Origin of the sequence: Melghirimyces algeriensis (assembly GCF_900182565.1) — a bacterium.
GTDB lineage: Bacteria > Bacillota > Bacilli > Thermoactinomycetales > DSM-45169 > Melghirimyces > Melghirimyces algeriensis.
In genome coordinates this window covers 288,358-403,700 of sequence record NZ_FXTI01000001.1, presented here as the reverse complement: position 1 = coordinate 403,700, position 115,343 = coordinate 288,358, and the positions used below count along the sequence as shown (strand labels likewise).

At 46.6% G+C, this 115,343-nt stretch carries 105 protein-coding genes, 2 pseudogenes, 1 riboswitch and 2 other annotated features (2 of these 110 only partly in view); of the genes and pseudogenes, 24 read left to right on the top strand and 83 right to left on the bottom strand.

Annotated elements, in window-relative coordinates; translation table 11 throughout:
- Window positions 1-882, bottom strand: the 5' portion of a protein-coding gene (gbsB, locus tag FN782_RS01865) for a choline dehydrogenase (protein WP_142504061.1). Its footprint begins 324 nt before the window's first position; only the first 882 of its 1,206 coding nucleotides appear in the window; it begins with the start codon at window positions 880-882; its stop codon lies off the left edge, out of view.
- 26 nt (window positions 883-908) lie between these two features.
- Complete coding sequence (betB, locus tag FN782_RS01860) at window positions 909-2,372, bottom strand: betaine-aldehyde dehydrogenase (RefSeq protein ID WP_142504303.1); 1,464 nt, start codon at window positions 2,370-2,372, stop codon at window positions 909-911.
- 296 nt (window positions 2,373-2,668) lie between these two features.
- On the opposite strand from betB, the gene cudC reads away from it, so the two are divergent.
- The 3 genes from cudC to FN782_RS01845 all read left to right on the top strand — a co-directional run bounded on the left by cudC (window position 2,669) and on the right by FN782_RS01845 (window position 5,317).
- Window positions 2,669-3,214, top strand: a complete 546-nt coding sequence (gene cudC / locus FN782_RS01855; protein WP_142504060.1) for a choline uptake/conversion transcriptional regulator CudC — start codon at window positions 2,669-2,671, stop codon at window positions 3,212-3,214.
- A gap of 28 nt (window positions 3,215-3,242) precedes the next feature.
- Window positions 3,243-4,877 (top strand): high affinity choline transporter 1, encoded by a 1,635-nt coding sequence (locus tag FN782_RS01850; RefSeq protein WP_142504059.1) that lies wholly within the window; start codon window positions 3,243-3,245, stop codon window positions 4,875-4,877.
- Window positions 4,878-5,014: 137 nt separating this feature from the next.
- Window positions 5,015-5,317: a hypothetical protein gene (locus FN782_RS01845; RefSeq protein ID WP_142504058.1), complete on the top strand. Its 303-nt coding sequence runs from the start codon at window positions 5,015-5,017 to the stop codon at window positions 5,315-5,317.
- Between the two features lie 132 nt (window positions 5,318-5,449).
- Here FN782_RS01845 and FN782_RS01840 read toward each other — a convergent pair whose 3' ends face one another.
- The 7 genes from FN782_RS01840 to FN782_RS01810 all read right to left on the bottom strand — a co-directional run bounded on the left by FN782_RS01840 (window position 5,450) and on the right by FN782_RS01810 (window position 14,601).
- On the bottom strand, window positions 5,450-6,229 hold the full coding sequence (locus FN782_RS01840; protein WP_142504057.1) for a carbon-nitrogen family hydrolase: 780 nt from the start codon (window positions 6,227-6,229) through the stop codon (window positions 5,450-5,452).
- Window positions 6,230-6,279: 50 nt separating this feature from the next.
- Window positions 6,280-6,681, bottom strand: coding sequence for a hypothetical protein (locus FN782_RS01835; RefSeq protein WP_142504056.1), 402 nt, complete (start codon window positions 6,679-6,681; stop codon window positions 6,280-6,282).
- A gap of 60 nt (window positions 6,682-6,741) precedes the next feature.
- Window positions 6,742-8,058, bottom strand: a complete 1,317-nt coding sequence (locus FN782_RS01830; protein ID WP_142504055.1) for an anti-phage deoxyguanosine triphosphatase — start codon at window positions 8,056-8,058, stop codon at window positions 6,742-6,744.
- 171 nt (window positions 8,059-8,229) lie between these two features.
- On the bottom strand, window positions 8,230-11,295 hold the full coding sequence (locus FN782_RS01825; RefSeq protein ID WP_142504054.1) for an alpha-N-acetylglucosaminidase: 3,066 nt from the start codon (window positions 11,293-11,295) through the stop codon (window positions 8,230-8,232).
- A 33-nt stretch (window positions 11,296-11,328) separates the two neighbouring features.
- On the bottom strand, window positions 11,329-11,964 hold the full coding sequence (locus tag FN782_RS01820) for a pyridoxamine 5'-phosphate oxidase family protein (RefSeq protein WP_142504053.1): 636 nt from the start codon (window positions 11,962-11,964) through the stop codon (window positions 11,329-11,331).
- 46 nt (window positions 11,965-12,010) lie between these two features.
- Entirely contained in the window at window positions 12,011-13,606 is a 1,596-nt protein-coding gene (locus FN782_RS01815; protein WP_142504052.1) for a family 10 glycosylhydrolase, read from the bottom strand.
- A 29-nt stretch (window positions 13,607-13,635) separates the two neighbouring features.
- Window positions 13,636-14,601: a hypothetical protein gene (locus FN782_RS01810; protein WP_142504051.1), complete on the bottom strand. Its 966-nt coding sequence runs from the start codon at window positions 14,599-14,601 to the stop codon at window positions 13,636-13,638.
- 210 nt (window positions 14,602-14,811) lie between these two features.
- Between FN782_RS01810 and crcB the strand changes: the two genes are divergently transcribed.
- From crcB to FN782_RS01795, 3 genes are all read left to right on the top strand, one after another.
- Entirely contained in the window at window positions 14,812-15,186 is a 375-nt protein-coding gene (crcB, locus tag FN782_RS01805) for a fluoride efflux transporter CrcB (RefSeq protein WP_142504050.1), read from the top strand.
- Window positions 15,186-15,539: a CrcB family protein gene (locus FN782_RS01800; RefSeq protein ID WP_142504302.1), complete on the top strand. Its 354-nt coding sequence runs from the start codon at window positions 15,186-15,188 to the stop codon at window positions 15,537-15,539. The genes crcB and FN782_RS01800 overlap by 1 nt, the downstream gene beginning before the upstream one ends.
- 200 nt (window positions 15,540-15,739) lie before the next feature.
- The gene (locus FN782_RS01795) at window positions 15,740-17,095 is read left to right on the top strand and encodes a hypothetical protein (RefSeq protein WP_142504049.1); all 1,356 of its coding nucleotides are present in this window, start codon (window positions 15,740-15,742) and stop codon (window positions 17,093-17,095) included.
- Window positions 17,096-17,169: 74 nt separating this feature from the next.
- On the opposite strand, the gene FN782_RS01790 is transcribed toward FN782_RS01795, so the two are convergent.
- The 9 genes and pseudogenes from FN782_RS01790 to FN782_RS01750 form a co-directional block, all read right to left on the bottom strand.
- Entirely contained in the window at window positions 17,170-17,811 is a 642-nt protein-coding gene (locus FN782_RS01790) for a flavin reductase family protein (protein WP_142504048.1), read from the bottom strand.
- A 31-nt stretch (window positions 17,812-17,842) separates the two neighbouring features.
- Window positions 17,843-18,997: a homogentisate 1,2-dioxygenase gene (locus FN782_RS01785; RefSeq protein WP_142504047.1), complete on the bottom strand. Its 1,155-nt coding sequence runs from the start codon at window positions 18,995-18,997 to the stop codon at window positions 17,843-17,845.
- A gap of 158 nt (window positions 18,998-19,155) precedes the next feature.
- Window positions 19,156-19,659 carry a molybdopterin-guanine dinucleotide biosynthesis protein B gene (mobB, locus tag FN782_RS01780; protein WP_185955974.1) on the bottom strand — a complete coding sequence of 168 codons (504 nt, stop codon included), beginning with the start codon at window positions 19,657-19,659 and terminating at the stop codon, window positions 19,156-19,158.
- 22 nt (window positions 19,660-19,681) lie between these two features.
- A complete protein-coding gene (locus FN782_RS01775) occupies window positions 19,682-20,668 on the bottom strand; it encodes a S66 family peptidase (protein ID WP_142504045.1) in 987 nt (328 codons plus the stop codon).
- Window positions 20,669-20,805: 137 nt separating this feature from the next.
- Window positions 20,806-21,318, bottom strand: a complete 513-nt coding sequence (locus FN782_RS01770) for an adenine phosphoribosyltransferase (RefSeq protein WP_142504044.1) — start codon at window positions 21,316-21,318, stop codon at window positions 20,806-20,808.
- Window positions 21,287-23,671 (bottom strand): single-stranded-DNA-specific exonuclease RecJ, encoded by a 2,385-nt coding sequence (gene recJ / locus FN782_RS01765; protein ID WP_142504043.1) that lies wholly within the window; start codon window positions 23,669-23,671, stop codon window positions 21,287-21,289. The genes FN782_RS01770 and recJ overlap by 32 nt, the downstream gene beginning before the upstream one ends.
- A gap of 105 nt (window positions 23,672-23,776) precedes the next feature.
- Window positions 23,777-24,670 carry a cation diffusion facilitator family transporter gene (locus FN782_RS01760; protein ID WP_142504042.1) on the bottom strand — a complete coding sequence of 298 codons (894 nt, stop codon included), beginning with the start codon at window positions 24,668-24,670 and terminating at the stop codon, window positions 23,777-23,779.
- A gap of 60 nt (window positions 24,671-24,730) precedes the next feature.
- Window positions 24,731-26,867: pseudogene (secD, locus tag FN782_RS01755) on the bottom strand (protein translocase subunit SecD).
- A gap of 98 nt (window positions 26,868-26,965) precedes the next feature.
- Window positions 26,966-27,268, bottom strand: a complete 303-nt coding sequence (locus tag FN782_RS01750) for a post-transcriptional regulator (protein ID WP_246064810.1) — start codon at window positions 27,266-27,268, stop codon at window positions 26,966-26,968.
- 252 nt (window positions 27,269-27,520) lie between these two features.
- Here FN782_RS01750 and spoVB point away from each other — a divergent pair, with 252 nt between their 5' ends.
- The 4 genes from spoVB (at window position 27,521) to FN782_RS01730 (ending at window position 31,221) form a co-directional block, all read left to right on the top strand.
- Window positions 27,521-29,101, top strand: coding sequence for a stage V sporulation protein B (spoVB, locus tag FN782_RS01745; protein ID WP_142504041.1), 1,581 nt, complete (start codon window positions 27,521-27,523; stop codon window positions 29,099-29,101).
- Between the two features lie 219 nt (window positions 29,102-29,320).
- Window positions 29,321-29,719 (top strand): TIGR04086 family membrane protein, encoded by a 399-nt coding sequence (locus FN782_RS01740; protein WP_142504040.1) that lies wholly within the window; start codon window positions 29,321-29,323, stop codon window positions 29,717-29,719.
- Between the two features lie 124 nt (window positions 29,720-29,843).
- Window positions 29,844-30,698, top strand: a complete 855-nt coding sequence (locus FN782_RS01735) for a phosphatase PAP2 family protein (protein ID WP_142504039.1) — start codon at window positions 29,844-29,846, stop codon at window positions 30,696-30,698.
- A 118-nt stretch (window positions 30,699-30,816) separates the two neighbouring features.
- Window positions 30,817-31,221, top strand: a complete 405-nt coding sequence (locus FN782_RS01730) for a DUF3862 domain-containing protein (protein ID WP_142504038.1) — start codon at window positions 30,817-30,819, stop codon at window positions 31,219-31,221.
- A gap of 61 nt (window positions 31,222-31,282) precedes the next feature.
- Here the strand turns inward: FN782_RS01730 and yajC are convergent, their stop codons facing one another.
- The 7 genes from yajC to ruvC form a co-directional block, all read right to left on the bottom strand.
- The gene (gene yajC / locus FN782_RS01725) at window positions 31,283-31,576 is read right to left on the bottom strand and encodes a preprotein translocase subunit YajC (RefSeq protein ID WP_142504037.1); all 294 of its coding nucleotides are present in this window, start codon (window positions 31,574-31,576) and stop codon (window positions 31,283-31,285) included.
- Window positions 31,577-31,615: 39 nt separating this feature from the next.
- Window positions 31,616-32,752, bottom strand: a complete 1,137-nt coding sequence (gene tgt, locus FN782_RS01720; RefSeq protein ID WP_142504036.1) for a tRNA guanosine(34) transglycosylase Tgt — start codon at window positions 32,750-32,752, stop codon at window positions 31,616-31,618.
- Window positions 32,753-32,818: 66 nt separating this feature from the next.
- Entirely contained in the window at window positions 32,819-33,850 is a 1,032-nt protein-coding gene (gene queA, locus FN782_RS01715) for a tRNA preQ1(34) S-adenosylmethionine ribosyltransferase-isomerase QueA (RefSeq protein ID WP_142504035.1), read from the bottom strand.
- Between the two features lie 39 nt (window positions 33,851-33,889).
- Entirely contained in the window at window positions 33,890-34,108 is a 219-nt protein-coding gene (locus FN782_RS01710) for a DUF2905 domain-containing protein (RefSeq protein ID WP_142504034.1), read from the bottom strand.
- Complete coding sequence (gene ruvB, locus FN782_RS01705) at window positions 34,105-35,103, bottom strand: Holliday junction branch migration DNA helicase RuvB (RefSeq protein ID WP_142504033.1); 999 nt, start codon at window positions 35,101-35,103, stop codon at window positions 34,105-34,107. Before ruvB ends, FN782_RS01710 begins: the two co-directional genes overlap by 4 nt.
- Entirely contained in the window at window positions 35,096-35,737 is a 642-nt protein-coding gene (gene ruvA / locus FN782_RS01700; protein WP_142504032.1) for a Holliday junction branch migration protein RuvA, read from the bottom strand. The genes ruvB and ruvA overlap by 8 nt, the downstream gene beginning before the upstream one ends.
- Entirely contained in the window at window positions 35,734-36,243 is a 510-nt protein-coding gene (gene ruvC, locus FN782_RS01695) for a crossover junction endodeoxyribonuclease RuvC (RefSeq protein WP_142504031.1), read from the bottom strand. Before ruvC ends, ruvA begins: the two co-directional genes overlap by 4 nt.
- 155 nt (window positions 36,244-36,398) lie before the next feature.
- On the opposite strand from ruvC, the gene FN782_RS01690 reads away from it, so the two are divergent.
- A complete protein-coding gene (locus FN782_RS01690; protein ID WP_142504030.1) occupies window positions 36,399-36,869 on the top strand; it encodes a hypothetical protein in 471 nt (156 codons plus the stop codon).
- 107 nt (window positions 36,870-36,976) lie between these two features.
- On the opposite strand, the gene FN782_RS01685 is transcribed toward FN782_RS01690, so the two are convergent.
- A complete protein-coding gene (locus FN782_RS01685; protein WP_185955973.1) occupies window positions 36,977-37,372 on the bottom strand; it encodes a DUF2512 family protein in 396 nt (131 codons plus the stop codon).
- A 208-nt stretch (window positions 37,373-37,580) separates the two neighbouring features.
- Here FN782_RS01685 and FN782_RS01680 point away from each other — a divergent pair, with 208 nt between their 5' ends.
- Genes FN782_RS01680 through FN782_RS01670 form a run of 3 tightly spaced genes read left to right on the top strand, consistent with a single transcriptional unit; the run spans window position 37,581 to window position 39,946 of the window.
- A complete protein-coding gene (locus FN782_RS01680; protein WP_142504028.1) occupies window positions 37,581-37,823 on the top strand; it encodes a FeoA family protein in 243 nt (80 codons plus the stop codon).
- 25 nt (window positions 37,824-37,848) lie between these two features.
- Window positions 37,849-38,574: a FeoB small GTPase domain-containing protein gene (locus tag FN782_RS01675; protein WP_142504300.1), complete on the top strand. Its 726-nt coding sequence runs from the start codon at window positions 37,849-37,851 to the stop codon at window positions 38,572-38,574.
- A 34-nt stretch (window positions 38,575-38,608) separates the two neighbouring features.
- Window positions 38,609-39,946, top strand: coding sequence for a nucleoside recognition domain-containing protein (locus FN782_RS01670; RefSeq protein ID WP_246064825.1), 1,338 nt, complete (start codon window positions 38,609-38,611; stop codon window positions 39,944-39,946).
- A gap of 48 nt (window positions 39,947-39,994) precedes the next feature.
- Here FN782_RS01670 and FN782_RS01665 read toward each other — a convergent pair whose 3' ends face one another.
- From FN782_RS01665 to FN782_RS01650, 4 genes are all read right to left on the bottom strand, one after another.
- A complete protein-coding gene (locus tag FN782_RS01665; protein ID WP_246064809.1) occupies window positions 39,995-40,879 on the bottom strand; it encodes a cation diffusion facilitator family transporter in 885 nt (294 codons plus the stop codon).
- A 106-nt stretch (window positions 40,880-40,985) separates the two neighbouring features.
- Window positions 40,986-41,747 carry a YebC/PmpR family DNA-binding transcriptional regulator gene (locus tag FN782_RS01660; protein ID WP_142504298.1) on the bottom strand — a complete coding sequence of 254 codons (762 nt, stop codon included), beginning with the start codon at window positions 41,745-41,747 and terminating at the stop codon, window positions 40,986-40,988.
- Window positions 41,748-41,958: 211 nt separating this feature from the next.
- Window positions 41,959-42,906: a phosphotransferase gene (locus tag FN782_RS01655; RefSeq protein ID WP_142504026.1), complete on the bottom strand. Its 948-nt coding sequence runs from the start codon at window positions 42,904-42,906 to the stop codon at window positions 41,959-41,961.
- A gap of 27 nt (window positions 42,907-42,933) precedes the next feature.
- Window positions 42,934-43,713: a LysM peptidoglycan-binding domain-containing protein gene (locus FN782_RS01650; protein ID WP_142504025.1), complete on the bottom strand. Its 780-nt coding sequence runs from the start codon at window positions 43,711-43,713 to the stop codon at window positions 42,934-42,936.
- A gap of 299 nt (window positions 43,714-44,012) precedes the next feature.
- On the opposite strand from FN782_RS01650, the gene gndA reads away from it, so the two are divergent.
- Window positions 44,013-45,431, top strand: coding sequence for an NADP-dependent phosphogluconate dehydrogenase (gene gndA, locus FN782_RS01645; RefSeq protein ID WP_142504024.1), 1,419 nt, complete (start codon window positions 44,013-44,015; stop codon window positions 45,429-45,431).
- A 100-nt stretch (window positions 45,432-45,531) separates the two neighbouring features.
- Here gndA and treR read toward each other — a convergent pair whose 3' ends face one another.
- The 9 genes from treR to FN782_RS01600 all read right to left on the bottom strand — a co-directional run bounded on the left by treR (window position 45,532) and on the right by FN782_RS01600 (window position 55,636).
- Window positions 45,532-46,245: a trehalose operon repressor gene (treR, locus tag FN782_RS01640; protein WP_185955999.1), complete on the bottom strand. Its 714-nt coding sequence runs from the start codon at window positions 46,243-46,245 to the stop codon at window positions 45,532-45,534.
- Window positions 46,238-47,953, bottom strand: a complete 1,716-nt coding sequence (gene treC, locus FN782_RS01635) for an alpha,alpha-phosphotrehalase (RefSeq protein ID WP_246064808.1) — start codon at window positions 47,951-47,953, stop codon at window positions 46,238-46,240. The genes treR and treC overlap by 8 nt, the downstream gene beginning before the upstream one ends.
- A gap of 1 nt (window position 47,954) precedes the next feature.
- Window positions 47,955-49,556, bottom strand: coding sequence for a PTS transporter subunit EIIC (locus FN782_RS01630; RefSeq protein ID WP_142504021.1), 1,602 nt, complete (start codon window positions 49,554-49,556; stop codon window positions 47,955-47,957).
- Window positions 49,557-49,800: 244 nt separating this feature from the next.
- On the bottom strand, window positions 49,801-50,730 hold the full coding sequence (ilvE, locus tag FN782_RS01625) for a branched-chain-amino-acid transaminase (protein WP_142504020.1): 930 nt from the start codon (window positions 50,728-50,730) through the stop codon (window positions 49,801-49,803).
- Window positions 50,731-50,801: 71 nt separating this feature from the next.
- Window positions 50,802-50,908: riboswitch (guanidine-I (ykkC/yxkD leader) on the bottom strand.
- A 50-nt stretch (window positions 50,909-50,958) separates the two neighbouring features.
- Window positions 50,959-51,852, bottom strand: coding sequence for a prephenate dehydratase (gene pheA, locus FN782_RS01620; RefSeq protein WP_142504019.1), 894 nt, complete (start codon window positions 51,850-51,852; stop codon window positions 50,959-50,961).
- Window positions 51,849-52,805, bottom strand: coding sequence for a homoserine kinase (gene thrB, locus FN782_RS01615; RefSeq protein ID WP_142504018.1), 957 nt, complete (start codon window positions 52,803-52,805; stop codon window positions 51,849-51,851). The genes pheA and thrB overlap by 4 nt, the downstream gene beginning before the upstream one ends.
- The gene (gene thrC / locus FN782_RS01610) at window positions 52,802-53,866 is read right to left on the bottom strand and encodes a threonine synthase (protein ID WP_142504017.1); all 1,065 of its coding nucleotides are present in this window, start codon (window positions 53,864-53,866) and stop codon (window positions 52,802-52,804) included. The genes thrB and thrC overlap by 4 nt, the downstream gene beginning before the upstream one ends.
- Complete coding sequence (locus tag FN782_RS01605) at window positions 53,863-55,161, bottom strand: homoserine dehydrogenase (RefSeq protein WP_142504016.1); 1,299 nt, start codon at window positions 55,159-55,161, stop codon at window positions 53,863-53,865. Before FN782_RS01605 ends, thrC begins: the two co-directional genes overlap by 4 nt.
- 25 nt (window positions 55,162-55,186) lie before the next feature.
- Complete coding sequence (locus FN782_RS01600) at window positions 55,187-55,636, bottom strand: ACT domain-containing protein (RefSeq protein ID WP_142504015.1); 450 nt, start codon at window positions 55,634-55,636, stop codon at window positions 55,187-55,189.
- A gap of 201 nt (window positions 55,637-55,837) precedes the next feature.
- Between FN782_RS01600 and FN782_RS01595 the strand changes: the two genes are divergently transcribed.
- Window positions 55,838-56,305: a low molecular weight protein-tyrosine-phosphatase gene (locus tag FN782_RS01595; protein ID WP_142504014.1), complete on the top strand. Its 468-nt coding sequence runs from the start codon at window positions 55,838-55,840 to the stop codon at window positions 56,303-56,305.
- Window positions 56,306-56,373: 68 nt separating this feature from the next.
- On the opposite strand, the gene FN782_RS01590 is transcribed toward FN782_RS01595, so the two are convergent.
- Window positions 56,374-57,936, bottom strand: coding sequence for a sigma-54 interaction domain-containing protein (locus FN782_RS01590; RefSeq protein WP_142504013.1), 1,563 nt, complete (start codon window positions 57,934-57,936; stop codon window positions 56,374-56,376).
- Window positions 57,937-58,119: 183 nt separating this feature from the next.
- Here FN782_RS01590 and FN782_RS01585 point away from each other — a divergent pair, with 183 nt between their 5' ends.
- Window positions 58,120-59,034 (top strand): proline dehydrogenase family protein, encoded by a 915-nt coding sequence (locus tag FN782_RS01585; RefSeq protein ID WP_142504297.1) that lies wholly within the window; start codon window positions 58,120-58,122, stop codon window positions 59,032-59,034.
- A 332-nt stretch (window positions 59,035-59,366) separates the two neighbouring features.
- A complete protein-coding gene (putP, locus tag FN782_RS01580; RefSeq protein WP_142504012.1) occupies window positions 59,367-60,833 on the top strand; it encodes a sodium/proline symporter PutP in 1,467 nt (488 codons plus the stop codon).
- Window positions 60,834-60,893: 60 nt separating this feature from the next.
- Here the strand turns inward: putP and obgE are convergent, their stop codons facing one another.
- From obgE to FN782_RS01495, 17 genes are all read right to left on the bottom strand, one after another.
- Window positions 60,894-62,174, bottom strand: coding sequence for a GTPase ObgE (gene obgE / locus FN782_RS01575; RefSeq protein ID WP_142504296.1), 1,281 nt, complete (start codon window positions 62,172-62,174; stop codon window positions 60,894-60,896).
- A gap of 28 nt (window positions 62,175-62,202) precedes the next feature.
- Entirely contained in the window at window positions 62,203-62,910 is a 708-nt protein-coding gene (locus tag FN782_RS01570) for a Spo0B domain-containing protein (protein ID WP_185955972.1), read from the bottom strand.
- A gap of 92 nt (window positions 62,911-63,002) precedes the next feature.
- Complete coding sequence (rpmA, locus tag FN782_RS01565; protein ID WP_142504010.1) at window positions 63,003-63,302, bottom strand: 50S ribosomal protein L27; 300 nt, start codon at window positions 63,300-63,302, stop codon at window positions 63,003-63,005.
- Between the two features lie 25 nt (window positions 63,303-63,327).
- Entirely contained in the window at window positions 63,328-63,669 is a 342-nt protein-coding gene (locus FN782_RS01560) for a ribosomal-processing cysteine protease Prp (RefSeq protein WP_142504009.1), read from the bottom strand.
- Between the two features lie 10 nt (window positions 63,670-63,679).
- A complete protein-coding gene (gene rplU, locus FN782_RS01555) occupies window positions 63,680-63,991 on the bottom strand; it encodes a 50S ribosomal protein L21 (protein ID WP_142504008.1) in 312 nt (103 codons plus the stop codon).
- 12 nt (window positions 63,992-64,003) lie between these two features.
- Window positions 64,004-64,076, bottom strand: a sequence feature (ribosomal protein L21 leader region).
- Window positions 64,077-64,139: 63 nt separating this feature from the next.
- Window positions 64,140-65,030, bottom strand: a complete 891-nt coding sequence (locus tag FN782_RS01550; protein WP_185955971.1) for a M50 family metallopeptidase — start codon at window positions 65,028-65,030, stop codon at window positions 64,140-64,142.
- Window positions 64,996-65,799 carry a M23 family metallopeptidase gene (locus tag FN782_RS01545; protein ID WP_142504006.1) on the bottom strand — a complete coding sequence of 268 codons (804 nt, stop codon included), beginning with the start codon at window positions 65,797-65,799 and terminating at the stop codon, window positions 64,996-64,998. The genes FN782_RS01550 and FN782_RS01545 overlap by 35 nt, the downstream gene beginning before the upstream one ends.
- Before the next feature lie 81 nt (window positions 65,800-65,880).
- Window positions 65,881-66,675 carry a septum site-determining protein MinD gene (minD, locus tag FN782_RS01540; RefSeq protein ID WP_142504005.1) on the bottom strand — a complete coding sequence of 265 codons (795 nt, stop codon included), beginning with the start codon at window positions 66,673-66,675 and terminating at the stop codon, window positions 65,881-65,883.
- Between the two features lie 31 nt (window positions 66,676-66,706).
- A complete protein-coding gene (minC, locus tag FN782_RS01535; RefSeq protein ID WP_142504004.1) occupies window positions 66,707-67,381 on the bottom strand; it encodes a septum site-determining protein MinC in 675 nt (224 codons plus the stop codon).
- Window positions 67,382-67,477: 96 nt separating this feature from the next.
- On the bottom strand, window positions 67,478-68,005 hold the full coding sequence (gene mreD / locus FN782_RS01530) for a rod shape-determining protein MreD (RefSeq protein ID WP_142504003.1): 528 nt from the start codon (window positions 68,003-68,005) through the stop codon (window positions 67,478-67,480).
- Window positions 68,006-68,872 (bottom strand): rod shape-determining protein MreC, encoded by an 867-nt coding sequence (gene mreC, locus FN782_RS01525; RefSeq protein WP_142504002.1) that lies wholly within the window; start codon window positions 68,870-68,872, stop codon window positions 68,006-68,008.
- Between the two features lie 11 nt (window positions 68,873-68,883).
- Window positions 68,884-69,975, bottom strand: a complete 1,092-nt coding sequence (locus FN782_RS01520; protein ID WP_142504001.1) for a rod shape-determining protein — start codon at window positions 69,973-69,975, stop codon at window positions 68,884-68,886.
- Between the two features lie 49 nt (window positions 69,976-70,024).
- Window positions 70,025-70,726, bottom strand: a complete 702-nt coding sequence (gene radC, locus FN782_RS01515; RefSeq protein WP_142504000.1) for a RadC family protein — start codon at window positions 70,724-70,726, stop codon at window positions 70,025-70,027.
- Window positions 70,727-70,782: 56 nt separating this feature from the next.
- Window positions 70,783-71,400, bottom strand: a complete 618-nt coding sequence (locus tag FN782_RS01510) for a Maf family protein (RefSeq protein WP_142503999.1) — start codon at window positions 71,398-71,400, stop codon at window positions 70,783-70,785.
- Window positions 71,401-71,634: 234 nt separating this feature from the next.
- On the bottom strand, window positions 71,635-72,756 hold the full coding sequence (locus FN782_RS01505) for a hypothetical protein (RefSeq protein ID WP_142503998.1): 1,122 nt from the start codon (window positions 72,754-72,756) through the stop codon (window positions 71,635-71,637).
- Between the two features lie 102 nt (window positions 72,757-72,858).
- Window positions 72,859-73,497, bottom strand: coding sequence for a prepilin peptidase (locus FN782_RS01500; protein ID WP_185955970.1), 639 nt, complete (start codon window positions 73,495-73,497; stop codon window positions 72,859-72,861).
- Between the two features lie 79 nt (window positions 73,498-73,576).
- Entirely contained in the window at window positions 73,577-75,475 is a 1,899-nt protein-coding gene (locus tag FN782_RS01495) for a terpene cyclase/mutase family protein (RefSeq protein WP_142503996.1), read from the bottom strand.
- 164 nt (window positions 75,476-75,639) lie between these two features.
- Between FN782_RS01495 and FN782_RS01490 the strand changes: the two genes are divergently transcribed.
- Together FN782_RS01490 and FN782_RS01485 are read left to right on the top strand one after the other, a co-directional pair.
- On the top strand, window positions 75,640-76,374 hold the full coding sequence (locus FN782_RS01490; protein ID WP_246064807.1) for an ABC transporter ATP-binding protein: 735 nt from the start codon (window positions 75,640-75,642) through the stop codon (window positions 76,372-76,374).
- Window positions 76,371-77,603: an ABC transporter permease gene (locus tag FN782_RS01485; protein WP_142503994.1), complete on the top strand. Its 1,233-nt coding sequence runs from the start codon at window positions 76,371-76,373 to the stop codon at window positions 77,601-77,603. The genes FN782_RS01490 and FN782_RS01485 overlap by 4 nt, the downstream gene beginning before the upstream one ends.
- Window positions 77,604-77,916: 313 nt before the next feature.
- Here the strand turns inward: FN782_RS01485 and FN782_RS01480 are convergent, their stop codons facing one another.
- The 15 genes from FN782_RS01480 to hemA form a co-directional block, all read right to left on the bottom strand.
- On the bottom strand, window positions 77,917-78,729 hold the full coding sequence (locus tag FN782_RS01480) for a GNAT family N-acetyltransferase (RefSeq protein WP_185955969.1): 813 nt from the start codon (window positions 78,727-78,729) through the stop codon (window positions 77,917-77,919).
- 116 nt (window positions 78,730-78,845) lie between these two features.
- Entirely contained in the window at window positions 78,846-80,375 is a 1,530-nt protein-coding gene (locus FN782_RS01475) for a glycine betaine uptake BCCT transporter (protein ID WP_142503992.1), read from the bottom strand.
- 156 nt (window positions 80,376-80,531) lie between these two features.
- Window positions 80,532-81,923, bottom strand: a complete 1,392-nt coding sequence (gene murC / locus FN782_RS01470) for a UDP-N-acetylmuramate--L-alanine ligase (RefSeq protein ID WP_142503991.1) — start codon at window positions 81,921-81,923, stop codon at window positions 80,532-80,534.
- A gap of 23 nt (window positions 81,924-81,946) precedes the next feature.
- Window positions 81,947-83,269 (bottom strand): bifunctional folylpolyglutamate synthase/dihydrofolate synthase, encoded by a 1,323-nt coding sequence (locus FN782_RS01465; RefSeq protein WP_142503990.1) that lies wholly within the window; start codon window positions 83,267-83,269, stop codon window positions 81,947-81,949.
- A 57-nt stretch (window positions 83,270-83,326) separates the two neighbouring features.
- On the bottom strand, window positions 83,327-85,981 hold the full coding sequence (locus FN782_RS01460; protein ID WP_142503989.1) for a valine--tRNA ligase: 2,655 nt from the start codon (window positions 85,979-85,981) through the stop codon (window positions 83,327-83,329).
- Window positions 85,982-86,028: 47 nt separating this feature from the next.
- Window positions 86,029-86,258 (bottom strand) — a binding site (T-box leader).
- 158 nt (window positions 86,259-86,416) lie between these two features.
- Complete coding sequence (locus tag FN782_RS16620) at window positions 86,417-86,578, bottom strand: hypothetical protein (protein WP_185955968.1); 162 nt, start codon at window positions 86,576-86,578, stop codon at window positions 86,417-86,419.
- A 220-nt stretch (window positions 86,579-86,798) separates the two neighbouring features.
- Window positions 86,799-87,872 (bottom strand): phosphotransferase, encoded by a 1,074-nt coding sequence (locus tag FN782_RS01455; RefSeq protein WP_185955967.1) that lies wholly within the window; start codon window positions 87,870-87,872, stop codon window positions 86,799-86,801.
- 71 nt (window positions 87,873-87,943) lie between these two features.
- The gene (locus FN782_RS01450) at window positions 87,944-89,140 is read right to left on the bottom strand and encodes a LysM peptidoglycan-binding domain-containing protein (RefSeq protein ID WP_142503987.1); all 1,197 of its coding nucleotides are present in this window, start codon (window positions 89,138-89,140) and stop codon (window positions 87,944-87,946) included.
- Window positions 89,141-89,347: 207 nt separating this feature from the next.
- Window positions 89,348-90,637 carry a glutamate-1-semialdehyde 2,1-aminomutase gene (gene hemL / locus FN782_RS01445; protein WP_142503986.1) on the bottom strand — a complete coding sequence of 430 codons (1,290 nt, stop codon included), beginning with the start codon at window positions 90,635-90,637 and terminating at the stop codon, window positions 89,348-89,350.
- Window positions 90,638-90,660: 23 nt separating this feature from the next.
- Entirely contained in the window at window positions 90,661-90,993 is a 333-nt protein-coding gene (locus FN782_RS01440; RefSeq protein WP_142503985.1) for a hypothetical protein, read from the bottom strand.
- A gap of 37 nt (window positions 90,994-91,030) precedes the next feature.
- On the bottom strand, window positions 91,031-92,008 hold the full coding sequence (hemB, locus tag FN782_RS01435; RefSeq protein WP_142503984.1) for a porphobilinogen synthase: 978 nt from the start codon (window positions 92,006-92,008) through the stop codon (window positions 91,031-91,033).
- Window positions 92,009-92,034: 26 nt separating this feature from the next.
- Window positions 92,035-93,501 carry a uroporphyrinogen-III synthase gene (locus tag FN782_RS01430; protein ID WP_142503983.1) on the bottom strand — a complete coding sequence of 489 codons (1,467 nt, stop codon included), beginning with the start codon at window positions 93,499-93,501 and terminating at the stop codon, window positions 92,035-92,037.
- The gene (gene hemC / locus FN782_RS01425; RefSeq protein ID WP_142503982.1) at window positions 93,498-94,427 is read right to left on the bottom strand and encodes a hydroxymethylbilane synthase; all 930 of its coding nucleotides are present in this window, start codon (window positions 94,425-94,427) and stop codon (window positions 93,498-93,500) included. Before hemC ends, FN782_RS01430 begins: the two co-directional genes overlap by 4 nt.
- Window positions 94,428-94,471: 44 nt before the next feature.
- Entirely contained in the window at window positions 94,472-95,287 is an 816-nt protein-coding gene (locus FN782_RS01420) for a cytochrome C assembly family protein (protein WP_142503981.1), read from the bottom strand.
- A gap of 18 nt (window positions 95,288-95,305) precedes the next feature.
- Window positions 95,306-96,670, bottom strand: a complete 1,365-nt coding sequence (hemA, locus tag FN782_RS01415; RefSeq protein ID WP_142503980.1) for a glutamyl-tRNA reductase — start codon at window positions 96,668-96,670, stop codon at window positions 95,306-95,308.
- 210 nt (window positions 96,671-96,880) lie between these two features.
- On the opposite strand from hemA, the gene FN782_RS01410 reads away from it, so the two are divergent.
- Genes FN782_RS01410 through FN782_RS01400 form a run of 3 tightly spaced genes read left to right on the top strand, consistent with a single transcriptional unit; the run spans window position 96,881 to window position 99,515 of the window.
- A complete protein-coding gene (locus tag FN782_RS01410) occupies window positions 96,881-97,897 on the top strand; it encodes an ABC transporter substrate-binding protein (protein WP_142503979.1) in 1,017 nt (338 codons plus the stop codon).
- A gap of 26 nt (window positions 97,898-97,923) precedes the next feature.
- Window positions 97,924-98,691, top strand: a complete 768-nt coding sequence (locus tag FN782_RS01405; protein WP_246064806.1) for an ABC transporter ATP-binding protein — start codon at window positions 97,924-97,926, stop codon at window positions 98,689-98,691.
- Window positions 98,691-99,515: an ABC transporter permease gene (locus FN782_RS01400; protein ID WP_142503977.1), complete on the top strand. Its 825-nt coding sequence runs from the start codon at window positions 98,691-98,693 to the stop codon at window positions 99,513-99,515. The genes FN782_RS01405 and FN782_RS01400 overlap by 1 nt, the downstream gene beginning before the upstream one ends.
- Before the next feature lie 53 nt (window positions 99,516-99,568).
- On the opposite strand, the gene FN782_RS01395 is transcribed toward FN782_RS01400, so the two are convergent.
- Together FN782_RS01395 and FN782_RS01390 are read right to left on the bottom strand one after the other, a co-directional pair.
- Window positions 99,569-100,219 (bottom strand): response regulator, encoded by a 651-nt coding sequence (locus FN782_RS01395; protein ID WP_142503976.1) that lies wholly within the window; start codon window positions 100,217-100,219, stop codon window positions 99,569-99,571.
- Entirely contained in the window at window positions 100,209-102,068 is a 1,860-nt protein-coding gene (locus FN782_RS01390; RefSeq protein WP_185955966.1) for a GAF domain-containing sensor histidine kinase, read from the bottom strand. The genes FN782_RS01395 and FN782_RS01390 overlap by 11 nt, the downstream gene beginning before the upstream one ends.
- A gap of 705 nt (window positions 102,069-102,773) precedes the next feature.
- On the opposite strand from FN782_RS01390, the gene map reads away from it, so the two are divergent.
- Entirely contained in the window at window positions 102,774-103,523 is a 750-nt protein-coding gene (map, locus tag FN782_RS01385; protein ID WP_142503974.1) for a type I methionyl aminopeptidase, read from the top strand.
- A gap of 133 nt (window positions 103,524-103,656) precedes the next feature.
- On the opposite strand, the gene FN782_RS01380 is transcribed toward map, so the two are convergent.
- The 9 genes and pseudogenes from FN782_RS01380 to FN782_RS01340 form a co-directional block, all read right to left on the bottom strand.
- On the bottom strand, window positions 103,657-104,991 hold the full coding sequence (locus FN782_RS01380; protein ID WP_142503973.1) for a helix-turn-helix domain-containing protein: 1,335 nt from the start codon (window positions 104,989-104,991) through the stop codon (window positions 103,657-103,659).
- A gap of 286 nt (window positions 104,992-105,277) precedes the next feature.
- Window positions 105,278-106,372: a D-alanine--D-alanine ligase gene (locus tag FN782_RS01375; RefSeq protein WP_142503972.1), complete on the bottom strand. Its 1,095-nt coding sequence runs from the start codon at window positions 106,370-106,372 to the stop codon at window positions 105,278-105,280.
- 69 nt (window positions 106,373-106,441) lie between these two features.
- Complete coding sequence (yihA, locus tag FN782_RS01370; protein ID WP_142503971.1) at window positions 106,442-107,029, bottom strand: ribosome biogenesis GTP-binding protein YihA/YsxC; 588 nt, start codon at window positions 107,027-107,029, stop codon at window positions 106,442-106,444.
- Window positions 107,026-109,353, bottom strand: a complete 2,328-nt coding sequence (lon, locus tag FN782_RS01365; protein ID WP_246064805.1) for an endopeptidase La — start codon at window positions 109,351-109,353, stop codon at window positions 107,026-107,028. The genes yihA and lon overlap by 4 nt, the downstream gene beginning before the upstream one ends.
- A 145-nt stretch (window positions 109,354-109,498) precedes the next feature.
- Window positions 109,499-111,184, bottom strand: a complete 1,686-nt coding sequence (gene lonB / locus FN782_RS01360; RefSeq protein ID WP_142503969.1) for an ATP-dependent protease LonB — start codon at window positions 111,182-111,184, stop codon at window positions 109,499-109,501.
- A 144-nt stretch (window positions 111,185-111,328) separates the two neighbouring features.
- Entirely contained in the window at window positions 111,329-112,522 is a 1,194-nt protein-coding gene (locus FN782_RS01355) for an alanine racemase (RefSeq protein WP_142503968.1), read from the bottom strand.
- 43 nt (window positions 112,523-112,565) lie between these two features.
- Window positions 112,566-113,693, bottom strand: a complete 1,128-nt coding sequence (locus tag FN782_RS01350; protein ID WP_185955965.1) for a lipid II:glycine glycyltransferase FemX — start codon at window positions 113,691-113,693, stop codon at window positions 112,566-112,568.
- Window positions 113,694-113,901: 208 nt separating this feature from the next.
- The gene (clpX, locus tag FN782_RS01345; protein ID WP_142503967.1) at window positions 113,902-115,164 is read right to left on the bottom strand and encodes an ATP-dependent protease ATP-binding subunit ClpX; all 1,263 of its coding nucleotides are present in this window, start codon (window positions 115,162-115,164) and stop codon (window positions 113,902-113,904) included.
- Window positions 115,165-115,199: 35 nt separating this feature from the next.
- Window positions 115,200-115,343: pseudogene (locus tag FN782_RS01340) on the bottom strand (ATP-dependent Clp protease proteolytic subunit) (its annotated part continues 228 nt past the right edge of the window); the annotation flags it as partial.

The following is a 115,343-nucleotide window of genomic DNA, read 5'->3' as shown; positions in this document are numbered from 1 at the left end:
GGCAGAAACGCATTGACCGTGCATCACCGGAACCATGCCACCCAGCGTTTGAGCCATCGCATGAGCAGCACCAGCAGAGTCACTTCCATAGGAGAGACCGGCCAGCATCGCTGCCTGAGCCATTCCATACCGGGCTTCCAGGTCATTTCCATTCGCATAGGCACGGCGAATATATTTGGCTACATATTCAATCGCCAACAATGCCACTGCATCTGTGATTGGTTGCGATTGATGCATGGTGTAGCACTCGATGGCATGAGACAGTGCATCCACTCCGGTGGCCGCAGTAATATGCGGAGGCATGGTTTGTTGCAATTCCGGATCAATAATGGCCAAATGAGCAGGAATCAAGGGGCCTCCAACATTAAACTTGATTTCGCGTACCGGATCTTTGATCACTGCCCATTGGGTTACTTCCGAACCGGTACCGGCTGTGGTTGGAATGGTTGTCAAAGGCGGGATTCTTTTCTCCAGAGGTTTTCCGTTCTCTGAAGCTTCGTAGTTGATCAATGGTTCAGGATGGACAGCTTCCACACCAATCGCTTTGGCTGTATCCATGGAGCTTCCTCCGCCAACAGCGATCAATCCATCACAGTTTTGTTCTTTAAAGATCCGACTCCCTTTGGCTACCAGCTCCGTATCCGGTTCACCCTGAATGTCACTAAATATAAAGGTATCGATACCTGCCTCTTTCAACGCCTTAGCAATCGGATCAACAATTCCCGCCTGATAGATCCCTTTATCTGTCACAATCATTGCCTTGCTGACGCCCAGCTCCCGAATTTCATCCGTTGCCCGTTTGGAGGCGCCGATTCCGGTTACCACTTTGGTGGGCATAACAAACTGTTTCAGATCCATCATCTGCTCAAACCGCATCATCATTCATCCACTCCTTTATAACGTTTCAATTAATCCTGACCAAACCAGTGCATGGGTTGGGGGTTCAAATTTTGGAAGATATGTTTCTGTTCCGTATACTCTTCCAGTCCTGCTTTCCCCAACTCTCTGCCGATTCCGGACTGCTTATAGCCACCCCAGGGTGCTTGGGGGAAATAGGGATGGAAGTCATTGATCCAAACGGTTCCCATACGCAATTTCCGACTGACCCGCTGGGCACGGTTTACATCCTGAGTCCAGATCCCTCCGGCCAGGCCATAAATGGAGTCATTGGCTAAACGAACCGCTTCCTCTTCCGTCTTAAATGTTTCGATCGTCAAAATGGGACCAAACGTTTCCTCTTGTACAATCCGCATACTGGAATCACAACCGTCGAAGATCGTCGGTTCCACGAAGAATCCGTTCTTCAGTTCAGCAGCATCCGGACGTTTGCCACCGATCAGCAGTTTCGCTCCTTCCTGCTTTCCAATGGCAATATAGCTTTCCACTTTATCACGATGCTCTTTTGAAATCAGTGGACCCATCTGAGTCGATTCATCCATGCCATTACCCAGTTGAATCTTTTTCACCCGATTGAGCAATTCTTCTACCAATCGATCATGAAGACTTTCTTCCACAATCAAACGGGCACCGGCAGAGCAAACCTGACCCGCGTGGAAAAAGACTCCATTCAGTGCATAGTCCACTGCGGTTTCGAAATCACTGTCCGCAAAGATTACATTTGGATTTTTTCCACCCAATTCCAAAGCAATCTTTTTTACATTTTCGGAAGCCGCCTGCATAATTTTCTTCCCGGTTTCAATCCCTCCGGTAAAGGAAATCAAGTCCACTTGGTCAGATTCCGACAGTTCAGCTCCCACTGTAGGTCCTGCACCGGTCACGACATTGACCACTCCTTCAGGAAAGCCGACTTCTTCCATGATTTCAGCGATTTTCAGGGAGGTTAACGGAGTAATTTCGCTGGGTTTCAACACCATCGTGCAACCGGCAGCAATTGCAGGAGCCAACTTCCAGGCCGCTTGAAGAAGCGGATAATTCCAAGGGGTAATCATACCGCAGACGCCGACCGGTTCCCGAACCACCTGACTGATCGCATCTGCCATCGGGGGTTCTAGCGTTTCTCCTCCGTCTTTATCTGCCAGACCTGCAAAATAGCGGAATACATTGGCGATATCCTCCATATCGGCTCGGCTTTCCACCAATGTTTTACCGGTATCAAGCGTTTCCAAACGAGCAAGCTCTTCATTGTTTGCATCAATTCGTTCTGCGATCTGAAATAGCTTCTTTCCCCGTTCCGCTGCGGGAAGATGAGGCCATTCTCCATGGTCAAAAGCTCTTCGAGCGGCCGAAATGGCGCGCTTGGCATCTTCACGTCCGCCTTCGGGAACGACGGCAATCACTTCTTGGTTGTATGGGTTGATAATTTCTCTTGTCTGGCCGGACTGGGCCTTTACCCATTCACCGTTGATAAACATCCGATGCGCTTCCAAAGATTGCTCACTCCCATCCGTTAATTTTGTACAGTTTTTTCTGTACGAACAGTTTCTTCTGTAACGATAACATGACCATTAATATCCTGCAACCCCGCTTTTATTCTTTCTTTTCCTCTCCCAAAACAATGCTGTTCGATTTGACATTTCATTTTACTGTGCTAACATATGCAATGTCTGTACAGTAAAATCTGTACAAACCGAATTTTTCGTCTCAGGATCATATTCCGAGGTATGTTAGCAAATATAAAAACAGGAGATACTAGGTTAGGAGTGTGATTATGATGGGGTCTTCTGAGAAGATTGAACAAGCCCGCCAGGACTATATTGAATCCTTGGCTGAAACCATGGAGATGTACGGTTTAAGTCCTTCCATGGGTCGTCTGTTTGGAATTATGTTTTTCCATGACGAACCTATGACTCTCGATGAAATGAGGGGTTTGACCGGAATGAGCAAAACCAGTATGAGTACTGGTGTCCGGGCTCTTTCCCGACTCAAACTCGTGCATAAAAAATGGCAAAAGGGTGTGCGAAAGGATCTGTATGAGGCAGAACATGATCAATTTCGTTCTTTTGTCGATTTCTTTTCCCAACTGTGGGAAAAAGAGATTGAACTCAATCAAAAAACATTGAAAAAAGCAGAGAAAAACCTGACCAACCTGTTAAACGACCCGGAATTGACTCCAGACGAAAAAGAGCAAGTGGAAAGTGACCTGAGCAAATTGGAACAGGCCCAGCTTTATTACACTTGGCTGGAAAAATTGGCCCATTCCTTTGAATCAGGGGAAATTTTCAAACACGTTCCCATACCCAACCAGAAAGAATGATTTCATTTAAAGGAGATGATGCAGACTCATGGATGATGCGACAAATAATAAACGTTTTTGGACCCCCGGCAGGCTGGGACTGGTCGGTCTGTTTCTCACCATCGTTCTGATTGCCATTTACAGTGCATACACAGAGCGCGATATACAGTGGGGCGGTGTCTTTTTCCTGTTGGCTTTCTATGCGCTTGTCTATTACGTAGGCGCTGTCACCGCAGGAAAGAAAAGCACCAACCTGAGAGACACCATGCTGGCCGGTCGCAGCATGCCGATCTGGATCTCGATGTTCACCATGGCAGCCACCTGGGTTGGCGGTGGTTACATCAACGGGACAGCGGAGTCCACCTACGCTTCCGGTCTCGTTTGGGTTCAGGCTCCCTGGGGGTATGCATTGAGCCTGATTATCGGCGGAATCTTTTACGCCCGAAAAATGCGTCGCTATCAGTTCACCACCATGTTGGATCCTCTGGAATCACGCTTTGGGAAAAAATTGACAGGTATTCTGTTTATCCCAGCATTGGCGGGGGAAATTTTCTGGAGTGGAGCCATCTTAACCGCTTTGGGAACCACTTTTGGAACAATTCTAGGGTTGGATTTCACAACCTCTATTCTCCTGTCTGCCGCTATTGCCATCGCCTATACCATCGTAGGAGGACTCTGGTCTGTTGCATACACCGATGTGCTCCAATTCGGAATTATTGTCATCGGTTTGTATCTGTTGGTCCCCTTGATTTTAAGCGATGCAGGAGGTCTGAATTCCGTATGGTCTGAATACACCACCGGAATGGAAAAGATGGGGAATCATTATTCTCAACTGATCCCACCTTTGGATGGCTGGAAAGACCCGGATTGGGGACCGTATTTCTGGAATTGGTGGGATTATGCGCTGCTTCTGATTTTTGGTGGAATTCCCTGGCAGGTTTACTTCCAGCGTGTCTTATCCGCAAGCAGTGAGCGTTCCGCCATGTGGTTATCCATTATGGCTGGTGGTTGGGCCATCATCGCTGCCATACCTGCAGTTTTAATCGGTGCGATCGGTTTTACTGCCGATTGGTCTGCACTTGGAGTTCAAGAAACAGAAAATTCTGCCATTATTCTTCCCTATGTTCTTCGGTATATGACACCAGAGTGGTTGTCTGCATTGGGACTCGGTGCTTTGGCGGCAGCAGTTATGTCCTCGGTGGACTCTTCCGTTCTGTCCGCCTCTTCGATGGCATCCTGGAATGTCTACCGACCATTGATTCGACCCAAGGCAACCAATAGACAACTGCAAAAAACCATTAAACGATCCATTGTTATCGTGGGTGTCGCTGCAACACTGATCGCCCTCAATGTACAAAGTGTCTATGAATTATGGTTTTTAAGCAGTGATTTTGTCTACTGTATTCTGTTTCCCCAACTTACCATGGCCCTTTTCTTTAAGGGTGCAAACAAATATGGGTCCATTGCCGGATTAATTGTTGCTTTTATTCTCCGCTTTGGGGGTGGGGAACCGGTTCTGGGAATCCCGCAACTGATCCCTTATCCCATGGTAGAAGATGGAGTGGTACTCTTCCCCTTCCGTACTCTGGCCATGGTATCCAGTTTGATCACCATTTACGTGGTGTCCAAGCTGACTGCCCGCGTATGTCCTCCATTGCCATTAAAAAATATGAAGAAGATTTAAATCGTATGGAAGACCCCAACTGTCCTTTAAGCAAAGGGCAGTCTTTTTTTGTATTTGATGCAACAACCACCTATTGTGCCCTCCCCGATATTTATCTTACTATTAGATTTGAATCCTACAGAGAGGAGACAAGACCCATGCGAAGGTTGGACATTCAAATCGATATCGCCAGGGAATTGGAAGGAATGGACAAAGAGAAATTTAATCAAGAAATTCGTGAGTTGCTGGAAAAATATTTTGAATTGAACTCCATTCACATTCGGAAGGAAGTACATACGGTTGAAGTGGAGCGGCTTCATTTGAAGACCAATCAACAACAACAGCCAGAGGAATGGCAGGATGTGGTTGACATTGAACGCGAACCGCTGGTTACCGAATTTGACTCCTCCAAAGAGTCCACATCTACCACCTTGAACAACAAACCTTCCTCCTACTATTGAACGATCCATCAGGGGGAGCAGAATGGACTGATCACCTGATCCACCCTGATGCGGATTCTCATTCATTGTTTCTTATATTTGAAAAGCAGTCAGACCTTTATCCAGGTTCCGACTGCTTTTTTAGGGTAAGATCTAAAAATAACAATCCGGAATTCGGTCTTTAAACACGGGAATTTTTCGCCGCACCCGGTCCACTTCTTCCAGATCAATGTCTACCGTGAGACTGGCTTCTTCTTCTTTCATCTCCGCCAATATGCTTCCCCAGGGGTCCACAACCATCGAGTGGCCGCAAAAGGTATGATTCCCACCTTTTCCAACACGGTTTACAGCAACAATAAACATCTGATTTTCAATCGCCCGTGCCTGAAGCAAGGCCCGCCAATGATTCAGGCGCGGGTGTGGCCACTCGGCAGGAACAAATACGATATGAGCTCCATCCAAAGCCAATGAACGGGCCAGTTCAGGAAAGCGCAAATCATAACAGATCATTGATCCGGCAGCAAACTCTCCAATGGAAAACAGTGGACTTCGCCTTTCTCCAGGTTGAAGATATTTCTCTTCGTCCATCAGACGAAAACGGTGAACTTTACTGTAACGAACGACTTCGTTTCCGTCGGGTGAATAGACATAAGTGGTATTGTAAAACCCATTCGCTCTTTTTTCTGCAATGGAGCCACCCACGAAAACGATTCCCCATTCTTTTGCCTTTTCCGCCATCCAGCCGGGCAGATCTCCCCGGTCTGCGATTTCGTCCAACCGTTGGAGATCATAGCCGGTATTCCACATTTCGGGAAGAACAACCACATCCGGTCTATGCTGCTCTACCACCCGACCCAGATGATCTTCCACCTGTTTTCGGTTCTTTTCAGGTTGTCCATAAGCAATATCCATTTGAATCAAAGAAAATTTCATACCTCTCCCCCTTATTTGTCTTCAAAAAAAAATATAACGAGATGACAGATCTAAACTCTCTCAGCCATCGTCGCTCGATCCAATATATTCAACACCATAGAAGACAGCTTGGATGGCACCAGATTTCCTTCTTTTTTCTGTACCTGAATCACCCGAATTACCCTAACCATTCGTCCCACCATGCATTTCCCCACTAATTCAGGGTCCTCCTGAACGGCCACAGTCACACGCAAGCCTTCCTTTCTCAAGGGCTGCAGCAGCGATTCTTTCCCCACCAATTCATAGCGCAATCCTTTATCATTCTCCAACACCCAGCATCCTCCCTGGATATTCAACCATTGCATGGTTCCTTTCAATACGGTGACCTGTTCTTGGGTTTGTATCTCCATTGATGGCCAAAAAACGGCCGCTCCGATGACGATTCCCAGCAATCCTTTCATCATTCTGCTCAAAGAAAATCCCTCCTGTGCATCTGGGTCTGATCCCAGTTTGCACGGAGAGAACACCAAGTATTACAAGAAGGTCCGTCCTGATCCATACAGTCGTTCCACCAAGGAAAGGGCATAAGGGTCCGTCATCCCTGAGATGTAATCACAAACAATACGGGCCCGTAGGTCGGGATTTTCCTCCAATACTTGTCGATCGTTTTCAGGAAGTAATTTTTCCTCAGCCATCATGGCTTCAAACAGCAACCGAACCGTTCGATCCCCTTTAAAAGCCAGAGCCTGTACTCCTGGAGAGTGAATCACCCGAAGTTCCACCACTTTTTTCAACTTCATAATCAACTCATTCAGCTCTTTTGGAATCACCACACGAAAACGGAACCGGGGTGAAAACCATTCTTCTCCTTCTTCTCTGACCTCTGTATAATTTACAAAAGCCGATATAAGAAAAGCAAAGACTTCCTTTAACAGATATTTGAAATCTTCTCTTCGAGTATGGATTCTTTGCGCCAAGCGATATGCTTCATTCAACTCCTCAAACGGAGCATTTTTCACAGATTTCTCCAGCATTTCGCAGAGCTCTTCCATCTCCACGAAACGAAAATTGATCGCATCCTCTAAATCATGGGTGGCATAGGCAATATCATCCGCCAAATTAATCAAGGAGCACTCCAGAGACATCCGGGTTGTACAGACGAACGGGGATTTATTGCAGGTTAGATCTTTATCTGTAAAAAAATCGATCTCTTCTTGGGAATAGGGATGCAACACCCATTCAAAGACATCGGAGTCCACATCATAGATACTCACCTTTGGCGGGTATTCTTTGACGAGAGGCTGTTCTTTTGTCTGCAACACTTCCTGCATCTGAACGGGATATTTCATGATGGCAAGCAACAAAGCTCTGGTCAGTTTTAAACCTTCTCCTTTTTTTCCTTCCAGGCGGCTGAGAATGCGAAATGTCTGTGCATTCCCTTCAAACCCTCCAAAATCAAACATACATTGATGAAGAGCCCGTTCTCCCTCATGAGCAAAAGGAGGATGTCCCAGGTCATGAGCCAATGCGGCGGCTTCCACCAAAGAAATGTCAATCTTCGCTGTATCCTGTAAAAATGGAGAGCGCTGATTGAGGGAAAGAGCAATACCGCGAGCAATCTGAGCCACTTCCATCGAATGCGTCAATCGGGTCCGATGAAAGTCCCCCAAATCGGTTCCAATCACCTGTTTTTTGGATTGGAGCCGACGAAAAGCCGCACTGTGTATAATTCGCCCATGATCCCGTTCAAAAGGATCGCGCAGATCCTGCGCAGAACGACCCCCTCCACCAACCCGACGTTCGATATCCGCATGATCATAAAACGAATTGTTTTTTTGGGTCCACAACATGGATTGACACTCCCTGACTCATTCTGAGAACCTCTGTCTGTCCTCTATCATCCTCTTTCCACACAGATCCGTCAACCATTCTGTAAACGAATTCCGTTTTACGCGCTCTCCTCTTCTAGGTTCCCACCCGCTCTGTTAAAGGGCGGGTGGGATAGAGCCGTTATCTTTCGTTCACATGCCTGTCACACTGAAACCGTCAAACTCTACCAAACTGTCGGCACCAGCATTGTGTGCATTCACAGCGCTGACAAACAATCCTATATCCTGTTTTGCGGGAACAGCAGGAAGGGATACGCTGCCGATCTCCACCCAAGATACTCCATCCACACTGTAGAAGCCTGTATAGTTTGTTCCGTTTTTTGTAAGTTTCAGCCATGATGGATATGTGGTTGTCCCAATTTGTCTGGACCGGTCAAGATATCCGTTATGATTACTGTCCCATTGCAAAATAAATCCATTTTCCGGCGTGACAGCAACAATAACATAACCTCCGGACTTTCCGGAAGATGTAAGATCACTTCGGATCATCAGACCTGCTTTTGCCCAAGGTCCTGTCTTTCCCTGGTGGATGACTCTGGTTACAGCCACTGTATCCCCTGTGGCCCCACCCCTTAAGAAAATAGAGCCATACTGATCGCTTTTTTTCCACATATCTCTTCCGCCAGCCAAAATGGCAAACTGATTTCCATTTTGCGAAAAGTCGGCTTCCGTCGATTGAAAGGTCTCATATGGATGCTGAATGTTCCATCCTGCATATATCAACCGGGTTACTTCCTTCATTTGACCTTTTCGATCCCCCTGATCATATATAGCCGTTGCCTGAACCGGTATCTCCACGACCGCCCGATCTTTGATGATTCCTTTTGAAGCAGAAGCCTCCCATTTAACTGTTACACTGCCACTGGGCGGTACTGAAGGATATGTGGTCTTACCCAGCGGCTTGATTTCAACCCCTTGGGGAACACCAATGTTCAAACGGACATCTTCTGCCGGATGGAACGGGTTTTGATTCAAAAACAATGTATTCATCTCCAGCGCTTGATCCAGCTTCCAAATGGCTTGGTCCAGGCTGAGTTTAACCTTTCCCTGTCCCGGCATTTTCGCCAATTCCTGGGCAATATGGCAGGATACCTCGTAGGTGTCTCCTTTGGGTTGAACGGGATACTCTTTGTGATCGGTCGCCCATTGGTAACCCATCTCATACCAGTCGATTCCCCTGGGTGGTTTCCCCTCTTGCAACGCTTCAATCAATGTGTCAAAGTAAAGTTTCCATCGCTTCTTATAGTAATCCCCCATCAGACCGGCCCATTCCCGGTTGGCGTATTCATGCAATGTCTGGGATGCTGTTTCCCCAGCCCATATGGTAATGATCGAACGGGCATCATACTCCAGCGCTCTTCGTTCCGCCTCATCCCCACCCCATTTCTTGGCGTCTTGTAACCAGGGTCCGAGAAGCCAATCCTGATGGGTGGCGAGCACATCTTCAGAAAGGTCCATAAAATAGAGATAGCGATCAGCCAACACATTAAATTGTTTCAGATCCTTTTTTTCATAAGCTTGGCGAATCTCTTCCAAAAGCAACCGACCGCGATTGGCCAGCACTTCCCTGGTCACATCCACAAGGTCGTACCGATACGTTTCCCTTTGGCGAATATTTGGATGTACCTGCAACAGTTCCACATATGCCTGATCAAATTCGTAAGGATCATAACGGAATTGTGTCGGCCCCCAGGAGTGGGAACGCCTGGCATTTAGATCAGGCTGTGCTGTAAACAGTGACTCGGTATGTCCATTCCCGGAAGTATGCCCATCCATCCGCTTGCTGTATGCTGTTTTCAACAGAATTTCCCATGCGTTGATTGCGTGTTTATCATATTGACCATATCTGCGGGATATATACTGCGAGATCCAGGTTTGCAGATCCACTTGTTCGCTTCGCCAAGCCATTTCACCAAATAAGTCCATTACGACCGGATTGTGGTGTGTTCCCTCCATTGTCTGAGAAAGACCGGATAATAAACCGCGTTCACTTTCGGGAAGATGGAATACTTCGGGAAGTGTAACAGCGATTTCATATAAGTTCCCATATATTCCAGGTTGACCACCGTAGTTCTGAATGATCCCCCAGGCCCAAGGGCTCCCCCAGAACCCCTTTCCTCTCTTCCAACGGGGCTTTTCATCCGATTCCAAATCCAATACGAGGACCTGTTTCTTGTTGATCCCTTCGATCACTTCTTTACGGGGATTATCCCGCCAGGCCTGAATCACCCAGACGGATGCCGGATTTGCTTGCAACATTGCCTGCTGGATCGAATGCGCCGCTTCGCTTAGGTTCACCCCTCCTGCATCTCCGCCTTCATGCAGAATATCCGTCGCAAAATAGGTCGTTTCCCCGAATTGTTCGGCCTGATTCCGATAAAATCCAGCAGCCACTTCAGAAAACAACGGATCAGTGGGATTCAGCCAATCGGGACGCGGATACCCAAACCAATCCCCCTGTGGAATAATATGCGCATCCGGGTGTTTCTCCGTAAAGCATGGCGGCACAATACCATTAAATCCCGGAAATACCGGCGTAATCCCCAGTTCACGCATCCGTTCAGCAATCCTATTTCCCAAAGCGACCCGTTTTTTCATCAAGTTCCGACTGATCGGCTTTCCAAACCCCGAAATATTCCCCATCCACTGCCACGGCTGATGAGCTGGAGGTACAATCCAGTCCAGAATCTTTTCTTCCGGGCAACCCCATTGGCAAAAGGTTTGATACCAAACCATCTCATGGCCAATCGGAAGCAGCGCCAGGTTAATTCCGGAGGCTGCCAGATAATCGATCTCTCTTTCCCATTTCTCCCAAGACCAATAGGGAGACGTATATCCAAAAACCGTATAATTGTACATATACCGGTTTAACAGTTCGGTTTCCTTACGGATCTTATTCTTTGGGGCAGGCAGGCATTCCGGGAGGGCCAGTTGATCACCATTCCATGAAAGATGAGCACCCGCCACATATTTCAGATACCAGTGAAATGCGGAAAGAATTGCCACATTGTTCGTCCCGGCCAAAACAATATCCCCGTTCTTTCCTGTAATTTCAAATGCATCAATGGTGTGATCGACAACCAACCGCTGCAATTGAAATTGTTCCGCTTTTGATGGACCCAACAGCCGTTCAATAGCCTTTTGAACCGGTTCGGGATGATACAGCACTCCTGCTGATGCTGTCCGATTGCTGACCATTTTCAAAATCCCCCTCCCTTTTTTCACCGGAAATTAATACAGACGATGCGTATAGGATTCCTTTAACCGTTTTTCTACGGATTCAGCCGTTACGTCAGGAAGCTGAATATGGTCAGCCAACATCTTGCTCACATGGGGCAATGCTGACGGTTCCAACCATGTTTCCGGCTCCCAAAGACGGGATCGTTTCAATGACTTGGCACAATGGATAAAGGATTCTTTCACTTCCAGACCAATGCCCACCTTTGGACTTCGACCGTTAACCGCCATCGGTTGAAGGAGTTTCTGGTCCTTGATCACACAGGCCCGTCCGTTCACTCGAAGTGTCTCACCCAAACCAGGAATCAAAAACAGCAAACCCACTTGAGGAATGGAAAGAATATTCCGGAGCGAATCCATTCGACGGTTGCCGGGACGCTCCGGGATCACCAAATGATTGTCATCCAACACTTGGACAAAACCTGGAGCATCACCGCGCGGAGAAACATCACACGCTCCCAAAGCATCGGTTGTTGCCAATAGTACAAAGGGGGAAAGTGCAATAAAATCTCGACAATGCTGGTCCAAATGATCAATGGCCTTTCGCGCCACCATTCGATTGGGAGTCCCCATTCGTTCGCATAACTCTTCTTCAGTGGTAATCACATCTTGGAACGGTCGGTTGCACATTTCTTTTCCACTCCTTCATCAATTCCATTTTCCAAGGGCCAATCGTCTACAGCGATTTCAGCCTGATCTCCGATACCTTGCCCGCCCAAATCCAAACCAGATCGATGCGGCAAAATTTCCCCCTTTTTTCCAATTTCACTGTATACAGACCCGGAGAGAGCCCTGCTTTTCCAAAAAAACCACTCCCATCTGTTTTCACGTTAAATCGACAATTCCCTCTTCGCAGTTTTACCCAAACCCCATCCATCGGCTGTCCATCCCCATCCACAACAAAACCCATAAGAAACCCTTTGCGAGGCCTGTCTTTCCATGGCATTTCGGGTGGAAGAGCAGGTTCGGAAAAAACAGGATAGTTGGTGGATTCTTTTAACATGCGAAGGAAAACTTCACGATCCATTCCGTCTTTATTGGTGACAGCATAACTGAACAGACTGACCCCAGCCAAACGATTTCCCTGAGAAGACAACTGTTGTGCACGGTAAATCTGCGCCAGGCTTCCTTCAACAGCGTTGAGAAAAATCCCCGGACCGGCAGCAATCTGTCGGTTGTACTGATGATTTTTCTCCCACCTGATCCAACGATCATACCAATCTCTTTGTTCCGGAACATGCTCCCGGTTATAGTTCATGGGAATCGCCAGATCTATCATCCCCTCCTGCAACCAATGGTCCCAATCTTGCATCACTTGGGTCACAGGAGCGGAATATTGGTATTCTTCCCTATTTTCCGGACCTTTTCCCCAAGCGATCACTGCGGCTGAAACTTTGATATCTGACCGAAGAGCGACGGATTTCAGATAAACGTTCCGAATCAAAAAATACACCTGTTCCCTCCGCCACTTCATCCACTGTTCATCCTGCGGATCAGGCTTGTTTACTTCCCCGGTTTCCTTTTGGAAGCGCGTTAAACTGACGGGATTGTATCCCCACTCCTGTCCCATATACCGAACCAGATCCAAATGAATTCCATCCACATCATACTGTTTCACCACATTGATATATTGATCCACCGTATAGTTCAACACATCCGGATGTCCAGGGTCCAGCACAAAGTTATCACCGACACGATGATTTCCATCCACATCATCCATCAACCAGTAATCCCTTCCTTCAGCATGTGGACCATGACAATTAAAAACATGATCCGGAGATTTTGGTGGTGTATCCAGATTCCAAATCGGCAACGTCGCCAACCACGCATGAACCTCTATTCGGGGTGATTCATGACGAGCCTTTTTCAACAGATCATCCAACACATCAAAACCCGGTTCAAGATCGGGATCTTCTGTTCGCGGTTCCAAAGCTTTATTGAAATAAGCATCCCCCCGACGGCGAACTTGGACAATCACGGCATTGGCTCCGGATTTTTTCACATTCTCTATTAATCGACCCACCTGTTCCGGTGTTTTAAAACCATCATGAAAAGCATCTACCCAGAAAGCACGAAATTCGTTTCGGTATTTGTCTGAGCCTGGAATCCTTTGTTCCCCGCTTCTCTTTTGACCCCCAATGAATCGCTGTCCATCCACCATATCACTCCATTCCGGCAACAAAGCCTTTAATTCTGACGCAATCATTTTAACAGCCCATGTCCGCAAAATTTGCAGAAATCTGTATCCATTGCAAAATAAAAAGCCGCCCATATTTCAGGCAGCTCCTCATGATGATGATGTTAAGCAGAGCCCACTGCTTCCAGTTTCCGAACCAATTGTTCCGCCTCCATGATCAACGATGCATTTTCTTTTTTACCCTTCCGGTTCCGTTCTTGGGGAGGCTCCCCAGCGATGGCAGCGGTAGGCATGATAATCCGCCGTTTGTTCATCCAAACTTGTGGGGCATAAAAACTGTATCTGCGTCCTGCCATCTCTTCCCCATAAACCACTCTTCCCGTGCTTGGACGAACAAGATTCAGACTGATTCCAAGCGTATCCTGCTGCGCACGCTCCAGAACCATATCCAATCCCTTTCCCGGATGCTCTTCCATCCCAATCCGATCAAAGATCGCTTTTCGGAAGGGTGTTACCGTTCGCTGTTGAAACAGATTCAGCACTTCTTGGCACTCCTGAAAACGGCGTTGCGGATCGGGTAGATAGGGCATAGCTGAAGGCCAATCAAACCCTTCCCAGGTATCCTTTAAGGTCTCCAAACTGACTGCTCCGGCGATCAACCCTTTCCAGCGCTTTGTAACAAATTGTTGCTGTTCATCTGTCATTGTCGCAATCACTGGAATACCGCCGTGATTAAGCACGGACTCAATGGCATCCATTCCAACAGCATCTACTTTCTCCCGCCTTGTACTCCCGTAATAAACTAATACGCTTTCCCCCCGACATAGATTTGCCTTCTTTAATACCTCATGAAAAGGGAGGAAGCCGCGCTTTCCCATAAACGTATAATGAACACCATCTAAAGAACCGTTAAAAATCAGAGTTCCTCCAGGAGCAAGCAACTGAAAGAAACGAGGGAATATCTTTTCACCATCTCTGCAAATCATTTCAGCGGGCTGACGTCCTCCGTTTTGACGACAATATTCACGAACCCACATCCGACCCATCGCCTCCCATCTCCTCCATTGCGATGGATCTCCGGGAACCTTGGTAAACACACCGCGATAGCGAAAATCCCTCCGGCTGTCCATTCATCTTCACCTCTCGGTTTGTAGTATAACAGTAACGATTTATATCCTTTTGTTATATAATACACACTTCCATCCGATATGACAAGGTTTTTTCGCTATTTTCAAAAATATAATTCCGGTTTGGCTGTTCAGGTTGCGTAAAAATCACGAATTGCCTAAACTAAAAAAGGCTCTCATCCAAGAGGGGCCCTTTTTAAAGGAGAGACATTTATGAGGTACTTTTCTGTTGGCATTGGAGGGATCATCGGGTCCCTTTTTCGTTATGGGCTAGGCGTGGCTCTTTTTTCTGAAGAGGCTATTTTTCCCACCGCCACTTTATGCGCAAACTGGATCGGCTGTATGGTTCTGGGGTGGTTGAACACCCATACACCCCGTTCATCCTTGATCCAGGATGGAATCGGGACCGGTTTGATCGGTTCTTTCACCACATTCTCCACCTTTAGTGTGGAAACGCTTGCCCTATTTCAACATGGGCACTGGATATCCGCTTGGACCTACATATTGACCAGCCTTGTCGGAGGACTCTTGCTCGTCCATGTTGGCTCACGCCTTGCTCGTCTGCAAAAGGAGGAAACAGAGTGCTGATGGATATGCTTTGTGTGGCAGCGGGAGGTTTCTTGGGAGCGATCACCCGCTTTCTCCTGGGTCAGTGGCTAAATCGAACAACAACGTTTCTTCCTTGGGGAACACTTACAGTCAATCTTTTGGGGTCTTTTCTTTTGGGCTGGATGTTTGGCATGGGGTGGAACGGTCGCTTTCTCTTGTTCGCCGGAACCGGTTTTATGGGTGCATTTACCACATTTTCCACACTTCACTGGGAAGGACGCCTCTATTGGAAAAACCGGCAATGGCTTCAGATGATCCTATATTTGGGAATCACCTATACGGTCGGAATTCTCTTCGCTCTTCTGGGATACAAGTGGGGGTTGATCGGTTGAAGGGCACACGGGTTGTCAAAACAAAAAAGGTTGGTTTAAGATGTTTTTATGATCCAAACAAGGAAAGATCCCATCGGAACTCCTCCCCTGACTTCAGACTCTCATCTGATCTGTTGCAGGAGGAGGCATTTTTCTTGGATTTAGCGACGTCATAAGAAACACTCCCCGTTTATCTTCCGTGATCAAAGGAGCCTGGTTACATGCACACCATTGATTTGATGCGTCGGTGGTTTTATACATTATTTGTACTCCTTTACACTGGCAACTTATTTATTCAATCCGACACCATAGCATTTGTAACCGGATGGGTCGCGATTGTCGCTCTGATCGTTTCCTATCCAGGATCATCCCGGACATTTCAAATCGTCAGTGTGGTATTTTTAACATTGGGACTGGGAATCAATATCTCCTCTGGAGCCTCATGGTCTTCCATTCCAGGCTATTTTTCTTCCGCAGGGTTGATGCTTTCCCTTTTGTACATGTTACCCTGGATTAACAACTTGATTATTGTCGGGCAATATGAACAGCACCTCGGACGTCTGTTGAAAAACGGAACAGAACATCTGGCAAAGCTGTACCAACGAACCTCATTCGTCAGCTATATCCTCTGTATCTTTCTTTTTTTTGCTTCAATTCCGTTGGTTTATCGAATTCTGAGAAAGCAATTGAAACAATTGCCGAAATCACTTCGAAACCGATTTGCCAGCGAATCCATCTTGCGGGCGTTTTCCGTAGCCACTGTCTGGAGTCCAGTCGAAGTATTTATTGTGATGGTATCCAGTTTGACCGGAGTCACCTATCCTGAATGTCTGCCTTGGCTCCTTCTTTTTTCCATCGTGATGGTGGCCGTTGATTGGCTTTTCGCGATCCGATATCGAAGGCATTCACTAAAATCCTCTGTAGAATTGCCTGCTTCGGAACCGGTACGTTGGAGCAAGCTGTTTCAGTTGATGATCGCTCTGTTCCTTTTGATCCTATTGTCCACTTCCCTTTCCAACAGGCTCAGCATTGACTTTTTTACCGCTATCACCCTGCTGATCCTGCCTTTCTGTCTGATTTGGGCAGGCTTCATACAAAGAGCAAGACGCTATTGGAGATACAGCTTTCTTGCATGGAAAAAGCAAGTCCCGGAATTAAAGAATCTCGCTTTGCTTTTTCTTTCCCTCAGCTTTTTTAACCGGACAATCGAACATACAGCGGCATTGGATCTGTTACAAGAACCACTTCTCTCACTGGGGAAAGCACCGCTCTTCCTTTTTCTGTGCATTCAACTCTCTTCCGTGTTGCTGGCTTTGGTCGGAATCCATCCTTTGGTTGCTCTCGGAGTGCAGGGCGTCTTGATTCAACCCCTCTTGGATACAATCAACCCCCTCAGTTTGGCGATCATGCTCTTAACCGCCAACATAGCCAGTGATGCATCCGGTACCTACAATACAACAGTCGCCATGATGAGCCAACTGACCGGAGAGAGCCCTTATCGGATCACCCGTTGGAATATCGGTTTCGCATTATTGTACAGCAGTGTGGGAACACTGTTGGCCTGGTTACTGCTGTGACAACAGCAAGTCAATTGCAACATCAAAAATGGTTCCCCGTCTTTACAGGACAGGGAACCATTTTTTACAGTTATTCATGATTTCCTTTGCTGTTTCCATTCCTCATAACTGGGGCGGGACATGGAAAATGTCTCACCCACTTTTCCGTAAGCCAATCCGGCCAAACGCCCTACCGGATTCAACTTATCTGTATGAATTCGACCCTTTTCATAAAGATCATCCTGAATGTGGAATAATACAACCTCTCCAATCATCAGATCAGCGTTGGGTTTTTCCTCGGTACCACCTACAGACAACACCGTATGAAAGCGACACTCCATCTGAATTTTGGACTGAGCAATCCTTGGAACGCTTATCTTTTGACTGGGAACCAGATCCAGACCGACTGCCTCCGGCTCGCTGATCTCCGCCGGGAAATCGGTGGCACACTGATTCACTTTCTCCACATTATCCGTATCCACCACATGAACCACAAATTCTTTCGTCTCCAGAATGTTGCGAGCTGTATCCTTGCGTGTTCCATCCGGTTTTCGATTCACCGTAACGGAAAGCATTGGAGGGTCCACACTGACCACATTATAAAAGCTAAAAGGTGCCGCATTCACCGTTCCCTGTTCGTTCATGGAAGAGACAAAAGCGATGGGTCTGGGAAGAACACTGCCAATCAACAGTTTGTAGTTTTCTTTCTTCATCTGTTTTTTTGGGTCAATCTGCATGCGGATGATCCCCTTTCAATCTCTGTTTAGATTACGGCAACCAACTGTAAGTATAATCCGGATCTTCCACCTCTTTCGCCGCCTTGGTTACATGCAACGGGCGGAACGTATCAATCATGACTGCCAATTCCTCTGTTCCCTGCTTTCCAATGCTGGCTTCCACTTTTCCCGGATGGGGGCCATGGGGAAGACCGCTGGGATGAAGGGTGATGGAGCCTTCCCGAACGCCTTTGCGGCTCATAAAGTTCCCTTTCACATAGTATAACACTTCATCACTGTTTACGTTGCTGTGCCAATAGGGAGCCGGAATCGCCTCAGGATGATAATCATAGAGACGGGGAACAAAGGAACAGACAACGAAATTGGGACCGGAAAAGGTTTGATGCACAGGCGGCGGCTGATGGATTCGCCCGGTAATCGGTTCAAAATCCTCCACATTAAAGATCCATGGATAGAGATACCCATCCCATCCTACAACATCAAACGGGTGGAAGTTATAGGTGTATGCGTCCAGTTGACCGTGAGCCTTTACCCGAATTTCAAATGCCCCATCCTCCAGGAATGTATCCAACGTTTCCGGCACCCGGATATCCCGCTCACAGTACGGACTGTGCTCCATCAATTGACCAAACTCATTCCTGTACCGCTTTGGTGGAGTAATCTCCCCTGAACTCTCAATGACCAGAAACTTCTGCGGACCCTCATCCATCTTCAGGCGATAGGTGGTCCCCACGGGAATAACGATATAGTCTCCCGGCCGATAGGACATGCTGCCAAAGACGGATTGGAACTCTCCTGTTCCTTCATGAACAAAGAGAACTTCATCCCCATCACTGTTGCGAAAAAAATATTCCATCGGCTCAGTCGGACAAACCAGAGCAATCGCCACATCTTCATTGACCAACAAATGCACGCGTCCATCAATGAGATCCCCCTGTTTCGGCAAATCGGCAGCCAAAAGGTGACGATACCGGTTGGCCTCCCTTTCTTCCAGCTCCGGTCGCCAATTCCGAATCGTTTTCACCTGACTCACTTGGGTCGGTGGATGATGATGATACAGAATGGACTGGATTCCAGAAAAGCCTTTGGTCCCCATCACCTCTTCCCGAAACAGAGAACCATCTTCTTTCCGAAATTGCGTATGCCGTTTATGTGGAATTTTCCCCAATCGATGATAAAAGGGCACGTTGAACATTCCTCCCTTTCCTGTATATCCCTCGCAAACGCTTCCATTTCCATTGTAACAAAACTCAAAATCATCTTACATCAGAGGGCGAATATTCGCAACTCGAATTTTTTCTTATACTACCTAGTCAGACCCCATACAACAAGCCATATGGAGTCTTAACCGTCTGTTTCTACGATCTGTTTCACCGCTTCGGTGATTCCATGCACATCGTCCCGTAAATACGATGGCAATCCTGTTCCCGTGATTCTCTTGTGACTGACAATCCCCCGTACATTGGACAATTCCCGAATCAACGACAGATGACCTTTTTCTCCAACCATCAGCAGTTTGGGATACGAAGCACGTTTAAATCCTTCAACCAAGACAACATCCATTTCCCGATAATAGGCGATCAGTTCATCCAGTTGCAGGGAACGTGGAACAATCAACACCGTCTGGTTATCAGAGGTGATGGCCACTTGATTGGCCCCTGCCTCCCGGTGCCTCCACGTATCCTTTCCCTGCTCATCCATTTCCAATGTCCCCGCATGTCGCTTGATGGTACCCACTCTCCACCCTTCTTGAGACAGCTGTGAAACACACCGGGAGAGCAAGGTGGTTTTCCTGGTTTGGGAATAGCCGACGATTTGTACAACAGGCGGAATGTCTTTGGCATCCATCCAGTCATTCCTCCTCTGCATATTAATGTTCCAAAATCATGAGTTCTGTTCGATCCTTTTCCACAGTCAGACGAGCCCAACCACCGACAGGAAAGGTAAAGAAGGGCGTTGTGTGACCAAAGTCGAGGTTCGTGACTACAGGAATCTTTGCAAGTTCCGGTTTACTTTTTAGAATAAAGCGCAGTGCTTCCTGTGTCATCCGACTCTTTTGTTGAAACCGCCCGACCACCAGTCCCCTCACCCCTTCAAAACCGGGTTGGTGCAGAAGGGATTGTAAATAGCGGTCAAACATCTGTGGATGAACTTCTTCATCATCTTCAAGCAAAAGAAGTGCCCCGTCCAAAGAAGGCATATACTCAGTTCCATGCAATAAAACCAGGGTAGACAAGTTCCCGCCCAGTATCCGGCCTTCAGTGGTTCCAGAAGATATGGGAACCCAACCCTCATTCGCTATAAATGTTCGCTTTTCCTGATCTCTGAACCAGGCATCATCACTCCATACAGGAGAAGCTTCCACTGTATATGGCTCTTGTTCCAGGAGACATTTACGGAAATATTCCAGGGTGTACTGAAACCCTTTTTTCATTGCAAAGCTGGAAAAGTGGGGGCCACTGTACGTTACCAAACCCGTTTGAGCAAAAATGGCGTGTTGCAGAGCAGTAATATCGGAATACCCACACAAAACTTTGAGATGGTTTTGGATTCTTTTATAATCCAGCCCTTTTAATAATTGGTTGCTGTTATAGCCGCCAATAACCGTCAAAATCCCTTTAACGTTTGGATCAAAAAAAGCTTCATGCAAGTCTTCCAACCGGGAAGCTACAGAAGAAGAACGCATCCGATCCATTTCTTCCGCATGACGGGCGAAAGTGACAGACAAGCCCACATCCTCCAGCTTTCTAGTAGCCACTTCCCGTAAATCCGGAGCGATGATCCCCATGCTGCGGGATGGTGCAATCACCCGAATTTCATCTCCCGGCTTCAGTTTGGGAGGAATTCTTCGATTCATGAATCATCACTCTCCAGTCCAATGAAACCATTTATTTATGGTTTTCGACATCATCCTTCGCAAACCTGCCTTGTTTCCGCCAAAACGAATAAACGCCCACCTCTGATCAAAGAAATGGGCATTTGTGGTGGTTAATCCTAATATTGCACCAATGTATAGATATCCAGATCAGGAAGTTTTTCTCTTCCGTTTAGATAAGTGAGTTCGACGACAAATGCGGCACCAACCACATCCGCCTGCAATTGCTCCAACAGGTTGAGCGTAGCATTCACCGTGCCCCCTGTGGCCAACAGATCATCCACAATCACTACGCGTTGGCCCGGCTGAATCGCGTCCTTGTGGATAGCCAGTCTGTCCTTACCGTATTCCAGGCTATAACCGGTTTCCACGGTTTCCGCCGGCAATTTCCCCGCTTTGCGAACGGGAATGAATCCAACTCCCAGCGCATACGCCAAGGGAGTTCCCACAACAAACCCGCGGGCTTCGGGCCCGATCACCAAATCAACGTGTTTATCTTTCAGATGCTTAGCCATTTGATCAATCGCGGCACGAAACGCTCTCCCATCCTTCAAAAGGGTTGTAATATCCTTAAATCGAACTCCCGCTTGCGGAAAATCTTCAATCACCCGAATCTTTTCTTTGAAGTCCATCATCTGCTCCTCCTCCATTTGGATCACTGGAACGAAGTGAAGTGATCATATGGCAAAGATCACGATAAGAAGAATATACAAGAGCATGTTGCACCTGTTCCCGCTCCTGTTGCTTACAAAACAGCGGAGATTCCGTCAATGGGCGTTTTGCCGGGCGTGAGACCACTTCCATCTGATCTCCGGACACCCGTACAAACTCCAGTTCTTCAAACACTTGAATCATAAAGGAAATCCATTGTGGAGACAATCCTGTCCATCGTGCCAACCTTTTCCTGTCAAAGGATATGCGAAGTTTCTTTTTTTGCAAAAGATAAGCATACAACTGTTTAAATTGTTCCCGGTCTGGGGTTCGCGATAACGTGCCGTCCAATTCCGCATCGCCAAAAGCGAAATACAGACGTTCCAAATCTGGAAGGTTGCGCAGGAGGTTTTGAAAGACCTGCATGGATGGAGGTAGATCCACGAGAATCAAATACCGTACCGGCTCGGAAAACTCCGCTACCATCTCTTGTTCCAACCTCTCCCATGCAACCGCCCGTCCCTGCGACAACCAAGGGTAGTTCTTTTTTTCTCCAATCATAAAAAGGGATTCCGTCCGTTTTGCCAAACGGCGAAAGCCATCTGATTGATCTCGATTACTTCTCCAGTCAAACACTTGCAGATGGGGAACAGAAAGATCCCGAATCATCAACTGGGGCAATCGGCGATTGTTCCATTCATTGATTGAAAGCTCTCCCACAATTTCCAATTGGGATAACGGTGCAATCTCATCTGCCAACTCCCCCATCCCAAATCCGACAGCCTCCAGCGAATGATTCCCATCCGTCACAGCCAGCTTCATATGGCTTTTCTCTCTGCCGATCCGCTGCAATCGGGACAGCTCTGCTTTTTTTAAGCGAAATCGTGGTGTGCGGTTTCCTTCTCCATAAGGAGCCAGGCGATCCAATTCCTCAATCAAAGGGATATCCACTTCCGAAAGGCTAAGATCCGCTTCCACCTGGGATAAAGGGATATAGTCCTCCTCTTGAAGCCATTCTCCCGCAATGCGATCCAACCTTCTATGAAGCTCTGGAAGATCTTCCTGTGGTAAGGACATGCCCGCTGCCATCTCATGTCCACCAAAGTGAGGGAGCAAATCGGAACAAGCTGTTAAGGCTCGGTAGATATCCAAACCGGCAATACTTCGGGCTGATCCCTTCGCTATTCCACTTTCCTCATCCATTCCCAATACAATGGTCGGGCGGTAATATTTTTCTACCAGCCGGGAGGCCACAATACCAATGACCCCCACATTCCATCCAGGAGCAGCGACCAAAATAAACCGTTGATGCTTTTCCGGTTCAGACTCCACCATGGCACAAGCTTCTTGAGCGATTTCTTCCACCAGTTTTTGCCGTTCGCGATTCATCCGATCCAGTTCCTCCGCAATGGAACGAGCTTTCTTCGGATCAGTCGTCAACAGAAGCTCCACAGCAGTCGCAGCGGTGTCCAGCCGTCCACTGGCGTTGATTCGAGGGGCGAGCGAAAAGCCCACATGACCGGCTCCCACTTCCTGACTCACACCTGAAACGTCCATTAAAGCAGAGAGACCCACATTCAATCGCTGATTCATCTGTATCAGTCCAAGAGATGCAATGACGCGATTTTCATCCATTAAAGGAACCAGATCGGCAATCGTTCCCAACGCCGCGATATCCAGCACTTCCTCCGGCAAACGGTCCAACAATGCCTGAGCCAGCTTCAAGGCAACCCCTACCCCTGCCAGTTGATCATAGGGATAGGAACATCCTGGCTTTTTGGGATTAATGACCGCAAACGCATCGGGTAGATGCTCCGGCGGTTCGTGATGATCCGTAATAATCAGATCCAGATTCAGCTCTTTGGCCCGTTTGGCCTCATTCACAGCGCTGATCCCTGTATCAACGGAAACAACCAGTTGAACCCCCCTTTCCTTCGCTTTTTCCAGCGCTTTCTCATTCAAGCCGTATCCTTCGGTAAAACGGTTGGGTATGTAATAGTCAACATCGGCATCAAGACTTTGGAATACTTTCATCATTAAACTGGTACTGCTGACGCCGTCTGCATCATAATCCCCATAAATCAGTATTTTTTCCTGCCGATCCAGAGCATCCCGAATTCGTTCAACTGCCTTCTGCATTCCATCCATCAAAAAGGGATCGTGAAAGTCTTTTTCACTGACGTACAAAAAACGCCGGGCTTGATCCGGCTCGGTTAATCCCCGATTCACCAGAAGACGGGCTGTAAGTGGATAAACACCCAACTCATCCACCAGTTTTTGAACCCGTGATGCATCTGCTTCGACCGGCTTCCAACGGGTTTTTGATCGAAGCATCCGGTGGTTCACCTCGCTTACCGCCTTTCATTATAGCACACCAAAGACGTGTCCAGAAAAAAGGAAGTGAAGTTTTCATCCATCTTCACTTCCTTCGATCCTGATTTATTTTGGATTGTAAGGATTAATATGAACCATAACATCGGAAACATGGGAAAAACGGTCGATCAGGGTGGATTTCACACGTTTTCCCACCCGGTGCCCTTCTTCCACGGTAATCTTGGGGTCTACAGCCACTTTCACATCGACAATCACATAAAATCCATGCTCCCTCGCCCGAAGCTCATCCACCCGAAGGACCCCCTTTACCCCGGCAACGGTCTCCACCAACTCCTGTGCATCCTCTTCATGAAGGACATGATCCAAGGTATTATGAATCGATTCCTTGGCCAATTGGTATGCCATCCGTAAAACCAAAATGGATACCAAAATCCCTGCCACCGGGTCCAGATAAATCAAAAGCGGAATATCCAATTTCCCTCCCAGGATCGCGCCACCGATTCCAATCAATGCAGCCAGAGAAGAATATACATCGGAGCGATGTTCCCAGGCATTTGCAATAATTGCCTGACTCCCAATCTTTTTTCCCAGACGATATTTGTATTGAAACATGCCTTCCTTGGCCAGCATGGAAACCAGTGCCGCAACCACAGCCAGGATGCCTGGGGAAACAGCCGGTTGAAACAGGGCCTCAAAGGAACCATAACCGATTTCAGCTCCAACCGCCCCCAAGAGAACCGACACAATAATCGCGGCGATCGTTTCCGCCTTTCCGTGCCCATAAGGATGATCCTCATCCGGAGGGGTTCTGGCCACCCGGACTCCGATTAAAACCGCCAGCGATCCGATCACATCTGAAGCAGAGTGTACGGCATCCGCCACCAGAGCCCGGCTATCGGCAATCACTCCAACAATTCCTTTTAACAGGGCTAAAATGAAATTCCCGATAATCCCCACCCATGCCCCGGTTTCCGCTTGACGCATCCGTTCCTCATTCATCCTATCGGCCTCCAAAGATGAAGCCACGGAGATCCCCGTGGCTTTTTCTCTAGACACATTCTATTCGGCAGACTGTGCTTTTAACGTTGACTTTTGCATGGAACGCCACTTCCATCCCACCCAGATCTGGCTGGCAACGAATACGGAAGAATAGGTTCCTGACAATAACCCCAGTAACAATGCCAAAGAGAAATATCGAATACTTTCCCCGCCAAAGATAAACAGGGTGAGCGCGGCAAAGACCACCGTCAGCGATGTGTTTAATGAGCGAACCAAGGTGCGTTGCAAACTGCCGTTTACTGTTTGCTTCAGATCCTCCCACGTCTTGGGATTGTCAAAACTCATGCTCTCCCAAATACGGTCAAAGATCACAATGGTATCATTCACCGAATAACCGACAATCGTCAATACCGCAGCGATGAAAACCAGATCCACTTCCCATTGAAACAGTGAAAATATCCCAATCACAAACAAGGCATCATGGAACAGAGCCAGCACTGCCGCGATGGCAAACCGATATTCAAAGCGAAGGGTTACATAGAGAATAATCCCTACAGAAGCGATCAAGACGGAGATAAAGGCATTTCTGGCCAACTCCCGACCGATAATCGGGTCCACTTTCTGTTCATTGACCCGTACCTGCTTTCCATAAGCATCACGGAAAGTTTTTTCGATATCATCCACTTCATCTGGTGACAGCACCTGACTGGTTCGAAAAATCAACCGCTCATTGTTTTCGCCAGCCTTTCGGGCATCCGGGCTCTTATAGCCCATTTCCTCCAGATGGTCTTTCGCTTCCTCCAATGAATAAGGCTTATATATTTTTATATCCACACGGGTTCCGCTGACAAAATCTACGCCCAGATTCAGCCCTTGGAGCAGAAGTGACAGAATGCCCACTCCCAGGATGACAGCGGAAATGATCAGAAAAAGCTTGCGTCGTCCGACAAAATCCAGGTTAAAGTTCACCGATCTCACTCTCCTTTACACCAAACCATCCGGGACGCCGAAGCATGTTCGATCGAACCAGTAATGTCATCAGTATTCGGGAAAGCGCTACTGCCGTAAAAAAGCTGATTACGATCCCGGTAATGAGTGAAACGGAGAAACCTCGAACACTGGATGTTCCAAAGTAAAACAGCACAGCTGCCGCAATAATGGTGGTGATATTGGCATCAAAAATGGTCAGGAAGGATCGGCGGGAACCAGAACGAAGCGCTGATGGAATACTTTTTCCATAGCGGATTTCTTCTTTGATCCGTTCATACATAATAATATTGGCGTCCACTGCCATTCCAACCCCCAGAATCAAGGCAGCGATCCCAGGTAAGGTGAGCGTTACCTGTAACAGAGAGAATGTAAGCAAAACCAGATACAGATAACTGACCAAGGTAACGACCGCCACCAAACCTGGCATCCGATAAAAGCCGATCATAAAGATAAAAATGATCAAGATCCCGTACAGTCCGGCTTCCATGCTCTTCATCAGGGATTCTTTCCCCAGGGCGGAATCCACCGCAAAACTATGTATCTCCTTCAGATCCACAGGCAGCGAACCGGCATTTAACAGTTCTGCAAATTCCTTGGCTTCCTCGGTGGTAAATCCACCTTCAATCATGGCTTCTCCATTGGAAATGACACTGTTGATCACAGGAGCAGAAATCTCCTGATCGTCCAGATAGATCGGCATGGGTTTACCCAAATATTTTTTTGTCGTCTTTGCAAATTTGTCGGCGTTTTTAAACTCTACAGTGACAATGGGTTGCCCTCGGTCGCCAATATCCTGTTTGGCCGCGCCTTCTTTCAAATCCTTTCCGTCCAAGAGCACGTCTTTTCCATCCGGTGTCCGAAACGTAAGCTTGGCTGGCTTGCCCAGAACCTCTCTCGCTTTATCCTGGTTTTTCACTCCAGCCAGTTGCACCCGGATTCGATCCGTTCCTTCCACCGAAATTTGCGGTTCTGTCACTCCCAGGACATCAATCCGTCGATTTAAGGCCTGGGCGGTATCATTTAACACTTTTGGCGTGATTTTCTGCCCATTTTCCGGCTTAGCCTGGTAAAGGACTTCAAAGCCACCCTGCAAGTCCAACCCCAGAGTGATATTCTTGGCCACCTGTTGCCCAGTTAGAGCCACCGTAGCCAGAATAGCGATCACCAGAAGGGAAAAGATCACGATTTTTCCCTTTTGAACCCTCATGCTGACGCTCCTCCTTCTCTATATAGACAACCTCTCCTATTATCCCAAGTCAGATGGACCGTGTCAATTTATGGATAATGACAAAGAAAAGCGGGCGTTTATCTTTTGTCGCCCGATCCATCTTTGTAGACGCTAAGCATTAACCAGTTCATAAATCGTGTCGCTTTCAGCGACATAATATCATTCACCAACCGGTTTAAACGGGGCCAACCCCTGCGATAGTTTTCGGATACACAGGCCCATACTTGCTCTCCGGTCACATTTTCATAACCATAATGTCGGAATTCCTCTGCCTTGCTGTTGCACAAGTCTTCGATGCATTTCATCAATTCCGATTCGCTCAGCAATTCCACAGACTGTTGCCGCCTGCTGTTAACCGCCCGCAAATTTTTCCTGGCCAATCGCTTCTCCCCCTTTTTGTTCAGCTTCTGACGATTTTTCCAGCTTGTCCAATCTCCACAGAGACTCCTGTGTTTATTCGACCATGTTTTTTGATAAAATTTTCCCCTCACGGTTCATTATATGGCGGTAACAGGCGAACAGCAAGAAAAATTGCGCAACTTCAGCAAAAGTCCCCGGACTTCTTGCAGTCATCTTCTTAGGGGGTACAGGCATAAGCTTGTATCAATCTGAGAGGAAAGAAGGGGCCTGGTTTGACTAAGCAAACATTTATACACGGTACCCTCGTATTGGTTGGCGCAGGATTTATCACCAAAGTATTGGGGTTTGTCTATCGAATCGCTCTGTCCCGTCTCATCGGAGATGAAGGAATGGGGTTATTCCAAATGGCTTTTCCCATTCTTATATTTTTCATTGGACTTACCACATTTGGGCTCCCGGTAGCCATCTCAAAGCTGGTATCTGAAGCGGAAGCGAAAAAAGATGAACAGCGTATCCGATCCATCTTGATTGTCTCTGTTCTGATCGTCACCATTTCCAGCCTTTTTTTCACCCTTCTGATTCTGGTTACCGCTCCCGTCATCGCTCGAACACTTCTGACAGATGAGCGGGCTGTCTATTCCCTGATCGGAATTGCTCCGATTCTTCCGATTGTGGCCATTTCTTCAATCTTTCGAGGATACTTTCAAGGTCGGCAACATATGAGCCCCTACGCCTTCTCCCAGGTCATAGAACAGATTGTGCGCATCTTCACCGTTCTCCTGTTGGCTCGTTATCTGTATCCTTTCGGAGTGGAATATGCTGCGGCGGGCGCCATGGTTGGGGTGGTCATCGGTGAATTTGCGGGAATGCTGTATTTGCTCCACTCCTATAAAAAGGATCCCAAGCGTCCTCCCATTCGGTTCCATCCGGGCGAAGCACTCCATCTGAAACAATGGAGGCGTTTCCGTACCACCATGGCCCGTTTGATACGGATCGCCTTTCCGGTGACCGCCAGCCGAATGGTAGGCTCCCTTTCCTATGCTGTTGAACCGATTGTCGTTTCCCAAAGCCTCGCTCTCGCTGGAATCTCAGTTGCCGCTTCCACAGCGATGTATGGCCAACTGGAGGGCATGGCGATCCCCCTTCTTTTTTTTCCGGCATTTATCACCTATGCCCTGTCCACTTCCCTGGTTCCGGCCATATCGGAAGCTGCTGCCAAAAAACAGTACCGTATGGTAGAACACCGCCTCAACCAAGCTATGCGACTCGCTCTCGTCGTAGGTGGTCCCTGTGCCGCAGTCCTTTTTGTATTGGCACTTCCACTCACCGATTTGTTGTATCACAATACATCCGTCTCCCGATTGCTTCAGATTATGGCACCCTTTGCCGTTTTCCTTTACCTTCAGGGACCATTGTCCGCCGTTCTTCAGGGATTGGATAAAGCGAAGGATGCCATGCGAAATTCTATCTTTGGTGCAGTTATTAAAACCGCTCTGATTTTTATCCTAGGCTCCCGACCCACATTGGGAATCGATGGCGTCGTCATCGCCATCAATTGCGGTATTGTCATCGTTACCGTTTTTCACTTTATCAGTGTGATCCGATATATTTCCTTTACGCTTATGGGCGGCGATTTCATCAAATTAATGGTGGCCGTTGTCGGAATGGGAGCTGTTGCCCATTGGGTGATGCTCCATACGGAGGGGGAAGCAATCCTTCGCATTCTTCTGGCTTTGTCAAGCAGCTTCATTGTTTATCTGGGATTCTTGGTTTTTCTGTCCCTCCTAAAAAAGGATGATGTCAAACGCATTCCCTATATCGGGCGTTGGCTCTCTCCATTCTTGCCACGTTGATCCTTTCACAAATTTGTTCACTCCACTGTAGACATTCTTAAAAAGGTACGATACGGAAAACATTGATTTGAAGACAAAGTATAGAAAATTCCATTTATATATGTTAAATTAAGGTTAATCATGCAGTACTTTCAAATTCGTGTTCATTTCTCCCGGCGGTCGGCATAAACAAGGAGACGTGCTCATAACCATGTACAAACACCGCCGGGAGGTGCGCAAATGAAGCAGTCTGGCATGGGCGAATCGGCTCGCCCTCTGTGGCATTCCCCCCTCCTCACCGGGATCACCATCGTTCTGGGAACGGTTTTGGCAGGTTCCGTCATCACAGCGCTTCTTCTTCGTTTTACCGGAGTGGAAGAAGCTTCACTTCCATACTTTTCTTATGGCATTAACGGAACGGCTCTGTTTTTCGGTGGTTGGGTAGCCGGACGAAAAGCCAAAGAGAAAGGATGGTTATATGGGGGGATAACGGGTATTCTGTATGTCCTCATTGTGTTGATCATCGGTTTTTTGGCTTTTGACGCCACCATACGGGTCCAACCGTTTCTCTTTACCATCTGTGCAACAAGTTTAGGTTCCCTTGGGGGAGTATTCGGGGTGAACACAGGAGTTCGCTAATCATTCAGGTTTTATGACACGGCATTCGTGGGAATATTTACCTCGGAAGGAAATCCGCTTCGGTTTCTTCTGCAACCGAAGCATTTCTTTTGTTAAATCGAACATTCATCAAGGAGTGTAGGCCGTGTTCCAATCCACCGCTGCCATTCTGGTTACGGGAGTAGTCACATTCATCGCTATTCTCGCCTGCTGTCTGCGGAAAAATCCTTTGACAGTGGTCACAACCTCGATCCGTGAGTTGGGAAGCAACCGTCTGATGCTGTTTCATCTTTTGGGATGCCTGTCCATCCTTATCATTAACAAGCTGGAAATTATGCTGGAACCTTTCCTTAAATCAAATACGACGGATTGGACTCCGTATATCCAGCTGTATGAAGAGAAAATCACTCCCTTGATCCAGCAGTTCTTCCTTCATCCTACCCTGACCTATTTCACAACCTATTTTTATGTGATTGTTTTCAGTGTGCTTATGTTTTCCGCTCTTTTTATCTATCATTATGAAAGAGATTTTCGTTCCTGGTATGCCCTGATCTATGGGATCAGTTTCAACTACTTTTTGGCTATTCCATTTTTTTTGTTTTCACCGGTACAGGAAGCATGGTACAGCCATCCAGATATCCGCTTTCTGATTCCTGAAGTCTATCCAAATTTTGAAGAACAATACCGTCATTTCTCTGGATTGGATAACTCCTTTCCCAGTTTGCACACATCCATTTCCATTACAATGGCTGCCATTGCTTTTCGATCCCGGAACCGAATGCTGGGAAGGATCAGTATCCTGTCTGCTGGCATCATTCTGTTTGCGATTCTTTACCTGGGGATTCACTGGTATCTGGATCTCATCGGAGGGGTGCTGTTGGCCTCCATCAGTACAGGTCTTGCCTTCCTGTTTTGCGAACTTCCAATCGGAAACACTTTGCTGGATCTACAACCCAAGAGGAAAACGTCTGAACAAATTTCTCACCCTTTGAATGGATAAATTTTGAATAAAACTATAATATGTGTTTTTTTGAATCAAAAAGAAGGGAAAGTATTCTATAACCAAGAATTTCATCTTGTAGAGAACCATTTTTTGAAAAAGAAAGGAGTACATATTTGTGAAAAAGGTACTTTTGGGATGTGGAAGTGTTATCGGCCTTATATTGATCGTTGGTGCTTGCTTTGCTGCATTTGGAGGAATGGAGACGGAAAAGGACCCCGTTGCTGAATCTCCTTCCCAATCCTCAACGGATGAAAACAAAGATAAAGATAAGGAAGCGGACAAGCCATCAAAATCGGAAGATCGTGAGATTACAAAGGAAAAGTATGAGCAGGTCAAAAATGGAATGAGCTATGACGAAGTGGTCAAGGTGATAGGATTTGAGGGGGAAGAGCAATCTCAAAGCGAAGTGGGCGAATACAAAACCGTCATCTATACCTGGAAAAACCCTGACGGTTCCAATATGACGGCCACCTTCCAGAATGGAGAGTTAACCTCAAAAGCCCAATTCGGGCTCAAATAGCTAAAAATTGTGGGACGGGCCAAATTGGCCCGTCCCATTTGTTGAAAGATCCATCGATGGATTAACTATCTTTATTCTCTTCCTTATTGTTCTCTTCCGGATTTACCACAGCATTTACTGCCGAACGCTCAAAAATCAATCGGGAGTTGTCATTTACCTTCAATGTGATCCGATCTTCGGTTAAATCCATGATCGTCCCATGCAAACCACCGATGGTAATGATTTTATCCCCTTTTTTCAGTGAAGAAAGCATGGCGTTTCTTTGTTTTTGCCGTTTCTGTTGGGGACGGAGAAGCAAGAAGTAAAAAACGGCAAAGATGAGTATAATCGGTAAAAACTGTGCGAGCTGTTCCATGGAAAGTCCTCCTAATCATTTAAGTCCTTTTCCCAGTGTTTAGAAATTCCGCTCCGGTGTCAATGAACCGTAGTATTGTTCGAAAAAACGGTTTCTAAAATCGAGCAAACGATCCTCCTGAATCGCCTGTTGCACCTGTTTCATCAACTGGAGCAGGAAATGCAGGTTATGATACGTGGTAAGCCGCAGACCAAAAATCTCATCCGCTTTAAGCAAATGACGGAGATACGCTCTGGAATAGTTTCGACAGGTATAACAATCACACTCCGGGTCCAACGGGGAGAAATCACGGGCATACTTTGCATTGCGAACCACAACACGTCCCCGGCTGGTCATAATGGTTCCGTTTCGAGCAATCCGTGTAGGCAAAACGCAATCAAACATATCCACTCCGCGAATGACCCCTTCTACCAGCGCATCGGGTGAACCAACACCCATCAGATACCGCGGTTTGGCTTTGGGCATGAGAGGTACGGTCCATTCCAGCGCTTCATACATCATTTCCTTGGGCTCACCAACACTCAATCCCCCGATCGCATATCCCGGAAGATCTACAGAGGTGATTTGTTTTGCACTCTCTTCTCGAAGATCGCGGTACATCCCTCCCTGGATAATCCCGAACAAGGCCTGGTCCTCTTTTCGACGATGGCTGTCAACACAACGTTTTAACCATCGATAGGTTCGGTCCGATGAATCCTTTACATAATCACGTTCTGCAGGGTGGGGCGGACACTCGTCAAAGGCCATGATCACATCCGCACCCAGCGCATTTTGAATCTCCATCGATTTCTCCGGACTGAGAAAAAGTGGTTGCCCATTCAAATGAGAGCGAAAGGAAACCCCTTCCTCAGAGATTTGACGGAGATCTGCCAAGCTGAATACTTGAAATCCCCCGCTGTCGGTAAGGATTGCTCGGTCCCAATTCATAAAACGATGCAATCCTCCCGCTTCCTGGACGACATCGTGACCTGGCCTCAGAAAAAGATGATAGGTATTGGAAAGAATAATCCCACTTCCCAACTCCTTCAACTCTTCAGGGCTCATGGTTTTTACTGTAGCCAAGGTTCCCACAGGCATAAACACAGGCGTTTTCATTGTTCCATGTGGGGTATGTAAGCGTCCGAGCCGGGCTCCGGACTGCCCGCAGGTTTTGATTAATTCGTAATGAACAGCCAATGGAGCTTCCTCCTACTTATACAGTATACCTTAAGACTTCCGCCGGATAAACAACGATTCGGCACTTTAAAGAATCAACATAGCATCCCCAAAACTGAAAAAACGATACTTTTCCCGAACCGCCTCGTGATAGGCACTTAAAATGAGTTCGCGTGAAGCAAATGCACTGACCAGCATTAAAAGCGTTGATCGGGGAAGATGGAAATTGGTGAGCAATGCATCCACCACTTGAAAACGAAATCCGGGATAGATAAATATATCCGTCCAACCACTTGTGGCCACAATTTCGCCATGCTCCTGTGCAACACTTTCCAATGTGCGCACAGAAGTCGTCCCTACGGCAACAACTCTTCTTCCCTCTGCTTTGGCTTTTTGAATGATCTTTGCCGAACGGTCAGACACCTCATAGTATTCAGCATGCATCTGATGCTCCGCCACCTTCTCCGCGGTAACCGGACGAAACGTCCCCAAACCGACATGAAGCGTAATCGGGGCGATCTGAACTCCCATCTCTTTCATCTGTTCCAACAACTCAGGAGTAAAATGAAGACCTGCCGTTGGAGCTGCAGCGGAACCAACGTTTTTTGAGTATACGGTCTGATACCGTTCCGGTTCATCCAACTGCTTGCGAATATAAGGGGGAAGAGGCATTTCACCCAATGATTTCAGAAGCTGTTCAATATCCGGTGCATCATATTGAAGATGGAATATTCTCCCCCCGGCAGCCTCGGTCTTTTGTTCAGCCACCGCAGTCAATACCCCATCCCCGAAACAAATTTCCGTTCCTTCCCGAACCCGCTTTGCCGGTTTCACCAATGCTTCCCATCGATTGTTCCCCAAGGGATTTAACAATAGAAGTTCAACCTTGGCTCCCGTATCCTTCTTCATTCCAACCAATCGTGCAGGCCGCACACGGGTATCATTGACAACGAGGACATCTCCGGGGATGAGGTAATTTAAAAGATCAGGAAACTTCCGGTTGGTCACTGTCCCCTCTTCTCTGTCCACAACCATCAGTCGGGAGTTGCTGCGCTCCCTGATCGGTTCTTGTGCAATCAATTCTTCCGGTAAATGAAAATCAAACATAGTTACATCCATACATCGATCGTCCTCTCTGACAGGAAAAACGCCCGCCCCTCACCGGAACAGGCGAAACAGGTATAATAGGAAAGAAAGAACCAAACTGATCACAATACTGGATACAATCGGAAAGTAAAATGAAATATTTTCCTTTTTAATCACAATATCTCCGGGAAGTCGCCCCAGGTTGAAAAAGCGACCACCCAGATGCCAAATCAGACCGACAACCACCAAAGTCACACCCAGGAAAATCAGTGTTTTAGGAAACAGGTTCATTGTGGCATTTCCACCCCAAAGTGTTCGTAACAACGCGGAGTTACCATGCGCCCCCGCGGAGTTCGTTGAAGAAATCCGGTCTGCATCAGATAAGGCTCGTAGACATCTTCTATCGTGTGAGCCTCTTCACCAATCGTCGCCGCGATCGTTTCCAGACCCACCGGTCCACCGCGGAAATGTTTCATAATCGACTTTAAAAGCTTGTGATCCACTTCATCCAGTCCCAGTTTATCCACCTGAATCCGATTTAATGCGTCTTTGGCCGTTTCTGAAGTGATGATACCGTCCCCTTGCACCTGAACGAAATCCCTTACTCGCTTCAGCAGGCGATTCGCCACCCGGGGGGTTCCCCTGGATCGACAGGCGATTTCTTCCGCTCCATCCTCACGAATCGAAACCTGCAACAGATCTGCAGCCCGCATCACGATCAAGGTAAGCTCTTCTTTTTTATAATAGTCCAACCGACTGACGACCCCAAACCGATCACGCAAAGGGGAGGAAAGAGCCCCCGCACGGGTTGTGGCCCCCACCAGCGTAAATGGTGGAAGGTCCAGCCGAACCGAACGGGCACTGGGTCCTTTTCCGATTACAATGTCCAGAGCAAAATCCTCCATCGCTGGATAAAGCACTTCTTCCACGCTGCGATTCAGACGATGGATTTCATCAATGAACAGCAAATCCCCGCTTTCCAGATTTGTCAAAATCGCCGCCAAGTCACCTGGCCGTTCAATCGCCGGACCTGAAGTCGTCCGCAGCTGTACTCCCATTTCATTGGCAATAATCTGGGACAAGGTCGTTTTTCCCAATCCAGGCGGACCGTAAAGCAGCACATGATCCAGCGGATCTTTGCGAATCCGTGCCGCTTCTATGTACACTTTCAGATTTTCCTTTACCCGTGTCTGTCCGATATAATCGTTCAGATACCGAGGACGCAGGCTGAATTCCACCGGCTCGTCTTCCATCGACATATGGGAAGAGATGATTCGTTCATCCATCCCTCATTCCTCCTCCCTGCCGCTTCATGGATAATTGAAGTGCACGTCGAATCCATTCATCGAGGTTGGGAGAGGTTTCACCAAACCCTTCCCTAGCCTCTTGAACAGCCTGAGACGCCTCTCCTTCATTATATCCCAGGCTCTTCATCGCTTCAATTGCCTCCTGGGTCCGCTCACTCTCCTGTAGACCGTTGGGTGTGGACTCCTGAACCGCATCTGCAAACCGGCGGGTCCATCCTGCCTTTTCAAGCTTATCTTTTAGATCCAGCACGATCCGCTGGGCGGTCTTTTTCCCAATCCCCGGCAATTTGGTAAGAAATTTCAGATTTTCCTCTTCCACAGCCTTTACCAAATGTTTCGGCTGACCAGCTCCTGTGATCGATAGAGCCACCTTGGGACCAATGCCTGATACATCCAATAGAAGTCGGAACAGATCTCTTATATCCCGTTCCTTGAAACCGTATAACAGATGGGCATCCTCTCGGATGACTTGATGGGTAAAGACTTGAACTGTCGCTCCTTCTTCCCACTCAAAAGGATTGGAACAAAAAATCCGGTACCCCACCCCATGCGTTTCAATCAGGACAGTATCTGTTGTGCGATAAGCTACGATCCCTTTTATGTAATCAATCAACTGCCTCCCCTCCCCTTTCCAGTCTGAAGGGAAGTAAAGGTCGTGGAATGGGCTTGACAGATGGCCACTCCCAAAGCATCAGCCACATCATCCGGTTTGGGGATATCGGGAAGCTTGAGAAGTGTTTTTACCATCTCCTGAATTTGGCGCTTCTGTGCCTGTCCATATCCCACGACTGCCATCTTTACCTGAAGGGGGGTATATTCGGTAATCGCCGCTCCAGCCTCTTCCGCTGCCAGCATAATCACCCCACGTGCCTGCCCCACAGTAAAAGCAGTTGTTACATTGCGATTAAAGAACAATTTTTCAATCGCTACAACTTCAGGCTTAAAATGCGAAAACAACGTTGTCGCAGCGTCATAGATCTGTTTCAGTCGCGTTGCGGTCGGAAGACCCGCTTCCGTCTGAATACTTCCGTAATTGACCGGTTTTAACCGATTCCCTACTTGATCGATCACGCCGTAACCCACAATGGCAATGCCGGGATCGATTCCCATAATTTTCACACGTCTTCCTCCCCATCCATTCGGGAACATTTATTCTCTGATACCGAATGAATTATATCACAAGTTAACTCATTGTCGGGAGATCGTCGCATAGAAACCACCTTTTCTGTAAAAGATAAAGAGACAAAACATACACTCATAGGAGTGTTGCCAAGATGTATGGTAAGAAGATGTTCAATCTTTTTCTCGGCATTCTTCTTCTTTGTGTCGGTTGCGGAAGCAATCAATTGACTGGTCCGGAAAAGGTTGCTGTCGATTTTTATAAGAAAGTTTGGGTAGAGGGGGATTTCGATCATTCAGGTGAAATGCTAAAACACCAATCTGACGTAAAAGATCTTCGATGGCGGGTTGAACAGACCGCTACATCTAAAAAGAAAAATCCACCGATTCTGGTCACCGTCTCTCCTACGGATTCACAAATGTTCTCCAAAACCATCCTGATTCACCGACCCTCCGACAAACGGGATTATAAAGTTCGGGTCCAACGGACCAGCGGCCGATGGAAAGTGGTTAAATTTGAACAGAACTACGACTCCCGCCAAGGTGGCTATATCAATAATGATGCCTTTCAACGTTATGTACGGGAATATCCCGCTCTTACCTGGAAACGGGTAAAAAATCCTTAAAAACAGAGGGGAAGAATGGACTTCGAGCCACCTGCTCGACACCCAGAAACATCTCAAGCCGGATCATAACGCCCGGCTTCTTTTTTGTTTGTTACACATTTTTATTGTTACAAAGGCCTTTTAAGCATGTTTTTTTGTACATAAGCATGAACCACCCATTCAACCACAGCAATAAAGATTGCGGCACTCGCAAAAAAAGAAAGATTGATCAAGGTAAGATCCATCCCGTACAGACGGTTTCCCACAAATGTGATCACCATCAGGGAAAGCACGAAATCCAATAATGTAAGAATCGTATTATTGACATAGGGAAGAAGTATGATCTCTCCAACTATATAACTGACCAGAGAATATAAGAACCCAATCACCAAAAGATGAATCCAGTTCAGGTTCTGAACCCATCCCAAAGCTACAACCAGGCTTAGAAAGATTGAAGCAAACTTTATCAACAAAATTTGGAAATACCGCATCGACTCACTCCTTCCGTAAAATTTCTGATCCATTTCAGGATTCCACCAATACACAGGAATATACCTTACGACATGAATAAATCCTTGACACTTTTCACTCCATAGGCATATTATATTAATAGGGCATTTTTGCACTAAGGCAAAAATGCTTTCCTCAAGAAAAAATAATAGCTCAATAAAACATTGATGCCTAAGCGCACATTTCATAAACCATTTGCCTAATGGATTGGGAGGCACCAAGATGAATACCGAAATTCCACTGTCAGAGGCAAAACCCGGTCAAACCCTGCGCATCAACCGACTGGAACTGGATGGAACCATGCGCCGTCGTCTGCTTGACCTAGGGTTTATACCCGGTGCGGATGTTCACATTTTACGAAAAAGTCCTTTAGGTGACCCTGTTGCCCTGCGGGTAAGCAATACAACTATCGCGTTGCGAGTCGAAGAAAGCTCCAGAATATTTGGTGAAGTCTTGGGAGAGTGATCTTATGAAATATCCTTCAAAAGAGATGCCATATCGTATTGCTTTGGCTGGAAATCCAAATACAGGGAAAAGCACCCTTTTCAACACACTGACCGGGTTACGTCAACACACCGGTAACTGGCCAGGGAAAACCGTCCTGTGTGCAGAAGGGGAATATCGGTTTCAGGAAAAGAACTACACCGTCGTCGATCTTCCCGGCACCTACTCTCTTTACTCCAACTCGGCAGATGAAGAGGTGGCAAGAGACTACATTCTTTTTGAACAGCCGGATGTCACCATCGTGGTACTGGATGCCACCTCTTTGGAACGAAATCTGAACCTGGCCTTGCAAGTACTGGAAATGTCGGACCGGGTGGTGATTTGCCTGAATATGATCGATGAAGCCATTCGAAAAGGCATTCGCATCCATGACCAAAAACTATCTTCCAAGCTGGGAGTTCCCGTCGTCAAAACTTCGGCACGGGATGGCAAGGGAATCAACGAATTGAAAAAGATTGTCACAAGAGTTGCTGAAGGAAGAATCCAAACCCGTCCTTACCGAATTCGATACAGTGAAAAAATAGAAGAAAAAATTCAATCCATTCAATCCCAGATTGAAAACATCTTTGGAGATCAACTCCCATCCCGCTGGATCGCTCTCCGATTGCTGGATGGGGAGCGTTCCATGCTCAATGCCCTGAAAAAACGCATTCCCAAGGAGGGAGCACCGGATGGAGCAAACCTTAAATCCCCTTACCCAGTCGAAGCATAAGCAACTGGACTCCCTTTTTTCCGAAGCCGAATCCATGACGGAACCGTCCAGTCGGGATGAAATCGTGGGGCAGATTTTCCGGGCCTCCAAATCCATTTGCGACGAAGTGGTCCACTATCAGGATCGTCAAAAACTTCACCGCTCCGAAAAACTGGATCACATTCTAACCTCCCGGACCTGGGGATTTCCCATTATGTTGGCAATGCTGGGCGTGATCATTTGGCTCACCATCGCAGGTGCCAACGTCCCATCCTCCATGCTGGCGGAAACCTTTGGATGGTTGGAAGGTTACATTACCCTTGGTTTTCAAGCCATACACGCTCCCGATTGGCTTCATGGCCTTTTAGTATTGGGTCTCTACCGTGGGATTTCCTGGGTTGTCAGTGTCATGTTGCCACCCATGGCCATCTTTTTTCCCGCCTTCGCTCTGTTGGAGAATTTCGGATACCTGCCCCGTGTTGCCTTCAATATGGATCGTCTTTTCAAACGCTCCGGGGGACATGGGAAACAATCCCTGACAATGGCCATGGGATTCGGCTGCAATGCCGCAGCGATTATGTCTACCCGAATTATTGAATCTCCCAGAGAACGAATGCTGGCCATTTTAACCAACAATTTCGTTCCCTGTAACGGTCGATGGCCGACACTCATTTTACTTTCTTCTCTCTTTATGGCAGCCGGTGTTGCAAGCGGCTTGCAAACCTTTGCCACCGCAGCCATTGTCATGGGGATGGTATTATTTGGTGTTGTAATCACATTGTTGGTATCATGGATTTTGTCCAAGACTGCTTTAAAAGGGGTCCCTACCCATTACACCTTGGAATTGCCCCCCTATCGGCGACCCAAGTTCTGGAACACAGTCATTCGAGCCACTTTGGATAAATCTCTGTTCACCTTGAAGCGGGCAGTCATTGTGGCTGCTCCAGCGGGTGTGATCACTTGGATTTTAGCCAATATATTCATCGGCGAATTAAGCATTTTGGAACATATTGTCGCCTTCCTGGACCCCTTTGCTCGTGCTCTTGGTCTAGATGGCTTCATCCTGATGGCATTCATTCTTGGAATGCCGGCTAACGAAATTGTACTCCCCATTCTGATGATGGGATATCTGTCCACCGGAGCCATGACCGAGGTGGAAGATATGGCGGCTCTGAAACAAATCTTTCTTGATCACGGATGGACCTGGCTTACAGCTCTGAACATGATGTTGTTCTCCTTGCTTCACTATCCATGTGGAACTACTCTGATCAATATCTACAAAGAAACCAAAAGTCCCAAATGGACCTTCCTGTCTTTTGCCATTCCCACAGCAATGGCCATCGGTGTCACATTTACGGTGGCTCAGGTTGCACGGGGAATGGGTTGGGTTTGATCATCAACAGAGAGACGCTGTGGAATGCTCCATGGCGTTTCTTTTTTGTTAAATCTCTGTTTCAGGATGTTTCAACTCTGACGTTTCCACCTGAATTGTCGTATGACGGATATGAAATCGTTCCTCAACGGTTTGGATCGCTTCTTGCAGAATCGTCTGTTCATCCTGTTCATCATCGATCACCAGATGACAGCTTAATGCATCTAACCCAGAGGTAATGGTCCAAATATGAAGATCGTGAATGTTGCGTACACCACGAATCGCCTGTAACACTCTCCTGACTTCGTTCAGATCAACCGCAACCGGCGTTCCCTCCATCAGTATATGAATGCTGCGACGGATCACTCCCCACGCCCCTTTCAATATCAGGACTGCTACCAACACACTGATCACCGGATCTGCGATATACCAAGCAAACAGACTCATCAATCCACCGGCCAGTATCGCCCCCAAAGATCCCAGTGCATCCCCCAGTACATGCAGGTATGCACTTTTGAGATTCACATTCTGTGAAATATCTCCTTTTTTCATTAAAAACCACGCACTTATCAGATTGGCAACCAATCCAATTACCGCAATTGCAATTATCGGCTCACCAACCACCTCTGGTGGTGAGCGAAACCGTTGTATTGCCTCCCAAAAGATCCATCCGGTGATAAGCAATAATGTAACCCCGTTAAACAAAGCAGCCAGGATTTCCAATCGAAAGAAACCGTAACTTTTTGTCGGAGACGGAGGCCGTGTTGCAAAGCGCATAGCAACCATACTTAGAGCGAGAGAAGCGGTATCACTTAACATATGACCTGAATCAGACAGAAGAGCCAGGCTGTTGGTCAGAAGACCTCCGATGAATTCAAGCACCATCACACCGGCTGTGATGAAAAGGGCAATGGTCAATCCCTTTTTGTTTTGCTCCCGCTGATCATGATGCAATCTTTCTCCTCCTTTCTGATGCTATTGTTCCACTTGGAAAATCAAACAAACCCTGATAACAAAACAAAAAAACTGCCCACAGGGGACAGATTTGAAACGTTGATGTTCATTCACTGAGGTTTTCTTTTTCTTGTACGACATCGTCGATCTCAAAGTTGGCATATACATTTTGTACGTCATCATGATCTTCCAGTGCCTCCATCAACTGAAGGATTTTAGACACATGGTCTCCCGTTAATTTTACCGTGTTTTGAGGAACCATCGTCACCTCAGATGCGGTGAAAGAGAACTTTTCCTTCTCCAATGCATGTTTTACGTCTTCAAATTGATCCGGTGAGGTAATCACTTCAAACGTATCGGCCCCTGTTTCCAAATCTTCGGCCCCTGCCTCCAGTGCCTGAAGAAGCATATCCTCTTCATCCAGATCCACAGTTTTTCGGTCGACAACCAGAAGTCCTTTCCGATCAAACATCCAAGCAACACAACCGCTTTCACCCAAATTCCCACCACTTTTAGAAAACAGATGACGCAAATCTGCGGCAGTCCGGTTGCGGTTATCCGTCAACGCCTCTACCATCACCGCCACTCCTCCTGGGCCGTACCCTTCATAAGTGACGGATTCATAGTTGCCGCCTGCCTCTTCTCCTGTTCCACGTTTAATCGCCCGCTCAATGTTGTCATTAGGCATATTTTGAGAACGGGCCTTGGAGATGGCCAGACGCAGGCGTTGGTTTTGATCGGGATCCCCTCCTCCTTCCCTTGCCGCCACCATGATCTCACGGGACAGTTTAGCAAACAGCTTACCACGAAGTGCATCCTGACGGCCTTTACGATGTTGGATATTTTTCCATTTTGAATGGCCTGCCATCACTATCACCTCAACAAAAAAATCCATCAGTACGATAACACCAAAAGATCCACCTGCTCAAAGCGGCATGGCGGATCATCCTGATATCTTTCTAATGCAATCCATCGTTGGGTGTATATTTACACCCTCTCCGAATACTCCCATTTCGCTTCATAGCCGAAGCCAAGGTTTTCTCGCTCTCACAAAAATATCATATCATAACCACCGAATTCTACCAACCAATCCACCGATTGAGGAAGTCCCGGTAGCCGGACAGCGATTCGGCAATCTTGTTTAAATACGGAAGAGTCTTTTCTTTCATGTATCCCTCTTTGTTCAACGAAATCCCCACAGCTTCACGAAAAAATTCGTTGGGGAAACCGAGCAATGAGGCAAGAATCAACCGCTCAATCGGTGCCAGAACACGGTGAGATTCATAATTGGAAAGAATCCGCTTAAACACAACCACATCCCAACGATGTTGTGACAACGTCCTGGATAACAGTTGCCAGAGATCACCCACCTGGGCATCATAATCTGCTGTTTCAAAATCAATCAGCCATCCATTCCCTGATGAATCAATCAATACATTATGACTTGCCAGGTCACGATGGGTGAGACAACGCCGGCTTCTTTCCCAGTCCGTCCATTCTTGCAAAGGGATTTGCATCAACTTCCGTCTACTATCGTTTCCCAACCGAAGAAATTCCTTACCATACCTTCTCAGTAACTGCCCAAGCTCCCCTTCCATTTGCTCCGCTTGATCCAACAATAAAGAAAAGGAACGGTATCTTGATTCAATCCGCTCCCTTAAAGAATAAAAACGGCAATAGGGCGGTGGTGTGAGCAATCCCCGACCAGCTTGATGAAAGCGGGAGAGAAGATCAGCTGCTTTTCCAGCTTCATCCATGCGATGATAGGAAGCAGGTCGGGCATCGATCCAGGCGGTTAACAACCATGTACGACCATCCGTCCGGCACAAAGGCATTCGATCAAATCCCCGCTGACGAAGTTCACAATCCACCCAAAACCACCAACGAAGATGAGCATGCGAACGGCATGGCTTCGCCACCCACTTTCCCGAAGCAGTTTCCAACAACCATTGCTTTCGGTATTTTTGGATGTGTATCACTTGTTCTCCCAACATTCTTTCCCAGTCCAAAATATTGATACCGCTCATCCCACCCCACCCCCTTTTCAGTCGTCCCTATTTCTCTGACGAACTTTCCTTCCAATCATCTGCTTCCTCGTAAAGAAGAGAAGAAAAATCCAGGGTATCCTCTTCCTTGCCTTCCTCCTCCTCTGTTTGGAATGTTTGCTCTTCAAAAGACTGTTTCTCTGGCTGCTGCTTTGTTGCTGATTCGGGATAGGGGATCTGCGACAGTTCAAAAAAAGGGTTCATCGGTGGTGCTCCATAGCCTGTAAAAGGCTGTTGAGGCGGTTGTCCGTAACCCGGAACCATTTCAAAAGGCATCGATTGTCCCGGTTCTCCCTGCCAGGGTTGTTGTGTAAACCAGGGCGGAGGAACAGACATTGGAGGATATGGCATCTGTACAGGTGAGTGAAACGGTTCAAAGTGCCTGGATGGAGGTGGATAAGGCATTGGATACCCGTAGGAACCATCCCCCCCTGGGTAACCAGGCATGGGATAAGGTGACATCACTCCTCCATACTCCGGCGCTTTCGGCATCGGAGGAATGTTCATCGGTTCCTTCGGACGACGTTCAGGCAAGGGTTTTTCCATGGAAGATTCAGGTGATTCGGGTGATTCGAATGCTGATCTTGGTTTTTCCACCGATATGGAAGCGTTCTGCCCCATGCGTCGGTTCAATGGAACCTTTTTGCCAGGTATTCGCACCTTGCTTCCCACTTTCAATTCAGCGACATCCAGGTTTGGATTGACCTCGACTAAGCGTTTCAGAGGGATGTCAAAGCGCCGGGCTATTTTTTCAAGTGAGTCTCCCGGCTGAACAATGTGCAATTTCAAATGAAGTTCCCTCCCTTTTTAGAACATACATCTCTATATATATGCGCCTATAGGCTATTTGCACCCCCAAAGATAGAAAAATGAATATCCGATAAGCAAGGAATCTTCATTAGAGCAATGAACCAGAAAATAATTTCTCTCAAGACATGATATATTAGGGTAAAGATGGCAGATGCACATCGAAATCATCAATGTCAAACTTCAGGACTGGACAAACCCCGGAAAAACTGAAACAATGACTAAATGAGCCTGTCCGACCCTCGATCTTTTTTATACATCCAGTAGAAAGGACGATGCAGATGTCCAAGCAAAAAATCGGTGTGATCGGTTTGGCGGTGATGGGTAAAAATCTCGCACTAAATATTGAGAGCAAGGGCTATCCCGTCTCTGTCTATAACCGCTCCCCGGAAAAAACAGAGAAGTTTCTAAAGGAAGCAAGCGGGAAAGAGATTCAAGGGTTTTACAATCTGGAAGAATTTGTGGAGTCTTTGGAAAAACCGCGAAAAATCATCCTGATGGTAAAGGCCGGTGGACCTACGGATGCCACCATTCAACAATTAAAACCGCTTCTTTCCAAAGGGGATATTCTGATTGATGGCGGAAATGCATGGTTTAAAGATACATTAAACCGTTCTCAGGAATTGGAAAGGGAAGGAATCCGTTTTATGGGGGCCGGGATCTCCGGCGGAGAAGAAGGCGCCTTAAAAGGGCCCTCTATTATGCCGGGCGGACCTCGCGATGCGTTTGAAGAGATGAAGCCCATTTTAACGTCCATCGCGGCCCATGTGGATGGAGATCCCTGCACCACCTATATCGGCCCTGATGGAGCAGGCCATTATGTCAAAATGGTTCATAACGGGATTGAATACGGAGATATGCAGCTCATCTCCGAAGCCTACCACCTGATGAAAGAAGTCCTTGGCCTAAATACGGATGAACTGCATCAGGTATTCCAGGAATGGAACCAAGGTGAACTGGACAGTTATCTGATTGAAATCACAGCGGATATCTTCACCAAAAAAGATGAGGAAACAGGCAAACCACTGGTGGATGTGATTCTGGATACCGCCGGCCAAAAGGGAACTGGCAAATGGACCAGCCAGAGTGCTCTTGATTTGGGGGAGCCACTTACACTCATCACCCAGTCCGTATTTTCCCGCTTTCTGTCCGCCATGAAAGAAGAACGCAGCAAGGCATCACGCATATTGACCGGTCCTGACGCGGGAAAAATGGCCACTGAAAACAAAACAGAATGGATTGAATCCATTCGTCAAGCACTTTACGCCAGTAAAATCTGTTCTTACGCTCAAGGATTTTCCCAAATGCGCGCAGCTTCCAACGAATATGGCTGGAACCTGGATTATGGCTCTATTGCCATGATCTTTCGCGGAGGATGCATTATTCGGGCTCGTTTCCTGCAAAACATTAAAGACGCCTATGACCAAGAGCCAGCCCTCTCCAATCTACTTCTCGCTCCCTACTTTCGGGACGCCGTGGACCAATATCAGAACGCCTGGCGGAAGGTATTGGCTTTGGCCATTCACAGCGGAATTCCCGTACCGGCTATGTCCAGTGCACTCGCTTATTACGACAGCTACCGCTCCGAACGTCTGCCCGCCAACCTCCTGCAAGCGCAACGGGATTACTTTGGTGCCCACACCTATCAACGGATTGACAAAGAAGGCACCTTCCATACAGACTGGATTGGAAACGCATGATAAAAAGAGCCGGCTCCATTTTGGAGATCGGCTCTTTTTATTTACTTAGTCACATGCTAATGGACATACACCCTCCTGGGAAACGGAAGGGGTAGGCTGTTTAATGATAGCGCCGGGCAAAATCGACAAAACGAAACTTATCCGGTCGGTGGCGGGATTCTGTATATTGAAAGAGGGTTGCATCTTCCAGATAGACGTAATTTTTCACAACGACAATCATGGGATAGCCATCAAAATCCAATAATTCCCAATCCTCTTCTGAAGGTTCCTCCACGGTGATCACTTTTTTGGCAAAACTGATCGGTTTGTCCAATCTGCGTTCCAAATATTCATAGATGGAGTCCTCACAGATCTCCGTAGTCAGTTCCGGAACAATGTCTTGGCGAAAGTGATCTTTATCCAGAATAATTGCTTCATCCTGAAAGGAACGGGTTCGAATCACTTGCCAAACCGGCTGGGAAGGTGAAATGTTTAAGTGAGCGGCAACAGATTCATCCGGAGCCATCGCTTTCAACGATATCACCTTTGTGCGAGACTCTTTTCCCAGGCGCTGGGTCAATTCCTTAAAGCTGACCAACCCTGACACAGGAAACTCCATTTGGTTGACATTTAATACAAAGGAACCTTTCCCTTTCACTTTCTGTATATAACCATTCTGAGCCAGAAGGTTTAACGCTTTCCGCACCGTTTCACGGGAGGTATCGTACATCTTTGTCAGCTCATACTCGGACGGAAGCTTGGATTGGGGACGAAGCCGACCGGATTCAATCTGCTGAACCAATTGGTTATAGATTGTTAAATAGATATTATCCATCGCATCCAGTCCTTTCTGCACCACCTTTGGCTTCTGATCTTGGTGTCAACCGATAAACCACAGATTCATAAGGACGAAGTGTCAGCATTCGAAAATCGGTCGGCGAATCTGCATAATTGGAAAGCAAACATTCTCCTGTCCAATCAGACAGGTGAGAAACCTCTCGTGGTAGTGTGAAAACCGTGTCATGCCCTCGGAAGTTGTTTACCACCAACAGTTTTTCATGATCGCCATTTCTGAGATAAGCAAACAGATCCGGGTGTTCTTCCAGTAAGAGCTGAAAACCCCCTGTGGTTACAATGTCATATGTCTTGCGAAGCCGAATTAATTCTTTGTAGTGGTAAAAGATTGAATTGGAATCGGAAAGGGCTCTTTCCGCATTGATGGTTGCATAGTTATGGGCCACTCCGATCCAGGGCGTACCATCCGTAAAGCCGGCATTTTTGGAGTTATCCCATTGCATAGGGGTACGGGCATTGTCGCGGGATTTTTCTCGGATGACCTTCATCACTTCTTCTTCATCTTTTCCCTGTTGCAAAAGAATCCGATACATGTTGTGGGTTTCCACATCCCGATATTCATCGATGGAGACGAATTGCGGGTTCGTCATTCCAAACTCCTCCCCTTGATAAATATAAGGGGTTCCTTGCATGAGATGGATCACCGTGGCCAACATTTTGGCCGACTCCGTGTGCCATAAGCCATCATCTCCATACCGGGAAACAATGCGCGGCTGATCATGGTTGCACCAGAAAAGTGCATTCCAGCCCCCACCCGCATGCATTTCTGTCTGCCACTCTGCCAAGATCCGTTTTAAGCGAAGAAAGTCCATATCCCCTTGGGCCCACTTCTCTCCATTCGGATAATCCACCTTTAAGTGATGAAACTGAAACGTCATATCGAGCTCCCTGCGATTGGGCCGGGTGTATTGTATGCATTCGGAAATGCTGGTGGAAGACATCTCACCCACTGTCACCATATCGTATTTGGAAAAAACCTCACGATTCATCTCTTGCAAATATTCATGAATACGGGGGCCATCTGTATAAAACGGACGGCCGTCTCCCTCTGGATCATCAGGGAATCGTTGATCTTTGGAGATCAGATTAATCACATCAAGACGAAAACCATCCACCCCTTTATCCAGCCACCAACGCATCATATCATATACTTCTTCCCGGACAGGAGGGTATTCCCAATTCAAATCCGCTTGGGTGACATCAAAGAGATGAAGGTAATATTCCCCGGTTCGTTCATCTTTTTTCCACGCAGACCCTCCAAACTTGGACAGCCAATTGGTTGGAGGACCATCATTCCTTCCTTTTTTCCAGATATAAAAGTTTCGTCGGGGGTTGTCTTTGGAGCGACGTGCTTGCTGGAACCAAGGGTGATCCGTTGAAGTATGGTTTACCACCATATCCATCATTACTTTCAGACCGCGAGCATGAGCTTCTCTGAGCAATTCCTCAAAGTCCTCCATGGTTCCATATGCTTCGTGGATCCGGCGGTAATCGCTGATATCATATCCATTGTCCCTTTGCGGAGAGGCATAAACCGGTGTCAGCCAGAGAACATCCACACCCAGTTCCGCCAAGTAATCCAACTTTTCGATTACTCCTCGCAGGTCACCGATTCCGTCGCCTGTGGTGTCATTAAAGCTTTTTGGGTAGATTTGGTAGACAACCGCTTTTCTCCACCATTCGTTCACTTTATCTCTCCTTTTCCATAACTTCACGAATCTCTTCTTTGATAACTGAGGAACGCGTTCCATAAACGGCTTGCACTCCATCCGCCACTTTCAGAACCCCGGAAGCTCCAAGTTTCTTCAGCATTTCTTCATCTACTTGGTCAGCATTTTTCACCCCGACACGAAGACGGGAGATACAGGCATCCAATTTTGTGATATTTTCCTTTCCCCCTAGAGCCTCAAGAATTTGATGTGCACGACTGTTGCAATCTTTCGTTTCCACCTGTCCATGTTGTTGCGTAATCCCCATTTTTTCACGGGCTTCATCTTTGGTATAAAGGCGTGTTTCTTCCTCTGTGTCCTCCCGCCCTGGGGTCTTTAAGTTTCTGGTAATAATCAAGGTGCGGAATGTAAAGTAATAGATCACGCCAAATACAAGGCCGAGACCGATGGTCAAAAGCCAGGCATTGGAATGGTTAGGCAATACATTAAACAATACAAAATCGATCAGTCCCGATCCACCGGCAAAACCGGCCTTCATCTCCAAAAAGTTGGCCAAACCGAACGCCACAGCCGTTAGCAAAGCATGAACTCCGTACAAAACCGGCGCCACAAACAGGAAGGTAAACTCCAGCGGCTCTGTAATTCCCGTAAGAAAGGCGGTAACTGCAGCAGCAATCAAAAGGGAGCGAGCTTTCGCTTTCCGGCGATCGTGAGCCACCCGGATCATGGCTAACGCAGCTGCCGGCAATCCAAACATCACAGGGATAAACTTTCCGGCAATGTAGGTTCCGCCTGTGAGAGTGACCGATGGATCTCTCAGTTTATCAATCACTTGAGCGATATAGACATTTTGATCTCCCACAATACGGGCGCCTTCCAAGGCTTCATAACTGCCACCAATTTCTGTAAAGAGTAACGGGGTATTATAAATATGGTGCAGACCAAATGGAATCAACAGCTTCTCAATTCCGCCATACAGGCCAACAACAACGGGGTTGGTATGAGTTGCCACATACTCACCCAAAGCTAGAATACCCATTCCCACCAAAGGCCAGATAAAATAAAAGAGCACAGCCACCCCAATAGCAGCAAAAGAAGCCACAATAGGCACCAAACGCTCTCCGCTGAAGAGAGAAATCGCATCAGGAAGCTTGGTACGATGAAATTTATTATACAAATAGGCCGTTAGAAAACCAATCAAGATGCCGCCAAAAACACCTGTCTGCATCGTCTCAATCCCCAATTCGGTCCCCAACATTTTTTCATTGATTTTCAAATCTGTAATATCAATCAGGGAACCGAGCACGGTATGCAGAATAAAGAAAGCAATCAGGGAGCTGAAACCAGCCATGCCTGCTCCAGTCCATGTAATCGCAATCGCAACAGCAAACAGAACCGGAAGGTTATTAAAGACAACTTGTCCAGCTCGTTGCATCAATTCTCCGGTAACCTGAAATCCATTGTTAGAGAGAAAAGGCAGGATCTCATGAACGTTGGGATTCAGCAGAACACCTCCCAACCCCATCAGGATCGAGACAAGAGGGAGAATCAACACAACCGCCATCATGGAACGGCCAACACGCTGAAAGAAATCAAACGAGATCGACTGGAGCTTCATCATATTCCATCACTCCCCATTTTAAAATAAATACTCAACCTACACCTTGTATATACAGGATAAAGAACAAATAAAAAACAATGATTTCACCCTATATACACAATCCTGACTAGAAAGCCCTTACATAAAACGCTTTCATCACAAGCATAAACATGTATATACAGGATGTCAATCCGGTTAAATTTAACAATTGAACGAAATAAAAAAAGAGACTTGCTCCAATGGCAAGCCTCCCAGTTATTCTGATTTAACCTACTTGAATGGTCGTTTCTTCACTCTTTGAGTCTACACCAACCTCTGAATAGACTTTGGAACCATCCACCGTCACCAACTTACGAAACTCCTGCAAAAGATGACGTGTAATGGGTCCCGGTTGACCATCACCGATTTTGCGACCATCCACATCAACTACCGCAATCACTTCAGCAGCCGTTCCGGTAAGGAAGCACTCATCAGCCACAAATACATCATGCCGGGTGAAAGGCTCTTCAATAACTTGATACCCCAGACGTTTACAGAGATCCATAATCGCCTGTCGGGTAATTCCATCCAGGGCTCCAACATAGCACGGAGGTGTATATAGCCTTCCCCGTTTAATGATGAAGATATTGTCTCCTGATCCCTCAGCAACATAGCCGTCACTGTTCAGCATCAAGGCCTCTCCGACCCCGGCTTGGTTCGCTTCAATTTTTACCAGCACATTATTCAAATAGTTCAGAGACTTGATTTTAGGATTTAAAGCATCGGGGATATTGCGTCGGGTGGGAACCGTTACAACTTTCAGACCTTTATCATACATTTCTTTTGGAAACATTTTCACCTGATCGGCAATAATAATCACCTGCGGATCGGAACACTTGGAAGGGTCCAAACAAAGCTCTCCCACTCCACGGGAAACCACAAGGCGAATATAAGCGTTGGTCAGACGATTCCTTTGTACCGTTTCCAGTACATATTTCTCCAGCTCGCCAATTGGATACGGAATCTCCAAAAGGATGGATCGGGCGGACTCATAAAGTCGTTCCAAGTGCTCCTTTAAACGAAATACATTTCCCTCATAGACACGAATGCCTTCAAATACACCATCTCCGTAAAGAAACCCGTGGTCAAAGATGGAGACAGAGGCCTCCGTCTGTTTCACATATTTACCATTCATAAACACCCAACGATCTTCCATCATGACACCCCCGATAGCTTGATTTTAGATACAACAAACCCCTTGCACAGGTTGAACTAAAATCAGAACCTGCCGCAAGGGGTTTTTTTCCCCACGGTGTACACCGGGCATCCGGTGTTGATACCGCTTGGACCAGACCTTCGCCAAAAAGCGAAGCGGAACCCTAGGTATCCTTCTGATTAATCAATCAAATGATTTCAAAAACTTGGTTTAACGAAGATTATAGGGTTATCGTTCTCTGTTGTCAACCCGGTTTGTGCCCCCAATTTTTTCGAAAAAATAGCAGGGATAAGATCCCAGATGGCGCACTTGACATCCCCATGCTTTTATTTCATCCACTGCAGCAATGATATCCAATTCATTGGATTCCTGTTCTGCATCGATAAAAAAATGATAGGTGCCCAATTTTCGTTTTGTCGGCCGGGATTCAATCCGGGACAGGTTCACTCCACGTTTCGCAAAAGAGGATAGTACACGATATAATGCCCCCGGAAAATCAGTAGGCAGCGTCACCAGAAGACTGCTCTTCTTTCCGGAAGGAGTCGCTGAAGGATGAGACCAAGGCTTTCCCACAGCAATAAACCGGGTAAAGTTATTGGGATAATCCTGGATATCGGTACTCAGGATAGACAAATGATAAATCTTTCCTGCACTCTGTGGACCGATTGCCACCCAATTTTCTTCTGGATTTTCCGCTACCTGACGGGCTGCCTCAGCCGTACTATCCACATACGTCACATCAATATTGGGAAGGTGTTTTCTCAAGTACGATTGACATTGAGCAATTGCCTGAGGGTGAGACAACACCTGGGTAAATCGGGAAGGAGAAAGCATACGATTTTGAGTATGGATCATCAGGTTCTGCTTGATCGGATAAATCAACTCTCCAGTCACTTGAACATGAACATGGTGCACCAACCAATCGTGGGTCAAGTTAACTGAACCTTCAATGGCATTTTCTACAGGCACCACTCCGTAGGCAACCTCCCCTTGATCCACCGCAGTCAATACATCCGGAATCGAGTTGCAGGGTGTATGCTGGAAATCGGTTTTTGGAAACAGGGCTTGTGTTGCCTCATAGGTAAATGTTCCTCGTGGACCGAGATAGGCTACCTCATTCATCGGCCAGCTCCTTTAATTTTTTCAAACACTCTACTACGATCTTCTTTCCCTGTCAACCGAACGGTCGCCCCCCTTTCACAGGGACGCAGTCTCAGGATATCCATTAACATTCCCTCTTTTTGAAACGTTTCCTCCATAAAGTGATGCACTGGCTCCGGGTCCAAAGCAAAGGCTACAACCGTCGGACCTGCCCCACTCAATGCTGCGCCCAGAGCACCATGTTTCACGGCCCCTTGCAATACCTGATCCAACCCCGGAATCAGTAAGCTTCGATAGGGTTGATGAAAGCAATCCATCAATCCCACTCGAAACGCTTCCCAATCACCGGTAAATAACGAAGCCGTCAACAGATTGGCTCGACTGCTACCCAAAACCGCCTCTTGATGACTTAGCTGACTGGGTAAAACCTCTCTGGCTTTTGACGTGGCCAGTGGCTTTCCGGGAATGGCTGCCACCACGGAAAATGGCGGAATCGGTGCCTGTATGGCATGTGCTTTGTTTCCATCCCACGCAGCCACCACCAATCCACCGAACAGCGCCGGACCCACATTGTCAGGATGCCCTTCCCAATGAACCGCCTCTTGAAACAATGCCTCCCTGTCGAAAGGGTTTCCCAAAAGATGGTTGGCAGCGATCAAGCCAGCAACGATGGCGGCGGCACTGCTTCCCAACCCACGCATCAAAGGGATTTCTGTTTCCACTTCCATTTGGAACGAAGGCATGGGACGATCCATTTTTTGAAAAACATCCCGCATCACATCGATGATCAGGTTTTTCTTTTCCCGAAGCAAGCGTTGCAGTTCATCCCCTTTAACTATCACTTTTGTCTCCTCAGCCGGAGAAAAACGTATCCGGAGATACCGATTGATTGCCAATCCGATGGAATCAAATCCTGAACCCATATTTGCGCTGCTTCCAGGCACTGTTACCTCAAAGGACTGAAACGGCTTCATCGTCTCCCACCCCTCGTCATCGCTTCCATTACGGCCTCCCGCTCACAAGGCAAAACACGAGGTTTGACTGGAACGGCATCCATGGCTGTTGATGGATCTTTCAGGCCATTCCCGGTCAGAACACAGACAACTTGTACACCTTCAGGAAGCTTCCCCATTCTCCTTAATTTTTTAACCCCTGCCAAGGATGCTGCGGATGCCGGCTCAGCAAACACCCCTTCTTTTTGGGCCAGGTCACGGTAAGCATCCAAAATTTCTTCATCTGTCACACTGTCAATCAGGCCGTTAGACTCCTTGGCCGCCTTCTCGGCGGTCTCCCAACTGGCCGGATTTCCAATCCGAATCGCCGTAGCCACCGTCTCCGGTTGTTCCACCCGTTCTCCCTGAACAATTGCCGCTGCACCTTCTGCCTCAAAACCGCACATGCGAGGAAGGGTTTCAATATGACCCGCAGTTCGATAATCCTTGAACCCCTTCCAATACGCTGTGATGTTTCCCGCATTTCCCACAGGAATCGCCAAGAAATCTGGAGCTTTCCCCAGTTGGTCACATACCTCAAAGGCCGCCGTTTTCTGTCCCTCAATCCGATAAGGATTTACTGAATTCACCAAGGTAACGGAAGAGGTGTCCGCAATCTCCCGAACAATATCCAATGCTTGGTCAAAGTTTCCCTGGACGGACAGCACTTCCGCTCCATATACCACTGCTTGAGAGAGTTTTCCCAAGGCAACATAGCCATCAGGAATGACCACAATGCATCGAAGTCCCATTCGAGCCGCATAAGCAGCAGCAGAAGCGGAAGTATTTCCGGTAGATGCACATATTACCGCCTGACTGCCGGCTTCCGCCGCTTTCACGATGGCCATCACCATACCGCGATCCTTAAACGAACCTGTGGGATTGAACCCTTCTGCTTTTAAATAAAGATCAAGCTTTAACTCCTGGGAAAGCTGTTTCGCTTTAATCAAGGGGGTATTTCCTTCGTAAAGCGTCAAAAAAGGGGTTTTTTCAGATACAGGCAAAAATGATTGATAACGTTTGATCAGTCCAAGATCCATCAATCCTCTCCCCCTTCGACCCGGTAATGACTCATCAATCGATGCACCACCGGAAGCTCTTCCATTCGGTGACACACTTCTTCCAACTGATATTGGCTGGTCCGGTGAGTTACCAACACAATCTCAGCCTCTTGATCCTGCCCTCCAGGAACCTGCAACACTTTTTCCAGACTGACTCCCACCTCGGCAAATATTCCGGTTAACCGAGCCATTACACCGGCATGATCTGCCACGCGAAGGCGAAGAAAATGTTTGGAGAATACTTCCTTCGAGCTTTTTAGCACAGTTTCCTGATAAGGTCTGACAACCTTTTGCCCGCTGACACCCATGCCTATATTGTGAATCGCAGTCACCAGATCAGCAACCACAGCTGTGGCGGTAGGCATTCCACCCGCTCCCGGTCCGTAAAACATCGTCTCACCCACCGCTTCCCCATAAATATAGACCGCATTAAACACTCCATTTACTGACGCAAGAGGATGCGCTTCAGGCAACAACACCGGCTGTACGCTCGCTTCCACCTTGTCTTCATCCCGCTGTGCAATGCCGACCAACTTCAAAATATATCCCAATTGCATCGCAAAGCGAACGTCTTCCAATGTCACACTTCCAATTCCCCGTATAAACACCTCATTCAGAGACACACGGGTACGAAAGCCCAAAGTCGCCAGAATCGCCACTTTACGCGCAGCATCCAACCCTTCCACATCAGCTGTGGGGTCAGCTTCAGCATACCCCAGCTCTTGAGCCTGCGCTAATGCCTTCTCAAAAGGTGCCTCTTTATTGAGCATCTCCGAAAGGATATAGTTGGTCGTTCCATTTACAATCCCTACGATCTTCGTGACGCGGTCCGAAGAAAGTCCTTCTGTCAATGCACGAAGAACAGGAATCCCCCCGGCAACACTTGCTTCATAAAAAACATCACAGCCTTTTTCTGTAGCAACGGACAGGATTTCCTCCCCATGAAGAGCCATTAGATCTTTATTGGCGGTGATCACATGCTTCCCATGTTTCAATGCCTCCAAGATATAGGAACGGGCTGGTTCAATCCCTCCCATCACTTCTATCACCAGATCAATACGCTCATTTTTAAGAATCTCATCGGATTGATCGGTTAAACATTCTGAAGGAACCTGGATCGATCGGTCTTTCTCCGGATGTTTCACCAAAACTTTTTCAACGACAATCTGCTTCCCCGACCGATGAAAAAGATCCTCCTGATTGGCTTCCAACAACTGAACTACGCTTGAACCTACCGTCCCCAATCCCATCAGTCCTACACGAATGGGTTGCTCCATTCTCTCCACTCCTTTCAGCATCTCTTTATTCTCCCCGTCCCACAAGGGCAGCCCGAAACACCCCATCCATATCTTTCAATCCCTGGATCAGTTCCGTCAGACTCTCTGTTACCTGAGCTGTATCAATCGATAAGGTCACATTGGCAACTCCCTGGAGTGGAATCGTTTGATGAATGGTTAATACATTCCCCCTGTATTTCGCCATGTAGGCCAAGATCCCGGACAACACTCCTGCTCGATGCTCCAAGGTCAAGGCTACTGTTACAATCTTTTCTTTCATCATGGCATTAAAGGGATAAACTCCATCTTTATATTTGTAAAATGAACTGCGACTGATCCCTGCCCGCTCCACAGCCTCCTGAACCGTCTGAGCCTCCCCAGAAGCCAACATGGATTTGGCTTTTACCGTCTTTTGAATGGCTTCTGGCAACATGTCAGAACGAATGAGATAGAAGGTTTCATCGTTGGAATTCACCGATCCGTCCTCCTGATAAAGACATATGTTTTTGTATAACGGACATTATAATCCCCTCCCTGCTGTATTGCAAGCTTTCTTTTATTAATTTTTTTAAACCGCTTTCATTTTCCAGGTGGATATTTTTCCGCTCAAAAGAGAGAGGAATGTTTTATAATGAGTAAAAAGGGGACTTATATCATCGGAAAAGGAGTTTTTATAATGGTATCTGTTCTGTTTGTATGTCTTGGTAATATTTGCCGATCTCCCATGGCTGAAGCCGTATTTCGGCATCAACTCCAAGAACATGGGCTGTTAGACCGTGTTCGGGTTGACTCTGCAGGAACAGGAGACTGGCACATCGGCGAATTCCCTCATCAGGGAACCCGTACCATTCTGTCGAAGTATGCAATTTCCGATGAGGGAATTCAGGCCAGACAAATCAAGGCTGATGATCTAAAACATTTTGATTATGTGATTGTTATGGATCAACAGAATTACCGGGACGTCAAACAGTTAGCCGGTAACAGCGACTCAAACATTTACCAGTTTGTCCGTTTCATCCCTGAAACCGATTATCACGAGGTTCCTGACCCCTACTTTACAGGAGACTTTGAAGAAACCTACCGTTTGGTGAAAGCCGGATGCCAGGGGATTATCCAAACCCTCAGAGAGAAAGAAAACCTCTAGAGTTTCCTCTCCCATCATCATCCTTAAAAGCAAACGATCCCTCTTCCTTTTTGGAAGAGGGATCGTTGTCACAAGTTGTATTTTCGGATCTTATTATATAACGTAGATCTGGAAATGTTCAGCAACTTGGCTGCAGCACTTTTATTCCCGTATGTGGTCATTAGCGCCTCTCGAATGCGTGACTCTTCGCTGTCAACAACCGGAACATGATTCAACCGATCATCAGAGGAATTCCTCCCTTCATTTTTGACAAAGCTTGCCGGGAGGTGGCGAGGCTGAATCACGCCTTCATCCGCCAAAATTACAATTTGCTCCATTATATTCCTTAATTCCCTTATATTCCCATGCCAATGATAATGAACAAAACGATACATGACTTCCGAATCAATTCCCGGAACAGGTTTTGAATATTTGATTGCAAACTCATTCAAACACAGTTGTACCAGCTCTGGAATATCCTCCTTTCGTTCACGTAAAGGAGGTACCTCTATGGATACAATATTTAAGCGATAATACAGATCCTGTCGGAACAACCCCTCTTGGATCATCTCGTCCAGGTTCCGATTCGTGGCAGAGATAATGCGCACATCGAGAGGAATGGGCTCATTTCCCCCGATTCGGTAGTACTGCTTTTCCTGTAACACTCGTAAAAGCTTTACTTGGAGATCCAAAGGCATTTCACCGATTTCATCCAAAAAGAGGGTCCCACCTTTGGCCATATCAAACTTTCCTTTTTTTCCTTCTTTATTGGCACCAGTGAAAGCCCCTTTTTCATAGCCGAACAGTTCACTTTCAAATAATGGAGCCGGGATGGCTCCACAGTTAATATCCACAAAGGGGCCATTTGACCGGGAACTGGATTTATGTATCGCATTGGCAAACAACTCTTTTCCCACACCACTCTCTCCTGTGATCAATACAGAAGCATCCGTAGTGGCAACTTTTTGGGCCATCTCAACGGCCTTACGAATCGATTTGCTTCTTCCTTTGATCTTATGAAATGGATCATCTGATTGCTTTTTATCAATTCTATCTTCCAGATCCCGTATATAGGCAAACGTTGTAGACAACTCGTCATTCAGTCTCACCACATCGGTAATGTCCTGTTCAACAGAAATTCCACCGATCACCTTCTTATTCAGTACAACAGGCAACGCATTAATTAGCACTGATACTCCAGGGTAGGGCTGATGATATTTTCTGATCACTCCCTTTCCATTTTTCAAGACAGAGACCACTTCCAGGGAATCCTGTTCAAAAAAATCGGTGATTGGCTTTCCCATGATTTCATCGTGGGAACATTGAAAGATTTCTTCCGATTTGTGATTCCAGGAAACAATGTTTCCTTCCCGGTCCACCGCAGTAATGGCATGATCCACTGCACAAATCAAGGTTTCATAATAGGTCCGACAAATTTTCCATTGTTGAAAGATCACCTGTACAATTTTTTTAAAAGGAATCCACCCCGAAAACACTCCATCGTCCCCTTGTAAGGCCAAATCCTTTCCTTCATCCAAATCAGGCAAATCAAAGAGCAATCCCTTTTCCGAAACCACTTTCATTTTCTTGACATCCATCGATGGGTCCCAAGGTAAAGCCAACGATAAAAGAGAGATTTTTGATTCCAGCATAGCAGACCACCTGAACAAAATTGTATATAGATATACACAAATGTTTTATTATGTACAAAAGTGTATAATATAATTATATACACCTTTTGCATTATGGACAATCATATAATATGATTGATTGGTATGCTTTTTGCTTAATATAAGATATCAAGATTGCAACATGATCTGGGGGTGGGAAGAACCATGCTTGAAAGCGTTACAAAGAATATCTTTCAATATGCCGCACAAAACAGAGTCTTAAATAAAGCTGCCCGAAGATGGGGACTGAAGTTCGGCGCAGCTCAGGTGGTGGCTGGGGAAACCATCGACAGTGCCATGAAAGTAGCAAAAGAGCTAAATGATCAAGGACTGGTATGTACAGTTGATCATTTGGGTGAGTTTGTATCCAGCCGGGAAGAAGCAAGTGAAGCTACACAATACTGTATCGATACACTGGACAAAATCGCTGAGACAGGTGTAAATTGCAATCTATCCCTGAAATTGACCCAACTGGGCTTGGACATCGATTATGGATTCTGCCTTGATAACATGAAGAAAATTCTGGAAACTGCTAAAAAACATCATAATTTTGTCCGCATCGATATGGAAGATTATTCTCATTGTCAGCTTACCTTGGATATGTTGGCAGAGCTTCGCCAAGAATATGATAATGTTGGCACAGTGATTCAGTCATATCTGCACCGCTCCTTGCAAGATGTTAAAAATTTAAAAGGGATCCCGCTTCGCCTGGTGAAAGGCGCTTATAAAGAATCGCCGGAAGTCGCCTATCAGGATAAGGAAAAAGTGGATGAAAACTTTATGGCAATCATCAAGGAACATATGCTCAGCGGCAGCTATACTGCAGTTGCAACACATGACCATCATATTATCGCCAAAGTGAAAGCGTTTGCGGAAGAAAACCAAATTTCCCGCGATCAATTTGAATTTCAAATGCTGTACGGATTCCGTACCAATATGCAAGTCGAACTGGTCAAAGAAGGGTATACAATGCGTGTCTATATTCCGTTCGGAAATGATTGGTTTGGCTATTTTATGCGTCGATTGGCTGAACGACCTCAAAACGTCGCTTTTGCTCTCAAAGGATTTTTCTCAAAATAACAAAAGGGGATCAGGCGTTCGGTGTGCGGGGCTCCACTGAATGATCAAATAGGATGCTCCACCGAAATCGCCCCCCCTTTTTTAAAAAAGTGCTTTTGAATGGCCCTGTCTACTGTGATGAAAAAGGAACGCAGTCCAAAATCATAACTTCTTGGCATATTTATTGCTTTAATAAAGGAAAACCTGTATGATGGGCATACTTAGAAAGAAAGAGATCCCTACTAAAAAGAAGGGGGTGTCAGGGAAAATCGCTTGGTTGAAATTACAACTTGAACAGATTTGTAAGCGCTTTTAACATTGTAGTGTACTAAATTTTATTAAGGGGGAAGCACATGGAATCCGGAGTTATTATATCGATTGTTATCTATTTGCTTGGAATGCTGGCAATTGGGTATTACGCCTATCGTAGAACTTCTGATTTATCTGATTATATGCTTGGCGGAAGAAACCTGGGACCGATGGTTACTGCATTAAGTGCTGGTGCTTCGGACATGAGCGGCTGGCTCTTGATGGGACTCCCCGGTGCCATGTATGCTCAAGGATTAAGCAGTGGATGGATCGTCGTCGGTTTAACGACAGGTGCCTATTTAAACTGGTTATATGTAGCTCCCCGGTTGAGAACCTATACTGAAACGGCCAATAACTCCATTACAATCCCTGATTATTTTGAAAACAGATTCAAGGATCAGTCAAGAATATTGCGCATTGTATCTGCTTTGGTTATTTTTATCTTCTTTACCTTTTATACATCTTCAGGGATGGTTGCCGGCGGTGAGCTGTTCAAAAGCTCCTTTGGATTAGATTATTTCACAGGAATTATAATTACGGCTGGCGTTGTAATCCTCTATACCCTGTTCGGTGGTTTTCTCGCTGTCAGCTGGACAGACTTTGTACAGGGAACCATTATGTTTATTGCTTTGATTCTTGTTCCCACCGTAGTGCTTATGCAAATGGGAGGATTTGGGCCCACCTTCGACGAAATCAGAGGGATTGATCCGACATTACTGGATGCATTGCAAGGAACCAGTCTCATCGGGATGATTTCGTTGATGGCCTGGGGACTGGGATATTTCGGACAACCTCACGTCATTGTGCGCTTTATGGCAATCAGCTCTGTAAAAGAAGTGAAAAATGCCCGTCGAATCGGAATGGGATGGATGATTTTTTCCATCGTTGGTGCGATGTTCACCGGTCTGGTTGGAATTGCATATTTTAATCAATCCAAAAGGACATTGGAAAATCCGGAAACCGTTTTTATCGTATTATCCAAAGTGTTGTTCCATCCTTTAATCACTGGGTTTCTTCTGGCTGCCATATTGGCCGCAATTATGAGTACCATCTCTTCACAACTACTCGTTACAGCCAGCGCTCTGACAGAAGACTTCTATAAAGCGTTTCTCCGCAGATCCGCTTCGGATAAAGAGTTGGTTCTGGTAGGTCGACTCTCTTTGTTAGGCGTTGCCGTAATCGCTCTCTTATTGGCTTTAAATCCCAATGATACCATTCTGGATCTAGTAGGATACGCCTGGGCCGGATTTGGTTCCGCTTTTGGACCGGTTGTCATCCTCAGTTTGTATTGGAAGCGCATGAATAAATGGGGCGCATTGGCCGGGATGTTTACTGGTGCAGCAACAGTAATCATCTGGAAACAAATCGAGTCTCTCAGCGAAATTTATGAAATGATTCCAGGATTTATTGCCTGTACAATCGCGATAATCCTGGTCAGCCTTTTAACAAAGAAACCGGATGCTGAAATTGAAAAAGAATATGATCAAGCGATCAAAAATGCTTCGATATAATATTGTAAAAAAGATGGTTCCCTCAAAAGTGGGAACCATCTTTTTGATTTGAAACCACAATCAGTCTTCAAAATCAAATTCCATATTCAAAATTTGAACGGTATCTCCCCGTCTGGCTCCTTCTGCACGGAGAGCATCATCCACTCCCATTTCTTTCAATATATGTGCAAAACGCCTGACAGACTCTTCATACTGGAAATTGGTCATCTTAACCAATTTCTCTACACGTTTTCCTTCTACCACAAATATCTCGTTTTCCTTTCGAATCGTAAACGGCTCTTCTGCCTCTCGGCTCTTATATATTTTTCGATCTGGCTTCTCTTCCTCTTCAACCTCCACCTGGGCTGGAAGAGAATCCAACAGATCGGCGACAGCATACAACAACTCTTTTATCCCCTGTCGTGTTGCAGCCGAAACAGGGTAAACCGGCACTTGCTCGCCAACCAAGTCACGGAATGCTTCCAAGTTCTCTTCGGCTCCGGGAAGATCCATTTTATTGGCTGCTACAAGTTGCGGGCGGTCGGCCAATGACTTTCGGTACATCGTCAGTTCTTCACAAATGTTTTTCCAATCCTGGTAAGGATCTCTCCCTTCGGAACCTGCCATATCCACCACATGAACCAGAACTCTTGTGCGCTCCACATGGCGCAAAAATTGATGACCCAATCCAGTCCCTTCATGAGCCCCTTCAATCAGTCCCGGCAGATCTGCCATTACAAAACTGCGTCCATCGTTTACTTCCACCACACCCAGGTTGGGGTGAATCGTTGTAAAATGATAGGCTCCTATTTTGGGACGTGCGGCACTAACCGTGGACAAGAGGGTGGATTTCCCCACACTGGGGTAACCAATCAGCCCCACATCAGCCAAGAGTTTCAGTTCCAATTCCACCCAAAATTCCTCTCCCGGTTCCCCGTTTTCCGCTACATGGGGTGCTGGATTTTGAGGTGAAGCAAAGCGCAGATTCCCTCGACCACCTCGGCCACCACGGGCGATCACCATTTCCTGGTTCTGTTGCGTCAAATCAGTGATCACCTCTCCAGTGTCCGCATTTCTCACCACCGTACCCGGTGGAACGTTGACGACCAGTGGATCTGCTCCTCTTCCGTGCTGACTTTTAGACCGCCCATGTTCCCCTCTTTTCGCTTTAAAATGCTTTTGATAACGAAAGTCCATCAAGGTTCGCAGTCCCTCATTGACACGAAATACCACATCGCCGCCACGACCACCATCACCGCCGGCTGGTCCTCCCTTGGGTTCATATTTCTCCCGGCGAAAGGCAACCATGCCGTTGCCGCCATCACCGCCCTTGACAAAAATTTTTACATGATCGACAAACATATCCACACCGCCTGTTCTATGTACTCCCTTATGAAGAAAGCCGGATAACAATCGCTTCAACAGAATCAGATTCGTCTAATAATTCCCCATATGGGCTTATTGTTTCCCGAAGCAACCGCAAATCATATCCCGGATTTTGGACTGATTTCCATGTTGGCTGAAGCTCAACAATGATGTTTTCATCTTTTTTGGACAATCCCAAGTACAACTGTTCCAAATTCCCGTATATCTCCAGCCGATCAATAACACCCTTAACAATCTTAAAGATCCGTTCCGAGGATTTAAAAGGTAATGGAAAAGCTTCCTCATCCAAATCCATATTCCAATGCCATTCCGCATGATCCCGAATGAATGTAACCAAGTAACAAGCCAAAACCGGATCGTTGATTTGACTAACTTTCCGTTCCAACTCCCATTGATTCACTATCTTTTCTAGATAAGAGGAAATCCGTTCCGGTTTATTAAGTGACAGATATCCCATTAAAACCTGAATATGGTTTAAGGAATCATGCCGCTGCCGACTCATCAGTTGGAGACGGGAGCGGGCATTTTCTTTTTGGTTCATCTGTTCCCAGCCTCTGCATAAACGTCGCAGCCACCAAGACCATCCAAGCAAAAAACCGAACCCCATCAGGACCCCGATCACCCCGCCCCAAGGTTGTACAGCTACAAGAAAAAAAGCTACAGCCAAAGGCGGCACAGTCCGCTTGAACCAAAAGGACCACCCATAGGACACAATAACCTCTCCTGTCATTTTTTATCTGGGCGCTCCTTCATTTTAATGGATCAGCAACCACAAAAAAACCCCGGCATCGAGCCGGGATTTCATTAAGCCTGTACTTGGACCGGTTCTTCCGAGTAAACGCTCACCCGTTTACGGTCACGACCCATCCGTTCAAATTTCACAACTCCGTCCACTTTGGCAAAAAGGGTATCATCCCCGCCACGACCTACACCGATTCCGGGGTAGATCTTGGTTCCACGCTGACGCACCAAAATGCTGCCGGCATTTACCGCCTGACCGTCACCGCGCTTCACGCCAAGGCGCTTAGCAATGCTGTCACGACCGTTCTTGGTGGAACCAACTCCTTTTTTCTGAGCGAAAAATTGAAGGTTCATTTTCAACATCATGTCCACCTCCTTTATAAAAGATTTATTTCAGGTGATTCATCGATACAAAAGAAGGGTATTCATCCGCCACAGATTGGAGGGCAACTGCCATCGCTTCCAACAGGAATTGGACACGTTCCCGCCGGTCAGCCGGAAGTCCTTCTGGTATGTTGCAATCGAGAAGCCCACCTTCATCCGGATTCATGTCTTCCTGATACAGACGAACTCCCAACAAGGCTTCCGCAGCATTGACCAAACCGATGGATATACCGGAAACAGCGGCACAGACGATATCTTCCCCTGGTTCAGCATAACCGGCATGTCCTTTGATCACCACCCGCTCCAACTGCCCTTCACCATCATGGTACAATGAAATCTGAATCATAATTTCTCAATCAGGCTTCGATCTTTTCGATAACCACTTTGGTAAAAGGTTGGCGATGACCCTGCTTCCGTTTATAATTTTTTTTAGGTTTAAACTTAAATACGGTCAACTTTTTCCCTTTTCCATGCTTATCCACTTTTCCGGTCACTTTGGCGCCATCCACTACAGGTGTGCCAATCACTGTGCCGTTTTCCTTTTCGACAAGCAACACTTTGTCAAAAGTTACCGTTTCGCCCTCTTCAGCGGCCAGCTTTTCCACGAAGATCGCTTGCCCTTCTTCGACACGGTACTGTTTACCGCCAGTCTCGATCAGTGCATACATCCCGGACCCTCCTCTTTTGTCAAGACTCGCCAGACATAGGTGGAATGATTCCTTGCTACCCATGCTGAGCGGTTTGCCTACTCCGGGAGAGCAAGCAAATTACGCGAATATCATCTTACCACACTGCTAAACACTTGTCAATGATCGGTCAGGCGATTAAATCCCCGATTCGACTGTCCGGTTTTTTATCATCAAAAAAGCGTCGAAATAGCGCTTCTTCCGGAAGTGGTTGCCATCGACCGGATCGATCTTTCACAATCAATACATGGTACGCTTCCTTACGAAGTTTCTGTAAGACAGTAACCAACCTCTCTTCTCTGTCTACAGGCACGTGTACAATCCGTGCTTCCACAGGGACGGGCGCATTCCGACGCCACATTAAGAACCGCATATATTGTACATTTCTCTGTTTAAAGGCCAGTACATTTGAGTATATCAAAAAAACGGAGATCATGGATAGATTTAGATCCCATCCCTTCCCCGAAAGGCTGTAGAGAAAAAAGCACGCCCCTCCCAACATTCCTACTGCCAAACTCCATTCCAGCGATCTCCGATAGGGAAGATGATAACTGAGCAGGGCTTGCAAAATTCTTCCACCATCCAGGGGATAAAGTGGAAGAAGATTAAATCCCGCCATCAACGCATTCCCTTGGATAAAATATTCCATCCAAGCTTGAGACCACCATCCCCATGCACAAAAAAGATAACCGAACAATACCATCATGACATTGTGAAACGGACCTGCCAAAGCGACTGCAATTTCCTCCCTCGCCGGAACGGTCCCCCATTCATCTGTTCGTGCCACTCCTCCGAAAGGCAGCAATTCAATCTCCGTCATTCGCCATCCAAAAGAGCGTGCAACGGTGATATGCCCCAATTCATGAATGAATACCAATACAAAAAGAGTTGTAACTTCTATAAAATGCCCGGTTACAACGGATGAAAAAATAACGAACCAAAATAAACCATGGATGCGAAATCGTAAGCCCTTCCAGGGGAAAAGATCATTCAACCGGTACCACCCCCGACGGGTCGACAAAATCGCCTCCTTTTTTGACAGCAAAGAAAAGGAGGGTTTCCCCTTCTCTTTCTCCCACTTCACCCAAGAGCTGACGCGGTTTCACCCAATCTTTTTCCTGCACCTGAATTTCTCCCAGCCATCCGTACCATGTCTCATCTCCGTCTCTATGACGAACAACCACTGTTTTCCCCAGTCCCTCTTTCGGTCCTGCCTCTACAACCCAACCTTCCGCTGCAGAAACGACAGGCGAACCTTTGGCGGCACGAATAGTAATTCCTTTCCTGCCTTTTTGATAGGGTTGAACCACTTCTCCCTTTAATGGTGAAACCCAGGAAATCGATTTTTTGCGCGAATTTTCCCTATTTTCTTTGAATGCTGGAAGAATGGCTGGCATCCCGCCAATGTTTTGTTCATACCACTTAGCGACTCCCTCAAAATTGTAATCTCGCTCCATTACTTCAACGATAAACGATTGTGCCTGCCGCGCCGTCGTTCCTTCTGATTGGAAAATTAAATAGCAGACGGTTAAAAGAAGGAAAGCAAAAAACGCTTGAATCAACATTCGACTCTCCTTCTTCTTTGGATCGTCCTTTCTCCAGACGTTTTGGTTCCAGGGAAGCTCGTCCCATTGGCTGGATAATGGAGGCTGTCTTTTTGATGATGAAACCGTAAACCCTGAACGGGTACCATTCTTATTTGAAAGTCCCTTTCTTTTTTTGATGGCCCGAATCCGCTCTTCTCTTCTTTTACTTATTCCTTGGGACCATTCCCGCATGAGACCGTTCACCGCCTTTTCCCATTCTCTGGTACATCCTATGACTTGTCTCAGCGGGTTATGCGTATACAAGAACCATACCCATCGATCCTTTTATGTAAAACCTAGCCATCGTTTCATTCGTCTCAAAAACGTTCGTTCCTTTTCCAAAATGAGAAGTGGAACTGCTTCCCCTTGAATCCTTCGGGCAATATTTTGATAAGCTTTTGATGCCAAAGCTTTTTTATGTAAAACAATTGGCTCTCCCAAGTTTCCAGAACGAATAACCTCTTCATCATCCGGAATGACTCCTAGCAGGTCAATCGATAATACGGCAACCACTTCATCAATTTCCATCATCCCTCCTTCCTTGATCATTTGCGGACGCACTCGGTTGACAACCAGTTTCGGTTGGGGAATCTCCTCTTTTTCCAACAAACCGATGACCCGGTCGGCATCCCGAACGGATGCGTTTTCCGGTGTGGTGACAACAATCGCCCGATCTGACCCGGAGACAGCATTTTTAAAACCCATTTCAATGCCGGCCGGACAATCAACAATCACATAGTCAAACGTTTCCTTTAGCTCAGCAATCAACCAACAAAGCTGTTTCATATCCACCGCTGATTTGTCCTTTGTCTGGGCAGCAGGCAACAGATAAAGGGTTTTGCATCGTTTATCTTTAATAAGCGCCTGTTGTAAGGTGCAGCTCTTTTCTATCACATCGACAAGATCATAGATGATGCGATTTTCCAGTCCCATCAGTACGTCCAAATTTCGAAGGCCAATATCTGTGTCTAAAAGGCATACTTTTTTTCCGGTCATCGCCAACGCCGTTCCGACATTGGCCGATGTCGTCGATTTGCCGACACCACCCTTCCCTGAAGTTACAACGATGGCTTCACCCATCTTTCTCCGCCTCCTGACACTCCAGGTTGAATTATCCTCTGAAACGGTTCTCCTTCCATTCAATCTCCGGACGAATCCGATTTAAATGATGAATCTTGTCCACAACAATCCGCCCATCCACCAGATATGCAAAATTCATCCCGGACATCTCCGACTTGGTCCATTCATCCGGGGGGCGTGAAACCACATCAGCAATCCGGAGTTGCGTGGGGCGTAAATTGGATGCAGCGATAATCGCCGACTCATCCCCCTCTCCTCCAGCATGTCCCAACCCCCTTAAGGCTCCCAGAACAAATATACTTCCTGTGGAACGAACTGTTCCTCCAGGATTTACATCCCCCAAAAGAAGAAGGTCACCCCGGTGATCCAGGACTTGGCCGGAACGGACTGTCCCTGCCTGAACGTTAATACCCTGATTCCTCAGCAAATAGGGCTTTCCATTTGACGCTTCAATGGACTGAATAATTAAATTTTCCCGTAAGGAAAACAGATTCCGCAACGCTGTCTCTTCTTCCCTTGTAATCTGCCGATTTCCCAATTTGATCCGTACATGGGTCTCTGGTCCATCCCATATATTGGGGGAACCTTCCAATTTATGTTTCAATTCATTTAAAATTGTGGAAAAAGGACGTGTTTCATCGAGGAGGAAATGAAGCCCGTTCTTGGTCCCTTTTATTGTCACACCCGATTTCAATGCTTTTCCCATGAAAGTCACCCCGCCTCACTCTATGATTTCTGCGCACGTCTAGAAAATCCTTCCTTCATACGCAATCAGGCCGGAGACTGGACTACGCTCCCCAATCTATTCAAACAGTTGGATCGACCGTGATCCCGTACGCTTGATCATCCACAAAACAAGCCGATAGATTGGATAGGCAAGCACCATATTGATCAGGACCGACGGAACGATATGGTAAACGGCCGCTTCCTTCCATGGTACCTCAGTAATATTAAACAAACGAAACCAACCATAACTCATAAACAAATGAACGGCTTGACAGATGGCCGTTGTCAACAGTGCCACTGTCGAACCGGAAAACAGTTGACGGGAAATCAAACCTGAGAAATACCCGACGAGAGCAGTGCTAAATGCGTAAACACCGATTGCCTGTCCATGGACAACATCATAAATCAAGCCAAAGCAAAATCCATAGATTAATCCCGGTTTCCGCCCTTGGTACAAAGAATAGATAATGATTCCACTGGTCACCAATTGAGGAATCCAAACAATCGAACTTCCCCACGCCTGTGGGGCCACAAATTGTAAAACGGTTCCTTCCAACAAAAAAAAGAAGGAGAGGAAACCGATAAACATCCAGGATACTGGCATTTAATCCCCTCCGTTTCCTTTTTCCTTCCCATTTAACTTCTGTCTGTGTTTCTGCAATTTGATTTTTGTAGGATCACGAACAACCATCACATAATGGAGACGTTCAAACTGGGCAGCAGGTTTCACATAAACCATACGGTCCACACCAAAGTCTCCCCGAACCACTTCATCCACTGAACCAATCAGAAGATCACCCGGAAATCGGTCGGACAAATCAGAGGTGACGACCAACTGTCCTTTCTTCGGTTGAATCCCGGAAGGAATCTTTTTCATCAACAAGCGTTTCCTACTGGCATCATATCCCTCAATCAAACCAAAGATCTCTTGGTCTCCAGACTGTATTTGCGCTGCAATTCCAGGGCCACTGCCGGAATCGGTCAGAAGCTGAACATCCGCCATATAATTTGTCACCGCAGAAACCCTACCGATCAACCCTTCGCTTGTGATCACTGGCATATCCTTTTGGATTTGATCCTTCTTGCCCTTGTCAATGACCACACGGTCGTTCCAGCGATCCGGACTGCGGGATACTGTTTTTGCTGTAATATAGTTCTGTTTGTTCTCATTCATGTATTGGGCAACTTCTTTTAGCCTGCGATTCTCCCGCTCCAACCGGGCAATGTCTGCCTTCAGCTGTGAGACATTTTCCTTTTCCTCCGCCGTCGGTTCATCATCAAACCATGCCAGTGCAGTGTAAGAAAAGCCGGAAAACCAACCGTTAAGCCATGCCCCCGTATTCTTGATCCCGGCTTCCATCCAGGTCAATTCATCTCGCCCACTCCGGGTCATTCCCACGGTTACGGTTAACAGGATCACTGACACCAACAACACAAACAACCGTCGGTTAGCAAACAATCGCAAGAACACAAAACCACCCCTTATTTCCGACGATTGAAGCGGGTAGAGGTAATGCCTACTCCCGATGTGAAAAGGTGGATGTTTTCCAGCGCTTGCCCGGTACCGATTGCAACACAATCCAATGCATTTTCCGCAACAACCACAGGCATCATCGTTTCTTCAGATACACGTTGGTCCAGCTTCTTCAAAAGGGCTCCGCCCCCGGTCAGAACGATTCCCCGATCCATAATATCAGCAGCCAATTCCGGCGGCGTTTGCTCAAGTGTGAGCTTCACCGCATCAATAATGGAACTGACTGTGTCATCAAGAGCATCCGCAATCTCTTTGGAGGTAATCTGAATGGTTTTGGGAAGACCTGAGATCAAATCTCTTCCGCGAATGTCCCGTGTTTTCTCTTCCTCGGACTTTGCGGACCCAATTTCCAGCTTCAACGTTTCCGCAGTCCGTTCACCAACCATTAAATTGTAAGTCTTTTTAATATACTGAATGATAGCTTCATCCATCTCATCTCCCGCAACACGCAGGGACTTCGCCGTTACAATCCCTCCGAGTGAAATGACAGCCACCTCAGTTGTCCCACCACCAATATCCACCACCATACTGCCGGTGGGCTCCCAGACGGGTAGTCCCGCACCAATGGCAGCAGCAAAAGGTTCTTCAATCGTATAAGCTTCTTTGGCCCCTGCCGCACGGGTTGCCTCCTCTACCGCCCTTTTTTCCACCGGGGTGACTCCGGTCGGAACACAAACCATCACATTGGGGCGGCGCGGCAGGTAGACCCTTTGTGTCTGTGCTTTTTTTATAAAGTATTCCAGCATGGTAGCCGTTGTATTATAGTCAGCAATCACTCCATCTTTCATGGGACGGATGGCAACAATGTTTCCGGGTGTCCGGCCGATCATGCGCTTTGCCTCGTTCCCGACCGCTTTAATCTCCTCCGTTCCCGTTTCCAAGGCAACCACAGAAGGTTCTCGCACCACAATACCCTGTCCTTTCAGGTATACCAAGGTATTGGCCGTTCCCAAATCGATACCCATGTCCCGGATAAACCCACCAAATTTCTGAAAGATCGTTTCCGTTCCCCCATCTTTACTCCCAAACCAATATTGCATGAACCATCTCAGCCCTTCGCTTAAGGATCTGTTTTGTATAAAGCGTGTCTCACACTGGAATAATCCCTTTTTCTTTCATACTGTAAAACCGGGTGTCACCGATAATAATGTGGTCCAATAGCTCAATTCCGATAATTCGCCCCACTTTATACAACCGTTCCGTTACTTGAATGTCCTCTGCGCTCGGCGCCGGATCTCCGCTTGGGTGATTATGTATACAGATCACACCGGCCGAGCTGCGACGAATCGCTTCCCGAAATACTTCCCTGGGATGAACAACGGATGAATTGAGACTTCCAACAAAGATACACTGTTTATCAATTACCCGGTTTTTTGTGTTTAAAAACAGGCACAAAAAATGCTCCTGGGTCAGATATCTCATTTCATCCATCACATAATCAGCAACATCCTCAGGTGAACGAATCAATGCCCGTTCTGCCGGAAGGGCTCTAGAAACACGACGGCCGATTTCAATTCCCGCCAATAGCTGAATTGCCTTCGCTGGTCCAATGCCCCTCATCTGAATCAACTCATTTAACGTAAAATCCGCCAGTCCTTTCAGGCCCTTGGCCTGAGCCAAAACCTGATGGGCCAGTTGAATCACAGACTCAGATGAGGTGCCCGTCCGAAGCAAAATAGCGATAAGTTCCGCATTGGAAAGGGCTGTCGGACCCTCTTTGGACATTCGCTCTCTCGGCCGTTCTTCCTCCGGCACATCGCGAATCATCAGCTGTTCCGGTTGACGCAACATTTACAACCTCCCGTCAAACCGGCAAATAAGGAAGCTTCAGATGCTGCCTCTAGCTGTCATGCCTTATTTTCCGGAGCAAATGATGGTTTCAGAACAGGGTAACCCATACCATTCATCATATCGTAGAGGAGGGGAAGGGACATCCCCACTACATTGGTATAACACCCGTCAATCCAATCTACCCACATAGATCCGATTCCTTGCAATCCATAAGCTCCAGCCTTGTCCATCGGCTCTTCCGTCGAGATGTACCATTCAATCTCTTCCTGATTCATATTCCGAATCATCACCTCCGTCACCCGGTGATTGATCAGACGGCGGGTCACCTTGTTATTGATCACCTCTACCAGGGCAATCCCTGTATAGACTTGATGAGACTGCCCCTGGAGATATTCCAAAATCTGGGCGGCATTTTGTTTATCCTTCGGCTTTCCAAGGATTTTATCACCCAGAGCCACTACAGTATCCGATCCGATCACCAGTGCCCGCTCTTTTGTATGTGCCACCGCCAACGCTTTCTTAGCGGCCAAAATCTCCACCAATTCTCCCGGAGATGGATCTCCTGGGACTTCTTCCGCCACCGAGCTGGGATGAACGGAAAAGGGCAACCCCAAGGCTTGAAGCAGTTGTTTTCGCCGTGGGGAGCCGGATGCGAGTACAAGTTCCGGCTGCATCGTGCCCCGACCTCCTTCATTCTCTATTGCTAAGTCTGTATATTTTTCCCTTCCCTATATCAGTCGGGTATAACGTTTAAAGCCTTGCAAAACGAAAGAAAGCGACCCTGCTTCACAGCCCGGTTGAATCCCGGACGGCCGTCCCGAACCCGGACGGACAGGATCGGTAAAAGACATATCAGATACAAACTAAGTTTAGCAAATTCAATAAGGTGGAACAAGAAACTTTCACTCTCAATGAAAGACTTGCACAAACTTTTTATAGGCCAAAGCATACCGAATTAAACCTTCCTGTATTTGCCATAGATTGGCGGTTTGAGACTGTTTCAAACTTGTTTGACCGTTCTGAACCACTTGATCCAACGCCCGGATCATCTGGACAAGATAGGGTCTGGCTTCACCAGGAATTTCCTTTTCCAGCTTCTGTGCTGATTGGGCTGCATCACTGTAATGCTCAATCACTTCACTCCATACGGATTGAAAAGAGACAGGCGAAGCATTTTTCCGGAGACCATCGGATGTTTTTTCCCCCATGATCTGAAAGACATGGTGACCTTTTTGGATCAGGGCGGTTAGCTCTTTTCTTTTTTTTCCTTTTGGTAAACGGGATACAGGAACAGGTTGGTCTGCAATACGGAGTTCCTTTAAATAGGACTTCTTTTCCTTTAACCCAGCAGACAAATGACTCGCTTCCTCCTGATTCAGGCCGATCCCCCGATAAATCCGATAAGGTGAATTCTCCGTAATTACAGCCCCACTTCCTTCGGAGCGATATTCCCTTACCGTTTTTAATGCTCCGGATTTCTTTTTAAAAGTCCCAGTTTGTACAAGGACTGCTTTTAGTTCAGGAAGCCGGTACCCATTTGATTTACTGTTTGATACTTTTTTTTTATGATTCACTTCGGATTCCTTTTCCTTCTCATCAACCGGAACAGATTGCAAGTGGGAGTCAATGCTTCGGGCGGAAATATCCGTTCCATCCCCTGAAAAGAATAGAGCCATAATGGACAGGCCCAATAGAGTGCCCAGTAAAACTGCACCAATCACAGCCACCAACACAGATTGGAGACTTCCCTGTCCCCTGCCATTCCGTTTTTTGCGGGAATAGGGACTGCTCCATCCAATCCATCCTTCACTCATTTCAGCTTCACGATTCAACCATTTCAAGGGAGATTTCCATTTGAGCGGATTGCCATGAACCGGATGATGCTTCCTTTTCTCTCCAGCGGCGCCTGGGAGTTTCAAGGTACTACTTTTCCGATCCCGGCTATGATCAAATGAATGTTGCTTCGGTGATGTAAGGGGAATTCGTTTCGTTGAACCCTTGCTTTGAACATTGATCCGGAGTTTCGTCATCGGTTCATCGTCTCCTTCTTCCAACTTGTACTACCATAAATATGTTTAGTAGATTGAGATAGAACCGATGATGATCAAGACTTTCCAACCCATTCCACACGGTTAGACCAACAAAGAAATATATCGTTTGATCAATTCTTCCCCCCACAAAAACCCGATCATAAAACCAGTTGCCAAGTGTGGAGCAAAAGGAATGGGAGTTCTTCTCCCTGCTTTCCCTTTAAGCAGGAGAAAACAAGAATACATACCTCCCAACAGAATGGCAATTACCAATCCTGCTGTCATGCCATATCCATCCAAGGATAACCCAGTCGCTACGGTCATCTTGATATCTCCTCCACCCATCCCACCGCGAAAAAGATTGGAGATCCCCAAAAGAGCCCCACCCCCTACCAACGCAGAAATGATTGGATCAAGCCATTCCATTCCCATGATCCAACGGATGCAAAGGATAAGGACAACAGCAGTCGCATTCAAGCTGTTGGGGATCAACCGATGGGACAAGTCAAGAACAACACAGGCGATGAGATATAAAACAAGTACATATCCCAGCATCTGCTTCGATTCGGACACAGGTACGAGGTAAACCAGGACAAAGCCGGTTCCTCCAACCCATGACGCAAACCAACTGCTGGCATATTGATTCGCCCTCTTTCGCTCCATAGGCAAAAACAGGGAACCGGCCAGGACTGGCATTCTCCCACCCAACCACCAGCCCAACAGAAACACCAATCCTGTCATAATCGCTCCTTTTTTGTAATAAATTGGGTGAACAACTGTATCATATCCTATTTTTAATCCGAAAAAAAGAGCGAAAATATCAATTTTCCACTTTTCCAAACTTTTTTTGATAATGAGACAATGCAACCAAGGGCCAAATATAGGGATAACTGTGATAATAGATATAAAACTGTCCCGCCAATCCTCCTCCTGTTGGATACTTTTCTAATGAATCCATGTTTTTCACCATTTCCAGAAGACGAAAAACTCCGGCTTCAAGAGCTGGAACAGGCCTGTCGTACACTGCCACCAAAGCATCCACTGCCCAGGCGGTCTGAACGAGTATACTGCGATTTAATGGTATATATTTTCGCTGCACATCACTTTCGCAGGATTCTCCCCATCCTCCATCCTTATTCTGAATGGACAGCAGCCAATCAACGCCTCGACGGATGGAATCGTCCCTATGTTTTAGTTCCACAGCTGTCAAACCCGTCAACGCTGCCCATGTTCCGTAGATATATGCGATTCCCCAACGGCCGAACCAGGACCCATCCGATTCCTGGTTTCTCAACAAAAAACGGACAGCTCTGTCCACAACAGGATGTCCCTGTTTCCATCCAAGGTGGTTTCCGATCCATTCCAGCATCCGTCCAGTCAGATCATTTGTGGAGGGATCTGTCCAGACCGTCCGTGCATCAGTCGCCGGCAACAACACTTTGGGCCACTTTTTGTCCGTATTTTTTTCAAAAGCGGACCAACCACCGTCACGGTTTTGCATGGACAAGGCCCAGCGTCCTCCACGATTCCAAGACTCAAATATCTGATAGTCCATTCGGGTAGAAGGTCCTAATGCCCGCAAACTGTAAGAAGTATCGTCCAAATCCGGATTCATTGTATTGATATCGGAAAACCCCCATCCTCCAGGAGATTCACCGGGATTCCGAAGAGCCCAATCCCCATATCGAACATGTTGACGACTTAAAAGATAGCGGACCCCTTTTTGAATCGCAGGGTGTTGTGCAGAAACTCCGGCTTCCTGAAGGGCATAACTGATCAAAGCGGTATCCCAGACAGTTGAAGTGGTTTCCTGAAGATGAAGCCCTCCCTTTACCGGCATAAGAAAATGTTCCAATCCGTTGATGGCTTGAACGATCACAGGGTGGTTTCGGGGATAGCCCAAAGCCATTAGTCCAAACACCATGAGAAATGTGCTGCTGAAATAGCTGTACAATGTTCCATCAGATTCTCTCCGGGTAAGAATAAAGCGAAGCCCTCGTTTTTCAGCCAATCGACTCAAATCATTTCCGTTGACAGTTGCATGAGGGAGGAGTTGATGAATCTTTTGCTCTAGGTCTCTCAAGGGCTCTTTCCTTTTCACTTCTTCTGGACGCGTTCCTGTCCATGCTGTCGCATCCACAGGTCCCCTCGGCAACTTCAAGGTAAATTCCCGATGGGAAGCAAGCAGAATAGGAGCCACATGAACACGGGTAAAGCCCACAAAATCAAAAAAACTGATTGGAAACCACCAGGGTAGCAAAAAAATCTTTACTGGAACTTGGGCATGATGCGGCCATCCATTGTAACCGGTAAGGGTGAGCATCACTTTGGTTAAAGAACCCATCGCATCGATTCCACCCTGCTCTCTTACAAAGTTTTGGCTCTTTTTGATCACAGGATCGGATGGATCTTTAAATCCTGTCGCCACCAGAGCGAGGGAAGATTCCATTGTAGCGGAAACATTTCCGTCTTTTTCATCAGAGTATAGTTTCCATACTCCTTGATCGGAAAGAGATAAAATTCTTTCTGCCAGCCCCTCACGAATTTCCGACTTTCCCAATCCCAGAATTTCATATAGCAACAGCATATAAGAATCCGTCATGGGACCACTTTCAAAACAGAATGTCCAACGTCCATCCTTCTGTTGTTTCTCGATCAACTCTTGTACCAGATGATCGATTGCCTGTGAGACTCCTCTTATCTGTTCCGGTTTATGCAAACTCTCACCCCTCCTTTCTTTTTACACTTTATTGCAACGGGAATATTCATATTCTTATGATGAAAGATAGATGGCTCGTCTGGAGAACCTGGACACTCCATAAAATCTGGGATAATATTTCAATAGCGTGTCCCAATATTTTATGGGAAAGGTGTGATTCGTTTTTGTTGGAAATTAAAAATCTAACAGGTGGTTATTCTTCTCACCAACCTGTCATTCATCAGATATCGTTCACCGTCTCCCCCGGTGAAATCGTAGGTCTCATCGGTCTGAATGGAGCGGGAAAAAGCACTACCATCAAACAAATACTGGGGTTTCTTCATGCAAAGGAAGGAGAAATCCGCTTTAACGGACAGACATTGCAAGAAGATCCGGTTGCATTTAAAAGACAACTGGCTTACATACCTGAAACCCCTTATTTATATCCCGAACTGACTCTGCGTGAACATCTGGAGCTAACGGCGATGGCTTACGGGATTTCCCGTGATGACTATCAAGATCAAATGCAACAGATGCTGAATCTCTTTCGGATGAAAAAAAAGCTGGATTGGTATCCAGACACCTTTTCCAAAGGAATGCGACAAAAGGTGATGGTGATGTCTGCCTTTCTTGTCAATCCCTCACTCCTTATCGTAGATGAACCCTTTATCGGCTTGGACCCGCTTGCGATCCATAACTTATTGGAATTGATGGTCAAACTGAAAAAGCAAGAAACAGGAATCCTCCTATCCACTCATGTACTGGCGACCGCTGAAAAATATTGTGATCGATTTGTTCTTCTCAACGAAGGTCGAATTGCCTTAGCTGGAAGTTTGGATGAAATGAGAGAGCAGGCAGGATTTCCTGATGCTTCCCTCGATGAACTCTTTGTTCACACTGTCGGGGAGGAGCGATTATGAAGCCACTCACATCTCTATTTATGGAACGGAGAAAGGCTGCCTGGCAAAAAGGGGCCCGCTACGCCGCTTTGATTGCACGAGGGCTTCATTTTCTGCCCATTTTCCTTTTGGTTTTCATTTACTATGGGTATCGAGCATTCCTGGAATGGCTTCCGAGCGATTTTCCTGTATATCTTATATTGACCGTTCTCTTTACTTGGTTTTTGTCCCAAACACAGATCCGCACCTATGTAAAGGCGGCAGATCCTGTTTTTTTACTTCCAGCGGATCAAAGCCTTCAAATGTACTTCAAAAAAAGTCTGTTATACAATATGGGAATGCAGTCCCTTAAAATATTGTTTTGGCTGGGATTTGTATTTCCTCTGTTTTACACGCATATTGGAGATGGAAAGGCATTTTTGCTTGCTTTGGCAGTTCTGCTTCCGCTCAAAGCCTGGAATGTATGGATTCATTGGCTGGAGTTGCGGAATAAGGATGGGTATACCCTTCATCAGATTCTTCGGTGGGGGAGCAACGGTTTGGTCTGTTTGTGGTTGTTTAGCGGTTCACTGTTCAGTTGGCCACTGATTGTTGCTCTAGGTTGGCTTGGATGGCTGACAAGTTATCACCACCGTTTCACAGCACCCGCTTCGATCATTCCATGGGATCGTCTTCTTCTCTTGGAAGAACAGATTATCTCCAGATACTATCGGTTGGCCAGCCACTTTGTTGATGTACCCCACATCAAAAACGAAAGAAAAAAGCGCCCCATTTTTGCACCCATCCTTCACTCCGTGCGATACGGCCGGGAAAATACATATCTATACCTGTATCTCCGCACGTTTTTTCGATATCGGGAACCCTTTGGTGTCTATATACGGCTAACGTTGGTGACAACGCTGTTGCTGGCGACTTTTCAGCCGGAGTGGTGGCTCTTCATGGTGATCCTTTCCATCGCGATGTATATCACGGGAATCCAACTTCCCTGGATTCGTCGCATCCATCGTTTTCAACCCTGGTTCCGCCTTTATCCCCTTCCTGATGAAAAAAAGCGAACGGGATGGGCTCGGCTTGCTTTTATTCTTTTGGGAGTTCAAGCCAGTCTGGTTGTACTTCTCCAGTGGTGGCTATGGAAAGATCCTTTCCCGTTTCTGCCTATGCTTCTTCTTTTCGGTTGGCTGGTCGCCTGGTTTCTTGGACAGATCCACCTTCCAAAGAAATTGCATCAAAAAAGCTCGATCATTCATTAAGGTATACCCGTCAGCTACATGGCGGGGGGCGTTCCTCGCTCTCTCCGATCCGCCTTCTCCGGCAAGAGTATTAAAAAGAGGCCTCACAAAGACCTGGGGTTCATGACATAGAGAGGAAGGGAGATTTCCGTTTCCGCATCGCTTTCCTCCAGCAAGAAAGTGGAATCAGTGGAGGTCCCAACCAGCGGACAAAATATCCGCTAAGCGGTTGAGACCTCCTGGGGTGGCGCTGGGTCGTCGGAAAGGATGCTCCACCGGAAATCTCCCTCTTATTATCGTTATCAACACTCAGGCCTTACACAGAAGTATCTTTTTAGGTATTACTCAAAGATACCATGTTCCAGGTTCCAACCTCCCGAAATCCGAGACGTCTGTAAATGGACCCAGCCTCAGGATTATCGTAGAAAAGAGCCAAATGTTTTCCTTCCTTCAATACCTCCCGGCACAGTCGGATCATCAGTTGAGTGGCCAATCCTTTCTTCCGCCAGGATGGATGTGTCCCTACCCCCACAATCATCGCAGAGGCAGGATTTTCTGCTGCCGTTCGAGCCATTGCCACTGCCTGTCCATTCTTTTCAGCCCACAAACCACGTGAATCATGGGAAGAAAACATTCGCTGGTATTCCTCTTCCCAGTCCCGGCTGGTGAACTCCTCAATTTTTTCGGACAAACCCGCCAACACCTCAATGTCCGTGTGCTTCATTCGCCGAATGGAAACATCCACATCTTTTTCCATCTTTTCCAAAGAGGATAACTCCGTCAATTGAGCAAAATATGTGCGGCGTGATTTTTCCCATTGAAAAGGAAGGTTCGGGATGTTTCGAAAAGGTTCAACCGCCCGATCGATTCCGGAAATCATCTTCAACGCCTGTCCATTTTGCATGATGTGAGCGAATCCTTCAACATCAAAATCACTTCTTGCATACGGTATCCAATATTCATAGTAACGAAGCAATACCGCCCTGAGATGACCGCTGGGGTCAAAATCTCCCCACAGCTGTTGAAAATCACTTCCAAAACCATGGTTATAGATATCACCGATCAAAAACACATTCACAGCGCTCTCTTGCTCCAAAAAAGAAAGCGTTTGTTCACGATCTCTCTCCGTCAACGGTCGTACTCCCATCCCTTTTCCTCCTACCATTCAAAAAAGTAATAATTTTTTACATTATAATTTCAATCTTTGGATTGTCAAGACTGCTTCTAAAAAAGCCGCCCTTGAGGGCGACTTTTTTAATGTAACTATTCACTTTCAGATGCAACCGTTTGGGGTTTTATTTTCGGCTGTTCCTCTTTTAAGGATTTAAAGAGTGAGAAAGCCATGCCGATCAATACAAACGTGAACGGAAAAGCCGCAATAATCGACGCCATCTGCAACCCCTTGAGACCGCCTGTCCACAGCAACACGGCTGCAGAAGCTGCCTGAATCACTCCCCATGTCAACTTGACAGACTGGGAAGGGTTTAGACTGCCGTTGGTTGTCTGCATTCCCAATACAAACGTAGCGGAGTCCGCCGACGTAATAAAAAAGGTACTGATTAGCAAAATAGCAATCATAGACAAAACCGTTCCCATGGGAACAGATTCCAACAGCTTAAAGAGAGCAATCTCCGCTCCTTGGCTGTTCATCGTCTCCACAATCCCAGCCGAACCGAACATTTCATTATGTAAGCCCGACCCACCGAGAACAGAGAACCATAAAGCGCTGAACAATGTGGGAACAGCCAACACACCCAGAACAAATTCACGGATGGTGCGCCCTCTGGAAACACGGGCAATAAAGGTTCCGACAAAGGGTGCCCAGGAAATCCACCAAGCCCAGTAGAAAATCGTCCAGGTCTGTGTCCACTCCGCTTGGTTGGAACTCTCAAACGGATTGAGATTCAGACTCATGCGTGGAAGTTCCTGCACATAGTTCCCCAGTGTGGTTGTGAAAAAATCCATAATAAATTTGGTCGGCCCCGAAAACATTAAAAACAGCATAAGTGCAACCGCCAAAAGTACATTAATATTACTCAGGTATTTAATTCCCTTGTTCAGTCCAGACCATGCCGAAGCCATGAACAAAACGGTAACGATTGCAATGATGATCAACTGCGTTTGAAAGTTGTTTTCAATCCCTTCAACCAAGAAAGAAAAGCCTCCGGCTATTTGAGCCGCACCCAGACCGAGGGAGGTAGCCACACCAAAAATGGTGGCAAACACGGCCAAGATATCGATTGTTTTGCCGATTGGCCCTTTCACATGATCACCAAGAATGGGATAGAACGTAGCACTGATCACACCTGGAGCCTGTTTTCGGAACTTAAAATAGGCAAGGGCCAATGCAATCACTGTATAAATCGCCCAGGGATGAAGTCCCCAGTGGAACAAGGAGTATTGCATCGCATCTTTGGCTGCTTCCCGTGTTGCTGGATCGCCGATCGGAGGATTGTTAAAGTGGCTCAAAGGCTCAGCCACTCCCCAGAATACCAGACCGATTCCCATTCCTGCACTAAACAGCATGGCAAACCACGTTATGTAGCTGTACTCAGGTTCTTCATCATCTTGACCCAGTTTAATATTTCCCAGCTTCGTGAAGATCAGGGAAATGACAAAAACTAACAGACCCGTTGCTGACAAAAGATAAAACCAGCCAAACTTATTCTGGATCAACGTCTGAATGTTGCCTGTGACTTCCGCCGCATTTTCCGGCGCCAATGTTCCCCACAGGATAAACAATAAAGCGATAATGAGTGAAACACTAAAAACTGTTTTGGAAACCTTTTTCACAATAACCCACCTTTAAACTGATCTCACACTTTTTTATTCCCAATTTACATATAGAGAAAACGTTCTAATTTTAGTTACACCCAAATTTCTGCCTGTCATACCACCAGAAAGAACTGCCCTGCCTTCACAGGGCTGTTCTTTCTGGAGCTCCCAACGTCATTTTGCTTTTTCCTTTTTTCTGGCTTTTAAAGCCGGAACCAGATTGTGAGCCACACGCCAAATATCTCCGGCACCCATCGTGATCACCAGGTCACCCGAACGTACATGCTTCAGAAGATAGGTTTCCACATCTTCTTTGGTAGCACAATAAGCCGTGTTGGGATTGCTGTTCTCCCGTACCATCTCCGTCAGGCGCTTGGAATGCACTCCTTCAATAGGAGGTTCACCTGGTGGAGAATAGATGTCGGTTAATACCAGTTGGTCTACATCACCGAATGCCCGACTAAATTCGTCCATCAACAGATGGGTTCTGGAATATCTTTGCGGCTGGAAAACAGCAAAAATCCGGCGATTCAATGCCTTCAGACCATGAACGGTCGATCGAATCTCCGTGGGGTGGTGTGCATAATCATCGACAACCAAAATGTTATCCACTTCACCGATTACCTGAAAACGACGCTTGGCTCCTCTGAAACGAGACAAACCTACAGCCGCCTGTTTAAACGTAAGACCTGCTTCCATACAGACAATGATTGCAGCCAATGCATTCGCTACATTATGATGCCCAGGAACATGAATAGTCACTTCTCCCAGTACATTTCCCTTATGTTTCACTGTAAACCGGGTTCGATTCAGTACCTGTTCAATGTCTGTGGCCACATAATCGGCATCTGATTCCAATCCATACGTAATGATTTGAGCCTTGCTTTCCTCTGTGATCTCACGTAAATAAGGATCATCCCATCCCAAAATGGCCACTCCGTCACTCTTGATTTGGCTCAAAAACTGACGATAGGCATCTTTCAAATTCTCAAAGCTTCCTCCATAATTTTCCAAATGATCGGGTTCAATATTGGTAACCACGGCGATCTGGGGATAGTATTCCAAAAATGTACCATCACTTTCGTCTGCCTCCGCCACAACATATGAACTGTTTCCGGCTTTGGCATTGCTGCCGAGACTGACGACTTCTCCACCAATCACATAGGTAGGGTCCGCTCCGCTTTCTTCCATGGTCTGGGCGATCATGGAGGAGGTGGTTGTCTTTCCGTGAGCTCCAGCAACAGCAATTCCTTTTTTATCATTCAGCAAATGAGCCAGCATCTGGGACCGGTGCAATACGGGAATTCCTTTTTCCCGCGCAGCCTTCAGTTCCACATTATGTTCAGGAATACTGGAGGAAAAGACCACCCGATCAGCCCCTTCCACCAAAACAGCCTGATGGCCAATGTGTATTTCGGCTCCAATGGCCTCCAACCGCTGCGTCAATTTGTTCTCTGATACATCTGACCCCGTCACCAAGTAGCCCATCTCCAGGAGAACCCTGGCGATGGCACTCATTCCGTAGCCACCAATTCCAATAAAATGTACATGTTCCTTCCGGTTCAACCCATTCACCCACCCTTAATCGCTTATTGCGAGCACCATTTTTTTCTTATGTCTGAGATCAAATACAGCGTTCCGGTTACCAAGATGCAATCATTTTCTCCGGCTTCATTTATTAGCTTCTTCAGTCCTTGTTCCGGTTGAAGGGTTTGTTGGATCACAAGGTCTGGTTGTAATTTACCGGCTACTTTACAAAGCTGTTCCGGATGCATCCCTCTAGGATCATCAATGCCAGTCACCATGATCGAATCCGCCAATGGAAGAAGAGGATTGAGAATAGCTTTGGCATCTTTATCATTTAAAACGTTCACCAACAGATGAAGACGATCATACTGAAAATGCTGAAGAGCACGGGCCAAGGCTTCTGCACTTTCCTGATTGTGAGCCCCGTCCAGCAATACCTTGGGTCGATCGGCTATCTTCTCCAGACGGCCAGGCCACGTGACCTCCTCCATTCCCGCAATCAGATCTGTCTCTTCAAACACTGCGGCATAATATTGCCGAAGCACATCCAACGTCATTAAGGCTGTAGCTCCGTTTTTTACCTGATGAAATCCTCTGAGGGGAACCGACACCTTTTCCAAAACCCGAAACCGGTTTTGAAAAGAAAAGACAACTCCGTCCTCTCCCTCAGAAAGGCATGTTGCATCAAAATCGTGACCAAACCGATACAGTCGACTCTTTTTCCTCTCTGCTGTAGAACAAATCACGTTCAACGCTTCATCATCTTCACAAGCCGTAACCACCGGAACTCCCGGTTTGATAATTCCTGCTTTTTCCCTGGCGATTTGAGAAATTTCTCCCCCCAATATATGGGTATGGTCGTGTCCGATATTGGTGATAACCGAAACCAGTGGATAAACCACGTTCGTGGAATCCAGACGACCACCCAGACCAGTTTCCCAGACCACAAACCAGGGAAATGCTTCTTTTGCAAAATAGAGGATGGCCACCAGGGTCCAAAACTCAAAAGGGGTAACACGTCCCCTTCCTTCCTGATCCATTTCCTCCACTAACGGGATCAGTTCATTGGCCCAGCGGACAAATGACTCTTCCGGAATGGGTTGACCATCCATCGTGATTCGTTCATTCCAATTCATAATGAATGGAGAAGTAAACATCCCCGTCGGATAGCCAGCCTTTTGAAGAACAGAAGCAATCATGGCTCCTGTAGATCCTTTTCCATTTGTCCCTGCAATATGAATCATTTTCAGCCGACGCTCCGGATGGTTTAATCGTTTACACAGCCACTTTGTTCGGTCCAATCCTGGATGAATTCCCTGTGAACATCCATGCTCCATCCATTCAAAAATCTCTTTTGCAGAGGAAAAAACCGCACCTTCCGCCATATCGTATATCCCCTTCTATATTTCATTCATCTACCGGGGAGAAAGACAGAATCGCTATCATTCTCCCTTCAGTTCTTTGAGACGGTTACGTACTTTTTCCCGCTTATCCCGGTATTCCTGTCCCTTCTTTCTTTCTTCATCCACGATATGAGCGGGAGCTTTTTGGATAAATCCTTGATTGGCCAGCTTTTTCTCCACCCGCTCCACTTCTTTGTCCAGCTTCTTCAACTCCCCTTCTAGCCTGGAAATGGTTTGATCGATATCAATCAATCCTTCCAGAGGGAGAAAGATCTCAGCCCCAGTGACCACTGCTGTCATGGAACGGTCAGGCCGATCGATGGATGGACCGACTTGCAACCGATTTACACCGCACAGACGGCAGATGGCAGCTTCATTATCCTGAAAAGCGGATAATGTCTCATTGTCGGAACGGATGAGCAGATCAATCTGCTTTTTCGGTGGCACATCCATTTCTGCACGTATATTGCGCACAGAACGAATGGTTTCAATTAAAACTTCCATATCGTGAACCGCTTTGGAATCCGCAAAAGCGGCTCGGCTGGAAGGCCATTTGGCAATGGTAATGCTATCCCCTTCCACAGGAAGGTGTTGCCAGATTTCCTCTGTAATAAAAGGCATAAATGGATGCAACAGCCGAAGAGATTGATCCAATACGTAGGCCAATACGGAGCGAGTGGATTGTTTTGCTGCTTCATCCTCACCATAAAGAGGCAACTTGGCAAATTCAATATACCAATCACACAACTCGTTCCAGATAAAATGATACAGGACCTGCCCCGCATCCCCCAAATCATACCGACTTAAGCGGCTTGTTACATGTTCAACTGTTTCGTTTAAACGATGCAAAATCCAGCGATCCGCTGTCGATAACGGACCTTCCAGAGAGATGTCCTGCGCTTTCACTCCCTCCAGATGCATCAATGCAAACCGGGAGGCATTCCAGATTTTGTTAGCAAAATTGCGAGCGGCCTCCACCCGTTCCCAATGAAAGCGAACATCGTTCCCCGGTGTACTTCCGGTGGACAGCATAAAACGCATGGCATCCGCCCCGTACTGATCAATCACTTCCATCGGGTCGACACCATTACCGAGAGATTTGGACATTTTTCGCCCTTCGGAGTCCCGAACCAAACCATGGATCAAAACATCCTGAAAAGGCTTGGTATCTGTAAACTCCAAGGCAGTAAAAATCATCCGGGCAACCCAGAAGTAGATAATGTCATACCCAGTCACCAGAACATCGGTCGGATAATATCGCTTGAAACTCTCTGTCTCTTCCGGCCAACCCAGAGTGGAAAAAGGCCACAGTCCCGAACTGAACCACGTATCAAGGACATCCTCATCCTGCTTGAGATCACAGCATCCGCATTTGGGACATTCCGTCGGATTCTCTGTCGCAACAATCACTTCCCCGCATTTTTCACAATACCAGGCAGGAATCCGATGCCCCCACCATAATTGCCGGGATATGCACCAGTCCCGAATGTTTTCAATCCAATGCAAGTAAATTTTTTCAAAACGCTCCGGTACAAACTTCACTCCCTGATCGGATTGGGCATTGCGAATCGCCTGTTCTGCCAGCGGTTTCATGCGTACAAACCATTGGGTGGACAAATAGGGCTCTACCACGGCTCCGGATCGTTCACTGTGTCCGACAGAATGAGTATGGTTTTCAATCTCTATCAATACACCAGCTTCCTGAAGATCCTTTACGATTTGCTTTCTGCACTTAAACCGATCCAGTCCTTTATAGGGACCTGCTTTTGTATTCATCCTCCCTGTTTCATCCATCACAAGGATCTGCGGCAGATTATGTCGCAGGCCCATCTCAAAATCGTTGGGATCGTGGGCTGGGGTAATTTTCACTGCACCGCTCCCAAATTCGGGATCAACATAGTGATCGGCTATAATGGGAATTTCTCGGTTTACCACAGGCAAAATGACCGTTTTTCCGATCAAATCCCGATATCGTTCATCATCCGGATGGACCGCAACAGCCGTATCTCCAAGCATCGTTTCCGGACGGGTCGTGGCTACGCGAATATGACCGCTTCCGTCTTTCAGGGGATAAAGCATGTGATACAGCTTACCCTCAACTTCTTTATGAATCACTTCAATGTCCGACAGGGCGGTTTGAGCTGCCGGGTCCCAGTTAATGATATATTTTCCCCTGTAAATCAACCCTTTTTGATAAAGGCGTACAAAAACTTGCCGAACCGCCTCTGATAAACCCTCATCCATGGTGAAACGCTCTCTGGAATAGTCAAGGGACAGACCCAACTTCCTCCATTGGTTCCGAATGATCTGTGCATAATGCTCCTTCCACTCCCAAACCTTTTCGAGAAATTTTTCACGCCCCAACTCGTGACGGGTCGTTCCCTCTTCTCGAAGACGGGCTTCCACTCGTGCCTGGGTGGCGATTCCCGCATGATCCATTCCAGGAAGCCAGAGAGCATCAAACCCTTCCATCCGTTTCCATCGAATCAGGATATCCTGAATGGTATTGTCCAAAGCATGCCCGATATGCAGATTTCCCGTAACGTTAGGTGGAGGGATGACAATGGTGAAGGGTTCTCTCTCCGGATGTTTTCCGGCCTGGAAATACCCCCCTTCCAGCCAATAGTCATACCATTTTTCTTCTGCCTCTTTTGGATGATAAGCTGTGGGCAGGGTTGGTTTCTTTTCAGCCATATTGGTCCCCCTTACATTTCGTTATGTAAAATAAAAACCCCTTCAGTCCAAAGGACGGAAGGAGTTCCGCGGTACCACCTTTTTTCACCGGCATCCCGTCGGGACTGTACCGATGCGCTCAAGGCCTAGTATCGCAGGCCAAACGGTCCACCCTACTACATTTTCAGGCGGACGGCTCAAGGGTGACATTCGACGGGCTCCCTTGAAAGTCTTTCAGCCGGGGACCTTCTCTCTGGAAAAGGGCTTTACCGTCTACTCTCCCCATCATCACCATTGCGCTCAGTTTTTTTTATTCTAACCTTTCATTTCGGTAACGTCAAATCTACCGGATTCTTTCAACAAACGAGAAAGTATCCAAAAACTCTTCTGAATACCCATATCCTTTCCCGGAAAACAAAAATATAAAACCTTGCTTGACCATTCTCAAAACGTCATTTATTTTACCATACCAAAAGCCTGTTGCACGCTCTCCCACATCAGCTGTGGATTGGCGAGAAAAGCCAGCAACAAAACCGTGCTGAGAAGCATAAAGCTGAGAGCAATTAAAATCAAAAGTCCGCGGTACACACTGCGTACGGTTGATTTCACCACGGTCAAGACAAAACCCCCTTTGTCCACCTTTTCTCTATCGTTTATTTTGCGCTTTTCCTATCCGATTGTCCACCCTTTTTGCGTTTTTTTCATAGGAAACATCGTTTTATTCTTAATATAGATTGGAATATCCATTTTTAAAATCCTCCAAAATGCATACCGGATCATCATTATTTCCTATTCTCACAAACAAAAAAACGCCGGAAGCAAACCGACGCTGTCTGAGTCAATGTTTTTTATACGAAGTATGAACTTGGGCCATCTCGTGAGATGGACGTTTTTTTCCTTCAGCGTTTTTCCCGGATTTCCATACCGTTCGTACCCACTCTTGAAATAAGTGCAACCGTTCAATCTCTTCTTCCAACTTTTGAACCGACACCGATTCTGTTCTTGCCTCCTGTTGTTGATCGTAAGAGTGAATGGTCCGAATCAATCCTTCCGGATATGCCAAATGGAGAGCCAGAAGCCTTTTCTCTTCTCCCATCAAGGGATTTTCCGACTGATATTCGTCCAGTAAATAAAACGGGTCCAGAACTTCATCTCCATCAAAAGGAATAAATCGTCGAAGAAACATAGCAATATCAGTTACGGGACTGCCTGCTGTAGCATGATCAAAGTCAATCCAGCGCCATCCCTGGTCACCAACCAAAACGTTATGGGGATGCAATCGATTGTGAACCAGTGTATACCTGGGCGGTCTTCCTCTGTTTTTTTGACCGTACTTTTCCAGCCCGCGAATGGTAAAGGAAATCGCTTTGTCAATATAATCAAAATGGGATAAAAAAGCCTTCTCAAAAGGGGAGGCAAACTCCCGGTTCATTGCAGCTTCACGCCACTGCATCAACTGTTGCGCATACTCTTTTTTCCTATCCAGTCCTACCGTGACAGAAGGTAAGTCCGCTTCAGCTTCATCAGCAATTACCGGTTCACACAATTTATGAAAACGAGCTAACCCTCTGATCAGTTCATCTGGTGACACCTCATCCCCTTTTTCCATCGCCTTGCCATACCAAGGCTGAGCATACCAACAGCTCTCATCTTCCTCCACAAATACCTCGTTCGAATCCGTCTTTACCCATGGAAGCAGATAATGATATCCCGCCTCGTTTAGCTGTGAAAAAATTTTGTCCAAAAAACAAAGGTGGTCCGGTTTCGCAGATGTTTTTTTCAAAGCATATATTTCATCTCCTGTATCCACACGTAGAACTCCTCGAATATAACGAATCTGCCGGGGATTCCATCCATAAGCCTTGAAAACAGCAGGCAATATACTGTCATCACGATCAGGAACCAATTTCATTCTCCGTCCTCCTTCTTTTTTTATGGGCCACTGTCCCAAAAGACCCGGCAGTAATGTTTGGTTCCAATCAATCATTGTGAATCAGGTATATAGATAATCTGCCCTTCTTCCAGGAGATTGGATTCCAATTGGTTCATATTAAGGATTTTGCTCGCGGGAACTTGATAACGATCCGCCAAAGAGTCAAGGGAATCTTCTTTTTGCACAATGACCATGCGTAATTTAACAAATTCCTCTTTTGGATCTTTGATGATCCATTTCGCCCAGTCCAGTCCGGTTCCTGCCGATTTCTCCTCTGATTCTTCCGACTGATCATTATCTTCCATAGTACTTTTTGAATCTTCCGACGTGTGATCCTCTTCTTCCAACTGGTTCGCTTCCATGTTGTTATCTTCGAACTCATCTTTTGCTTCCCTTTGATCCTGAAAAGAAAATTCTTTTTGATCTGGATTGCGCAAGAAATGATCCGTAAAATGGATTGTTTCTTCATCCTTCCCAGGATTCAAGACAACCTTTTTTTCCTGTTCCTCGAAATCGGCCGATCGCCCGTCATTCTCATTTTCTTCTATATCTTCCTGTTTCTCATCAGCCACCATCACTTCATCCATTGGAGAATCTTCAGTTTCCACGTTCTCTTTCTGGTTTGGCTCATCCTCTGTCGGATGATGATCAGAGCATGTCTGCACCTTCTCTTCATCCTGGTCACTTCTGGCAACATGAACAAACTGGTACTCATTTGGATAAGGTTCAGCGTTTTCCTCTTCAGCATCCTCCTGGTTGATCTCTGCCGAATCTTCAAACTCCATTCTGCCGGAATCGGAAACAGAAAATGTGGCGAGCCGATCCACTACTTCATAATCGGATACCTCTTGCTTGGGCTGTTCTTCCCTTAATCCGTCAATGGTGAGAACCGCTTCAATCTGTAGTTCAAAGGGCGAAAGAACTTGATAGTCAAAAGACTGAATTTCTGAAGAAATCCGATCTAAATCCACCCGGTCTGCGGGAAGTGTAATCTCCACCGGAATCACATAGGCAATTTCCTCCGGTTTCCCTTCCTCCCCTCTGGAATTCAATGATTCCTGTTCTCCTTCATATTCTCCTGTCAAACGCAGATATCCATGAATCTTCAAATGGGTATCTTGGTCCTCAATTTCAACATCTGGATAAAGGTCCAAGTCCAACATATTTTGAATTCCTGGTTGTTGGGGATGTAAGCGAACCTTTTCCAGTATGTCAAACCGAAGTTGGTTCTCACTATTCTCCGTCACAAAAATCCCCCCTCTTCAACCTCTTGGCCTGACAGAATTCTTCACTCCCCCTGATTCCTCTGGCAGTAAGTCACAAAATTACAACTGTACTGTAACTATATGCGGGTTTTGTACAGATATACTTTAGCTCTGTCCGAAAGCACTGATAACCTTTATTTCCAAAAAAGAAGAGCTGCCAATGTCGGTTTGGCAGCTCCTTTAATTGATTTACAACTGTTTCAGCGCCTGGCGATTTGCCTCAATCGTCTTTTCGATATCCTCCACAGTGTGAGCGGTAGAAACGAACATTCCTTCAAATTGAGATGGGGGAATGGAAATTCCTTGCTTCATCATTGCTTTGAAATAACGAGCAAATAACGCTTTATCTGCTTTTTTTGCCTGATCATAGCTGGTCACTTTTTCTCCCGTGAAAAAGAGACAAACCATGGAGCCCACACGGTTAATATGGTAGGGAATGCCTGCTTCTTTGGCATTCTTCGTCAAACCTTCTTCCAAGAGTGCCGATCTTTCTTCCAACTGCTGATAGGTCCCTGGTTTCCCCATTTCACTCAGGGTAGCATGACCAGCTGCCATAGCAAGCGGATTTCCGGACAGTGTACCCGCTTGGTAAACAGGACCTGTAGGAGCAATCCATTCCATAATCTCCCGCTTTCCTCCATAGGCCCCAACCGGCAATCCTCCACCGATGACTTTCCCCATGGTCGTCAGGTCTGGTTCCACCCCATAAAGCCCTTGAGCACAATGATAATCGACACGGAAACCGGTCATTACCTCATCAAAAATGAGAAGTGCACCATAATCTTTTGTCAGTCGACGCAAACCCTCTAAAAACCCAGGTTCAGGAGGGACCACTCCCATATTGCCAGCAACAGGTTCTACAATCAAACCAGCAATATCATGGCCAAATTTTTGAAAGGCCAACTGCACACTATCCAGATCGTTATATGGAACGGTTAACGTATGTTGTCCTGTATTTTCCGGAACACCAGGGCTGTCGGGAAGACCAAGTGTTGCTACCCCTGATCCGGCCTTAATCAACAGACTGTCAGAATGTCCATGATAACACCCTTCAAATTTTAGGATCTTGTTTCGTTTGGTATATGCCCTTGCCAACCGAAGAGCACTCATTGTCGCCTCCGTTCCGGAATTCACCATCCGAACCACTTCCACGGAAGGAACAATTTCCGTTACCAAACGGGCCAGTTTGGTCTCAATCGTTGTCGGTGCTCCAAAACTGGTTCCTTTGGCGGCTGTCTGCTGAACCAATTCCACCACAGCCGGATGAGAATGTCCCAAGATCAACGGCCCCCAAGAGCAAACATAGTCGATATATTCATTCCCATCCTCATCATAAATTCTGGAGCCCTTGCCCCGCTCAACAAACACCGGATTCATATCCACACTTTTAAATGCTCGAACCGGACTGTTGACGCCACCCGGAATATATTGTTTGGCTTCCTCAAAATAAGCTTTCGACCGTTCAAGATTGTCATTCAATCCAATCAACTCCTCTATCGCTTTTACAACCGTTCAAAGCCTTCCAAAAGGCCGGAACCTGAAAAGCTTACCCTGGATCGGGGACCAACGGTCACCGAGCGAATAATCACTTCTCCACGAAGCCTTTTTTCCATCAACGTTTCCATTGAAAGGACGAGTCTTCGATTTCCGTAATAATAGCAATCATCCAGAATGGCCATACCTGATGCATCAATCCCGGCGACATGAACGGACCAACTCTTCAAATTCAACGGACTGGGCATATCCAGCCGTATTTCCGCCTCTTTAAAGGGAATGTTAAAAGAACGTTCTTTCATATTCCCCCTCAGCCAACGCAGGGGATAAGTATCGGACACCGTTTTTCCTCCTTGCCAGGTGTATTTTTACTTCGCTTCATTCACCCTCTTTCAGCCATCGAGCCGCTTCTTTTGCATGATAAGTCAGAATCAGATCCGCACCAGCTCGTTTCAATCCTGTCAGCATTTCTAAAACCACCGCCTGCTCATCAATCCATCCTTTTGCTGCAGCTGCCTTCACCATAGCATACTCTCCGCTGACATTGTAAGCTGCGATAGGCAAATGAAACGATTCCCGCAGACGATGGATGATATCCATATAAGCCATCCCCGGTTTCACCATCAGCATATCCGCACCCTCATCCACATCGGTTTCCGCCTCTTTCAGCGCTTCCCTGGCATTGGCCGGGTCCATCTGGTATGTACGCCGATCCCCAAATTGAGGGGTAGAATGAGCAGCATCCCGAAATGGGCCGTAAAAAGCAGAGGCATACTTTACGGCATAAGAAAGAATTGGGATCTGAGTATAGCCGGCTCTATCCAAAGCCTCGCGAATGGCCAGGACAAATCCATCCATCATATTGGAAGGAGCAATCATATCTGCTCCGGCCTGGGCTTGGGATACAGCGGTCTGAGCCAGGATATGAAGCGATTCATCATTGACAACCTGCCCATCTTTAACCACACCGCAATGACCGTGGTCCGTATACTGACACAGACATGTATCCGCCATGACATAGAGGTCCGGATAACGCTCTTTCACTTGAGCAATCGCCCGTTGCACAATTCCATCTTCAGCCTGGGCAGCACTTCCACACGCATCCTTGTCTTCCGGCACGCCAAATAAAATTACAGAGGAAATCCCGGCTTCCACCGCTTCATCCACTTCTTCATTCAACCGATCGAGAGAAAAGTGAAACACGCCCGGCATCGAAGGGACTTCTGTCTTCAATCCCTTTCCTTCCACAGCAAAGATGGGATAAATAAAATCATCCGGAGAAACGTGATGCTCCCGTACCATCCGGCGAATCCCACGATTTTGTCTCAGACGACGATGGCGACGAAATGATTTCATTTTAAACCTCCTGGCATTCCAATTTTTTAGGGTAGTTTTTTCACCGCTTCAATCAAACCCTCAATCGTGTATGTCCGGGCAACTGTATTCACACAAATTCCATGCTCTTTTGCGGTATTTGCCGTAATCGGTCCGATGCATGCCACCTGGACGCCTTCCAAAAGGGGTTTCCAATCCTTTTCTATGGATTGGAGAGCTTTCACAAAATATCGAACGGTGGAAGAGCTGGTAAATGTTAAGATATGCAACCTCTTTTGTTGCAACATCTCTACAGTCTCTTGCAACCCTTCCGTTCCGGGAACGGTATCATAGGCATCCACATCCGTCACAACACAACCCATTCGTTCTAACTCCACAGCGAGTAACTCCCGTGCAATATTCGCCCTGGGAAGCAATACCCTCTCTCCAGACGACACCATGGGCTTCAACGCATCGATTAATGATTCGGCCCGGTACTCCTCCGGTTGAATATCCACCCGAAGCCCCCGCTCTTCCAAAGCATCCGCCGTTTTTGGCCCGATCGTGACCAACCGTGCTCGATACATCTGACGAACATCGATTCCTAATCGGTTTAAATGACTGAAAAAGTATTCCACTCCATTGACACTGGTAAAAATCACCCATTGATATCGGTCCAATTGTTTCAACGCTTGATCCAACTGATCCTGTTGCCGGGGCGGGCGAAGGTCAATGACGGGAAACTCCACGGTTTCACCACCCAGCTCCCGGACTTGTTGCACCATACTCTCACTTTGTCCCTTCGCACGGGTGATTAGGATTCTTCGTCCAAACAGAGGTTTTTTTTCAAACCACTGAAGGTGTTCCTGAGATCGAACCACCTCCCCCAGGATAAGGACACCCTCTCCCGGATCTGGAGCCCCATTCGAAAGTTGGCCCAATGAACCAGTCCACACACTTTGTTCCATCCGGCTCCCATGCTTCACCCATGCCACCGACAGATCCAGAGAAGCATTTGCGGACAAAAGTCGCCGAGTGGCATCCGGCAAAAAGTGACCATCCAGGCAGAGAATCCTGGTTCCTGAAGCAGCAACCAAGTCATCCCAATCTTTCTCATTCATTTCCCCATATTGCCGTACCATCCAATTGGAACCGACAGGAATCCCGGAATACAGAGGGATCGCCAGTTGCCAAGGAACCCCCGGAACTGGTTCACAAACCACCCCATGTCGGGCCAATCGTTCGGCATCACGAACCACTGAGGAATGCAGAAAAGGATCACCGGGAACACACCACACCACACGTTTCTCCTCCGCAACCGCCTTCAGCATTTCCTGCAAACCATTGGGTGACCCCGTCTCTACTGGGACATAATCCGCTTTGTCAGAGCCTTCTTTTAGAAGGGCGCGATTCACTTTCGGGTCGTAAAACAGAACATCTGCCCGTCGAATCGCATCTCTGCCCTTTAGTGACAGAAGGGAGGGATCTCCCGGACCGGCTCCGACCAGATAAAGCGTCGGAGAATATCCATTCATTGCTCTTCCCCTTCTCTCACTTCATCCAACAGTTTCCTCGCTCCTTTTTCCATCAAATCCTTCGCAAGGAGGCGTCCCACTTCCTCAGGGTTCTTTCCTTTTCGTTCTCCCTTTAAAACCGTTCTTCCACTGGGATGTGCCACTCTTCCACGAAGACGAATCTCATCTTCCACCAAAACAGCATAACCGGCGATGGGAAGATGACATCCTCCTTCAAATGCATGAAGAAATGTACGTTCGGCGGAAACCGTCTGTTCTGTTTCCAAATCATTGATCCGTTGCAATGCCTCCATGATTTCGTGGTCATTAAAGCGACATTGAACCGCCAGTGCCCCCTGGCCAACAGCGGGAAGCATGACTTCTTCCGAGAGGATCTGTGTTACTTTGTCTTCCCAGCCCATTCGCTGAATCCCTGCATAAGCAAGAACAATGGCGTCAAACTGGCCATCCATCAATTTTTTGTAACGTGTATTCAGATTCCCCCGAACCGGTTCCACTTTGAGATCCGGTCGAAATGCAAGAATCTGGGCCTGCCGACGCAAACTGCTGGTTCCCACGATAGCGTTTTCCGGCAAATCCTCCAGCTTTAGACCGCTTCGGGACAGGAGACAATCCCTTGGATCTTCCCGCAATGTAACCGCTCCAAATGTCAACCCCTCCGGTTGTTCTCCGGGCATATCCTTCATACTGTGGACAGCCAGATCAATTCTTTCATCGAGAAGGGCCTGTTCAATCTCTTTTACAAACAGTCCCTTTCCTCCCACCTTGGATAAAGTAACATGTAAGATCTGATCTCCCCTGGTGATCATTTTTTCCAATTCCAGTTTCCAGTCTTCCGGAATATTCTTCTGTAACCGTTGGATCACCCACTCGGTTTGGATGACAGCCAATTGGCTTCGTCTGGTACCGACAGTAACTGTTCGCATGAGACATTCTCCTTCTCTGCCATTTACGTTTCACAAACTGCAGGTTAAAGCCACTGATGAAAAGACATACCTGCGTTGGAAATCAGATAGTTTAATACAATCGTAAAAAAAGAAATGACACTCCACCATGCAAGACGTTGTCCGTTCCAGCCCCGGACAAACCGTTGGTAAAGATAAATGCAATAAAATATCAATACAATAAAGGAACCAAGAATTTTGGGATCATACCAAAAGCCTCCTGCCATCTTCTCTGAAGCCCAGACCAGCCCCAAGATGATGGCTGATATCAATAAAGGAACCCCCAGTATGTTCAAATGATAAGAAAAAAGCTGCAATCTTCCCAGGCTGGGCAAGCGCCTTAACATCCGGTTCCATTTTTTCTGTTTTAACATGTAATTTCCAATCAAATAAAACCCTGCACAAACAGCGGAAAGAGAAAATAATGCATAAGCCAAAAATGCCAAAGTCGCATGAATGAAAACCAGTTCAGACAGAAGTGGTTCCGTCAGAGACAAACCGGCTTTCGGTGTAATATACAGATTGGTAGCTAAAAAGCCAAAACTGAGCAGGTTGACTGCAAAAACAATAAAGTCCATCCGGTACAGGTAATGAATGACCAGTGAAGCGGTCACCAATGCCCAAGAATAAAAAAGCAGGGAATCCACTCCAACAAGCTTTGGGAAAAATTGACTAACCCTCCATGTGAAAAAAACCGTTTGAAAAAACCAAACGGTCACCAAAAAGAAACGTGCCAACCGACGTGCACGCCGACTGGATTGCATGATGTCGGAAAAAGCAAATAATAAGCTCAATGCGTATATATACATGATTAGATCATAAAACCACCGTTCGGCAAACACATCGGTCTCCCCCTTCTTTCACGAACGGACGGAAACTTCACCGACCAAGGAAATTGGTTGAGACGCTCGGTTGTATGAAACTCCTGAACGATCCTCTTTTTTCTGCTCCATCGCTTGCAATTGCTCTTCCAAAGCAAAAATGTGAACAAACATCTCCAACGCTTGTTCCCGGTCTTTGGTTGCAGCAAGTTCTTTAATCCGTGCCAAAGGATCACGAAGCATTTGATTGACGATACTCTTGGTGTGTTTTCGCAACACTCGCTTTTCCCGCTCCGTCAGATCCGGCAATTTTCGCTCAATGCTCTCCATTGTCTCCTGCTGAATCATCAGCGCCTTTTCCCGAAGAGCCGTAATCAACGGAACCACACCCAAAGTGGTAATCCATTCCTGAAAACGATTCACTTCTTCGGTGATCATTTCTTCCACTTTGGCGGCTTCCTTCTGACGCAGATCCAAGTTCGTTTTTATCATTCCGTTTAAGTCATCAATGTCATACAAAAACACGTTATCCAAATGGTGAATATCAGGGTCGATGTCCCTTGGAACAGCGATGTCAATCAAAAAGAGTGGAGTCAGACGCTTGTCCAATACTTGCTCAACCACATCCTTTTCAATGACAGCACCCTGTGCTCCCGTAGAGCTGACAACAATATCCACTTCCCGCAGAGATTCTGCCAGTCGGGAAATCGGACGGGCTTCCCCGTAAAATCGCTTTGCCACTTCTTCCGCTTTTTCCAATGTCCGATTTACCACAATCACTCGCTCTGCTCCGGCTTCGTACAGATGTTTGGCTGTTAATTCACCAGTTTCACCGGCTCCCAAAAGCAGAACCGTCTTATCGGTAAACGTGCTGAACATCTTTTTGCCCAATTCAACAGCCGCATAACTGACCGAAACCGCATGTTGTCCAATCTCCGTTTCCGAGTGAACCCGTTTTCCCAACGTGATAGCCTGTTTAAATAACTCATTAAAGATCGTCCCGGTCACCTTTTGGCGCTGAGCAACCAGAAAGGCTTCCTTGACTTGACCCAGAATTTGGGTCTCTCCCAATACCATGGAATCCAATCCGGCAACCACCTGGAACAGGTGTCGGATTGCTTCATGATCTTCTTTCACATAGAGACTATCGATAAAATCTTCCTTTGCAATTCCAAATTCGCTTTCTAAAAACATTTTGGAATAATAGCGGCCTGTATGTGGTTGGTCACTGACCACATACAATTCCATCCGGTTACATGTGCTAATGATGACGCACTCCAAAATACTTTTCATATGAGAAAGCCGCTGAAGAGAGCGTCCCAAAATTTCGGGCGAGAAAGTCATCCGTTCCCTTAGTTCCACAGGCGCTGTATTATGATTGAATCCTGTAACGATGATGTGCATAGGTTTCACCCCGTTCTATCCAGCCGTTCTTGTCCGGTCCACAATCGCCGGAGATCCAATCCAACGGCTCCGCTACACTCCGTAAATCTCAAATATTCATCCCCTATTATAACACAGGCTATTCTTCAGGATAAAAAGGAGGTTGTGAACACATTTTGAAGCAAGGCATATAATACATCAGCCCATTATGATTGCCGGGGGGAGACCTGTATGCGTTCCGCTTCCATAAGGATCCGTTTTCTTTTGATGGTCAGCATCACACTTCTCGTTACGGCCTGCGGCTTTGATAACACATCGGATAAGAACACCGACACGGTTCGCCTGGTTGAAGTCACCCATTCCATTTTCTACGCTCCACAATATGTCGCGATCAACAAAGGCTTTTTCAAAGATGAAGGAATCGATCTACAACTTTCCAGCGCCTTTGGTGGCGACAAAGCAATGACTGCCTTGTTGTCCGGCCATGCGGACATCGCCCTCTCTGGTGCAGAAACAGCTGTATATGTTTCGGCTCAAGGCGCTCAACATCCCGTGATCGGTTTTGCCCAACTGACTCAAAAGGATGGAAGTTTTCTCGTATCAAGAAAGCCTGTCAAACAGTTTGATTGGAATGATCTGAAAGGAAAGGAGCTTCTCGGACAACGCAAAGGCGGTATGCCTGAAATGGTGAGTGAATACGTTCAGCGAAAAAATGGTCTAAAACCTCATAAGGACCTCAAAATTATACAAAATGTGGATTTCAAAAATCTCGGAGGTGCCTTTGCCTCTGGTACAGGAGACTATGTTCAGTTGTTTGAACCCATTGCTTCCAAAATGGAGCAGGAAGGAACCGGACATGTTGTGGCTTCCTTTGGCAAAGACAGCGGTAACCTTCCCTATACCGTCTATATGAGCAAAAAAAACTATATCGAGAAACATCCGGATTTGGTCAAGCGGTTCACACGTGCAATCCATCGAGGACAACGCTGGGTTCAATCGCATTCCGCTGAGGAGATTGCGGATGTCATTCAGCCCGATTTCAAAGGTACCTCTAGAGACATCCTGATCAAAGTGATTCATCGGTACAAGTCTCAGAATACCTGGGCTTCAGACCCCTTAATAGATCGAAAAGAATATCAACGCATGCTTCAGATTATGGAGCAGGCTGGTGAGTTACCCAGCTCCGTTCCTTACGAAACGGTCATTCAAACAAATATCGCCGAAAAAGTCATACAGAAGGAGCCATAATCGATATGTCAGAAGGAGGGGGGACCGTGAGCGAACCGATTGCCATCGAAGCAAAACGCATTACCAAAACCTACTTAAGCATACAGGACGAAATTCATGCTGTGAATCCCATCACTTTTCAGATTCGACATGGAGAGTTTGTCAGTCTGGTAGGTTCCAGCGGATGTGGGAAAAGCACCATCCTGTCATTGGTGGCCGGTCTGATACCACCTACTTCAGGCACATTGCGAATTTTCGGGGAGAAAGTGCTTGCCCCTTCCAACCGACTGGGATATATGCTCCAACAAGATTGCTTGCTGGACTGGCGAACCGTCGAGGACAATATTACACTCGGTCTGGAATTTCGCAGACAGAAGAGTGAACGAACCAAAAGCCGTGCCCGCGCCTTATTGCAAGAACTCGGATTGGGACACACGCTGAAGTTACTCCCTTCACAACTTTCCGGAGGAATGAGACAACGTGTGGCTCTTGTGCGAACATTGGCCGTACAACCTGATATATTGCTGTTAGATGAGCCCTTTTCCGCTGTCGATTATCAAAATAAGATTTACCTTGAAGAATTGTTGATGAATGTTTTGAGCAAACGGAAAATGACTGTGCTGTTGGTCACGCATGATTTGGAAGAAGCTTTGGCTTTGTCGGATACCATTCTGGTTATGGGGGGTCAACCGGGAACCATCCGTCATACATTGAAGGTGCCAAAAGAATTGCAAAGCGCCGCTCCGCTTGAATCTCGAAGCAAATCCTCTTTCCGCCCTCTACTTAATGATTTGTGGAAGGAGATGGAACGGTGATGAAGTGGTTAAACACCCGACTCACGCGGGGGGCAAAATCAAATCTTCACGCCAGGTATCTGCGTAAACACCGATTAAGACAACTTGGGGTCCATATCACCCGGTTAACCCTCTTCATCCTTCTGATCACCGGGTGGGAGATCAGCTCTCGCCAAGGATGGATCGATCCTTTCATCTTCAGCAGCCCTGTTCGGATTTGGACACTTTTCCTCCAAATGAGTACAGACCCTGCATTTTATCAAGATATCGGTATAACTGTTTTGGAAACAATGGCCGGATTTATATTGGGCACGGCAGCTGGAACAGGTTTAGCCACACTGATCTGGGCATCCCCGTTTCTTTCCAGGGTACTGGAACCTTATCTGGTTGTTCTTAACAGCATGCCAAAAGTAGCCTTGGGACCGCTTTTTATTGTGACTGTCGGCGCGGGATTCGCTTCCATTCTGGCCATGGGAATCGCCATCACCGTCATTATTACCGCCATGGTGATTTACAACAGTTTTCAAAGCGTCAACCATGATTATCTTAAACTGGCCCGTGCTTTCGGCGCCAATCGACGGCAATTGTTTTGCAGAATCATATTCCCCGCTTGTATTCCTGACCTGATCTCCGCTTTAAAGGTAAACGTCGGGCTGGCTTGGGTGGGAGTAATCGTCGGCGAATTTTTGGTCTCCAAGAATGGGCTGGGGCACTTGATTATTTACGGTTTTCAAGTGTTCAACCTGACTCTGGTACTACTGAGTCTGTTAATTGTTGCCTTTCTGGCCACCATCATGTATCTTCTCGTTTCCCGTCTGGAAAGATATCTCCTTCGTCATCGATAAAATAAAACCAAAAACCGACCCGGACTTACATCCCGGTCGGTTTTTGGTTATCATCAATCCAACAGAACCAATTCATGCTGGATCGCATAGATAATCGCCTGAGAACGGCTTTTCACCCGAAGCTTCTTCAATATATTGCTGACATGAATCTTCACTGTCTTGTCACTGATAAACAATTGTTCTGCAATTTCCTTATTGGAAAGACCCTTCACCATTAAATTCAGAACATCCAGTTCCCGCGGTGTCAGGGAATCCTCATTGGTACCGCTCTCTGTCTTTTTTCCCCCACTGATATTATCTAAAAGCTTTCGTGCCATCACCGGATGTAAGGTGGATTCTCCGCGATATGCGGAACGGATGGCATCAATAACGTCGGATGAAGGGGCATCCTTCAACAAATAACCTGTCGCCCCTGCTCGGATGGACTCATAAAGATATTCATCCCGATCAAACATGGTTAACACCAACACAGCCACTTTCAAGTTTTTGGCCCGAATCCGACGAATCGCTTCCACACCGCTCATCCCTGGCATGTTAATATCCATTAACACCACATCAGGATTAAGTTTTTCTATCAGCTCGATCGATTCTGCTCCGCTATCGGCCTGACCGACGACTTCCATGTCCTCTTCCAGGCTGATAATACTGGACAACCCGTCCCTTAAAATTGCATGGTCGTCCACCAATAATACGTTAATGGGCATGGACGGCCGCCTCCTCCTCTTCTCCAATCGGTATGGTCAGAATTACACGGGTTCCTTTTCCTTCCTCACTCTCAAACTGTAACGCTGCCCCCAGCTTCTGTGCCCGTTCATTCATACCCACAATGCCATAACGCTTCTGGGCTTCCGCTTTAAAAACAGCCTTGGCCAGGGAAAAGCCAACCCCGTCATCGGTCACGGTCAAACATAGTTCTTCAGAACGATATTCCAGACAAACCCGAACAACACTTGCTTTCGCGTGCTTTGCCGCATTGGAAAGAGCCTCATGGCAGACCATATACACCGTTTCCTGTACATCTTCAGAGAGAGGTTGTTCTTCCCCGATCTTTTCAAAAATACCTTCGGCTCCTGTTTCGTTTTCAAAAGCTTCAACCCGTCGGCGCAGCGATGGAATCAACCCGATCTTAGCCGCTGGAGAAGGACGCAACGCAGTGATGGAATAACGAATCTCTTTCAGCCCATCCCGGAGCTTGATCCGGCTTTCCTCCAACCATTCACGCACCTTTTCCGGCTGGGAATCCAAGACCTTTAAAGATGAATCCACTTTCATTAGTACACCGGCAAAGGACTGAGCGATTCCATCGTGAATATCTCTGGCAAGGCGGTTTCTTTCCTCAGCCACTACCCGCCGTTCCCTTTCCTCTACCAGCCGGGAATTTTTTATCGCGACAACGGATTGACTGGCCAATACTTGGAGGAATGTAAGATCCACCTCTTCAAATGCACGCTCCTCTGTTTTTCCCAACGTAATCACTCCCAGAACTTCACCATCCATTTTCAAGGGAACTGAGAGTATGGAACGTACTTCTTCCCACTCTTTCAGATCATCGTTACACCGCGGGTCCAACTTGGTATTGTGAACCAGAGCAGCCACTCCGTGAGCTGCCACCCAACCACTGATCCCTTGATTTAAAGGGAGCTTATGCTTCCGCATATGTTTAGGGACGTCCCCGGCAGTTACGGCCGGAGAGAGACGGTCATTTTTTAAAAGATAAAACATTCCATAACTGTATGGGATCATCTTGGATAATGGGAGAAGCGTTTTTTCCATGACCTTTCTTAAGTCAAGGTTTTTATTGATATCAGTGGTTAAAAGAAACAACAGCTCCAGCTTGCGTTCTTTCCGGGTCAATTTCACAATGACATTGGATAGAACGGCAAACGCTGCAAGGGGGGCATAGAAGAACAAAATGCTCATGGGGTCTGTCTCTCTGCCTTCATGGAGCATTCCATAGTAAGCAAGGATATAGACGAGAGACAATAAAGCCGCACTGGTCTCCAGACGCCAGTTAGCCAACCACAGTCTGGATTGCCGCGGACGATAGCGAAGAAATTCCACTCCATCCCGAATCCCTTTGCTAACACCCTCAAATACAACAACACATCCGGTCAAAGCAAGGACAGGAAAAACGATTCCACCTTGATTGATCCATGAAATACCCACTGTTGTAAGAAACAGTTGAACCCCGTAAAGTCCCAGGATGGTATATCCGCTTCGAAAAGCCCCCCGATACAGGGAATGCTTTTTAACCCAGGTTACGGTCAATATAATGACTGCATAAACAGTTCCAGCCAGACCGGGTGAAAACATGGAAGTGAGCGTAAATAAAAATGGAAAGTGAACCGTCACCCGTCCCTCATGACCTGGGAAAGGGAAAAATTCAGTAAACATCAACAGAGCCGATAAAGTGATCAAATGGAGCAGGCTCCAGCTTGTATCAGGCTTTTCCAGAATATCAATGAAAGCCAGACACCAAGCAAAAAAGACGACAGACCATCGGCTTGTACGTTCCAACCAATTCTGCCATTTCATTTGAATTAATACCGCCATTCTTTTTATACTCTTTAAAAATATGCCGGGATTATGTAACCATCCACCCATTAAAGCTTACCGGTTCAACCCTGATGAATACGGACACTTTGACATCATCACCTCCTTCCTATAAAAACGCAAAATAAATGCGAACAAAAAAACATTCCCTATCTTTGAATAAAATCTTCTATTGTCCTATACAATCCTAACATAATTTTAGCATGGTTTTTAAGATAATGACCACCACTCCGGCTTTTTTCCCTTTATATATATACATTAATTAATTTCATATAATTCAGATAACAATATGAACAGCTTATAAGAAAACCCCTGGCTCACCAATGTAGGTGCAAAGGCGCTTCTTCGGTCTTCCAATAAGGCGATCACAAGATTGTATTTTACTGTAAATATTTATAAAAAAGAACATAAGACTGCCGACAAAGATACTAAGAGGGGGTTGAAGCGGACACCTTCCACTTCCATGCTGGAGGAAAGAGATGCGGAAACGGAAATTGTCCCTTCACCACTTTGTCATAAATCTCAACATGAGCTTCTGTTTTCTTCCTGATTCACCGTCCACCAGCTCGCTACTAAAATCCCGATCCCTGACTGCAACAGATTTTTCAGAGAGATATCAAGCTACAGAAGAAAAATCTGAATGCCAATACGTCAATCGATCACATATATTTAAAATACATCCTTGAATCAGGAGAGGAGCAGACAATGAGCGATATCAAAACGCCAGAACAGATCAAAGCCATGCACCGGGCAGGAAAGATTTTGGCTGCATGCCATCAGCAGATTTCCAAGCGAATTCGTCCAGGTGTCTCCACTCTGGAAATTGATCGTTTTGTGGAGAAGTACTTGAAGCAATATGGTGCAACGGCTGAACAGAAAGGATATATGGGTTATCCCAATGCCATTTGTGCGTCTGTCAACGATGTCATTTGTCATGGGATTCCAAACGATATTCCACTGAAAGAGGGAGACATTGTCACCATCGATTTTGTCGTAAACAAAGATGGTTGGCTGGCCGATTCCGCTTGGTCCTATGCTGTGGGAAAAATATCCAAAACAGCGGACCATCTGATGAAGACAACGCTCGCGGCACTGAAAGCCGGAATTTCCCAAGCAAAACCCGGCAACCGAATCGGTCATATTTCCCACGCCATTCAAGAGATCGCAAAAAAAGCAGGCTTTTCCGTGGTTCAAGAATTTGTCGGTCATGGAATTGGACAGAAAATCCATGAACCCCCCGCCGTCCCCCACTTCGGCCCGATTCACAGCGGGGAGTTGATCCGCGAAGGTATGGTGTTTACCATTGAGCCCATGTTAAATGTCGGTTCCCGAAAAGTGACATTGGACGATGACGGATGGACTGCCAGAACCGTGGACGGAAGTCTCTCAGCACAGTATGAACATACCCTCGCCATCCAGAACGGAAAACCTCTTATTTTGACAGAACAAGTATAACCGAAAAATTTCTAGGTTTTGTAACGAATAGCTGGGAAAGTGTACAATAACAACAGTCCGCAAGGATAAACCTTGCGGACTTGCTTAGCCTGGTTCGCTGCTTTCTGTTTTACTCCAATACAGTTGATTTTCTTCAAATAACACTCCAGCTAATTTCATTTCTTTTCCACCTTTCATTGATTTTTCTCTGTACTCTATACATATTCCTGGTACAAGTTTCAAATTCTTTCTGATTAATATTCTCATATGCTTGCGCCAGCTTATACCATGCTTTATACTCCTTATCGGCATAACCATAATACTCAGCCAGGTCGATCGCTTCTCTCAACTGATCCACCGCTTCGACCTTTCGACCCCTACTTAAATGAAGTTCTCCCATGGATAACAATGCGTCCGCGAGATAAAAACTACAGTTATACTTTTCAGCTTTATAAATCGCTTTGATTAAATTTTCTTCCGATTTTCCCCACTCCCCTTTCTTTTTATATAATTCGGCTAATTGTATACATGATCTGATATATCTATTATCTTTCTCCTCGGACAAATCCATTGCAATCTCAAAACATATCTCTGCCTTTTCCCAATCTTTCAAGGCGGAGTAGCTTCCGGCAAGAGTTACCCATAAATCGACGCTGGAGTCTTGAATGTTGTTTAAACTGGCTATACGCAGACCCTCTTGAGCCGTTTGTATGGCATCCTGGAACGCACTTGATTTCCTCATCAGCTCAGCCTTTAACCAGTAAAACGAAAGCACGGTTTCAGAATGTTGAATCTGATCGATCTCATCCCATACATCTTGAACGATTTTTAATGCTTCAATCGTTCTGCCAAGCCTCTCAAGGTAAATCGCTTTGTTTCTGAGTAGGATATATTTTACATACCTCCTTTCCCCTTCTGGATTGTAGGCACCCAGTCCGCTATCTGTATAGACAATAGCTTGTTGTAATTCATTTTGATAGTAACTGCATCGTCCAAGATCTTTGAAGGAATGCGCTCCAATGTTTGTTTTTTCAGAAAATTCCCCTTTTGTTGAGATCCTGATCGCGTTATGAAAACACTGCTCCGCTTTTTTAAATTTACTTTTTGATAGATAATAGCTACCCAAAAGCCAATGAAAGGTTGGAACACAGGGATGATCGTCCGTTAGGTTGATGCCTTTAAGAATCCTAAACGATTTATCCGCTTGTCCCATTTTTGATAGAGACTCCGCTATATCTAGCACAAATTGAACATGATTTTGCGCCTTTTGCTGACGTAAAATATGTTTTGGGAGCTCTTCCGCAGATATGCCCAGCTTCTCAAGTATGTAATGTGTCTTTTCAAGTCTTACCTGAGACATCCCTCTTTCTACGTTGCTGATGGTGGCGGTAGAGATATGCTCATCCGCTAGATCCTCCAACCTTAACCCCTTCTCCTTTCTGACTTTTCTTATGATTTCACCTACACTGATCGGATCAAACGACTCCATATACGATCCTCCTCATCTTGCAAAAAATCCCAATCGATTATATTTTAGTTTATATCCCGGTTTTTGGGAATATTTTTTCGGCAAAAATATGTTTACCATGCAAAACAAAGTTGAGGAATATCTGTATGGTCTGTGGTGAGGGTACGGTCGGACTCATGTTTGGAATAAGTGGACTTGTTTCATCCCCCTTTCTTTTGATCGCTTTTCTAACTTCCGATACTCTTTCATTATCGGAAGTTAGAAAGATCTTTATAGCCAAAACCCCCGTCAAAAACGGGGGTTTTGGCTATATCTCAAACGTTGTTGTTGACTTTTGTTTTTCTTTGTATCGTTCCAACGCTAGATCAATCAACTTGGAAATGAGTTGGGAATAAGAAATACCAGAGTGCTTCCAGAGATTCGCATACATGCTGAAAGGAGTAAACCCAGGCATGGTATTGATTTCATTAATCCATACCCGACCATCGGAATGATGAACGAAGAAATCCACTCGTGCGAGACCACTGCAATCAATGGCACGATAGGCTTGAATCGCCATGCGCCGAATTTCTTCCTGGGTCCCTTTCGGCAATTCGGCAGGAATGCGCATTTCTGATTTTGCATCGATATATTTCGCTTTATAATCATAAAAGTCATTGGAAGAGACGATTTCACCAGGAACCGAAGCCTCAGGTTCATCGTTTCCCAGAACCGCCACTTCGATTTCCCGTGCATCCGCAAACTCTTCCACAACCACTTTTCGATCATAGCGAGCGGCTAACTGAAGAGCACCAACCAGTTCTTCCCGGTTTCTCGCCTTGGAAATCCCCACACTGGAACCCAGATTTGCCGGCTTGACAAAACAAGGATACGCAAAGTCGGCTTCAACCTCCGCCACAACGGAATCTATATCCCTCTCAATCTGTTTTCTCAGATAAAAGGAAAAGTTCCCTTGAGACAGTCCTTCCTGCGCAAAAACCTTTTTCATCATCACCTTATCCATGCCCACACTGGAAGCGAGAACCCCTGCTCCCACATAAGGAATATCCGCAATTTCCAACATTCCCTGAATCGTACCATCTTCACCAAAGGTTCCATGAAGAACAGGGAAAACCACATCGATCTCGTCCCACTTCAAGACCGGGAGATTTGTTGTAGCAGGTAGCGAGTCATCGTTGGAGGCGGATAATTCCTTCAGCTTTTCCGATTCTACCTTCCCCTCCAGCGCAGATAAAGCAGGTGTTCCCGGTTCCCAACCACCTGCCTGATTGATCAACACAGGGAATAGATCGTATTTTTCTAAATCCATTGCCTGGATAATGGAGCTAGCAGAAGAGAGAGAAACCTCATGCTCTCCTGATTTTCCTCCAAACAATACGGCTACACGTATTTTTTTATTCATCCTCTCCCAACCTTTCGCCCGTATCTTCTGTGATATGTAACCTATTCCCCAACCCTGATTTTGGTGCACTTATCGCGGAATCAAGTGTCCAATTTCTTTCCAGAGATCCGCCTTCCCTTGACCGGTTTGGGCAGAAAAAAGGATGAGCGGATCTGCGGCGGACAAGTCGAGCCCATTGCGTATCTGTTTTAGATGTTTTGACCAATTTCCTCGCGAGATTTTATCCGCTTTTGTCGCAACAACAATGGCCGGAATGTCATAATGTTTCAGCCAGCTGTACATGGATCGGTCGTCCCCAGTCGGCGGATGCCGAAGATCCACCACTTGGATAACACCATACAGCGCTTCCCGATTGGACAGATAGGATTCAATCATTCGGCCCCAAGCTGCTTTTACAGTCTTCGGAACACGGGCAAATCCGTAACCGGGCATATCGGCAAAATACAGAGCTTCGTTAATCCGATAAAAATTGATGGTTTGCGTTTTCCCTGGCTTTGAACTGGTTCGTGCCAAATTTTTTCGATTGATTAAACAGTTGATCAGTGATGATTTCCCAACATTGGAACGCCCGGCCAGAGCGATCTCCGGCAGGGCGTCCGCGGGATATTGAGCCGGTTTGACGGCACTTATCACAAATTCAGCTTGGGTCACTTTCATGATGAATCCCTCACCAAGGCCAACTTCAATACTTCATCCATATGTTCAACCAACGTTATTTTCAGATCATTACGCACGCTTTCAGGGACATCTTCCAGGTCTTTTTCGTTATCCTTCGGAATAAGAATATGTGTTAGACCTGCCCGATGGGCGGCAAGCGATTTTTCCTTTAAACCTCCAATCGGAAGCACTTTCCCTCTCAAAGTGATCTCTCCAGTCATCCCCACATAGCGAGAAACCGGACTTTCTGTCAACGCTGAAACAAGTGCCGTTGCCATGGTAATACCAGCCGAAGGTCCATCCTTCGGAATCGCTCCCTCAGGCACATGGATGTGTATATCATTTTTTTCATTAAACTCAGGATCAATGTTTAGCTCATCCGCCCTAGAACGGATATAACTGAAAGCAGCTTGCGCCGATTCTTTCATCACATCACCCAATTTTCCGGTAAGCGTAAGCTTCCCTTTCCCCGGTAATACCGTTACTTCTATGGTGAGTGTATCTCCACCGGCCGCCGTCCAGGCCAATCCGGTCGCAGCTCCTAATGAATCGGCTTCTTCCACTTTTCCATACCGGAATTTCTCCGGCCCAAGAAACTGGGGAATATTCTTTACGGTAACCACGACGCGCTTCCGCTCTTCAGTCACCAGCTGTTTTGCCGCTTTCCGGGCCAGCTGACCAAAAACACGCTCCAAATTCCGCACCCCGGCTTCACGGGTATATTGCCGAATCACTTTTAGAATTGCATCACCATGAATTACAAGCTTTTCCTTTGTTAAACCATGTTCCTCAATTTGCTTGGGAATCAGATACTTCTTGGCGATCCGTTCCTTTTCAATTTCGGTGTAGCCCGAAATATACAGCGTCTCCATCCGATCCAACAACGGTTGCGGAATGGTGTGAAGCGTATTGGCCGTTGTAATAAACATCACTTTGGACAAATCGTAAGGCACTTCAATGTAATGATCGCTGAAATTCTGGTTTTGTTCCGGGTCCAGAACTTCCAAAAGTGCCGAGGCCGGATCACCGCGGAAGTCCATCGTCATTTTATCAATCTCGTCCAACAAAAAGACTGGATTGGAGGTACCCGCATTTTTCATTCCCTGAATAATCCGACCTGGCATCGCTCCTACATAGGTACGCCGATGTCCTCGAATCTCTGCTTCATCGCGCACACCGCCCAAGGAGATCCGGACAAACTTCCGACCTAGAGAACGGGCAATCGACCGTGCCAATGAAGTTTTACCCACACCGGGAGGACCAACCAGACACAGGATAGGACCCTTTAAGCGTTTGACCATCTGTTGGACAGCCAGGTATTCCAGCACCCGTTCTTTGGCTTTTTCCAATCCGTAATGGTCTTCATCCAGTATCTTTTCTGCTTTTTTGAGATCGAGATCGTCCTCTGTTTGCTTATTCCAAGGGAGTTCAAGCAACCATTCAATATAAGTGCGAATCACTCCCCCTTCTGCGGAGGTAGTAGGAATCTTCTCCAGCCGTTGCAGTTCCTTTTCAATCTTCTCTTTTACTTCATCTGATGCATCCAGCTCTTCCAACTGCTCCCTCAATTCTTCCACTTCACCCATACGGCCTTCTTTTTCGCCCAACTCCCGCTGAATCGCCTTCATTTGCTCCCTGAGGTAATACTCCTTTTGGGTTTTTTCCATCTGTTTTTTGACACGCTGGGAGATCTTTCGTTCCAGTTCCAAGACCTCACGTTCATCATTCAGAATGGACAGAAGGGATTCCAAACGCTCACGGATATCCACCGCTTCCAGTATCTTTTGCTTATCCTCGATTTTCAGCGGAAGATGGGAAGCGATGACGTCAGCCAAACGTCCCGCTTCATCGATATCTGCAACAGCAGACAACGTTTCCGGTGAAACTTTTTTGGAAAGGCGCAGATATTGTTCAAAGTGGTCCAACACTGAACGCATCAATGCTTCAATGTTCACATCAGAGTTTTCTTCCTGTATAATTTCGCTGACTCGCACCTGATAATACGGTTTTGTCTCTGTAAATTCCAGAAGCCGAGCCCGATTCAGCCCTTCCACCAAAACCCGAATGGTTCCGTTAGGAAGTTTAAGCATTTGCCTTACACGGGCAATTGTGCCCATTTTGTAGATATCCTCCGGAGTCGGCTCCTCAAGCTGTACTTCATGCTGTGTTGCCAAGAGAATCAAATCATCATCCACCATTGCCTGTTCCAACGCTTTCACAGAACGTTCACGACCAACGTCCAGGTGCAAAACCATGTTGGGATAGACCAACAAACCGCGAAGAGGCAATAACGGCAGCACACGTTCTTCTTCTTTTACAGCCATGTATGCACCTCCCATGCCGTCACCAGCCAAGTCAAATAGATACTTCAAGCTTTGTACGATTTTATCTTATTCCTCTTCTTTTGTCTATGACAGCCACTCCCGATCAAATAAACATACAGCGGCTCGATCTGTCAACAGCAGAAATTTAAGTCATCGGTGTAGGTGTAGCCGTCAGAACCGAAGTGGCAGGCATGATCTGTTCCTGATCCTCTTCGGAAGCATCCAGTGGTATCAAACGAAGGACCGCATCCAGATCACGGACCGGAATCACCTCAATTCCTTCCATTTCCGAGAAAATCGTCTGCATATTTTCTTCCGGAATCAAGACACGGTTGGCCCCTGCCCGTTTTGCAGCTTCCACTTTGGAAACGACCCCTCCTACAGGCTTTACTTTCCCATGAATACTCAACTCTCCGGTCATCGCCAGACGGTTATCCACTTTGATTCCCTTGATTGCTGAGTATATGGCTGAAGCGACCGCGATTCCTGCCGATGGTCCGTCTAACGGAACCCCGCCTGGAAAGTTAATATGCAAATGATAGGCATAAGGATTGACATCTGTACGTTGAAGAACTGTAAGGACATTTTCCACCGAGCTGCGTGCCATGCTCTTTCGCCGGAGAGTCCGTTGCCGGCTACCCAACTCTTCCTCATCCACCATTCCGGTAATTCGAATCGAACCTTCTTCCGCTGTTTTCACGGGAACAGCCGTCACCTCGATATCCAGGAGGGTACCCATGTTGGGACCATATACCGCCAAACCATTGACCAATCCAGGAACAGGATGTTCCGGCACTTTTTTATCCGGTCGAGGAGTCATTTGGCTATTGTGCACAACCCACTCCACATCGGAGGATTGAATATTCTTGCGTCCCTCGGTCAGAGCCAATCCACCGGCCGTTTGGACAATATTGACGGCTTCACGACCATTGGTGGCATATTTTTTGATCACTTCAATCGCTTTTTCTTCATAGGAAAATTGAATCCGTTCAATCGCCTGCTGGGCAATCTGTTCAATCTCCATTCCCAAAAGAGGCCGAAAGAAGACCTCCAAACAGCGGGAACGAATGGCTGCCGGAATCTCCTCCGGCATTCGGGTCGTGGCTCCAACCAGACGAAAGTCTGCTGGAAGACCATTTTCAAAGATATCATGAATGTGTGAAGGGGTATTTGTATCTTCTGAACTGTAATAAGCACTTTCAAAGTAGACTTTTCGGTCTTCCAACACCTTTAACAGCTTATTCATCTGAATGGGATGCAACTCTCCAATTTCATCAATAAACAGCATCCCGCCATGCGCCTTTGAAACAGCCCCCGGCTTCGGTTGAGGAATTCCGGCAACCCCCATCGCTCCTGCTCCTTGATAAATCGGGTCATGGACGGAACCGATCAGTGGATCTGCAATTCCACGCTCATCAAAACGGGCCGTGGTGGCATCAATCTCCACAAATTTGGATTGACCGTCAAATGGGGATTCCGGATTCTTTTTGGCTTCTTCCAACACCACCCGTGCTGCAGCCGTTTTTCCCACCCCCGGAGGTCCGTAGATCAATACATGCTGGGGATTGGGTCCACACAGAGCCGCTTTCAAGGCACGCAATCCCTCTTTTTGACCCACGATTTCTTTAAAGGATGATGGTCTGGTTTTTTCTGAAAGAGGTTCTGTCAATGCAACACTCCGCATTTTCCGCAATTTGTCCATCTCTTTGCGAGACTCCCGGTCCACCGCAGAACGACTGGAATGCTGGTTGCGAAGTAAGTTCCAGAAATACAAGCCGATCACGATTGAAAAGAAAACCTGAAGCAACATGATTAAAACTGTCCAATTCATTGTTATTCCTCCCCGTCGCTAGGTCACGGAAAGCATTCCACCTATTGGTTTAAGCTTAGTATGACCGCTAAACAGGAGGATAATCAAAACAGAAATACCCGCCTTGACCTGGTTAAAAACGGACAACAGCGGGTTTTTCAGGTTTTAGGAAATAACATGTTGGACTTTGCCTTTTTCTTCTTGTTGTTCAGACTCCCGTTCGTACGGAATCATCTCTTTTCCCATTTCCACTTTCCGATCAAATGTGGCAGTCGTCATACGAAGCTGAACAAGCAATTCTTCCCCCACTTCTGGCAAAGTAGCTTTGGAAGGGAAAAATAAAACGGTGGTCTGCATATGTGGCGGCTCAGCATACCAAAAGCGTTTTCCTTTATAAGTGAAGGGACTGAGTTGCAGTTTAAACAGACTTAAACCCCAAAATACGGTCAGCTTCAGTCGTTCTTTCCAACTCCGTGGAAACACGGGAGCCTCCAAACCCACTCCGTTGGCCGTACCACCCGAAACATATACCAGATAACCACTTTTCAGGGAACGAAATTGCTTATAACCAAACCGTTCCCCTCTTTTAATCTTTTTGATGTCCAAAACCGTGCTCTTTGTCTCAATAAATGATTTATCGTAAAGCCAAAGATCCGTTCCCAGGCGTATGGAAAAGTGAACCGACGGCCATTTTTTACATATATCGCGATACTGTTGACTGGAAAGGTGACTTACATACATACGACAGCAGGAAAACCCTGATTTTCTGAGCGTTTCAATCCATTCGCCAATTGCCTGTTTCTTCTGCGAGAAACTTAATCCCTCTTTTGGAAAATGGATGGATAGCCCCTTTATTTCAATATGGACACGATCTGTCTCTGCATCGTGAATCCACTGTTGAATATTGGTTGCATCTTCCAATGAAAAGCCATATCGCTTCATGGAAGACTGACATTTCAAAAGGATATTCAATTTAAACGGTGCACCCGTTTTGGCCCAGCTTCTTCTATCGTCTGACAAAATACGGTCAAATGAGGTAACCAAATATTGCAGCTGTTCCCGACTTCCAACCGTGTAGATCCGTCCAGAAACAAGATCAGATACATCCAGCTCTGTCATGACAGGCGTTAAAACAATCATTTGACGGAATGTGTATTCCTTCCCTAACTGACGCGCTTCTTCCAACGTACCCACTGCAATCTCTTCTTTTCCTTCTCTGTAAATGGTATCGGCCAAATAACGGTTACCGAATCCATAACCGTTTCCTTTAATCACGGGTACATAATCAGGATATTTGTTTTCCATGTTTCGGATATGACGTAGCCATTCCCGCCAGTTGATATATAGACTAAGACTCACATGTAAGCACCCCGATCACTTCTTCATATAACATATCAGATCCTTAACGCTTTTTCATATACATATCAAAAGCCCAGTGAAGTAACGGTTGAAGCGGATAATCCCATTCACCGATCAATTCGCAGGCTTCCCCTCCAAAGCCCAGTTTAAACCGCAACAATCCATAAAGGGGATTGGATTCATCCAGTGTATGACTAATTCCCCGGAAATCATACGTATGGGCCCCCATTGCGTGGGCATCCTGGATCATTTTCCACTGAATCGCATGGTTGGGCATTTTTTCTCTCATTTCGTTCCCGCTGGCTCCATACAGATACCATGTATGCCCGTTGGAGTATGTCGCAATGGTTGATGCCAGAAGTTTCCCTTCATACCTGGCCATATACAGCCGAATCCGATTTGGATCTTCTTTCTTCAGTTCTTTGTACATCCGTTCAAAGTACGAAAAACCGCGAACAGCAAATTGATCCCGTTCAGCTGTCACTTTTAACAGGTCATAAAACTCTTTGAGATCCTTCTCTTCCCCTTCAGATACTTCCACACCCTGTTTTTCTGATTTTCGCACATTTCGTCGCCAATTGGTATGAAATCCGGCAAAAATATCATCGAGTGAGCGGTCTTTCAGCGGAAGCCGGAATACATACTGGGGCTGAATGGCAGAAAAACCACCTTCACTCTCTTTTCTTCTCCACCCCATCGCATTCAGTTCCTGCTGAATATATTCTGCATGACCATCCAATTCATCGGGACCCACATCCCGAAGTGTTTTTCCTTTAAGATTATGTTGACGTATTTCCTTCAGGAATTTTTTAATTGTCGGTGTTTTCCACTTGGCCCGTGTGACCGGCGGTTCCATCTTGACACTGAACACATTTTTTTGACGCAAATAGTCAAATAAAGGCTCAAACATTTCTTTTAATTCCTTTGTAGTCCAGTCAATTACTGGTCCACGAGGTATGTAGGCCAAATATTTGTTCATACCAGGCAGTTTCCGGTACAAAACCAGTGCGCAACCAACCATACGTCCCTCTGCATCAAACCATCCCAACAGATCATTTTTCCATTCTGTTTTCAGATCTCCCCACGAGGGATATTGCATAAAATTCCCCAAAGACTGCGTTTTGATAAAGGACAGATAATCTTCCCTCGATACAACTTCCACTTGCACCATGAAAACCACAGCTCCTCTAAAGATTTCCCATCCATAAATTACGGTATTTCACCGGGAAAAAGATCCGAAAAGGAGAATCAAAGATAGCACAAATTTTGTTCAACTTCTTCCCGTCGACATTAGTATTCTACCATAGTTTAAGGTTTTGTAACGAAAAACGAAGACCAAAATAATAAACGCACCCTTTTCAGGATGCGTTTCAACCCATTTACGCACTTTCTTCTTTTTTATTAACCGTCTGCCCTTCCTGGGTATTCAACTCCGGAGCCACTTTATTGACTACGGTGGCTTCGGTCACCACACATTCCCTCACATCGTCCCTGGAAGGTAAGTCGAACATCACATCCAACATGATCGACTCAATGATCGCCCGAAGACCCCGTGCACCCGTATTTCGTTTAATTGCCTCATCCGCGATGGCTTTTAATGCACCTTTTTCAAATCTGAGCTGTACATCGTCCATCTCCAACAGCTTTTCATACTGTTTGACAAGAGCATTCTTGGGTTCCGTCAGAATCCGTACCAAGGCCTCCTGATCAAGTGGTTCCAAAGCAGAAATTACAGGGAGCCTTCCGACGAATTCTGGGATTAAGCCGAAACGCAACAGATCCTCAGGAAGCACCATTTTCAGATATTCACCCGGTTTTAGATCCGCTGTGTTGCTTTCCGATCCAAAACCAATCACTTTTTTGCCAATCCGGCGTTTGATGATGGATTCCAGCCCATCAAACGCTCCCCCGCAAATAAAGAGGATATTGCTTGTGTCAATCTGAATAAACTCTTGGTGCGGATGTTTACGTCCACCCTGGGGAGGAACACTGGCCACTGTTCCTTCCAATATTTTCAAAAGCGCTTGCTGAACCCCTTCCCCCGATACATCCCTGGTAATCGAAGGGTTTTCCGATTTACGGGCCACTTTATCAATCTCATCGATATAAATAATCCCTCGCTCCGCTTTTTCCACATCGTAATCGGCAGCTTGAACCAATTTCAAGAGGATATTTTCCACATCCTCTCCCACATAACCCGCTTCCGTCAGCGATGTGGCATCAGCGATGGCAAAGGGAACGTTCAAAATTCGCGCCATGGTTTGAGCCAGCAACGTTTTACCACTGCCTGTCGGTCCAATCATGACAATATTGCTCTTCTGCAGCTCTACATCGTCCTCTTTTTGGGAGGAATTAATCCGTTTGTAATGGTTGTAAACAGCAACAGCAAGAGACTTTTTAGCCGATTCCTGCCCAATAACATACTGATCGAGAATCTCATTAATCTCTTGAGGCTTGGGCAGATTCTGAAGATCGATATCTTCTTCGCCACCCAACTCTTCCTCTACAATCTCACTGCAGAGTTCAATGCATTCGTCACAAATGTATACTCCGGGACCAGCCACCAACTTCCGAACCTGATCCTGGGATTTACCACAAAAGGAGCACTTGAGTTGCCCTTTTTCTTCATTAAATTTAAACATTCGTATCACCCCTCTCAAAAATCCTCAGCGGGTGATCACTTGATCCACCAAACCGTTAAGAGCTTCTCTGAGCTCCCAAAGAAATCACGATCAGAACCCCGCTCTATTTTTGACAGCGGATTCCCCACTCCGATCGGCGTGGATCTGTATGTCAGCGGCTTGGCCGCGCACACCTCCAA

Excerpts from the sequence above, each read along its gene's own strand:
- betB (WP_142504303.1), bottom strand. The coding sequence starts at position 2,372 with ATGTTTATCAACGGTGAATGGGTAAAGGCCCAGTCCGGCCAGACAAGA.
- cudC (WP_142504060.1), top strand. The coding sequence starts at position 2,669 with ATGATGGGGTCTTCTGAGAAGATTGAACAAGCCCGCCAGGACTATATT.
- FN782_RS01850 (WP_142504059.1), top strand. The coding sequence starts at position 3,243 with ATGGATGATGCGACAAATAATAAACGTTTTTGGACCCCCGGCAGGCTG.
- FN782_RS01845 (WP_142504058.1), top strand. The coding sequence starts at position 5,015 with ATGCGAAGGTTGGACATTCAAATCGATATCGCCAGGGAATTGGAAGGA.
- FN782_RS01840 (WP_142504057.1), bottom strand. The coding sequence starts at position 6,229 with ATGAAATTTTCTTTGATTCAAATGGATATTGCTTATGGACAACCTGAA.
- FN782_RS01830 (WP_142504055.1), bottom strand. The coding sequence starts at position 8,058 with ATGTTGTGGACCCAAAAAAACAATTCGTTTTATGATCATGCGGATATC.
- FN782_RS01825 (WP_142504054.1), bottom strand. The coding sequence starts at position 11,295 with ATGGTCAGCAATCGGACAGCATCAGCAGGAGTGCTGTATCATCCCGAA.
- FN782_RS01820 (WP_142504053.1), bottom strand. The coding sequence starts at position 11,964 with ATGTGCAACCGACCGTTCCAAGATGTGATTACCACTGAAGAAGAGTTA.
- FN782_RS01815 (WP_142504052.1), bottom strand. The coding sequence starts at position 13,606 with ATGGGCGGCTTTTTATTTTGCAATGGATACAGATTTCTGCAAATTTTG.
- FN782_RS01810 (WP_142504051.1), bottom strand. The coding sequence starts at position 14,601 with ATGGACAGCCGGAGGGATTTTCGCTATCGCGGTGTGTTTACCAAGGTT.
- crcB (WP_142504050.1), top strand. The coding sequence starts at position 14,812 with ATGAGGTACTTTTCTGTTGGCATTGGAGGGATCATCGGGTCCCTTTTT.
- FN782_RS01800 (WP_142504302.1), top strand. The coding sequence starts at position 15,186 with ATGGATATGCTTTGTGTGGCAGCGGGAGGTTTCTTGGGAGCGATCACC.
- FN782_RS01795 (WP_142504049.1), top strand. The coding sequence starts at position 15,740 with ATGCACACCATTGATTTGATGCGTCGGTGGTTTTATACATTATTTGTA.
- FN782_RS01790 (WP_142504048.1), bottom strand. The coding sequence starts at position 17,811 with ATGCAGATTGACCCAAAAAAACAGATGAAGAAAGAAAACTACAAACTG.
- mobB (WP_185955974.1), bottom strand. The coding sequence starts at position 19,659 with ATGGATGCCAAAGACATTCCGCCTGTTGTACAAATCGTCGGCTATTCC.
- FN782_RS01775 (WP_142504045.1), bottom strand. The coding sequence starts at position 20,668 with ATGAATCGAAGAATTCCTCCCAAACTGAAGCCGGGAGATGAAATTCGG.
- FN782_RS01770 (WP_142504044.1), bottom strand. The coding sequence starts at position 21,318 with ATGGACTTCAAAGAAAAGATTCGGGTGATTGAAGATTTTCCGCAAGCG.
- recJ (WP_142504043.1), bottom strand. The coding sequence starts at position 23,671 with ATGCTTCGATCAAAAACCCGTTGGAAGCCGGTCGAAGCAGATGCATCA.
- FN782_RS01760 (WP_142504042.1), bottom strand. The coding sequence starts at position 24,670 with ATGAATGAGGAACGGATGCGTCAAGCGGAAACCGGGGCATGGGTGGGG.
- FN782_RS01740 (WP_142504040.1), top strand. The coding sequence starts at position 29,321 with ATGAAGCAGTCTGGCATGGGCGAATCGGCTCGCCCTCTGTGGCATTCC.
- yajC (WP_142504037.1), bottom strand. The coding sequence starts at position 31,576 with ATGGAACAGCTCGCACAGTTTTTACCGATTATACTCATCTTTGCCGTT.
- queA (WP_142504035.1), bottom strand. The coding sequence starts at position 33,850 with ATGGATGTAACTATGTTTGATTTTCATTTACCGGAAGAATTGATTGCA.
- FN782_RS01710 (WP_142504034.1), bottom strand. The coding sequence starts at position 34,108 with ATGAACCTGTTTCCTAAAACACTGATTTTCCTGGGTGTGACTTTGGTG.
- ruvB (WP_142504033.1), bottom strand. The coding sequence starts at position 35,103 with ATGGATGAACGAATCATCTCTTCCCATATGTCGATGGAAGACGAGCCG.
- FN782_RS01690 (WP_142504030.1), top strand. The coding sequence starts at position 36,399 with ATGTATGGTAAGAAGATGTTCAATCTTTTTCTCGGCATTCTTCTTCTT.
- FN782_RS01685 (WP_185955973.1), bottom strand. The coding sequence starts at position 37,372 with ATGGATCAGAAATTTTACGGAAGGAGTGAGTCGATGCGGTATTTCCAA.
- FN782_RS01680 (WP_142504028.1), top strand. The coding sequence starts at position 37,581 with ATGAATACCGAAATTCCACTGTCAGAGGCAAAACCCGGTCAAACCCTG.
- FN782_RS01675 (WP_142504300.1), top strand. The coding sequence starts at position 37,849 with ATGCCATATCGTATTGCTTTGGCTGGAAATCCAAATACAGGGAAAAGC.
- FN782_RS01670 (WP_246064825.1), top strand. The coding sequence starts at position 38,609 with ATGACGGAACCGTCCAGTCGGGATGAAATCGTGGGGCAGATTTTCCGG.
- FN782_RS01660 (WP_142504298.1), bottom strand. The coding sequence starts at position 41,747 with ATGGCAGGCCATTCAAAATGGAAAAATATCCAACATCGTAAAGGCCGT.
- FN782_RS01655 (WP_142504026.1), bottom strand. The coding sequence starts at position 42,906 with ATGAGCGGTATCAATATTTTGGACTGGGAAAGAATGTTGGGAGAACAA.
- gndA (WP_142504024.1), top strand. The coding sequence starts at position 44,013 with ATGTCCAAGCAAAAAATCGGTGTGATCGGTTTGGCGGTGATGGGTAAA.
- treR (WP_185955999.1), bottom strand. The coding sequence starts at position 46,245 with ATGGATAATATCTATTTAACAATCTATAACCAATTGGTTCAGCAGATT.
- FN782_RS01630 (WP_142504021.1), bottom strand. The coding sequence starts at position 49,556 with ATGATGAAGCTCCAGTCGATCTCGTTTGATTTCTTTCAGCGTGTTGGC.
- ilvE (WP_142504020.1), bottom strand. The coding sequence starts at position 50,730 with ATGGAAGATCGTTGGGTGTTTATGAATGGTAAATATGTGAAACAGACG.
- pheA (WP_142504019.1), bottom strand. The coding sequence starts at position 51,852 with ATGAATGAGGTAGCCTATCTCGGTCCACGAGGAACATTTACCTATGAG.
- thrB (WP_142504018.1), bottom strand. The coding sequence starts at position 52,805 with ATGAAGCCGTTTCAGTCCTTTGAGGTAACAGTGCCTGGAAGCAGCGCA.
- FN782_RS01605 (WP_142504016.1), bottom strand. The coding sequence starts at position 55,161 with ATGGAGCAACCCATTCGTGTAGGACTGATGGGATTGGGGACGGTAGGT.
- FN782_RS01595 (WP_142504014.1), top strand. The coding sequence starts at position 55,838 with ATGGTATCTGTTCTGTTTGTATGTCTTGGTAATATTTGCCGATCTCCC.
- FN782_RS01590 (WP_142504013.1), bottom strand. The coding sequence starts at position 57,936 with ATGCTGGAATCAAAAATCTCTCTTTTATCGTTGGCTTTACCTTGGGAC.
- FN782_RS01585 (WP_142504297.1), top strand. The coding sequence starts at position 58,120 with ATGCTTGAAAGCGTTACAAAGAATATCTTTCAATATGCCGCACAAAAC.
- putP (WP_142504012.1), top strand. The coding sequence starts at position 59,367 with ATGGAATCCGGAGTTATTATATCGATTGTTATCTATTTGCTTGGAATG.
- obgE (WP_142504296.1), bottom strand. The coding sequence starts at position 62,174 with ATGTTTGTCGATCATGTAAAAATTTTTGTCAAGGGCGGTGATGGCGGC.
- rpmA (WP_142504010.1), bottom strand. The coding sequence starts at position 63,302 with ATGTTGAAAATGAACCTTCAATTTTTCGCTCAGAAAAAAGGAGTTGGT.
- FN782_RS01560 (WP_142504009.1), bottom strand. The coding sequence starts at position 63,669 with ATGATTCAGATTTCATTGTACCATGATGGTGAAGGGCAGTTGGAGCGG.
- rplU (WP_142504008.1), bottom strand. The coding sequence starts at position 63,991 with ATGTATGCACTGATCGAGACTGGCGGTAAACAGTACCGTGTCGAAGAA.
- minD (WP_142504005.1), bottom strand. The coding sequence starts at position 66,675 with ATGGGTGAAGCCATCGTTGTAACTTCAGGGAAGGGTGGTGTCGGCAAA.
- minC (WP_142504004.1), bottom strand. The coding sequence starts at position 67,381 with ATGGGAAAAGCATTGAAATCGGGTGTGACAATAAAAGGGACCAAGAAC.
- mreD (WP_142504003.1), bottom strand. The coding sequence starts at position 68,005 with ATGCCAGTATCCTGGATGTTTATCGGTTTCCTCTCCTTCTTTTTTTTG.
- FN782_RS01520 (WP_142504001.1), bottom strand. The coding sequence starts at position 69,975 with ATGCAATATTGGTTTGGGAGTAAAGATGGGGGAACGGAAACGATCTTT.
- radC (WP_142504000.1), bottom strand. The coding sequence starts at position 70,726 with ATGTTGCGTCAACCGGAACAGCTGATGATTCGCGATGTGCCGGAGGAA.
- FN782_RS01510 (WP_142503999.1), bottom strand. The coding sequence starts at position 71,400 with ATGCAGCCGGAACTTGTACTCGCATCCGGCTCCCCACGGCGAAAACAA.
- FN782_RS01505 (WP_142503998.1), bottom strand. The coding sequence starts at position 72,756 with ATGACGAAACTCCGGATCAATGTTCAAAGCAAGGGTTCAACGAAACGA.
- FN782_RS01500 (WP_185955970.1), bottom strand. The coding sequence starts at position 73,497 with ATGACAGGATTGGTGTTTCTGTTGGGCTGGTGGTTGGGTGGGAGAATG.
- FN782_RS01485 (WP_142503994.1), top strand. The coding sequence starts at position 76,371 with ATGAAGCCACTCACATCTCTATTTATGGAACGGAGAAAGGCTGCCTGG.
- FN782_RS01480 (WP_185955969.1), bottom strand. The coding sequence starts at position 78,729 with ATGGGAGTACGACCGTTGACGGAGAGAGATCGTGAACAAACGCTTTCT.
- FN782_RS01465 (WP_142503990.1), bottom strand. The coding sequence starts at position 83,269 with ATGGCGGAAGGTGCGGTTTTTTCCTCTGCAAAAGAGATTTTTGAATGG.
- FN782_RS01460 (WP_142503989.1), bottom strand. The coding sequence starts at position 85,981 with ATGGCTGAAAAGAAACCAACCCTGCCCACAGCTTATCATCCAAAAGAG.
- FN782_RS01455 (WP_185955967.1), bottom strand. The coding sequence starts at position 87,872 with ATGAAATTGGTTCCTGATCGTGATGACAGTATATTGCCTGCTGTTTTC.
- hemB (WP_142503984.1), bottom strand. The coding sequence starts at position 92,008 with ATGAAATCATTTCGTCGCCATCGTCGTCTGAGACAAAATCGTGGGATT.
- FN782_RS01430 (WP_142503983.1), bottom strand. The coding sequence starts at position 93,501 with ATGAATGGATATTCTCCGACGCTTTATCTGGTCGGAGCCGGTCCGGGA.
- hemC (WP_142503982.1), bottom strand. The coding sequence starts at position 94,427 with ATGCGAACAGTTACTGTCGGTACCAGACGAAGCCAATTGGCTGTCATC.
- hemA (WP_142503980.1), bottom strand. The coding sequence starts at position 96,670 with ATGCACATCATCGTTACAGGATTCAATCATAATACAGCGCCTGTGGAA.
- FN782_RS01410 (WP_142503979.1), top strand. The coding sequence starts at position 96,881 with ATGCGTTCCGCTTCCATAAGGATCCGTTTTCTTTTGATGGTCAGCATC.
- FN782_RS01400 (WP_142503977.1), top strand. The coding sequence starts at position 98,691 with ATGAAGTGGTTAAACACCCGACTCACGCGGGGGGCAAAATCAAATCTT.
- FN782_RS01395 (WP_142503976.1), bottom strand. The coding sequence starts at position 100,219 with ATGCCCATTAACGTATTATTGGTGGACGACCATGCAATTTTAAGGGAC.
- FN782_RS01390 (WP_185955966.1), bottom strand. The coding sequence starts at position 102,068 with ATGGCGGTATTAATTCAAATGAAATGGCAGAATTGGTTGGAACGTACA.
- map (WP_142503974.1), top strand. The coding sequence starts at position 102,774 with ATGAGCGATATCAAAACGCCAGAACAGATCAAAGCCATGCACCGGGCA.
- FN782_RS01380 (WP_142503973.1), bottom strand. The coding sequence starts at position 104,991 with ATGGAGTCGTTTGATCCGATCAGTGTAGGTGAAATCATAAGAAAAGTC.
- FN782_RS01375 (WP_142503972.1), bottom strand. The coding sequence starts at position 106,372 with ATGAATAAAAAAATACGTGTAGCCGTATTGTTTGGAGGAAAATCAGGA.
- yihA (WP_142503971.1), bottom strand. The coding sequence starts at position 107,029 with ATGAAAGTGACCCAAGCTGAATTTGTGATAAGTGCCGTCAAACCGGCT.
- lon (WP_246064805.1), bottom strand. The coding sequence starts at position 109,353 with ATGGCTGTAAAAGAAGAAGAACGTGTGCTGCCGTTATTGCCTCTTCGC.
- lonB (WP_142503969.1), bottom strand. The coding sequence starts at position 111,184 with ATGAATTGGACAGTTTTAATCATGTTGCTTCAGGTTTTCTTTTCAATC.
- FN782_RS01350 (WP_185955965.1), bottom strand. The coding sequence starts at position 113,693 with ATGGTGCAAGTGGAAGTTGTATCGAGGGAAGATTATCTGTCCTTTATC.
- clpX (WP_142503967.1), bottom strand. The coding sequence starts at position 115,164 with ATGTTTAAATTTAATGAAGAAAAAGGGCAACTCAAGTGCTCCTTTTGT.